The sequence below is a fragment of the Agreia bicolorata genome (genome assembly GCF_000938265.1).
Classification (GTDB): domain Bacteria; phylum Actinomycetota; class Actinomycetes; order Actinomycetales; family Microbacteriaceae; genus Agreia; species Agreia bicolorata.
In genome coordinates, this window is the sequence record NZ_JYFC01000003.1 from 226,992 (window position 1) to 339,950 (window position 112,959).

Below are 112,959 nucleotides of genomic sequence, written 5' to 3' on the forward strand. Positions count from 1 at the left end.
CTCGACGAGCGACTTCGAGATCTGCCGCAGCCGCTCGAGAGAGTTGAGCGCGATGCGGCACCCCGCAGAACCCTCGATCGATGGATCGAGCGGGGTGCGTCCGCGATCGAGGTAGTCGCTGAGTTCGTCGATCGTGTGGCCGTCGAGATCGTCGTATTCGTTGTCGAAATCGGTCATCGCCAGGCCTCCATTTCGGTCATGAGATTGCGTCGAGCGCGCGAGAGCAGCCCGCGCACGGTGCTGGCGGGAATGCCCATCTGCTCGGCGATCTCGTCGTAGCTGTGTTCGCCGACCTCGCGCAGCACCCAGCAGCGCTGCTGATCGAGGGGCAGGGTGGCCAGCGCCTGCGACACCGCCTCGTGCAGCGAGGTCGCCTCGCTGACAGCGTGGGGCGAGAGTCTGTCGGGCTGGGCGGCGTCGACATCGTCGACGTCGACGTGGTTCTTGCGTGCGCGGATGCGGTCGATGCTCTTGTGGCTGGCGATGCGCATAAGCCAGCTCTTGACCACCGAGCCGTCGTTGAGCGAGGGAAGATCGCGCCATGCCGTGATCAGGGTTTCTTGCACGACGTCGTCGACCTCGTTGTTCGAGCCCAGGATGCGGCGGGCGTAGGCCCGCAGCAGCGGCCCGTATCGCCGAGCCAACACCTCGAACGCGCGGGTGTCGCCGTCTGCAGCGCGGCCCGCCAGGATGCGGTCGTCGGCGTCTTCGAGGGAGAAGCGATACGGAGCTGCGCTCACCGAACTCCCCCTGTTCCCTCGTCTTCGAAAAAAGTTCTGTGCGATCTGTGACGAACTGCCGGCCGGATACGACCTATCAACGAGACTATTCCACACCGAAAAAGGAGACATCCCCATGGCCAACACGACCCCCACCAGTGTAAGCACCCCGACCAACGTGCAGACCGCCCTCGGCAAGACGGTGATCAACGACGGCGTCGTCGCCAAGGTGGCAGGCATCGCCGCCCGTGAGGTCGCCGGAGTCTTCGCTCTCGGAGGCGGCGCAGCCCGCGCCCTCGGTGCGATCCGAGGCGCGATGAACAGCACCGACCTCTCGCAGGGAATCAGCGTCGAGGTCGGCGAGACCCAGGTCGCCGTCGACGTGACCATCGTCGCCGAGTACCCCGCGCCGCTGCAGCAGGTGGCAGACGGCGTTCGCGCATCCATCATCTCTGCGGTCGAGACGCTCGTGGGCATGGAGGTCACCGAGGTCAATGTGAACATCGTCGATGTGCACATCGCCTCCGACGACGACACGAACGACGAGGCCGAAGCCCGCGTTCAGTAGTCTTGGCCGGTGTCACGCCGAACCCGCCAATGGTTCGGCGTGACACTGCGGTGCGGAACTAAACAGCCAGGGTCGGCGATGCGGATGCCGCTGCACGGGCCGCCGCCGGGAGCGCGGCGAGGATGCGGCCGATCGCCTCATCGTCGTGAGCAGCCGACACGAACCACGCCTCGAACACCGAGGGCGGAAGCGAAACCCCCGAGTCGAGCATCGAGTGGAAGAACGCCGGATACCGGAACGCGTCTTGCCTCTGAACGTCGGCGTAGCTGCGCGGGGCACCTCCAGCCGACGGCGAGTAGTCGCCGAACACGAAGCTGAAGAGGTTTCCGGCGCGCTGCACCGCGTGCGCGACGCCCACGTCGGCCAGCGCCTCAGACACGGATGCGCTCAGCAGCTCGGCCGTGGTGTCGAGGTGCGCGTAGACAGATGCGTCGGCCAGCGTCAGCGTGGCGATGCCGGCGGCAACGGCCACCGGGTTTCCCGACAGGGTTCCCGCCTGGTAGACCGGCCCGAGGGGCGCGAGGAAGTCCATGACATCGGCCCGTCCGCCGAGTGCCGCCAGGGGCATTCCGCCGCCGATGATCTTGCCGTACGTCACGATGTCGGGGACGTATGACTGGGACACCGCGGCATCCGACCCCGCGGCGACCTGCGCCTCGGACTCGAGCGCCCAATAGCCCGCGGGGTGAACCCTGAACCCGGTGAGCACCTCGTCGACGATGAGCAACGCACCGTGCTCGTGGGCGATGGCCGACAGGGCGGCGTTGAATCCGGCATCCGGAGCCACGACGCCCATGTTGGCGGCCGCGGCCTCGGTGATGATCGCGGCGATGCGTCCGGGGTGCAGCGCGAAGGCCTCGCGCACAGCGTCGAGGTCGTTGTAGGGCAGCACCAGGGTGAGCGCGGCGGTCGCCGCGGGCACACCGGCGGATGCGGGCAGCCCCAGCGTGGCGAGACCCGAGCCGGCCTCGGCCAGCAGGGAGTCGGAGTGGCCGTGGTAGTGGCCGGCGAACTTGATGAGCACGTCGCGCCCCGTGAATCCGCGGGCGAGACGGATGGCCGTCATCGTGGCCTCGGTTCCGGTGGAGACGAGGCGGATCTTCTCGATCGGCGAGACTCCACCGCTGGTGACGCGGGCCCGCACGAGTTCGGCGAGCTCGGTCTCACCGGGGGTCGAGGCACCGAACGAGAGGCCGCGACTGGCGGCATCCTGCACGGCCGCGACGACCTCGGGATGCGCGTGGCCGAGAATCGCAGGGCCCCAGCTCGAGACGAGGTCGACGTACTGCGTGCCGTCGGAGTCGGTGACGTAGGCGCCCTTCGCCGAGGTGAGGAAGCGCGGCGTTCCGCCGACGGAGCGGTAGGCGCGCACCGGTGAATTGACGCCGCCGGGAATCGAGATGCGCGCCCTGTCGAAGAGTTCGTCGTTGCGGGTCATGAGGTCAGGCTCCCTGTCGGAGGGTCGTGGCGAGCTCGGTCGCCCAGTAGGTGAGAACGGTGTCGCCGCCGGCCCGCTTGATGCTGAGAACAGACTCGAGAATCGCGCGGTCGCGGTCGATCCAGCCGTTGGCGGCAGCGGCCTCGATCATGGCGTACTCCCCCGAGACCTGATAGGCCCAGACGGGAACCGGTGACCAGGCGGAGACATCGGCGAGCACGTCGAGGTAACTGCCGGCGGGCTTCACCATGACGATGTCAGCGCCCTCCTCCACATCGAGCTGCGCCTCGCGCAGGCCCTCGCGGCGGTTGGCGGGATCGAGCTGGTAGCTGCGCCGGTTGCCGGTGAGGGTCGACTCGACGGCCTCGCGGAATGGTCCGTAATAGGCACTGGCGTACTTGGCCGAGTAGGCGAGCACGGCAACGTCGCTGCGTCCGGCGCCGTCGAGGGCGTCGCGCACAGCGGCGACCTGACCGTCCATCATGCCCGAGAGACCGAGCAGGGCCGAACCCGCGTCGGCCTGCGCCAGCGCCATGTCGCGATATCTCAAGAGTGTGGCGTCGTTGTCGACCCGGCCATCGGCACCCAGAACCCCGCAGTGGCCGTGGTCGGTGAACTCGTCGAGGCACAGGTCGGTCTGCACGACCAGCTCGTCGCCGACCTCGGATGCGATCACGCGGGTGGCCTGGTTCAGGATGCCGTCGGGGTCGGTCGCGCCGGTGCCGGTGGCGTCGCGGTGCTCGGGAACGCCGAAGAGCATGACTCCCCCGATTCCGGCGGCGGCGGCCTCGGCGACCACGCCCCGGACGGAGTCGAGCGTGTGCTGCACGACGCCGGGCATGGAGTTCAGCGGGCGAGGCTCGGAGCCTTCGCGAACGAAGAGGGGCAGCACGAGGTCGGCGGGGTGGAGCCGGGTCTCGGCCACCTGTCGACGAAGGGCGGGGGTGGCGCGAAGACGGCGCGCACGCACGACGGGAAAGCCGGAGGTCATGGGTTCCAGCTTATCCGCGTGCGCTGGACGGGAGCCGGGGTGCATGTGCATCCGGCATCCGGCCAACCCTCACGCCACGATCGCGTCGAGGCTCTCGGAGTCGGCGCCGTCTGCACTGTTGTCGAAAAGCACGTGATGGGCGCCCCGCCATGAGCAGTCGGCCGCCTGCGCCGTGGCCCAGAACTCGTCCCAGTTCGCGAGCTTCCAGGCATCGCGCTCGTATCCTCGGTCGACGACGCGGTCTTTGACGCGAACACCATCGACGGTCACGTGCACGACGACGATCTCCACGTCGTCGGGCCACGCGTTCTCCCCCGCCGCCCGCTCGAGAAAGTCGGCCTGGGGAAAGTACCGCACGAACGGAGCGTCGAGCACCACACTGTTGCCCAGGCGAAGATTGTCGCCCGCCAGCCGGAGCAGGGTGCGGTACTCGAGATCCATCACCACACGCTGGTAGTACTCGTTGTTGTCTCGCTCGTTCTTGTCGCCTCCGGCCGCCTCGATGAGCGCCTCGGTGAACAGCGTGGCGACGCTGTCTTTGTCGAGATAGGCGGCATGGATGCGGCGGGCGATGCGGGTACTCACGGTCGACTTGCCCGAGCCGGCAGGCCCGATGACGAAGTACAGCCTGACGGTCATAGCTTCCTCCTCCCTAGTGGGACGGTACCGAATCCACCGGCTCAGACGCAGGCTCGGGACGCTCCTTCACGAAGAATCCATAGGAGAGCGCTCCGACGAGCAGCAGGATGCCACCGATGAGGAAGACCAGGGTGTAGCTGCCGCCGGTTGCGGTGAGCACCGCTCCGGTGACGACCGGCGCCACAGCCGCGCCGATGAAGCCGCCGAAGTTCTGGATGGCGCCGAGCGATGCGACCTGGTTCGACGGGGCGATGTCCGAGGCGAGCGTCCACAAGCACCCGATGGGCACCTGCGATGCGAAGTAGCCGACCGAGAGAAGAACGATCGCGAGCGGAGTGCTGTCGACGTAGGCCACAGGCAGCACCGCGGCGGCAGCGAGGAGCGCCCCGCCGACGATCGGGATCTTACGGGCGAGCACGGTGCCCACGCCTCTCTTGACGAGCTTGCTCGACAGCCATCCGCCGAAGACGACGCCGATGATTCCGCAGAGGAACGGCAGCGAGGCGAGCCATCCGCTGTCGGAGAGGCTGAAGCCGCGCGCGGTCTGCAGGTAGCTCGGCAGCCAGGTGAGGTAGACCCAGACGGTGTAGAAGATGCCGAAGGCGCCGAGAATCATGAACCAGGTGTTGCGGTACTTGAACAGTTGACCCCAGCCGACCTTCTCGACCGATGCGATGGCCTTGGCCTGAGCTTCGGCGCCCTTGATCATCGCCTGTTCTTTGAGCGTCGGGTCGCGGTAGATGCGCAGCCAGACGAGGGCGATGACGACCCCGAGCACACCGACGATGACGAACATTCCCCGCCAACTCATGGTCAGCAGCAAGAAGGTGAGCAGAGGCGGGGCGATGGCGTTGGCGATCTGCGAGCCCGTGTTGACGAGCGAGACAGGCAGCGCCCGCTCACTCTTGTTGAACCAGCGCTCGTTGACCTTGAGCGCCGAGGTGAAGAACGGAGACTCGGCGATGCCGAGGGCGACGCGGGCGGCGTAGAGGAAGCCGAACGAATTGGCGGCCGCGCTGACGATTGATACGAGCGACCACGCACCGGCCGCAAACGCGAACATCTTCTTGGGCCCGAACTTGTCGACGAGATAGCCGGCGGGCAGGTTCGCGATGGCATAGGGCCAGGAGAAGGCGGACAGCAGCAGACCCATCTGGAAGGCGTCGAGGCCGAACTCACCCGCGATGGTGGTGTTCGCGACGCTCAGTGTGCTGCGGTCGAGGTAGTTGACCACACCTCCCAGCACCAGAAAGCCCACGAGGAACCACCGGATCCGCACGCTCTTCTTCTGCTGGGCGTTGAGGATCGGCGCCTCTGTTGTTGTTCGACTCATTGCGGTTCACTCCTTTGTGTTCTTCATCGACGACGAGCGGCGACGCGGTGATGGTGCTGCTGCTGCGCTGTGGTGCGGATGCGACGGGTACGGCCGCGGAGCTAACTCCGCGCTTCAGAGATGGCTGAGAGGAAGGTCTCGGCCGCGCGCGTCACGCGACGGTAGTCGCCATCCACCCGGGCCGCCTTGGTGATGTAGCTGCCCACGCCTACGCCGACCACGCCCGCGTCGAACCACGACTTGACGTTCTCGGGTGTGGCCCCGCCCGCCGGAAGGATGGGGGCCTGGGGCAGCGGCGCGAGCACCGTCTTGACGTAGTCGGGGCCGATCACGTCGGTCGGGAACAGCTTGACGATGTCGGCTCCGGCCTCCATGGTGGCCACGATCTCGGTGGGCGTGTAGGCACCGCTGACGGTGACCGCCTGGTATCTGTTCGCCGTGGCGATCATGGCCGGGTTCAGATTGGGGCTGACCAGCATGCGGGCACCCGCCTGAATGCTGGCGAATGCCGCCTCGGAGTCGAGAACGGTTCCCGCTCCGACGACGATGCCCTGGTCGGCGAACTCGGTCGAGAGAGTGCGAATGACGTCGAGAGCCCCCGGCACCGAGAGGGTGATCTCGAGGGCACGGATGCCTCCGGCTACCGCCGCACGCGAGACCTCAAGCGCCTCCTCGCCGCTGTCGAGACGAACGATCAGGATGGCGCCGGTGCTGTTGATGCGGTCAAGGACGTCGAATTTCTTTAACATATCGACTCATGCTAACCCAAATATTCACGAATCATCACAAACTTCGTCAGCGAGATTGCGCTCGGCGTCAGAGCTAGGCTGGCGGGGATGTCTTCCACCTCCCCTCTCATCCCGGAACAGCGCCATCAGGAGGTGCTCCGCCTACTGCGGAGCGCCGGCGTCCTGAGCATCCGGCATCTCGCCGAGCTCCTCGGCGTCTCGCACATGACCGTGCGACGGGATATCGCAGCGCTGGAGGAGAGCGGCCAGGTCGCATCCGTTCAAGGCGGGGTGCGCCTCAGCGAGTGGACGTCGAGGGAACTCCCTCGCGAGCGAGGCTCGCGCGCCATGCTCGAGCTTCCCCGCAAACGGGCGATCGCCGAGCTCGCGGCAGGGCTTGTGCGCGACAGGATGGTGGTTTTCCTCGATGCGGGCACGACGTGCGAGGCGGTCGTGCCTTTTATCGCGACCCGACAAGGGCTGACCGTCGTCACCAATGACTTCTTCGTGGTCACGACGCTGTTCGATTATCCGGGGATCGAGACCATCCACACGGGCGGAGCCGTGGATATCTCAAGTGGATCATCGAGCGGCCCCCTCGCCGCCGCAACCGTCGGAGCAGTGAGCATCGACCTCGCCTTCCTCAGCACCGGCGCGTGGGATCTTGCGCACGGACTCACTACGCCCACCACCGAGAAGGTCTCGCTCAAGCGCGCTGCGATGGATGCCGCATCCACCTGCGTACTCCTGGCTGACAGCACGAAGTTCGGCACCTTCGACCGGTTCAAGGTCGCGCCGCTCGACGCCATCGACGTGATCATCACAGACGCCGAGCTCAGCGACGACGGGCGCTCTGCCGTCACCGAGCTCGGCGTCGATCTGCGACTCGCATCGATCTGACCGCGCGGCTACCCGACCAGCGCGGGCGCGCTACTCGTCGTCTGCCTTGACGATTGCACGAATCTGCATTGTGTGTCACTCTTTGTCTTATCTACCTAATACAAAGGTCGAACACAAAAGAGGTCATCATGGACTGGTCGTTCCTGGTCAGCACTATCCCATTCGTCGCCATCTCTACGTGGATTGTTCTCGGCGTTGGGCTCGGCCTCGGCCTGCTCCTGTTCTTGCTTGCACCCTCGTTCTCGAAGACGAGAGACAGGCACGTGAGGTTCTGGAGAGTTTGGCGACTGCGAGGCCTCGGCCTCGGCCTGGCCTGCGGCACTCTGTTCGGTTCGCTCTTCGTCTTCTTCGTCGGCGCCGACAGGGGCTCGCCTGCGACCGGCTTCATCGTGCTGCCCGCCGTCGCCGGCGCCCTGGTCGGGCAAGCCGCCGCAGGCACCATCGCCGGCGCCAAGGGGCGCGAACAGATCACTCGGCGAGTTGGACACTCGCGCGCGGTCTCCCTCCGTGACTACGTGTCGTCGCCAGTGCTTTGGGCAGCGCGAGTTCTCGTCGTGGCGGCCGGCATCGCCCTTGTTCTGCAATACGTCATCGCGGCACGAACGACAGCGTACGATTCGTCGACGGTCTACCCGCAGGTCTCTGCCTTCGTTGTCGTGCCCGCGTTGCTGGTTCTGATCCTGACCGAGGTCGGAGCTCGAATCCTCATCACCCGTGCTTCGTCGGCGGAATCCGTTGACGCTCTGCACCGGCAAGATCTTCAGCGAGTTCACATCGTGCGTGACGGTGCGGGTTCCGCCTTGAGCCTCGGAGTACTGGCGTTCATCATCTCCGTGCCTCAGCTCGTAGCGGCGGTCGACCCTCGAGCCGAGGTTCTGCTCATAGCAAGCCCGCCCGTATCCACGTTCATCGCGTACGCGACCGTCGTCTGTGTCACTCTCTCAGTCGTGTTCTCGTTTCGTGCCAGGGTGCTGCCCGCTCAAAAAATTCGGCGCTCAAGCAAGCTGGGAGAAGCATCGCGATGATCGAAGTCGACACTGAGGCCGCAACCCCACCTTTCGAGCAGGTTCGCCTGCAACTTCTTTCCCAGATCCTGAGCGGCGAGCTAGTTGCCGGAGTGAGGCTTCCTACGGTCCGCAGACTGGCCGGCGACCTAGGACTTGCCGTCAATACTGTCGCACGCGCATACAAGGAGCTTGAAGAAGCTGGTCTCGTTCTCACACGTGGCCGCGCCGGCACGTTTGTCGCGGCTAACGGAGACAGTGTTCGACAAGAGGCACAGGCGGCCGCCCTCGAGTTCGCCACTCGCATGAAGCGACTAGGTATCAATCGCAGCAACGCTATCGCCCTCATCGAGGCGTCGCTCGGAAACGAGATCACAGCCCACTGATCGGGGTGGGCGGGTCTCGATCTGATCAAGCGGCCTACGCGACCAGCGCGGGCGCGCTACTCGTCGTCTGCCTTGGCCGCCTTGGCCATTTCGACGATCGCGTCGATCAACGACACGGCACTGCGCTCCTTGGCAACGAGGTCGACACGCACGCCGTAGGCCTCTGCGTCGCGAGCGGTCTGCGGGCCGATCGCGGCCACGATCATGGTCTCTGGCAGAGGGCCGAGCTGCAGCTGGATCTGCTCGGCGACGCTTCCCGAGGTGACGAGCACCGCCTTGAAGGCTCCCGCCTGAATGTCTCGAACGATGGCCTCGTCGACGGGAACGCCGATGGTTCTGTAAGCCACGACCGATTCGACCGTGTGACCCCGGGCGATGAGCCCCTCGGTCAGAACGGGCTTGGCGATGTCGCTGCGCAGCGTGAGGATGCGCAACTCCGCTCCGTACTGCTCGAACTGCGCGAGCTCGCGCAGCAGACCCTTTGCCGAGTTGTCCTCCGGCGGAACGAGGTCGACCTGGTAGCCGGCGGCCGTGAGGGCCGCAGCGGTCGTCTCTCCGACCGCGGCGATGTGCGTCGACGACGGAACAGTCGCCTGATGCGCCGAGAGAACGTCGACGGTGGTGGCGCTCGTGACGGTAAGCCAGTCGAAGGCGCCGGCGGCGAGCGATGCGAGAGTCACTTTCAACGCCTCGGCGTCGTCGGCGGGCGCGAAGTTGATCATGGGAGCGACGACGGGCGTCGCTCCGGCCGCGCGAAGATCGGATGCGACGCCGTGGCCCCACGGGCCGCCTCGCGGCACCAGCACGCGCCATCCGCCGAGCGGACGATTGCTCCAGGGCGTCATCATGCAGCCCCTCCGAGCGGCGCAAGCTCTGCCGCCCCATCTTCGAGCAGCTGCGCGGCGACCGCTGCGCCGAGCGCCTCAGCCACCACACCGTCGTCGATACCGGTGAGAGTTGCGCGGCGGGTGCATCCGAGCTCGGCCTCGCCAGACGGGTCGTAGACCACAGCGGTGAGAACAAGCAGATCGCCGTCGAGCGTCGCGTGCGCGCCGATCGGCGCGGCGCATCCGGCTTCGAGGGTGGCGAGAACAGATCGTTCGGCTCGAACAGCGGTGCGTGTCTGCCCGTGTTCGATGCTCAACAGCTCAGTGATGTCGTCTCCTTCTCGCGCCTCGATGGCGAGAGCGCCTTGGCCGGGCGCGGTCGGCCACAGCTCAAGATCAAAGAACTCCGACGCCTCCGCCAGCCGACCCAATCGTTCGAGCCCGGCTGCAGCCAACACGACGCCGTGAAGGTCTTCCCGTTCAACCGATCGTAGTCGTGTGTCGACATTCCCTCGAATATCTACGACCTCTAGATCAGGACGAAGTGATAACAATTGGGCACGGCGACGCGGAGAACCGGTTCCCACGCGGGCACCCTCGGGAAGATCGGCGAGCGAGACCCCATCTTTCGTGCAGAGAACATCGCGCGCATCCTCCCGCTCGGGAACCCCGCCGATCACGAGACCGGGGTAGGCCGCCGTGGGCAGGTCTTTGAGCGAGTGCACGATGATGTCGACCTCGCCGCGCACCAGAGCTTCGCGCAAAGCACTCGCGAACACGCCCGTTCCACCCAGAGATGCCAGCGATTCGCGCGACGTATCACCCTCTGTCTTGATGATCACGAGCTCGGTCGGCACGCCCGTCGCAGCGGTGATCTGGTCGGCGACCATGCCGGTCTGGGCGCGAGCGAGCGCGCTACCACGGGTGGCGATACGAAGTGTTCGGGTCACAACAGAAGAGCTTTCAGAATGGAGCGAGGAGGCTAGGGAGCGAGCCCGGAAATAGCGGGCTTGAACCCCAAGCGTACGTTCTCGCAGCAACCCGGGCGGCACACGTCGTACCAGGGGCCGAGCTTCGTCACTGCAGGGCGCTCAGCCGCGGGCGTTGCGTTCACCCGCTCGAGAACGAGATCGACGAGTCCCGATACATAGGCCGGGTGGATGCCCGGGGTCGGCACCCGCACGGCCGCGAGGCCGGCTTCGGAGGCCGAAGTCAGAGCCTCGTTGTCGAGATCCCACTTCACCTCCATGTGGTCGCTGACGAAACCGAGGGGCACGATGATGACCGCCCGGATGCCGCGGGCCGGCAATTCGGCGATCGCATCGTTGATGTCGGGCTCGAGCCACGGCATCGAGGGCGGGCCGCTGCGCGACTGGAACACGAGCTGCCACGGCGCGCTGGACTCCGCTGCGAGCATCACGGCCTCGGCCACCGCGAGGTGCTGGGCCTTGTATGCGCCACCCTCGCCGAAGCCACGGGCCTCGGGGCCGGAGCGGGCGGCATCCGTCGACGGAATCGAGTGCGTCGAGAACAGAACCTCGACCTCGGTCTCGAGGTTGAGGTCGGGCTGTTCTGCCGAGAGCGAGACGAACGCCTCGCGCACGCCCTCGATGAACGGCTCGACGAAGCCGGGGTGGTCGAAGAACTGGCGAACCTTGTCGATCTCGAGCTCGTCGCCGAGGCCCGTCTCTTCAAGGGCGATCGCGAAGTCCTCGCGGTACTGGCGGCAGCTCGAGTACGAGCTGTAGGCGCTGGTGGCGATGGCGATCAGCTTCTTGTGACCCGCGGCGGATGCCTCGCGCAGCGCGTCGGCGAGGTACGGATCCCAGTTGCGGTTGCCCCAGATGACGGGCAGGTTCAGGCCACGGCGGTCGACCTCGGCCTGCAGAGCAATCTGCAGGGCACGGTTCTGCGCGTTGATCGGGCTGATGCCGTCGAAGGCACGGTAATGGTGGGCAACCTCTTCGAGCCGCTCCTCGGGGATGCCGCGGCCCCGCGTGACGTTGCGGAGAAAGGGGATGACGTCGTCTTGCCCTTCCGGTCCGCCGAACGAGGCCAGCAGAATGGCGTCGTACTGGGTGGGCTCGGTCACATGCTCGGGGCCCTCGGCCGCTGCCGACGTCGCGTTGAGAACCAGCTCGCTCACTGCAGCACCTCGATGAGCTCGGCCGTGGTGATTCGGCGACCGGTGTAGAACGGCACCTCCTCGCGCACGTGCCGACGGGCATCCGTCTGGCGCAGATCGCGCATGAGGTCGACCAGATTCAGCAGGTTGTCGTCTTCGAGGCCGAGGATCCACTCGTAGTCACCGAGGGCGAACGAGGCCACCGTGTTGGCGAGAACACTGGTGAACTGGCTGCCCTTTCGTCCGTGCTCGCCGAGCATGGCGCGACGCTCCTCGTCGGGCAGCAGGTACCACTCGTAGCTGCGCACGAACGGATACACGGTGAGCCACGCGGCCGGCTCCTTGCCACGCATGAACGCGGGCAGGTGATTCGCGCTGAACTCGGCGGCGCGGTGCACACCCAGGGCGTTCCACGTGGGAAGCAGGGGCTCGATGAGCCCTGTGCGACGCAGCTCGCGGAGCGCCCACTGAAGCGTCTCGGGAACGGCACCGTGCAGCCAGAACATAACATCGGCATCCGCGCGAAGGCCCGACACATCGTAGAGTCCTCGCACGACGACGCCCTCGGCCTCGACGATCGCGATGGCGTCGTCGAGCTGGCCGACGGCATTCGCCACGTCGTGTCCGTCGAGTGCGGTCGGGCGGGCGGGATTGCGTCGGAAGACAGCCCACAGGGTGTAGCCGATGACCTCTTCGGCGGGCGCTGTCGTCTGATCGACTGTCGGGTCAGTCATGATTCCTCATTCACTTGCTCGGCTCAGTCGCCGTTCGGATGATGTGCGCCGCCCGACGGACGACGGTGATGGATGCGCGACGCGTCAGCGTCGGGAGATGAGCCGCACGGCGAGGAAGACTGCCCCGCCCACGGCGACCGCGAGGCCGCCGATTCCCGCGGCCAGGGCCACGGGGTTTTCGTCGCGCAGCACGCGGATCTTGTTCGAGATGTCTGCCGCGGCGAGCTTGGCCTGCTTCGGCACGTTGAGCTTGTACTCGATGGCATCGAGGTTGGCGGCCAGCGCCTCGCGGTTCTTGACGATGTCGGCGGCGAGCTCTGCCGAGCTGCGCTGCGGAGCCTCCGGCTTGCCGTCGCCCTGCAGAGCGGTCTTCGCCATCTGAGTCGTCGCGCGAATGGCGGCGGCGTCGACGGGTGCGTCTTTTCGGTCACTGCTCATCGGCCGAGTCCTTTGATCGCGTTGACGTCTTTTTTGAGGCTGTCGACCGAGTTCTCGGGAACCGGGGGAATGCCTTTCTTGATCGAGCGCACACCCACCAGCACGAGAATCGCGACGATGACCAGCAGCGCACCGGCCACGATCAAGGCTGCCGCCCAGGGCTGGAAGACCGTTGCGAGGCCAAGCACCGCGGCGGCGATGAGCACCGCGAGTGCGAAGAAGCCGAGAAGAGCGGCCACGACGAACAGCGCCGCGCCGACTCCCAGCTTCGCGAGGCGCGAGGTGATCTCGCGCTTCAGGCCCTCGATCTCGTCTTTGACGAGTTTCGTGAGCAGGCCGGGAAGCTCTCCGAGAAGTTCGCCGAGCGACTTCTTTCGAGCCGGGTTGGGAATGTTCGTCACGACGGGCCTACTCGTCGTCTGCCGTGGCAGGAGCCGGCGTCGCCGACTTCATCGTCGAGGTCTTCGAGGTAGATGCCTTGGCGGTGGACGTCTTCTTCGCCGGACCGGCGGTCTTCGAGCCGGTTGGCTTCGAGGGGGTGTCGTCGAGGTGAAGCAGCGAGCGCACGGCCTTCTTGGTCGCGTTGCCCGCCTTCAGCTGCACGGTGTCGACGCGTTGACCGGTGAATTCCTTCACGGCGCCGGCTACCTGCTGCACGGGAGCGAGGTTCCACACCTTCTCAGCGCCCGACTTGATCTGCTCGTACCGCGGCCTGCCGGCCCGCGAGCCGAGAACGTAACCTGTGGCCAGTCCGACCACCAAAATCAACTTGCCGCGCATAACGACTCCGATCCATAGAGAGTTGGCGTGAGCTATAAGCGTAGACCTTGCTGCCTGTGCGGCGAACGGGATCCCTTTCCCACTGCGGGTGTGTTAGACGCGAGGTGCGAGCCGGGCTTGCTCACTGCGGTGCGGGTGTTGCCCAGGGCGACGGATGTTGCTGGGCGACCGGCAACATCCGTCGCCCAGGGCACCATTCGCCACCGCGCCGGCTTCTATGCTGGCGCTATGGACGGACTTCTGTCGGGCGGCAACATGAACGTGGTGGAGCGGAGTGGCGACACGGTTCTTCGGCAGGCCGGGCCCTGGACTCCCACCGTGCACCGATACCTCGACTACCTCTCCCTAGCAGGAATCGACTGGGCTCCGCGCCCGCTCGGCATCGAGGGCGAGCGCGAGCGGCTCTCGTTCATCGAGGGCGATGTGCCGCTGTATCCGCTTCCGGAGTGGGTGTGGAGCGACTCCCTGCTCACCGAATGCGCCGGCAGGCTGCGCGAGCTGCACGACGCCAGCATCGGCTTCGGTCTCGACGATGCTGTCTGGCAGTCGCTCAGCAAGGTGCCGGCCGAGGTGATCTGCCACAACGACTTCTCTCCGCACAACCTCGCCTTTTCTGACGGGCACTTCGTGGGCGCGATCGACTTCGACATGTGCTCGCCCGGCCCGCGCCTGTGGGACATCGCCTACCTCGCGACCCGCATCGTGCCGCTGACCGCGTCGACACCCGACGGTGCGCCCAGCATGCAGGAGGCACGGCGGCGGGTGGGCATCATCCTCGAGGCGTACGGCTCCGACGCGAGTTGGGATGACGTGCTTCGCGTAGCGATCATCCGGCTCGTCGATCTAGCGCAGATGTCGATCGAGAAGGCCGACGAGCTGTCGAAGCCGCACCTTCGCGACGAGGCCGCGTACTACGAGTCGGAGGCGCGGTACCTGCGTGAGGTGCGACGGGCCGGCTGAGACCGGTCCTCCCCCGGCTCGGCCGCTCGGTCAGAGCGCGGCTGTGCGCAGCTCGTAGGCGAAATCGGATGCCGCGGTTCGCGACTGCGCGACCGTCGCGGCCAGACCGGTGCCCGCCATCCAGGCACCGACGACCAGAAGCCCGGGCACGGCATCCGCCTGCGAGCGCAACGCCTCGACTCGGGCGCGGTGGCCGACCGTGGCGAAGGCGAGGGAGTCGTTCCAGCGAGTGAGGTCGAAGCCGCGCACCGACGAGGCGTCGAGCGTGAGACCCAGCAGCGCCGAGGCATCCGACATTGCCTGGGCCTGGGTCGGCGGCGGGGCGACGCCGTCGAGGTCGTAGGAGAGGCGCAGTACGTGGCGGCCGGGGCCGGCGGCCTCGGCCAGCCAGTTCCACTTGGCCGTCGCGTGGGTCAGCGCCTTGGCCTGGATGCCGGGCACCCCGGTGGCCACGAGCACTCCCGTTCCGCGCGGGGCGGCGTCGAGTCTGGCGTCGTCAACCACGAGGGTGGCGAGCTCGACCGAGGCGGGCTCGGGCCATGCCTCGGGGGCTCCCGTGTCGATGCCCAGCCCGCCGAGCAGTGCGAGCCCTGTGCGGAACGAGGTGGCCACGACGACAGCTCGCGACGTGATCTCGACAGGATCGGACTCGTCGTCGACGGCTGCGGTGGTGGTGACCCAGCGGCCGCCGGTCGACTCAGGGAGCGGGCCCGTGCCCCGCACAGCGGTGGACATCCGGAACTCGACGCCGAACTTCGTGCAGTCGGCGACCAGTGCCTCGACCAGCCGGAACATTCCGCCGTCGATACCGCCCACCGCCGATCCGGCCTTCACCTTCGTGCCGCGCTCCTCGAGCAGAGCGAGCACCGCTCCTGAGAGCGAGCCCTGGCTGGTCATGGCCTTCGTGAGCCCGGGGGCGACGGCGTGCACGTCGATGACGGTGGGCGAGGCCGAGTGGACTCCAGCGACGATCGGTGTCACCAGGCGGTCAAGCACTGCCTTGCCCATGCGGCGGCGAACGATGCCGCCAAGATCTGTCTCGGGTCGCACGCGCAGGAGGGGAATGTACCGGTCGAGCTGTGCCCGCAACGCGCCCTTCCAGCCGAGGATGCGGCGCACGTCGTCGGCGAGCGGAGCTCCGGGGATTCCGAGGAGGCTCAGCTTCGGCAGCGGAGCCGCGCCGTCTGGCAGCTGAACCCAGGCGCCGCGCGGGTTCGGAGTGACGATGTCGTCGCCCAGGCCGAGATCGGCGATCAGCGCGGCCACCGGTCCAGGCTTGCCCTTCTCGCCGCCGCGCACCGCGAAGCTCTCGGCCCCGCTGTCGAGCCGGATGCCGCCGACCTCGTGCGTGGCGACGAAACCGCCCGGCGTCTCGGCCGCGTCGATCACGACGACCCGAAGTCCCTTGCGGACGCACTCTCTGGCGGAGACAAGCCCGGCAACGCCTGCCCCGATGACGACGACGTCAAAGTCGACGGAGTCTTCTACCGAATCGGGGGTGTGCTCGTCGCTATTGAACGAGGCAGTCATCGTGAGTGCACAAGTTCGACGATGCGGGTGAGTACGTCGGGGTCGGTCTCGGGCGGAACCCCGTGGCCCAGGTTGAGAACGTGGGCGGGAGCGGCTTTTCCGCTCTCGAGAACGTCGAGCACATGCCTCTCGAGAACAGGCCACGGCGCAGCCAGCAGCGCGGGGTCGACATTGCCCTGCAACGGAACTCCCCCGCCGAGACGACGACTTGCCTCGGCCAGAGGGATGCGCCAGTCGACTCCCATGACGTCGGCGCCGATGTCGCGCATGGCTGAGAGCACCTCACCGCTGCCTACACCGAAATGCACCGTGGGAACACCGAGGTCGGCCACGGCGGAGAGCGCCTTCGCCGAGTGCCGCTGCACGTGAGCCGTGTAGTCGGCGAGCGACAACGATCCCACCCACGAGTCGAACAGCTGCGCCGCCGAGGCGCCCGCGAGCACCTGGGCGCGCAAGAACTGGCCCGTGACCGTGGCGGCCCAATCGAGCAGGCCGGCCCAGGCATCCGGATCGGCGTGCATCAGGGTGCGAGCCATCAGGTGGTCTTTCGACGGGCCACCCTCGACGAGGTATGCGGCGAGCGTGAAGGGGGCGCCGGCGAATCCGATGAGCGGGGTGGTGCCGAGCTGGGCGACAGTGCGGGCGACGCCTGCCGCGACGGGCGCGAGGGCGGAGGGGTCGAGCGCGGGCAGCGCGGCCACGTCGGCGGCGGTGCGTACAGGCTTGCCGAGAACAGGCCCGCGGCCCGGAACGATGTCGACATCGACGCCGGCCAGCTTGAGGGGAATGACGATGTCGCTGAAGAAGATGCCCGCGTCGACGCCGTGCCGACGAACCGGCTGCAGGGTGATCTCGCTCGAGAGCTCGGGGTCGAGGCACGCGTCGAGCATCTGCGTGCCCACGCGCAGCTCGCGGTACTCGGGCAGCGAGCGGCCGGCCTGCCGCATGAACCACACGGGGGTCACGTCGCCGCGTTGGCCCCGGTAGGTGGTGACGAGAGCGCTGGATGCCGTGCGCCCATCGACCAGAGGATGCTCGGCGGGCAGGGTGGGCACGGTTGTCGAAGTCACCGGGCGATTTTAGCTGCGCTACCTGAGCGGACTTCTACGGGACGTAGACTTGTCTGGTGCTGCTCTGCCTGACTGCGAACCATCGCAACGCCAGCTTCGATCTTCTCGAGAAGCTGTCGATCGGCGCACCCTCCCTCGCCACCTCGCTTGTCACCGAAAGCGACTTCATTCAGGGCGCCGTCGTTCTGGCCACGTGCAACCGTTTCGAGGCCTACCTCGACGTCGACGAACCGCTCACAGCCGCCGCCGCGCTGGCAGCCGAGCAGGCCATCGAGGTGCTGGCCGAGGCATCCGTGGTCGATGTCGACGACGTGCGCAGCACTCTCACCGTTCTCTGCGGAGACACCGTGGCCGAACACCTGTTCTCGGTGTCGAGCGGGCTCGAGTCTGTGGCCATCGGCGAAGACGAGATCGCCGGCCAGGTCCGCCGCGCTCTCACCACCGCCCGTATCGAGCACACCACCTCGAGCGACCTCGAGCGGCTGTTCCAGCGCGCATCGAAGACCTCGCGCGGAGTCAAGACGAAGACGGGTCTCGGCGGAGCAGGCCGCAGCCTCGTACGCCTCGCCCTCGACCTGGCCGAGAGCCGCGTCACCGACTGGGCTGGCACCACCGTTCTCCTCGTGGGCACGGGGCGCTACGCCCGCGCCAGCCTGGCCGCCCTCCGCGACCGCGGCGTCACCAACGTGCGGGTCTACTCGCCCTCGGGCCGCGCCGCGAACTTCGCCGCCTCGCACCAGCTGCAGGCCGTCGCGAAGGCCGAGCTGGTCGAGGCCATTGCGGCATCCGACGTGATCGTCACCTGCAGCACAGCGCCCACCGTCGTTCTCACCGCCGAGCAGCTCGTCGCGGCGGCTGACATCGCAGGTGCCGTGGAGCGCCGCCTCGTGATCGACCTCGGCCTGCCGCGCAACGTCGATCCGGCGGTCGCCACGGTCGCGGGCACCGAACTGCTCGATCTCGAGACCGTCAGTCTGCACGCTCCCCTCGAAGAGCTGAACGCCGAGTCGCACGCCCGCGCGCTTGTCGGCGAGGCCGCGGCCGAGTACCGCGCATCCCGTGCCGAAGCCGAGGTCGCCCCGGCCGTCGTCGCTCTGCGCTCGCACCTCTTCGACCTGCTCGACGCCGAGATCGCGCGGGCACGCTCGCGCGGCGACTCGTCCGACGAGACCGAGCGGGCGCTGCGGCACCTGGTCGGCGTGATCCTGCACACGCCGTCGGTGAGAGCCCGAGAACTCGCACGTACGGGCGGAACCGAGACGGTGTTCGCCGCTGTCGAGGCGTTGTTCGGACTGCAGGCCTCCCCCGCCGCAGCAGCCGACTCCAACTCCGTCGAGGCGATCGTCGCATCGACCCTGCCCCTCACGCACAGCGCACCCGGAGCCTGAGTGAGCGACGAGGTCTTGCTGCGAGTGACGGAACCGCTCCGCACCGAGCGCCTCCTGCTGCGCACGCTCACCGCTGACGACCTCGACGACGTCTTCGCCTATGCGGGGCGCGACGACGTGATCCGCTTTCTGCCGTGGCCGAAGCGCAACCGCGACGAGGTGGCCGAGCACCTGGCACGCAGGCTCAACACCACACTGGCCTCGGACGGCGACGTGATCGTTCTGGGCATGGAGCTGCCGCCATCGCCGGACGACCCGGCCGAGCGCCCGCGCATCATCGGCGACATGACTCTTGTGCTCTCGAGCGTCGAACACCGCCAAGCCACGATCGGCTGGGTACTGAACCCGGAATACCAAGGCAAGGGCTACGCGGCGGAGGCCGCATCCCGAGTGCTGACCCTGGCCTTCGACGATCTCCACTCCCACCGGGTCATCGCCGAGCTCGACCCGCGCAACACGGCGTCGTCTTCGTTGTGCACCCGCCTCGGCATGCGCCTCGAGGCGCACTTCGTGCACAGCGAGATCTTCAAGGGCGAGTGGGGCGACCTCGCCGTCTACGCGATCCTCGACGTGGAGTGGAACGCCCGAAACGCGCTTGATGGCTGAGCTGGCGAAGCTGCCCATGATCCTCGTGGCGGCGGTGGCACTCGTGCGTGATCGGCGCGTTCTTATGGTCACGGCGCGCGGCCGCGAGGTCATCTATATGCCGGGCGGCAAGATCGACGCCGGCGAGACGGCCTTCGATGCAGTCATCCGCGAGGCACGCGAAGAGATCTCGGTCGACCTCGATCCCACGTCTGTGGCCGAGCTCTTCACCGTGACGGTGCAGGCACACGGCGAACCGGATGGTCGGCTCGTCGAGATGCGGGTGTTCGCCGGGTCCACGAATGACGAACCCATCGCATCCGCCGAGGTCGACGCGGTGCACTGGGTGACCACGGCCGACGCCGACCGTTGCCCTCCGGCCGGCCGCGAAACCCTGGCCCGCCTGGCCGCCCTCGACCTGATCGACTAGCCCCGCAGCAGGTCCCCGCGCGGACTGTAGTGCCCGGTGTACAGGCACCGGCTGTCCGCCCCGGTAACAGTTGGGGCGGTTAGGGTTGCCCAATGACTCTGGATGCCGCGCTCGCCTCGATCGCCGACGAGCGTTTCGTATCGCTCACCACCTTTCGCAAGACCGGCGAAGGCGTGCCGACGCCGGTGTGGATCGCCCGCGACGGCGACGCCCTGATCGTCACGACTCCTGACGGAACCGGCAAGGTGAAGCGGCTGCGCAACAACGACCGCGTCGAGCTGCGCCCATCCGACCGCATGGGCAAGGTTGCCTACGACGCACCGACCGTCGCCGCCCGAGCCGAGATCGTCGACACCGACGAGGCCCGCGCCAGCCAGGAACGCATCTTCTTGGCCAAGTACCGATTCGAATACCGCGTCTTCATGCTCATCGAACGCCTCGGCAAAAAAGGCAAGAAGAAGCGCGTGTGCCTGCGCATCACCGCGTGAGCGGCTTCTCTTTCGAGCTCGCCTACGCGGCGCTGCTCGCCGTGACAGGTGTCGCGGGAATCGTGCTGACGGTGCGACGTGCCATGCGCGAGCGCGGCCGCGAGCGCAGCGCACGACCCGACCGTATCGCCATCGCCGTTTTCCTCACCGCATGGCTGGCTGGACTGCTCTTCATGACGATGCGACCGAGCGCAGGAAAGGGCACGCTGCTCAACCTCGTGCCGCTGTCGTTCCAAGGCCCCGGCGCGGTCGTCGATGCGGTGCTCAACGTGGGGGTCTTCGTTCCGCTCGGGTTGCTGCTCGTGGCAGCGGGCATGCGCTTTCCTGTCACGCTGCTCATCGGCCTGCTGCTGTCTGTTGGCATCGAGCTGAGTCAGTACCTCGCCCAGCTCGGGCGCACCGCCGACGTCAACGACCTGCTCACGAACACAACGGGCACGGTGCTGGGGTGGGCCCTGGGCGCGGCGATCGTGCACATCAGGGGCCGAGTCGACAGTTAGCGCAATCCATCCGTCAGTTGACGCTCTTATCGGGTGATTTACGAGCGTTAGGCGACGGATGGATGCCCTTCGACAGGCTCAGGGGGCGAGGGCGGGGCTCACGGGGCGACGGCGAGCGCGTCGAGCACTGCTTCCACGTCGCGTTCGTCGTTCCACAGGTGGAACGCGACTCGCGCGCATCCGGCCCGGCCCGAAGCCACGATGCCGGCGGCGATCAACGCCTTGAGGTGCCGGCCATCGGCATCCGGCCACGTGACGATCGCCTGACCGCGCCGCGGAACGCCGAGTCCGTCGCACAGCGCATCGCCCAGCGCGACGTTGTGCGCGTGCACCTCCGCGAGGTCGAGCGAGGCGAAGAGCTCGATGGCGGGTTCAGCGCCCACCCACACCGGCCAAGCGGGCGACACGTCGAAGCTTCGGGCGTCGGCGGCGAGGTTCATGGTGGGGCCGTAGCACGACCCCCAGATGTCTTCGCCGGCATACCAGTTGGCCTGGATAGGCGAAAGCGTCTGCTGGTAGTCCTCGCTCAAGCTCATGAAGGCGGCTCCGCGCGGGGCGCACAGCCACTTGTAGGCGTGGCACACGGTGGCATCGAAGAGCGATGCGTCGACGGGCATCGCGCCCGCCGCCTGCGTGGTGTCGCACACGGTGAGCGCACCGTTCGCGCGCGCCGCCGTCACGATGGCATCGACGTCGGCGACCTTGCCCGACGCCGACTGCACGAGCGAGAAGGCCACGAGGTGGGTGGCCGGGGTGATGGATGCCGCGAGCGCCTCGAGCGCGACGTACCGCACCACGACACCCCGGCTCTGGGCCACCACGAACGGGAACACCATCGAGCTGAAGTCACCGTCGACGCAGAGCACTTCGGCCCCGTCGGGCACCGCGGCGGCCAACACGCTGACCATGGCGGAGGTCTGCGATCCGATGGCAACCCGGCTCGTATCGACGTTCATCATGCGGGCGAAGGATGCGCGGGTGCGATCGATCGTCGCGTCATATTTGGCGGGTGAGCAGAGCCCGGCAGCCCAGTCGGCCTGGTCGGCCTGCATCGCCTCGAGCGTTGCCGTGCCCGCCAGACCGAGCGAGCACGCGCCGAGATAGCGCCGGCCCCCTGTGAACTGGGCACGAGCCTCGGCGAGTGTTGTCATGCATCCAGACTGATCGCTCGCCAGCCATTCAACAACGGCAGCTTGATCATCCCTGACATAAGAGATGGTTATGCTTACGTCGTGACCTTCGTGCCCGCCTCCCGGTCGACCGTCGCCACTGACCTCGACTCCCAGACCCTGCGCGTGATCAGGGCGATCGCCGACCGCGGATCGATCACCGCCGCGGCCGCATCGCTCGGCTACAGCCAGCCCGCGATCAGCCAGAGCATCAAGCGCCTCGAAGACAAGCTGGGCATGCCCGTGCTCACTCGGGTCGCCCGCGGGGTCGAACTCACCGAGGCCGGAGAGGTGCTCGCCCGGCACGCCGCCACGGTGCTGCGCGCCATCGACTCGGCCGCCGACGAGCTCGCCGATCTGGCAGGCCTGCGCTCCGGACTGGTGCGCATCGCGGCCTTCCCGTCGGCTTCATCGACCGTTGTGCCGAGACTGCTCGGCGACATCACCGGACGGCATCCGGGAGTGCGCTTCAGCTATCTCGAAGCCGAACCGCCCGAGGCCGTTCAGGCGGTGCGCGATCACGCCGCCGACATCGCCCTCACCTTCAGCTACCCGGGCGACCCCGACGATCCGCACCGCGCGAGCGCGTCGGGCCTCGTCACCCTGCCGCTGTGGCGCGAGCAGATGCTGCTCGTGGTTCCGGATGCGCCGGGCCTGGGCGACGGCGCGATCGAGCTGGCGAGTCTCGCCGACTCGGGGTGGATTGCCGGCTGCCCGCGGTGCCGCGGGCACCTCGTCGAGCTGTGCGAGGCATCCGGATTCACCCCCGCCCTCGGCTACGAGACCGACAACGTGCAGGCCGTGCTGGCCATGGTCGCGGCGGGACTTGGCGTCGCGCTGATGCCCTCGCTCGCCCTCGCGACGACGCCTCTGCCAGCCGGGGTGACGACGAGGCCGCCGACCGCCGCCGACTACCGCACCGTGCATCTGGTGACAGCGCAGGGCTCGGCGGCCGTGCCCGCGATCGGCGCTACCATCGCTGCCATCCAGTCATTGGATGCCGCCGCCTGGGGCCTCGAGACGCAGTCGCGCTGACCACTCCTGCGCCGATCGAGTAGCGCTCGCTACTCGATCAGCGGAGCCCGTCGACCTGGTAGCGGCGCTCGATGCCCGCCGTCGCGCGGCCCCACTCGCTGTCGGCGACGCGCCGCTGGTGCGCCGCGAACGACTCCGCATCCTGAAACAGCTCGTCGACTTGCCACACCAACGGGTCGTGCGTGCGCGCAACCTCGAACGAGATGCAGCCCCGCTCCGCTCGGCTGAGCTCGGTGTGCAGGGGCAGGTTCTCTTCGACCACGCGAACCTGCTCGATCGTCTCACAGACGAGCTGACCGGTCAGACGCACAGAACTCATGGATCGAGCGTGGCACACGACGGCACTATTCTTGGCTGGCGTGACCGGAGATTCTGCTGTGACGCCGCCCCGCCGGAGGGCCGCCGTCGTCGTCAATCCTGCGAAGGTCTCGGTCGAGACACTGCGCGCCGCCGTCGCCGCCGAGGAGGCCCGCTCAGGCTGGTCCGCCTCGGAGTGGTTCGAGACGAGCGCCGCCGACGACGGCAGGTCGGCAGCGGAGGATGCAGTGCGGTCTGCGCCAGACCTCATCGTCGTGGCCGGAGGAGACGGAACGCTCCGGGCCGCAGCGGAGGCGCTGATCGGCAGCGGCATCCCGCTCGGGCTGGTGCCGTCGGGAACGGGAAATCTGTTCGCCCGCGAGCTGCACCTGCCCCTGAACGACCTGACGGCATCCATTGCCACGGCGTTTCGCGGGGTCGACCGCCCGGTCGACGCGGGTCTCGCGATTCTCGAACGAGAGGATGGGCGCGAGTCCCAGCATGCGTTCCTCGTGATGGCCGGCATCGGCCTCGACGCCCACATGGCCGGACACACCAACGAGCGCCTGAAGAAGCGCATCGGCTGGCTGGCGTACTCAGACCCGATCGCGCGCAGCATCTTCGGCAACAGGCAGTTCGACCTCAGCTACCGCCTCGACGACCGCGCAGAGGTCGCAACGCGTGCGCACACCGTGATCGTCGGCAACTCGGGCATGCTGACGGGCGGCCTTCTGCTGCTGCCGGCAGCGGTCATCGACGACGGGCGCCTCGACGCCGTGATCTTCCGCCCGGGACGTGGTTCGGGCTGGACCAACATCGGCTATCGTCTCGCCTTCAACCGGATGCTGCACCGCACGCGGTTCGGCCGCCTGGTCGCCAGCCTCACCCCCAAACCGCGCGCGATCCGCTGGGCCCAGGCGTCGGAGATGCGCGTGCGTTTTTCCGATGCCCAGGAGATCCAGCTCGATGGCGACACCCACGGCCCTGTCATGGCAGCGTCGCTCTCGGTGCGGCACCACGGACTCGTCGTCAGGGTGCCTCGCGCGGCCGGTGCGACCGAGCGTGACTGACTAGAAGACGTACTCCAGAATGTCGGTTCCGAGGGTGCGCATGCCCTCGAGCACGGCGAGGCGGCCCGTGAGATCGGCGTCGTTGAAACGCATCGTCACCGCATAGGCCACCGAGCCGCTGGGCCCGCGCAGAACGCCGGCCTCGCTGCGCACGCCTACGTCGGTGCCCGTCTTGTTCGTGAGCAGCAGGCCGTGATCGCTCGTGCGGTGCGCCAGGGGGTCGAGGCCGAAAGCACTGGCGACCATCGACAGATCGGAGCCGAGGGCGAGCCATTCCATGACCTGCTGGCTCGTGGCGACGTTCACGACCTCGCCGCGCGAGAGGCCTGCGAACAGCGTTGCCAGCTCGCGTGCCGATCCGACGGAGAGCTGGGGCGCGTCATCCGGACCGCGGTAGTCGCGCACAGTGTCGAGCAGAAAGGTGCGGGTGAGGCCGAGCGATTCGCCGCGTGCTCGCACGGCGTCGAGACCGACTCGGCGGATGAGCACGTTGGTCGCCAGGTTGTCGCTGGTCGCGCCGACGAGCGCCGCGACGTCGCCGACCGGAAGCGCCGGCACCTGCAGGTGCTGCCACAGACCCGAATCGGCCACCGAATCCTGGGCCGTGCGATTCAGGATGCCGTGGGCCGACTTGTCGCCGGCGCTCAGCCGGGCCGCGATCTCGATGAGCAAGAGAACCTTGCCGATCGACGCCGTGGGAACGGAGAGGTGATCGTCGACAGAGAACAGCAGCCGATCGGTCTTCACGTCGATGACGCAGGCCGTGATCTGAACCCCGGAGAGGGCAAGCTGAGTGAGACTGGCGAACCCTCTGCGAAAGGTGTCGTCTCCTGCGGTGCTAGCCCCTGATCGCGCGCGCCGGGCCGTGGGCGCATCCGGAGTGTCGCCCCGCCTGTTGCGTCGCCTGGTGGACTCCGCCATACCGTCCCCACATCTCCCGAAACACTCTCCGCACGCTCGGATGGCTCGAATCTCGTCTTCGGATCGAGCGAATCTCGCGTGAGGGATAACGGGTATCGTGCCACATTCACCTGTGATCGGCCATCGAGTCAGCTGTCTGTAGTGAGAGCGCACGCCTCGATCTCGGTGGGAGGGCTCTGAGAGAATCGATCCATGTCCGATCCCCGTGAGCCCTCCGACCCCGACTCCACCGAGAAGACCCCCGCGACGCCCGGCGAGCCTGCGCCGAGCATGCCTCCGTTTCCCTCTGCGCCGCCGGCTCCACCAGTTCCGCCAGCGCCGACTTACGGCGCGCCATCGGTCTACGGAACCCCGGCATCCACAAGCTCTTCAGCCCCACCCCCGGTCTACGGGCCGAGGCCGACGCCCGCCGGCGCACCACCCTCCGGCCAACTGCCGTACACGAATCCCTACGCACCCGGCCAGATTCCGCCGAGCAGAGGCGGTTGGATGGGCATCGTCAGTCTCATCCTCGGTGGCCTGGCCCTGCTCGTCTGCTGGGTGCCATTCCTCAACGTCGTGACGGTCTTCGGTGCGATCGGCGGCCTGGTGCTCGGCCTCATCGCACTCTTCCGCAAGTTCGGCTCCCGTGCGCTGTCGCTCACCGGCACGATCGTGTCGGCGGTCGCCTTCATTCTGAGCGTGGTCCTCATCGTGATCTACACGGTCTCGTTCGTGTCGGCGATCGATTCGGCTCCCGACTACGACGACAACCCGTCGACGTCGAAGCCGTACAGCGATCCGTCCGAGACGGATTCGCCCGATGACGAGTCGTACCCCGGCGATCCGACGGCGGTTCCTGGAGACCCCACGCCCTCAGCGGGCGCCACGGTCTGCGCCGCCGGAACAGCGATCGGATTCGGCAAGGCAGGAATCTTCACCTACGACGACGAGAATCAGGCCGAGGTCACTATCAGCGACGTCAAGCTCAATGCCACAGACGAGATGCTTAACGCGTACTCGTTCAATGACACCCCGCCCGACGGGTATCAGTACGCGATCTTCTCCCTGACGATCAAGCAGCTGGGCGCCGATGAGTTTCCGGCAGGCGCGACCCGCGCCATCTTCTCGGGGGTCGCAGACGATATCGCGTCGTCTGCGGACATCGCCGTGCCGCCAGAGCCACAGTTGATCTTTGCTCCCGACCTCATGCCCGGCGAGTCCGTCACCGGAAACATTGCCGTCTACGTTCCCACCTCGGGTGCAGAAACTGGCTCGCTTCTGCTCCGCAACTATCTCGCCGACAACGTCTGCGAGATGAAGGTCGGGTAGCTTCCCCTCGTGCCGTTTGGGCCGGCTCTTCTTCTGCCCTGAAGAGCTGGTCAGCGACCGGTTGGCCCCAAGAGTGGATGTCGGTGGCTGCTGATTGAATTCAGTCATGATCTCGACGACTCAGGCTTCGCGCCACTCGGCTGCACTCGAGTCGCTGCGCGCCGAGGTCGACGCCATCGTCGAGGCCGACCGAGAAGTGGCGCGCATCCACGCCCGCCGAGCCGAACGCATCCATCGTGCTCGGCAACTCGCTCTCGAACTCTCGCCCGACGATCAATCGACGGGCGGCCCCAAGTGGTCTCGCACGCAGGTCGCCGAGCGGCAACTTGCCACCGAGCTGGCCGTCGAGCTGCGAGTCACCGAGAACGAGGCTCGTCGACTCATGAGCACGGGCGAGGGTCTGGCCAAGTCGTTCACCACGACGCTGGCTGCGCTGTCGAACGGGCAGTTCAGCTATAGGCACGCTCACATCATCGTGCGCTTCGGTGCCGCGCTTCCCGCGGAGGCGCAGGCAGAGTTCGAACAGCGCATGCTCCACGACGCCGGTGATCTCACCGTCGTGCAACTCGAGAATCTTGCGAGGCGCCTCACCGAAGAGGTGCAACACGAAACGGCGGTCGAGCGCTTCGAGAGAGCCGCGGCGTCACGCTACTTCGCGCGAGATAACGCGCCCGACGGCATGGCCTATCTCACGCACTACCTGCCCGCCGTCGAGGCCGTGGCTATCGAGGGCATGGCCAACAGCATCGCCAACTCGGCGCGCAACGCCGGCGACCCGCGCACCCTCACGCAGCTTCGCGCCGATGCGATCAGCGATCTCATCCTCGGCGGCAGCAGTTCCATTCCAGGAGTTGCCGCAGGCATCCGGCCGAAGGTCGCAGTCACCGTGCCCGCGCTCAACCTGCTCGGCCACGACACCGAGCCCGCCACGCTCGAAGGCTACGGCCCGATCGACGAGCACACGGCAGAGCACCTCGTCGCCTCCGCTCCGAGCTTTCTTCGAGTGCTCACCGACCCGGTGACCGGCAGCCTTCTCGCCGAGGGCCAGAAGCGCTATCGGCCGGGCGCAGTGCTCCACGACTTCGTCAAGTTACTGCACCGCAGCTGCCGTTTTCCGCAGTGCACGCGGCCGGCGGGCGACAGCGATACAGACCACACCCACGATCACGGGCTGGGTGGCGAGACCTACATTCTCAACCTGGCGCCACTCTGCCCGACGCATCACCGAGTCAAGCACCATACGAGCTGGTCGGTGAAGCAGCTCGCCGACCACGTTCTCGAATGGACCTCACCTCTCGGTCACGTCACACGAACATCGCCACCGGTGCGAATGCGGCCGGCACCTGCCGACATTGTCGATCAGCATCCACCCGGCGACGACGATCCCCCGCCGTTCTAGAAACGGGCCGACGCCAGAACCCGGCCGGTCGCAGAACATCTCGCACACCTTCAGCAACTGCGTGTAGATTACACACATGTCCAACAGATCTCTGAACTACGTCGTCATCGTGTCTCTCACAGCCCTGCCCTCATGGCTCAGGCTGAGCCGCACAGCGCGCGCCGACGTCATCGCGACAGAAGTAGAGCCAGCAATGGCCGCGCACCCCGAGTGCCGAATCCGCTGGATCGACGCCGAGAGCCTGACCGCCCTGTGCAGCGACGTCATGCTCGTCGAGACGACCGATCTACGAAACTGGAACCACCTCTGGGAACGCCTCCGCGACAGCAGCCTGTTCGCCGAACCCTACTTCGAGCTCGTCAGCATCGTGCCCGGAATCGAAGACGGCTACGCCGACTACGAAGCCGAGGCGGCGTTGCACCATGCCTGACGACGCCAACCTCGCCGAGACCGTCGGCGCCGTGCGCGCACCCCTGTCACAGATGCTCCTCCGCAGGTTCCGTTCGCGAATCTACGAACGACTGCAGTCCGGCGTTGAGGTTCCCGTGCGCGACGGAACCTACCCGATTCTGACAACACTTGCTTCCGGAGAAGCCCGATCGACCGACATCGCCGAGCGGGCCGGGGTCGACCGCACGACGGCGAGTCGACAGCTCGCCTCTCTCATCGCGGCCGGTCTTGTGGATCAGCGGACCGACAACAACGACCGGCGCAACTCGCTGCTGGCCCTCACACCGCGAGGAGTCGCCACAGCAGACCGAATCTCCGACAACGCCGACGACATGTTGGAGCAAGCCTTGGCGGACTGGAGCCTATCCGACCGTGAGGCCCTAGCCCGCCTGCTGCCACGCCTGCTCAGTGCTCTCGACGCCTGAGTGCAGACCTACCAGATCGTGACGCGCTCCTCGGGAGCCAGCCAGAGAGCATCCGACTCGGTCACGTCGAATGCGCCATAGAACTCATCGATGTTGCGCACGATCTGGTTGCAGCGGAACTCGTTGGGCGAGTGCGGGTCGATCGAGAGCAGACGAATGACCTCCTCATCGCGCGACTTCTGCTGCCAGGCCTGCGCCCACGACAAGAAGAAGCGCTGCACGCCGGTAAGCCCGTCGATCACCGGCGGCTCCTGGCCGTCGAGCGAAAGAAGGTACGCGTCCCACGCGATGCTCAGGCCGCCCAGATCGCCGATGTTCTCGCCGATCGTCAGCGCGCCGTTCACGTGCTGGTCGGGAACCTGCGCGGGAGCGAGTGCGTTGTACTGATCGATGAGCGACGAAGTGCGCTTCTCGAACGCCTCGCGGTCGGCCTCCGTCCACCAGTCGGTGAGGCGGCCGTCGCCGTCGAAGCGCGAGCCCTGGTCGTCGAATCCGTGCCCGATCTCGTGGCCGATGACCGCGCCGATCGCGCCATAGTTCGCCGCGGCATCCCGGCTCTCGTCGAAGAACGGGTACTGCAGGATGGCGGCCGGAAAGACGATCTCGTTGAAGCCGGGGTTGTAATAGGCGTTGATGGTCTGCGGCGTCATGAACCACTCGTCGCGGTCGAGCGGCTTGCCGATCTTGCCCAGCTCGCGCTGGAACTCGAACTCGCTGGTCGCCCTGATATTGCCAGCGAGGTCGCCGGCGTCGATGACGAGACTGGAGTAGTCCCTCCATTTCACCGGGAAGCCGATCTTGGGCGTGAACTTGTCGAGCTTGTCGAGTGCCCGCTCGCGCGTGGCGGGCGTCATCCACTCGAGGTCGGTGATGGATGCCCGATACGCCTCGATGAGATTGGCGACCAGCACATCCATGGCCGCCTTGGCCGTCGGCGGAAAGTGGCGGTCGACGTAGATGCGTCCGACAGCCTCGCCCATAGCGCCCTCGACGAGAGAAACGCCGCGCTTCCAGCGGGCACGCATGGTCGGCGTTCCCGTGAGGGTGCGGCCGTAGAAGTCGAAGTTCTCGTTCACGAATGCGGCCGGCAGATAGGCAGCAGCGCCATGCACGACCTGCCACGACAGCCAGTCGCGCCAGGCATCGAGCCGGTCTTCGGTGAGCAGCTCGGCGATGCCCGACACGAACGACGGCTCACGCACGACGAGCTCGTCGAAGACGCCCTCGGGCGCGCCGAGCGCGGTGCGCCACAGCTCGAGGTCGACAGACGGGGCCGACGCCGTGAAGTCGCTCCAGCTGACGAGGTTGTATGTGGCATGCGCATCGCGGGTGCGCACGTTGTCCCAGTGCGTGGCGGCGATCGCCGTCTCGAGGTCGAAGACGCGCTGGGCGCGGGCCGCGGGCTCCGAGAGACCCGCGAGCGCCAGCATCCGCTCGATGTGACCGAGGTAGGCGGTGCGGATGTCGGCGAACTTCTCTTCGCGGAAGTAGCTCTCGTCGGGCAGCGAAATGCCGCCCTGCTCGAGAAACACGAGGTAGCGCTCGGGGTTGCCCGGGTCGTTGTCGACGAACAGACGGAAGAAGCCGCCCACGCCCTGCCGCTCGAGGTGCGCGGCCGTCTCGAGCAGCTCGCGCACGCTCGAAAGACGCGCGACGTCAGCGAGCTGCGCCTCGATCGGAGTGGTACCCAGCTCTTCGACGCGCTCCTCGTCGAGGAAGCTCGCGTAGAGGTCGCCGAAGGTGCGCTCCTCGGTGCCGGGCTCCGCGCCCTGCGCCTCGATGATGATGTCGCGCACGGCCTTCTCGGCCTCTTCGTGCAGCTGGTAGAACGAGCCGTCGCGGGCGCGGTCGTCAGGGATGACCGTTCGGGCGATCCACTTGCCGTTGACGTACCTGAAAAGGTCGTCCTGGGGGCGGATGGAGGGGTCGAGTTCGTTCAGATCGATGCCGGAAGTCGTCATCCCTCCAGACTACCGATGGGTGCTGCCACGCTCGATTGTCGCGGCGATTTCATTGACTTCGTCGAGGGTGCCGGATGCGATGGCCACGATCAACTCGTAGGCTTCGTCGTTCGTCCACGTGAGCCGACGCCCGTTCATTCCGAGAAATGCGATCAGCGCAGACAGGCTGAGGCGTTTGTTGCCATCAACGAGTCCATGATTTCTAGCGAGCGAGTGCACAAGGGCAGCAGCCTTGAGTGGCAGCGTCGGGTAGGCGTCCTGCCCGAAGGCACTGGCCTGCGGACGCGCCAGAGCCGACTCGAGCAAGCCATGGTCACGAATCAGAACGTCGGGGCCGATCGCACGCTCGGCAACATAAAGCAGTTCGTCGAGGCGGAGATAGATCACTTGCCGAGGCGTTCGAGCGCCTCGGCGTAACGAGGCAGCTCTGCATCGAGCACGTTCTCGAGCAGATCGCGTCGACTGTGATTCTCGACGTATTCGCGTACGGCCTGCTTCGCCACGTCTTGCATCGAGCGCGACTCGAATGCCGCGCGCCGACGGAGAGCGTCGGCTTCGTCGTCTGAGAGTCGGAGGGTCATGGGCATGCAATTACGGTATCACCGGTGACACCATGGCGCGACAGGTGCTCCGACTCAGGAAAAGCCTGATTCCGGCGTGCGACGGTGGCGGCTAAAGCAGGTTTCTCCTGAATACGAGCGCGCCCTACGCTTGCAACCGTGAAGGCTCTGGATCGCGACATTCTGCGCCTCGCCGTTCCCGCCCTCGGAGCCCTCGTCGCCGAGCCGCTGTTTCTGCTCACCGACACCGCCCTCGTCGGGCACCTCGGCGAGACCCCGCTCGCCGGCCTCAGCATCGCGAGCGCCCTGCTGCAGACGGCGATCGGCCTGCTGATCTTTCTCGCCTACGCCACAACACCCGCAGTTGCGCGCCGGCTCGGCGCCGGCGACAGACCCGGCGCTATCCGAGCCGGCATCGACGGCCTATGGCTCGCGCTGCTGCTCGGAATCGTGCTCGTCGCGGTCGGCATTGTCGCCGCCCGGCCTCTTGTTCAGCTCTTCGGCGCAACCGCCGCGGTCGAGGAGCAGGCGGTCATCTACCTCACCGTCTCGCTGGCCGGACTCCCTGCGATGCTGCTGGTGATCGCGGCCACGGGGTTGCTGCGCGGGCTGCAGGATACGAAGACTCCGCTTGTCGTCGCGGTCAGCGGCTTCGCGGCGAACGCCGGGCTCAATGCGCTCTTCATCTACGGCTTCGGCGCGGGCATCGCCGGCTCCGCCGCGGGCACGGTCGTGGCCCAGTGGGCCATGGCCGCCGTGTATCTCGTGATCGCCGTGCGGGCATCGCGCAGCAACGGCGTCAGCTTGCGGCCCGGACTCGCGGGAGTGACCGGTGCCGCGGCATCCGGCGGCTGGCTGTTTCTGCGCACCGCAAGCCTGCGGGCGGCCCTGCTGGCGACGGTCGTCGTCGCATCCGATCTCGGGGTCGTCGAGCTGGCGACCTTCCAGATCGCGTCGACGCTGTTCTTCACTCTGGCGTTCATCCTCGATGCCCTCGCGATCGCGGGGCAGGCGCTGGTCGGCCACGGCCTCGGGGCCGAGGATGCGCCGCGCGTGCGAGGCGTGATGCGCCGGCTCGTGTGGTGGGGCATCGGGGCGGGCGTCGTGCTCGGGTTGGGACTCGCCGCGCTCTCGCCGGTGCTCGGCCCGGTCTTCTCCTCGAGCCGCGACGTGCAGCAGGCGCTCCTCGTGGTCGTGCTGGTGATGGCGATCGGAGTTCCGCTCGCCGGCTACGTCTTCGTTCTCGACGGGGTGCTGATCGGCGCGGGCGACGCCCGCTACCTCGCCCTCGCCGGGCTCGGCACGGTGGTGATCTACGCGCCGCTGCTCATCGGGGTCTGGATGTTCGGCCCCGACGGCACCGCCGGTCTCGTCTGGCTGTGGCTGGCCTTCGGCTTCGGCTATATGAGCGCCCGCGCCCTGACGCTGGGCCTGCGCGCCCGGGGAACTGCTTGGATGCGAACCGGCGGTTAGGCTGAGCTTCCACATCTTGGAGGTCACCACATGCCGCATCTGCTCGTCACCGGCGGCGCCGGGTTCATCGGCAGCGAGATCGTGCGCCAGGCGCTGGATGCCGGCTACGCCGTGCGCATCCTCGATTCGCTGCGGGCCGACGTTCACGAAACGGCCCCCGCACTCGACGAGCGTGCGGAGTTCGTATTCGGCGACGTGCGCGATGAGGAGACTGTGACGCGCTCGCTCGAGGGCATCGACGCCGTGTGCCACCAGGCAGGCAAGGTGGGGCTCGGAGTGGACTTCTACGACGCCCCCGACTACGTCTCATCGAACGAACTGGGCACCGCGGTGCTGCTGTCGGCCATGACCCGCGCGGGCATCGATCGCTTCGTCGTGGCTTCGTCGATGGTGGTCTACGGAGAAGGCAGCTACCGCAATGAGGCCGGCGAGAACGTGAGGCCGCCCGCCCGCGCGGTCGCCGACCTCGAGGCCGGCCGCTTCGAGCCACTCGACCCTGCCAGCCAAACCGCGCTCATTCCCGAGCTCATTGCCGAGAACGCGCCGCTCGATCCGCGCAACGTCTACGCGTCGACGAAGCTGGGCCAGGAGCACCTCGCCGCATCGTGGGCGCGTTCGGCCGGCGGACGGGCCATCGCGTTGCGCTATCACAACGTCTACGGGCCGGGCATGCCGCAGAACACCCCCTACGCCGGAGTCGCCTCCCTGTTCCGCTCGGCGCTCGCCCGCGGCGAGGCTCCACGAGTCTTCGAAGACGGTGCTCAGCGGCGGGACTTCGTGCACGTGAGCGACGTGGCGGCGGCGAACCTCGCGGCCCTCGACGCGACGGCCTCCGTCGAGTCGTCATCGTTCGCGGCCTACAACGTGGGCAGCGGCGTCGTGCACACCATCGGCGACATGGCCGCCGCGATCGCCCGTGCGTCCAACGGCGCCGAGCCCGTCGTCACGGGCGAGTTCCGGCTCGGCGACGTGCGGCACATCACCGCGTCGAGCGAGAAGATCGCCCGCGAGCTCGGCTGGCGCGCAGCCGTCGACTTCGACGACGGGATGGCCGAGTTCGCCACGGCCCCCTTGCGCGCGGCCGCATCGTGACCGACGCCGCGCTCGTCGACGTCGTACTGCCCTGCCTTAACGAGGCCGAGGCACTGCCCTGGGTGTTGTCGCGCCTGCCCGAGGGTTACCGCGCGATCGTGGTCGACAACGGCTCGACGGATGCCTCGGCCGACATCGCGCGCGCGGCCGGCGCCACGGTGGTCGCCGAGTCGCGGCGAGGCTTCGGGGCCGCAGCCCACGCTGGGCTGCTCTCCGCCACCGCGCCGATCGTGGCGTTCTGCGACGCCGACGCATCCATGGACCCGGCCCAGCTGCCGACCCTCGTCGAGCGGATCACGGCCGACCGAGCCGACCTCGTGCTCGGCCGCCGCATCCCGACCACGGCAGGGGCCTGGCCCCTGCACGCGCGCTTCGCTAACCGCGCTCTCTCATTTCTCATCAAGCGCCGGGCACACATCGCGATCAAGGATCTCGGGCCCATGCGAGCGGCTCGCCGCGAAGGCCTGCTGTCTCTCGACTTGCAGGATCGCCGAAGCGGCTATCCCCTCGAAATGCTGCTGAAGGCATCCGCCGCCGGCTGGCGCATTCAGGAACTCGACACTCCCTACAGCCCGCGCGTCGGCCGCTCGAAAGTCACCGGCACGATCCGCGGCACCTACATCGCCGTCAAGGACATGTCGAAGCTGCTGCGCGAGGTGAAGAGCGCAGGCTGATGCAGTGCTCAGCATCCGCTCGTTTGTACCCCATAGTCGGCGTCAGCCGCCTAGAACGAAGTTCGAGATGAGTCTGAGCGAGAGTCCCAACACGGCGAGGAGACCGATCGCCCCGAACAGGTTCTGCCACCATCTATTGCGCAGCGCACCCATCAGGCTCTTGTGATTGGCCATGACGACAATCAGCGCCGCGAGCAGCGGAGCAACAAGAATCGTGAGGGCTTGTGCCGTCACGATCAATTGCACGGGAGCGGCCTGGAAGAGCACGGTGATGATCAGGCCGAAAGCCAGAATGCCACCACTGATGAGCTTCTGCGTGCCCGAGGTGCGCGTGCCTTCGCCGCGGCGGTTGAGGGCGTCGGAGAGCATCGTGCCGCCGGCTGTCGAGTTCGCAATCATGGCCGAGAAGGCCGCGCCGGTGAAGCCGATGGCGAAGATCGCAGTGCCGACCGGTCCGGCGAGGGGCTCGAAAATACTGCCGAGCTGAGCCATCGTGGTGGCCGCCTGACCGGTGGCGCCGATCACCGAGGCAGCGACGACTATAACGAGCGCGGTCATGATGCCGGGCGCCACAATGCCGGGAATGGTGTCGACCATGGTGATGTCGCGGTAGTCCGCCGCGCTGCGGGCTCGCTCCTTCGTGCCGTACGAAGTGTAGAACGCGGCGTTGATGGAGAAGTTCGTTCCGACGAGGGCGATCACGAGCAACCAGGCGTCACTCGGAACGCTGGGAACGAGCCCGGATGCCGCAGCCGCCCAGTCGGGATTCGCGATGAACGCGGTGGTCACGAAGGCAATGGCCATGATGGCAACCATCGCGATGAGCACCTTCTCGATCACTCGATAGACGTTCTTGACCAGAAGGATCGAGGCGACCAGAAGCGTGCAGATGATCGTCCACATCACCGGAGATCCGCCGAAGAGCATCGAGGCGCCGAGTCCGACTCCCACGGCGTTGCCAACGGAGAAGCAGAGAGTCACGAGAAAGACGCCGAATCCCGCGACCACTCCCACGGTCTTGCCGAGATGATCTTTGATCGACTGGATCAGTGAAACGGGCGAGACGATACCGAGTCGCACGCTCATGTCGGTCAGGAAGATCATCAGGATGGTCGACACGACGATCACCCAGATCAGGGTGTACTGATAGCCGCTTCTCGCCTGCACGGCAGTCGCGAGGTTGCCGGGGCCGAACTGCCACGCGCCGGCGACGAACGCTGGGCCGATGAGGGCGAGCTGCTGCCAGAACGACCGCCGCTTGCGGCGGGAGTCGACGATGGCCTGCACCGAACTGGTGGAGAGGCGGCCGAAGCCGGTGCCGGGGGTGCGGGAGCTGGATCGGGTTCTCGTACGCTCACTCATAGCGAGCCTCCTTCTGCGGGCACATCGTCCCGCCGCTAGTCTTCATTGACTCTGGGCCCACGACAACGGTGTCGAGGCCCCGTGGCCGCGGCTGTGCGGCCGGCCGCCCGTGCGGCCGTGATGATGGCGATTCAGGACGCCTCCCGGTGTCCCCGGGGGCGATGCCGGGCGCGGCTCCGCGAACGGGCCGCGCCCGGCGGTGGGATCAGACGGTGACACCAACCTTCTCGATTCCGGCCGACTCAAAGGCGGCGAAGATCTCGGCGTCGGCGCCCGGCGCGAGCGGCAGCAATGGGGTGCGCACCGTCGCGTGGTCGAGGATTCCGCGGTGCACGAGACCCCATTTCAGCGCCACGGTGCCTTCCATGTGCGAGCCGCGGTGGTAGACATTCTTCGTCACCGGCAGCAGGCGCTCATGGATGGCGTGGGCCGCGTCGTAGTCGTGGGCCCTGCCCGCTGCGATGAGATCCACGAGCAGTTCGGGCGCGATGTTGCCGTAGCCCACGAGCAGTCCGTCGACGTCGAACATCGTTGGCAACAGGTACTCGTCGTGACAGGAGAGGATCTGCAGATCGGGGTACGCCGCGCGCAAGGCCGGAATCTCCGTGTACCAGCGCTTCATGTTGCGCACACCGTTCTTGGTGGCGAACACGCCCTCCTGACCTGCGATCTCCAGCTGCGTGTCGAGGTTGTACGTGGCCTTCGTGTTGTCGGGGTACTGGAACAGGATGAGGGGCAGCCCGCTCTCCTCATAGATGTCGGCATAACGGGTCTGGGGCGCGCCATCCTGGTAACCGAAGCGCAGCCATCCGTGCGACGGGTACACGAGCCCGGCGGATGCGCCGGCATCCACGGCTCGCTTGGCCTCGAGGGCGGCGACCTTGTTGCCCTCACCGGTGATGCCGGCGACGATCGGGATGCGCGAATCAACCGCCTCGCGGAAGGCCGTGATGACGGCGAGTTGCTCATCCTGAGTGAGGAAGGTGCCTTCACCGGCGTGGCCGAGAACCGTGAGGCTTTTCACGCCCTCGATGGAGCCGAGCCAGGAACCGAGCCGCTGAATGGCGTCGAAGTCGACGGTGCCGTCGGTGGTGAAAGGGGTAACGGGGGCGGGGTTGAGTCCGCGGAGGTCGAGCGTCATGGCTTCCTCATCTCTCTTCGTTGAGTGGGTATGCAATCGTTCTTAGGAACGTTTGCACGCTACGCTCGTTGCGACGTAGTGTCAAGCAATGAGATTCGGAAACCGAGCACAGCCCGGTACTATCGGAGGCGGCGGTCCGGGCCGCCGCTAAGTTCGCGAGGACGACGATGAGCCAGGAATTCACGCGGGGCGCCACGCTCAAAGACGTGGCCGAGAAGGCCGCCGTCAGCATCTCGACCGCGTCTCGGTTGCTCGACGACCGGCATGCCTCGAAGACCACGGAGACGGCACGTCGTGTGCGCGAAGCCGCCGCCCTGCTCGGATACCGCCGCGACTACGCAGCCTCCAGCCTCCGCCGCACCGGCACCAGCACCATCGGCGTTCTCGTACCCCGACTCTCGGATGCGGTCATGGGCATCTTCTACGAGGAGATCGCCCGGGAGTGCGAGCGCCGCGACCTCTCGGCCCTCGTCGCGACAACCGGCGACGATCCTCACCGCTTGCGGCTGGCCGCCCAGTCGCTACTCTCCCGCAAGGTCGATGGCCTGGTGCTCACCACGGCGCGAACCGATGACGACTTCATCGCCGAACTGCGCTCGGCCGGCGTGCCCCACGTTCTGGCACTGCGCACCGACGGCATCAGCCCAAGCGCCACAACAGACGACGAGCTCGGCGGATACCTGGCCATCCGGCATCTGGCCGACCTCGGTCATCGCCGTGTGGGCATCGTGGCCGGGCCCACCTACGCCTCGAGCGCGACGATGCGCCTCGCCGGGGCACGGCGCGGAATGCTCGAGTCGGGGCTCGACATCGACGAGGAGCTCTTCGCCGGCAATGGATTCTCGGTGGAGGCAGGCGAGGAGGCAGCGGGCCGGCTGCTCGGGCTGCCTCGTCCGCCAACCGCTTTGTTCGCGTTCACCGACCACTCGGCCATCGGCGCGATGACTGCTGCAGCCCGCCGCGGTCTGAACACGCCGGGCGACGTGTCGATTGTGGGCTACAACGATATTCCGCTCGCACGCCACCTGCCCACGTCTCTCAGCAGCGTGCGCGTTTCACTCGATCTCATCGCACAGGGCGCGGTCCGTCTGCTGCTCGACGCAGAAGAGGGGTCGCGGGTATTCCCGCCCACGATGATCCCCCGCCAATCAAGCGCGCGCATCCGACCGGTCTAACCCGCCGAGGTCGATCACTGTGCGATGGCTCGCGCGGGCCTCGAGGAGCTACGGTGCGCCTTCGCGTTAGATGCGGAGTGAGATGATGAGCCACATGAATCGCCCCGGGGAGAGCCTCACGTCGAGCGATGTGCGTGACCACAACCTCGGGCTCGTCCTCGCCTCGCTCGAGAAGGTGGGATCGGCGTCTCGCACGGAGCTTGCCGAGACGACGGGGCTCGTGCGCGGGGCGGTTACCGCGCTCGTCGCCGAATTGATCGAGCTTGGTCTCGTACGAACGTCGTCCGTCGCATCGCAGCTCGTCGAGGCAACACCCGCCCCCCGGGTCGGAGCTGGGCGCCCACAGGAGAAGCTGGAGCTCGACGGTTCGCGGCTTGCTCTCCTCGGCCTGCAGTTCACGTCCGACAGGATCCATCTGCATGTCGTGGATCTTGCAGGTCGCAGCCTGCTCCGACGAGACCTCGCATTCAGAGCGCCCTATGGTGACCCCGGAGCACTGGTGACCACTCTCGTGGAGCAGATCGAGGAGGCCTATGCCGCGGCGATCGTCGGCTCGCCGACCATCATCCAGTGGGTCTTCGCGGTGCCGGCTCCCGTCCTGACGTCGACGGGAGTGATCCCTATCGCGATCGATTTCGGGTGGCGCGATGTGGACTTTGCAGCACTGATTTCCGACCGGATCGAGGTGCCGCGCCTCGGGATACGTGTCGTCAATGATGCGAACGCCGCGACGTACGGCGAATTCAATTCTTTGTGGCGCAACCCGAATACGGCAGGGGTCACCGATGTGATCTATCTCAAGTCGGATATCGGCATCGGGGGAGGCGCGATCGTGGCCGGATCGGTTCTTTTGGGGGCGAACGGCTTCGCGTTCGAACCGGGTCATGTCTCGGTCGTGCCGGATGGCGTGGAGTGTGAGTGCGGCAGGCGTGGATGCCTCGTGACCGTCGCCGGCCCGGAGCGAATCGTCAGCCTCGCGGGGCTGGACACGTACGCCGCGGCCAACGGTCTCGAGGCAGCGTTGCAGGAGGTTGTGCGCCGATTCCGCGCCTCTGAGTCGACAGCCGTCGCCGCGATAGAAGAGGCGCTCAAGTGGTTGCGCCTGGTCCTCGAGAACCTGGTCATGCTGTTCGAGCCGCAGTACATCGTTCTCGGCGGCTACCTCGCCGAGCTGGTCGACGAGTTCTCCGAATTTCCCGTGCCGATGAGCGCTGCGTCGTTAGGCGCGCTCGGCGCGCTCGACGGAGCGATTCTCCAAGCCAGGCATTCCCTCCTTTCCTCACCTGGACCGCTTCGCGCGGCCTGATTCAGATAATTACTTCGTGGGTTGAAGTATTGAGGATGCTCCTCTAGAGTTGCGTCACGACGCCGGGGTCGGTGTCGGTCTTTGCGCTCAAGGAGGAGCTCATGTCACATCCTGTCGACGACACAAATCAGCCCGTTCCGTTCGCGACACCCGACGGAAAGACCGTCTACTCTGTCTCGGACGAGGCGCCGTTCACTGAATCGACCGGCATCTCACAGGGCGTCACCGGAGCGGCGCGAAGCCGTCTCGTGGCGTCCATGCTGGTGGGGAACATCTTCCTCTTCGCCACCTACGCGGGTGTGATCGTCATTCTGCTCCCGCAGCAGATGGCCGATCTCGATCCCGTGAACAAGGTCGCGAACCTTGCTATCGTCACGGCGACATCGTCGTTCTTCACTCTCTTCGCGCAGCCTCTGGTGGGGGCATTCTCCGACCGCACACGTACTCGTCTCGGCCGGCGCGCTCCGTGGTTACTCGTGGGCGGTGTCGGTGGCGGTGTGCTCACGATCGTGCTCCAGTTCGCCCCCGGTGTCTTCTGGGTGACTGGCGTCTGGGTTCTGGCGCAGGTGCTGCTCAACGCCTTCCAGGGGCCGCTCTCGGCCATCATTGCCGACCGGATCGCATCTGACGGGCGCGCGACGGCGTCTGCCTTCGCCGGAGTCGGTACAGCGGTCGGCGGAACTCTCGGAATCATCGTCGCTGGCCAGCTGCTGGCGTTCATCGGAGTCGGATACTGGATCTTCGGCCTCGGTGTGATCGTCGTGGCTGTCGCCTTCGTTCTCGTCAACCGAGACCGCTCGTCGTTGTCGCTGCCTGTCTCGCCGTTTCGGTGGGGTGCGTTCGCCAAGAGTTTCTGGGTGAGCCCGCGTAAGCACCCGGACTACGCGTGGGCCTTCGCTGGTCGATTCGTGATGATCCTCGGCTACCAGGGTGTGCAGGCCTACCAGTTCTACATCCTCACCGACCACCTCGGCCTCGCACCGCAGGAGGCGGGCGGCGTCGCGGGCATCCTGTCGATCTGCTCGATGATCACGCTCGTCGTCGGCACGCTTGTGTTCGGTCGGCTGTCGGACAAGCTCAGTCGTCGAAAGGTGTTCGTCTTCGCCGCGAGCGTCATCATGGCGCTCGGTATCGCGATCCCGCTCTTCGTTCCGACCGTTCCGGCGATGATCGCCTACTCGCTCATCGTCGGAATCGGCTACGGCGCCTATCTCGCCGTCGATGTCGCGCTGATGATCGACGTCCTCCCCTCCGCCGGTGACGCGGGAAAGGACCTGGGAACATTGAACGTGGCGACCAACATCCCGCAGGCGATCACCCCGGTTGTCGCTGCGACCCTGCTGTCGCTGACCGGCGGCAACTATGGCGCGATCTTCGGCTTCGCCGCCGCAATGGTCCTGCTCTCCTCGTTCCTCGTCTTCCCGATCCGCTCGGTCAAGTAACACGACCGCCGAAACCTCAAAGGACATCCATGAACGCCACGTCATCCCCCATCGACCCCGTAAACACAACGGGCGGCGCAGTCTCAGGGATTCCTCACCCGCACGGCACTGCCTACCTCTCGATCCCCTTCGCCGCGCCACCGGTCGGAGCGAACCGTTTCCTCGCCCCTCAGCCACACGCTCCCTGGTCGGGAGTCCGGACCTGCGACTCCTATGGAGCGACTCCACAGCGACGTCCGTTCGGCGCGGTCACGACGATTCCCGAGCCCTCGATCCCGGGAGACGACACCCTCAGCCTGTCGGTGTTCACTCCGGCAGCTGGAGAGCCGGATGCAGGCCTACCCGTGCTCGTGTGGATACACGGCGGAGGATACTTCGCAGGCTCGCCGGCAAGCCCGTGGTATGACGGTCGATCATTCGCCCGCGACGGAGTGGTCACGGTCGTGATCTCCTACCGCCTCGGATTCGACGGGTTCGGATGGATCGATGGCGCACCGCTGAACCGCGGTGTACTCGACCAGATTGCCGCATTGGAATGGGTGCGCGACAACATCAGCGGTTTCGGCGGCGACCCGGCGCGAGTCACGATCGCCGGGCAGTCGGCCGGCGGGGGAAGCGTGCTGACCCTGCTCGCATCGCCGGCGGCCGAGGGGCTCTTCAGCGCCGCCATCTCGCATTCGGGCGCCGTCGGCTCCCTTGCCGCGCCGGAGGCCGAGGCCATCGGCAGGCGCTTCGCCGAGAAACTCGGAATCGAGCCGACGATCGCCGGATGGCGATCCGTCGACGAGACGCGGATCCTCGATTCACAGGACGAGTTCAATCAGATTCCGGATGCCGCGGGATGGACATCGACGCCGGCCGAGCTCATCGCCGCCGTGCGGGCTCATCCCATCGAATCCATGGGGCTCGCGTTCGCGCCGGTCATCGACGAGCAGACGGTCAGGGCACCCTCCAAGACGATCACGGGCGGGCAGAGCGCACACATACCGCTCCTCCTCGGGGCCGCTCGAGACGAGTTCACCTTCGAGATCCCCGGATCCGCCACCCTCGAGACCGCCATCGCTGATCTCACTCGTGCGGGGATCGGAGAGAACGAGATCGCGCAATACCGGCGGGAAGTCGAGCGAATCGGCTCGCAGTTCGCAACGAGTCAGCTCGTCAGCGAGCAAATGTTCCGCGCGCCAGCTGCCGAGATCGCTTCGCTGCGCGCGGTACACGGCGCCGGTGAGCGAACATGGCTCTACGACTTCGCGCATCCGTCTGCCGTCAGCGGCCTTGCTTCGCACTGTCATGAGCTGCCTTTCGCCTGGGATCTCCTGGATGCGGAGGGGGTCTCAGACGTTCTCGGCGACGCGCCGCAAACACTCGCCAACGAGGTTCACGCCGTATGGGTGCGGTTCATCACCCACGGCACGACGGAGTGGGCACCAGTCGCCGACCACGTCGCCGGAGCCCGGGTGTTTGGCGCCGACGGAGGCTATGACCGCAACGCCTACGCTTTCGAACGCGCTCTGGGGCGGTATAGCATCAACTCGTGAAGCACAGCCACGTGCGCGCGATTCTCGCAGGGTCGGTGCCGAATCTGGCGCAGTGGTTCAATCTGTATTTGTACGCAACCTTCGCGCCGTACTTCCGAACAGAGTTCTTCGATGCCGACTCGCCGAATTCGCTCATCTATGTGTACGGCCTCTTCGCGCTGACCTTCGTCGTACGCCCATTCGGCTCGTGGCTGTTCGGCAGGCTCGCTGACTCGAAGGGCCGACAGCTGGCACTGATCGTGGCAGTCACAACGATGTCGGCCGGATCGATCGCGCTGGCGCTGACTCCGACGGCGCACGCGATCGGCCCCTGGGCGGCCGTGATCCTCACGGGCGTGAGCATCCTGCAAGGCATCGCGACGGGCGGCGAGTACGGAGCCGCCACCGTACTTCTCTCCGAGGCCGGCACTCGGGGGCATCGCGGGTTCTTCGCGTCCTTTCAGAGCGCGACGATCGTCGGTGGTCTTGTTCTGGCACAGGCATGCCTGATGGCCCTCGTCATCAGCAGCGACCGGGCGGCGATCTCCGAGTGGGGCTGGCGGGTCGCGTTCGCCGCGGGAGGAGCGGCGGGCCTGGCATCCTTGTGGTGGGCACGTGGGCTCACACACGCGGAGCCGGCGGCGAGAGCTCGACAGGCAGACCGGGCCTCGACGCTGGCGGCGCTGTTTCGCCAGCACTGGCGCCCACTCGTCTGGGTGTTCCTCCTTACTGCGGGAGGAAGCGCTGCGTTCTACACCTACACGGTCACAGCCCCGCTGATCATCCGTGAGACATTCTTCGCGAAAGACGGGGCCAAGGGCGAGCTCACCGCAACCGCCGTCGTGCTCGCCGCGTTCATCGTGCTGATGCTGCTTCAACCGGTGGGCGGCGCTCTGAGCGATCGGATCGGTCGGAAGCCTCTGCTTATCGCATTCGGAGCGCTGGGAATGGTGTCGACCGGAGTGCTCCTCCTGGTGGCCAGAAGCGTGACGTCTGCGGTGGCGATCTTCGGCACCCTCGCGATCGCGTTCGTCGTGCTCACGTGCTACCTGTCGGTCAGCGGGATCGCGAAGGCAGAAGTCTTTCCCGCACCTATTCGGTCTCTGGGCGTCGGCTTCGGCTACGCCGTAGCGAACTCCATCTTCGGCGGCACGGCTCCACTGGTGTATCACGCGACAACCGCTGACGACAGCGCGGGATTCATCGTCTATATGACCGCGTTGGTCGCCGTGAGCCTCTGCGCCGCGATATGGATGCGAGGTGGCGTGGCCACCCCGCTCGACGCGTCGGACAAGCCGGCAGAGCACTAGGGTCGATGGCATGACCGAGCTGGGCGCCGTCAGATACAGCGGCCGGGCAAAGTGGACGGCGGTGCTGCTCAACCTCCTCCCCGTTCCGCTCGGCGGCGCCCTCGCGGCAGTGGTCTTCACCCAGATTCCGTCCGATGTGTACCCGATGCAGGCGTTGGCTTGGTACACCATTTGGGCCATGCTTCTCAGCGTGGGATTGGCCATTGCCCTCGCCATTACCCGTCAGATGCCCACTGTCGAACGGGGAATAGTCGACGGCTCCCCCGCACAGGGCGTCCGGGCCTGGCGCGGCGAACGGCTGTTCGACACCGGCTTCGACCTCGGACTCGGCGGCGTCGCGGCCGTACTCACCGCGATGGGCCTCGTCGCCGGCGGCGAATGGGTCGTGCCTAGCCTGCTGGTCGCCGCCGTCGGTGCCTGGTTCGCCGTTCGAGCCGTCCTCTCCACGGTCGGACCGCGACGCGAGGAGGCGCTCTGGCTCACCGACGACCGCCTCGTGCATTACAGCAAGAGAGGGCGCGAGTCGTGCGAGCGCGGCCAGATTCAACTGGTGAGGGCCATGAACGACATGGTCATGATTCTCGTAGACGGTCCGATCGACAGACACCTGGTTCCGCTTCCGTGGCGCCTTCGCCGCCCTGCGCACAAACTCAGAGAACACACGATGTGGTTTCGCATCGAGCACGTCGGTCACTCGGCCGACCAACTCGCCACGTGGCTGCAGACAGAACTCGGAATCGACGCCCACGGTCTACCTACTCGCACACGGTGACCCCCATCGGGGGCACGCGGTGTCGCACGGGGTGCATACAGTAGATGAGGGCGCAAAGGAATCCGATAGCGCCTCCGCGACGAAGTACTTAGAGTGACGACACCTGTCGTTCGCCCGCAGTGTCTCTCGAATTCAGGAGTCTTCCCCTCATGCTCACCATCGCAGTCATCGCCAAGGAGTGCATTCCGGGGCGGGTAAAGACGCGCCTGCACCCGCCGTTCTCACTCACAGAGGCCGCGGAGATCGCATCCGCGAGCCTGGGTGACACGCTCGATGTCGTGTCGACCATCCCCGCCGACCGGCGCATCCTGTTCTTCGACGGCCAGAACCCGCCCGCCGAGGCCAACGGATTCGAGATTCTGCACCAGAACACCGGCACGCTCGACGAGCGCCTCGGCTACCTGTTCGACTCGGTCGACGGCCCGCTGCTGATGATCGGCATGGACACGCCCCAGGTCACCCGCGAGCTGCTCGAGCCCGCGATCACTCGCTGGCACGACGACATCGATGCCTGGTTCGGCTTCGCCAGCGACGGCGGATTCTGGGCCCTCGGAATGCGCGAGCCGAACGGTGACCTCATTCGCGGCGTCGCCATGTCGGAGGCCGAAACGGGCCGCGACCAGTTGGAACGCCTGCTCGAGGCCGACCTGCGCGTCAAGCTGCTCGCCGAGATCAACGATGTCGACTCCATCGACGACGCCCGCGAGGTTGCCTCGATCGCTCCAGACGGGCGCTTCGCCGAGGTCTTCGACCGGGTCAGCCTTCGCGCCGGCGTGCGCGAGCCACTGCTCGACCGACGGGCCTGAGATGTCGACGGGCCCAGGGTGACACCGTGAGACGCCTCCTCGCAGCGACGCAGCAGGCTCTCGCCGCGCCCCCGCGCAATCCGCGCATGGCGGTGGTCATCGGCCGCCTGCTCGCGATCGCGTTCCTGCTGTGCTTCGGCACCGGCCTCTACAGCCACTTCCTTCAGGAGCCCGAGCCGTGGATGCGGTTCTCCACGGTGCCCGCGCAGCTGTATCAGGTGACCCAGGGCATCCACATCACCGCCGGAATCGCCTGCTTCCCCCTTATTCTCGGCAAGCTCTACACGATCTATCCGCAGCTGTTCCAGACACCGCCAGTGAAGGGCCCGCTGCATCTGCTCGAGCGCGCATCCATCGCGCTGTTCGTGGGTGCCTCGCTCGTGCAGATCACCATCGGCCTGCTGAACACCTACCAGTGGTACCCCTGGAAGTTCGGCTTCCGCGAGGTGCACTGGGCGCTCTCGTTCGTGGTCATCGGTTCGCTCGCCATCCATATCGCCGTGAAGCTGCCCATGATCGCCCGCTTCTGGACGCGCAATTCCGAGGGCACGCGCGAGTTGCGCGGCGAAGCATCGGATGCCGCTGCTCCCGTCGCCGAATCGGCGCCGGTCGGCGGCGTCACCGGTCGAATCTTCCGCTGGATCGACGGCGCGCCCGCGCCCGAGCCTGCGGTAAGCCGACGTGGATTCATCACCGCCGTCGGCGTATCCACCGCCACCGTCGTGGCGCTCACCGCCGGGCAATCGTTCGCCGCGCTCAGCCCGTTCAACATCTTCGCGCCGCGCGTCAAGGGAACCGGCCCGAACGCCCTGCCCGTGAACCGCACGGCAGACGCGGCGCAGGTTCTCGACACGGCGGTCTCGCCCGACTGGGCGCTGACCATCTCCAACGGCCGCCGCACCGTGACGCTGTCACGTGCCGAGCTGCTAGCACTGCCTCAGACCACCGTCGATCTGCCCATCTCGTGCGTCGAAGGCTGGAGCCAGATGGCCACCTGGAAGGGCGTGCGTCTGCGCGAGCTGCTCAACAAGGTCGGAGCCGACACCTCGCAGGGCCTCAAGCTCACCAGCCTCGAGAAGAAGGGCGGCTACCGGGTCACGCAGATGGGCCCGGAGTACGCCTTCGACGCCTCGACCCTCGTCGCGCTCGAGGTCAACGGCGAAACCCTCGATATCGACCACGGCTACCCCGCGCGCATGATCGCTCCCGGCAGGCCCGGCGTTCTGCAGACCAAGTGGCTGAGCAAGCTGGAGGTCGAGGCATGAAGCCCACACGCATGAACCTCGTGCGCATCATCCTGATCGCGATCGGCCTCGCCGGCCTGTTCCTCGGCGCCCTAATTATGGTGCAGAAGGAGCGCCCCGACCAGATCGTGGGCGTGATCGTCTGGATCGGCGCCGCCATCATCGTGCACGACGGCATCCTGTCGCCGCTGCTTCTGCTGCTCGATGTCTGGATGCGCCGCGCGGGTCGCCGCATCCCCTTCGGGGTGCTCGCCATCATTCAGGGCGGCGTCGTGGTGGGAGCGATCATGAGCATGCTGGTGCTCCCCGAGATATACAAGAAGTCGCTCGGCACCAAGAACCCCACCGTCCTGCCGCTCGACTACGGGCTCAACCTCGCGCTGTTCTGGGTGGCCGTGGCTGTTCTCACTGGTGCCGCCTGCGTCCTGTACCTGGCAGGAGCCCGCCGACGCGCGGCCAATACTCTCACTTCAGCCGCGTGACCGACTCGCGTGAGTGCGCGCCTTCATACGATTGCCGCACTTCGCCATAGAGCACCACTTGGCGGTACCGGGTCGGCTGTGATCGACGAGGAAAAGATTGCACTCGTCATTCGCGCACGCCCGGAGTCTTCCGGGAAACCTCGTGCTCACGCTCGACCAGGCGAGCACGGTATCAACGGGAAGGCCATTGCCCTCGGGTGAGTGGAGGTCCCAGACCACGCCGTCAGGGGTCACCCGCGGTGCACGCACGACGCCTTCGATGACGCCCGCGAGTTCGTCGACCGCCGATGGCTCGTGTGTGCGGATGACCGACTGAATCGCGTTGCGGGCGCGGCGTAGCTGAGCGAGCTCCTCCTCGGCACCGGTTCCGCCCCAGCCGAGTGCGAGCTGCCGGCCAGCCTCGCCGTCTAGGCCGTCGACAGGGCGGCCGTCGATCACGGGCGCGCTGTTCAAGACGGCCAAGAGCAGTTCCTCGTCCCGATCCATGAACCCTCACTCCTTCGCACCGTGTGGCGCGATAGATCCATGCTACCGTCCCACTAACCAGTAAAACTGGTTAGAAAGGTTAGTCATGGTCACCGTTCACCACCGCACCGTCTCCATCGGAGGGCTCGACGTCTTCTGGCGCGAAGCCGGCCCGGTCGACGCCCCCGTGCTTGTCCTCCTGCACGGATATCCGACCAGCTCGCACATGTTCCGGCACCTCATCCCGCTTCTGGCAGAGCGCTATCGCGTCATCGCGCCCGACCACATCGGCTTCGGGCGCTCCTCCGCGCCGTCCGTCGACGAGTTCGACTACACCTTCGCAGCCCTGACCGAGGTGACCGCCAGGTTCCTCTCGACCATCGGGGTAGCCCACTACACGATCTACGTGCAGGACTACGGCGCGCCCATCGGCTGGCGCCTGGCCCTCGCCGACCCTGGCGCCGTCGACGGCGTCATCACACAGAACGGCAACGCTTACGAGGAGGGCTTCGTCGCCGAGTTCTGGAATCCGATCTGGGCTGACGCCGCCGAACGCACAGACGAGACGCGGGATGCGCTGCGCCCGGCTCTGGGACGGGCGGCGGTCGAATGGCAGTACACCCACGGCGTGCCCGACCCGTCAACCGTCGATCCGGATGCGTGGGAGCACGACATCGCGCTCCTCGCCCGACCGGGACAAGACGATGTTCAGTTGGCCCTTTTCCGCGACTACGCGAGCAACAGAGAGCTCTACCCCGCGGTTCACGAGTGGATCCGCACCTCGCAGGTGCCCGTCCTCGCGATCTGGGGCCGCAATGACGAGATTTTCGATGCCGCGGGAGCCCGCGCGTTCCTCCGCGACGCACCGGACGCCCGCATCGAGCTCATCGACGGCGGGCACTTCCTGCTCGAATCAGACCTCGATCTCGTCGCCGCCACGATCATGAACTGGCTCGCCGCTGCGCGTTTGTCCCACTGAGGTGCGGAGTATGGCCGCTTCACTCGACGTGGATGCGGCCATTTCCCGCACCTCAGTGACACGAGCGGCGGGCATGATGGGTTCGTGCGCATCATTCGGAGCCTCCGCCTCACGATGCGACCTTGGGAACCCGACGACGCGGCCTTTCTCCTCGACCTCGAGTCGCGGTGGCAGACCGTGCGGTATCTGACTCCCGATCCGACGACCATGGCGACCCTCGGCGAGGCCGCCGCGTCGATCGTTCGTCGACGTGCGGTGGATCATCCGGTGCACGGAATCTGGGCCATCACGCTTACTGAGACGGGACAGCTGCTGGGCAATCTGCTGCTCAAGCCGATCGCCGTGAGCTCAGGGATCGCCCGACCGGCGCCAGTCGAGGTCGGCTGGCACCTGCACCCGGATGCCTATGGTCACGGCTACGCGACGGAGGCGGCCGACGCCGTTCTGCGCGATGCCGGCGAGCGGGGACTGCAGTTCGTGGTCGCGGTCACCGATCCACGAAACGTTGCCTCGCAGCGCGTCTGCCGACGTCTCGGTTTCACCGAATGCGGTGTCACGCATGGCTTCTACGACGCTGACTACCTGGTGTTCGAGAAGTCGTTGGGATAGTGCCGCTCTAACTCAGAAAAAGTCGCGCGATTGCGTGCTTCTCGCACGTGGCGACCCGGGTTTTCCTGATGTGGAGCACACACCGACCAAACCGATCTGCCGGGGGTGGCGAACTACCTGTGTCCGCAACAACTCCCCAGCAAAGGAAACACACCTCATGCGCAACATCGCCAAGACCTCGATCAGCCTCGCCGCTGCCGGTCTCCTCGCTTTCTCCCTCGCCGCCTGCTCGACGACGTCTGAGTCATCCACCTCCTCGACGTCATCGCCGTCATCATCTGCCGAGTCGACCCCGACCCCGGTCGCATCGATCCCGTCCCTGACCGGTGTCGACACCGCCGTTCTCCTCGACTCCAACTTCGCCGCCGCCCTCACCAGCCTCGGCCTCACCCCCGGAACCGTCGGAACAGCAACCCTCACCGACGGATCCCTCCACTTCCCCATCACCGGCGGAAACGTCGACTACTACGACCCCGCCCAGAAGTACCGCCCCTACGTACAGGGAACCATCAAGCACGAAGGCTCCGGCTTCTCCCTCACCGCCGGTGACACCGTCGTCGACCTGACCAACTTCACCATCGACCCCGGCACCTCCAAGCTCTACGGAGACGTCGCCGTCAACGGCACCACCGCCGTCACCCAGGCCCTCCTCTTCGACCTCCACGGAGGAACCCTGAAGCCCCTCCAGACCGGCCCGAACGACACCGCCATCCTCGAAGGCACCACCGTACACATCTCCGCCGACGCCGCAGGCCTCCTCAACAAGACCTTCAAGACCGACGCCGTCAAAGCCGGCCTCCTCGTCGGAATCGCCAAAATCACCGTCAACACCAAGTAGTCTGAAACCACTGAAAAATCCAAGAGCCTGCCGAAACACATCGTTTCGGCAGGCTCTTGGCGTGTGTGCGGGTCACCGCGCACCCCACCGCTCCACAGATCCGCGCATGAAAGAATCCACCAGTGAAAACAGTCTTGGCCCTCGCCGCAGCCGCAGCCACCGCAGTGGCCATCGGCTTCGCGACGACCCAATTGCAGCTGTTCACCCGCGATGACGCCCCTGCCTTCATCGCCGTCATCGGAGCGGCCTGGATCTTCTTCGCCCTTGCCTTTCTCGCTCTGAGAAGGGTTCCCGCCCGCCACGTGACGGCTGTCATCATCGCAGGATCCCTCGCCATCAGCGGAGCAGCGCTGCTAGGGCCGCCGAACACCAGCACCGATTCCGCACGCTATGCGTGGGACGGCATCGTCACGAACGCAGGGGTCTCCCCTTACGCCCACATTCCCGTGGCCGACTCCACAAAGGAGCTGCGCCCCGACTGGCTCTTTCCGACCCCCGCCGGCACAGCTGTCGCCGACAGCGCTGCCGCCGGCAAGAACGACGTCGATCATGACGCAGACTGCCCTGGCGTCGGAAACCGCTACAACGACACCAAGTCGTCGCCATCGCGAGAGCTGCTCTGCACCGCGATCAACCGCCCGCACGACCCCACGATCTACCCGCCGATGGCCGAGCTCTATTTCGCCGGGGTGCGTGCGCTCGTCGATCCGAGCGTCCAATACTGGCCGTTCCAGGTCGGCGGCCTCCTCATCTCACTCGCCATCACGTGGATGCTCCTCGTCGCCCTGCGCCGCCGCGGCATGGATCCGAGGTGGGCGGCCCTCTGGGCCTGGTGCCCCATGGTCGCGACGGAGGCAATCACCAACTCGCATGTGGACGTTCTCGGCGTGGCGCTCGCCCTCGCCGCCAGCCTGCTCGTCGCATCCGGTAGGCGTGTCTGGGGCGGAATCGCGCTCGGCGCGGCCATCGCCACCAAGCTCATCCCCGTGATCGTCGCGCCCCCTCTGCTGAAGAAGCGGCCGCTCACCCTGATTCTGGTGTCGGTCGCCACATTCGCTGCCCTCTACGTGCCCTATGTCCTCAGCTCGGGCATCAAGGTGCTCGGCTATCTTCCCGGCTACCTGTCAGAGGAGGGCTACGAAGACGGAAGCAGTTTCGCCCTGCTCTCGACAGTTCTGCCAGGCAAGTCGGCGGTGATCGTGGCCGCGGTGCTGATCGCCGTGATCGCGGGGCTCACCTGGTGGCGCGCCACCCCGAGCTCTCCGTGGTTGCCGCAGCTGGTTCTCATCGGCAGCATCCTGATCATCGTGAGCCCCCGCTACCCCTGGTACGCGCTGCTGCTGATCCCCTTCATCGTGCTGAGCCAGCACTGGGAATGGTTCGCAGTCGCGCTGGCCCTCACGGTGCGCCTGTTCGTGCCCACAGTCGACGTGATGCGCGGCGGACTCGCGCTGGCCACGATGATCGTCGTCGCCGCATGGTTCTACCGGCAGCACCTGGCGAGGGGAGGCGGCCTGCGTCTGCCGGGCAGAAGGCGGCCCCCGACCCGGCCCGACGCATCCGGTCACATTGAGGAGGTGGCGTCGTGACGCGCTTAACAGCACTACTGGCTCGCCGCGTCGAGATTCCCCTTCTCGCGGTGCTGGCCATCGTGATCGTCGTCATCGGCATCGACACCCCGTCGATCTGGTACGACGAGGCCGCCACGATCGTGTCGGCCACGCGCACCTGGCCCGAGCTGTGGGCGATGCTGCACACCGTCGACGCGGTGCACGGGCTGTACTACGCGTTTATGCACGTGTGGTTCGACCTCGTCGGGTACTCGCCGTTCACGCTGCGACTGCCGAGCGCGATCATCTCGGGCGGCACGGTGGCACTCACGATGCTGCTCGCCTCGCGCTTCGGAACCCGCGGCTTCGCGCTGCTCGCCGGCGTCGTGCTGATCACGATCCCGAGGTTCACGTGGGCCGGCACCGAGGGCCGCTCGTATGCGCTCACCGCGCTGCTCGCCGCGGCGATGACGCTGCTGCTCATGAGGGCGCTCGACGCCGCGCGAGCACCGTCGACCCGCTGGGCAGCCGTGTGGCCGTGGCTCGCATACGCCGGCGTGGGGCTCTTCTCGGTGGGCATCTTTGTTTATCTCTCGCTCGTCGTGGTGGCGCACGCCGTGACGGTGGTCGTGCTCACGATGTCGGGCACGCTCAACCGTCGGCAGCTGTTCGCGTTCGGGCGCACGGTCGTTCCCTTGGGGATCGTCTGCATTCCCTTCGTGCTCATCGTGGCCGGGCAGTCGGGCCAGCTCGCCTGGATCGATCCGATCAGCCAACGCACCCTCACCGGAATCCTGATCACCCAGTTCGCCCCGAACAACGCGCCGTTCGCGATCTTCACCTGGATCGTCGTGCTCGTCGGCATCACCACATTCATCGTGGCCCGGCGCTCATCCACGACCCGCGCCCGCGCAGCCCGCTACCTCGTGGCCTGGGTGCTGCCGTGGCTCGTCGTGCCGACCGTCGTGCTCGTACTCACCTCGGTGTTGATCACTCCGCTGTACTCGCCGCGCTACCTCACCTTTCTTATGCCGGCACTGGCTGTCGCCATCGCCGGGGGCATCGTGGGCCTCGGCCGGTTGACCCGGCTGGCCGCTCGGCTCGCGCGGGGGCCATTCGCGAACCGGATGCGATCGGTTCCGTGGACCGCGCTGGCGTCGGTCGCCGGGGTGCTCGTTCTGGCACTGCTGACGCAACCGAGCTATGAGTCGCAGCGCACGACCGGGGCGAAGCAGAAGTCCTCATGGTCGCAGGCGGCCTGGCGCGTAGGCGAGGTCGCCTCGGCTCTGCCCGCCGACTCCGACCCTGCCGTTGTGTTCGGAAGCGTCGCGTGGCATCCGACCGCCACCGCACGCGTGGTCGAGTACTCGTACCCGTGGGCATTCGAGTCACTCGACGATGTCGCCCTCGAGAAGCCCGTCGGCTCACTGCCTCGGCTGTGGGAGACGTCTCGCCCCGTGGACACGCCGATGCTCGAGGGTCACGACACCGTGATCCTGGTGTCGAGCGGCCGCGATCGCGAGGTCAACGAGCGGGCGATCGAGGCTGCCGGCTTCACCGAGTCCGACAGCTGGTCTTACCCGAACCTCTGGGTCAAGCTCTACACGCGCTGACCTCTGCAGCGCAGATCGAGTAGCCGCGCGACGAAGGAGTCGGCGTATCGAGATCACCTCATCGCTATTACAGGACGAATTGAGAGTTCTTCGGCGTGCCGTCGTCTTAGCAACGGAGTGTCGTCAATTCCATCCTGTCGAACGATTCCGGTTCATTCGTCGAAGCCGGTGAAGTTCCTCCATGTCCGACACCGCCCGGCCGATCGCGGCCAGAGTCGACGGCCACATCTCGAAGATGTGGTGGGGAAGAATCCGAAGAGTCGGCCGACCGAATGCGAATGACTGGAGGGTCTTTCCGTAGTCCCAGCTGATCTGTTCCTCACCGGTATGCCAGGCGCGGCTGTCGATATCGAGGCCGACCAACCCGTTGATTAGAAGATCGAGGTCGCTCGAGCCCGGGATGCTCATCTGCGGCTCGACCACGAAGCCGGCCCGTCGCATCCTCACCCGAACGATCGACTCGGGACCTGAGTCCGCCGCGGGATCGAGCTCGAGTCTCATCCCCTGCAGTCGACGTGGGAGAGACCCGAAGAGAGCCTCGAGATCGTGACCACGCACGACCTTCTTCCGCAATGCGGAGTCGATGGCCGCGATCGCATGCTCGTCGTCGAGGCAGAGAGCAGCCTGACGAAGAGCGCTCATCGGATCGACGAGCCAGTCGTCGGCCCACGATCGCGCTGTTCGAGTATTTGCGGCATGTGCGCGCTGCCAGTGCACGCGTGGTCGACCCGGTTCTGCCCAGAAGGTCTTGTCGGTTCGACGGGTTTCGGGGCTCCTGCCGAGCGCAATGACCTCGTCGAGGTGGAGGCGAGATGCCGACGAGGGCACGTGCATGTGGAGCGCCGCGTCGAGCCCGCCCCACACCCCAACACGGCGAAGGGCACTCACACAGCCCACTCGTCCGCCGGCCATCACCGCTCGACGTTGGTCGATATCGGCCTCAGGAAGCGCGTACATTCCCCGGCGGAGCCTCTCGAGAGCGCCCGACCGTCGCGCTGCATCGATGCCGGCCGGCTCAACTCGTGCCTCGAGGAGCGTACGCCTCGACGCGACGTTGCCGTTGCGACGGACGCAATCCTGAATGAGTCGGAGATCTCTCGGCGAAGCAGTCATTCGAGGATCGTCGTCTCGATTGACTCGTCGGTGGACCAGAGATCGTCGCAGTGAAGAGAATCCGCCGAATTCGGGGATTCGGGAGGAGTAGTCGGGGTCAGACGTCTCGGACGTTTTTGGTACTACAGGACGAACAGAGAGGTCACCGGTGTGTCGTCGGTAGATAGACGGAGTGTCGTCAGTTCATCCTGTTGAACTATCCCAGTCAGGGGGTCGGGACTCAGGAGGAAGGAACAGGCCCCGTCGTCGACCCCACGTGCAGTTCACACGTGAACGCGATCGGGGTATCGGGGCGGTCTCCGGCGAGCAGTGCTGTGACCGCGGCTCCTGCGGCGTGGCCCTTCGCGCTGGCGGGCTGCACCATCGTTGTGAGGTCGTGCGCGAAGCCGTCGATGCGGATTCCATCGAAGCCGATCACGCTCACATCGACACCGACCACGAGGCCGAGCTCCTCGACCGCCTGGATCACTCCGATCGCGAGCAGGTCGGCCTGTGCGACGATCGCGGTCGGGCGCTCCGACGCGGCAACATCGAGCAAGGCGAGCGCCGCACGGCGACCGTCCTCGGGCGTGTTGTGCACCGACGACCAGGCCGGCGCATCCGGGTATATCTCGCGCGTGCCGAGCAGCCGCTCGCGAGTGACCGACACGGCGATTGGGGTGTCTTCGGTGACCGGGCCGGCGGGCTGGCCGTCGGCCGTGCCCAGCGTGGCGATGCCGACGCGCTCGTGGCCCAGCGACTGCAGGTGGCGCGCGGCGACGACCGACGCGGCGCGGTTGTCGAGGGTCACCTCCACGAGCTCGGGACGCGACGGCCCCTCGACCGACACGACCGGAATGTCGCGGCGACCGAAGACCTCGATCGAGTGATCGACGCGGGTCGAGCATCCGAGCAGGATCACGGCATCGACGGCGGCCGTGTCGATCGTGGCCGCCCCCTCGCCCGAATCGGTGAGCAGCAGCAGGCCGGCGCCCTGCGGGCCGAGCGCGGTGGCGACTCCGTCGAGGGTGATGGATGTCACGGGGTCGCGGAATGCATACAGCAGGCTGCCCTCGAGAACCACGCCGATCACGCCGCTTCGCCCCTGACGCAGCGAGCGTGCCCGAGGGTCTGGACCGTCGTAGCCCAGCGAAGCCGCAGCGGCGAGCACGCGCTCGCGCGTCGCATCCGACACGGGGCCCGAGCCGCTGAACGCGATCGACGCGGTCGAAACGGAGACTCCGGCGGCCTTCGCCACATCTGCGAGAGTGGGACGGCGGGTGTGTTGATCGCTCGCGGTCATGTTGGTAGCGTAGTCGAATCGATTCGATTTCGCGCGATACCGCTCTCCAACGTATTCAGGACACACCATGACCACACCCACGAGCGACGTCGCCGTGCACGCCCCGCGTACCCTCATCGCCTGGCGCAACGCGGTCTTCGTGATCTTCATCCTCAGTGGCGTGAGCGTCGCCAGCTGGGTCGCCCGGCTTCCGGCGGTGCGCGACGGGCTCGAACTGAACACGGCCAACGTCGGTGTTCTCATCTTCGGCATGTCGGCCGGATCGGTCGTGGGACTCATCGTGTCGCCGGCCATCCTGAACCGCTTCGGGCCGCGCGCGGGCATCACACTCTGCATCTCGCTTGTCTCGGCGGGCCTCGTGCTCATCGGTGTCGGCGGCGGACTCGTTCCCAACGTCACCATCGCGTTCATCGGCCTGATGATCTTCGGCTTCGGCAACGGAGCCTGCGACGTGATGATGAACGTCGAGGGCGCCGCCGCCGAGCGGGCCATCGGCAAGACGCTTATGCCGCTGATGCACGCCATGTTCTCCGGTGGAACCGTTCTCGGCGCCGGCATCGGCGCCGTCGCCTCGGCCCTCGCCATCCCGGTCTTCGCTCACCTAGTCACGATCGCCGCAATTCTCGTGGCGGTGGTGATCGGTGCCGTGCGTTTCATTCCCCACGATCTGGATGCCGCCGACCAGGCCGAATCGGCAGGCTCGGCCCCGCGCATCCCGCTCGGCCAACGTCTCAAGGCGAGCCTCGCCGTGTGGGCCGACGCCCGCCTGCTGCTCATCGGAGCCGTTGTACTGGGCATGGCCTTCGCCGAGGGCAGCGCCAACGACTGGATCGCGATCGCCACCGTCGACGGCCACGAGCAGTCGAACACCACGGGCGCCATCGTCTTCGGCATCTTCGTTGCCGCCATGACCGTCGGCCGGGTCGCGGGCGGTCCGCTGCTCGACCGCTTCGGACGTGTTCCGGTGCTGCGCGCCACGGTGGTCGTCGGCGTCGCCGGGCTGCTGCTCTTCATTCTCTCGACCGACCTCTGGGTCACCATCATCGGCGCCATCCTGTGGGGCATCGGCGCATCGCTCGGCTTCCCCGTGGGCATGAGCGCGGCGGCCGACGACGAGAAGAACTCAGCCGCGCGCGTGAGCGCCGTAGCGATCGTGGGCTACACCGCGTTCCTCGCGGGCCCGCCGCTGCTGGGATTCCTGGGCGAGCACTTCGGCATCCTGAACGCCCTCTACGTGATCCTGGCGCTGCTCGTGCTGTCGTTCTTCGCGTCGCCGGCCACCCGCGAGCGCACGTACGCGAAGTAGACCCGCCGGGGCCGTCGGGGTGCACTACCAGACCGTCGGCTACCTCGAGCGGGGCGAATACAGCCCGAGCCTCATGCTCGCCTTGCGCATCGCCGACTTCCTGCGATTGCCGCTCGATGCCGTGCTCTCGCTGCACCCGTTCCCCAGCAGCACTAGGTGAAGATCCATTCGTCGGTTTGTCCGGCGATGACTCCGCCGTGCGAACCGCCTGACAGACTGGCGACATGGAACTGGCCCAGGCACAAGCAGATGTCCGACGCATCTATCGGGGAGGCTTCTCCGGATCGCTCGTGTCATCGGTGATCTGGTTCGCCGCCTCGGCGGTGTTCCAGTGGGGCTCTCAGCCGGCGGCGATGGCTGTGCTCTTCTTCGGCGGGATGCTGATCTTTCCGCTCTCGACGCTTGTCTTGAAGATCATGGGCGGCCCTGCGGCACTTCCGAAGGGGCACCCGTCGATTGCATTGGCGATGCAGAGCGCCTTCACCGTTCCGCTCGGACTCCTGGTCGCGATCACGCTCGGCACCATCGAGCCCTCGCTGTTCTTCGCCGCATCCTTGATCATCGTCGGAGCGCACTACCTCACGTTCATCTCGCTCTACGGAATGCGACTGTTCGGCGTGCTCGCGGGCGCGCTCGTCGCCATCGGCTCACTCGCGTTGTTCGTTCTCCCCGGTCTGCGAGACTTCAGCGGCTGGGTTGGAGCGACGGTTCTTCTGGCCTCTGCCCTTCCGCTGTACCTGTCGGGGCGTGAGCCGACGCGCATCGCGAACTGAGCCGACCCCGTACTCTGGGTTGGTGCGTCTCGTCATTGCGAACTGTTCCGTCGACTACGCAGGGCGTCTCAGTGCGCACCTGCCCCTGGCCACCCGACTCCTCATGCTGAAGAGCGACGGGTCGATCCTGGTGCACTCCGACGGCGGCTCGTACAAGCCGCTCAACTGGATGAGCCCGCCCTGCTACATCACCTTCGACGAGCCCGACCAGGTGCAGGTGGATGCCGGCATCACCCAGGTCTGGAAGGTCACGCAGAAGAAGACCGACGACGTTCTGGTCGTGAGCATCTACGACGTACTGCACGACTCGTCGCACGAGCTCGGCATCGATCCCGGCCTGCAGAAAGACGGCGTCGAGGCGCATCTGCAGAAGCTGCTGGCCGAGCAGATCACCCTGCTGGGCGACGGGCACACGCTCGTTCGCCGCGAATACATGACCGCCATCGGGCCCGTCGACATCCTGGCCCGCGATTCGGTCGGCGCGGCCGTGGCCGTCGAGATCAAGCGCCGCGGCGACATCGACGGGGTCGAACAGCTGACCCGCTACCTCGAGCTCATGAACCGCGACCCGCACCTCTCGCCTGTGCAGGGAATCTTCGCAGCCCAAGAGATCAAGCCGCAGGCCCGCACGCTGGCGCAAGACCGCGGCATCCGCTGCGTCGTGCTCGACTACGACGCTATGCGCGGCCTCGACGACAGCGACTCCCGACTCTTCTAGGAGCCCCCATGGCCAAACGCGCCGTTCCCTTTCCCCGCACGTACATCAATACCGCCGTTCGCGACGCCCTCGCGGCGTTCGAGGCCGAGCCGAGCGTGGCCGGCATCCAGAAGGTCTTGTCGCTCGCGACAACGGGCGGGCTGGTCGTGGATGTCACGGGGTCGACCCCCGCATCCGGCCCGCGTGTGCGCACACTCACCTCCACAGACGGCCAGCTGGTGCTGCCCCTGTTCACGAGCCTCGCGGAGCTCGGGCTCGCGGTGCCGGAAGCCGAGCGCGCGGAGGTGCAGGGAACGATCCTCGCGGGCCGCGACGCCCTCGCGATCGTGCAGAGCGCCGACATCGTGGCCGTGCAGTTCGACCCGGGCAGCCGCCAGGTCATCGTGAAGCGCGCCTTCGTCGACGAGGCCCTCGCAACCCGCTAGCCAACTGCGCCCGGGGCGGACAATATGTACACACTGACTGCAGCGGCACATACTGGTGCGTCAGGACAGGGTTATGCGGAGGGTCGACGGCGTCAGAGTCGAGCCGGAGAGAAGCAGCCTGGTGCCCGGAATATCGTCGTTGCCCCCGACGTAGCCGAAGATCTCGCCCTCGTCGAAGTCAGGATAGACGTCGTCGAAGCCCGCAGCCTCGATCGTGGCGCCGGAGCCTCCGCCGAAAGCAGCGACCTCGGCAGTTGCCCCGCTAAGCCACCAGCCCGTGCCTGCATCGACACCGCTGAGAGGCTCCGCTCCGCTCACGGCGAGCTCGCCGTCGAAGACCAGCTCCACGGCGTAACGAGTCGCGACGCCCTCGAATGAGAAGCCGAGGCTCACCCCCCGGTCGTCGACGGTGGCGGTCACGACCGTGGTCAGCGCCATGGCATCGACCGAACGATTCTCGAAGTCCATCGACGCGAAGTAACGCCCCTCCGACACCGGCTCCGACAGGTCTCGTGGCGACCCGACGGGCAGTGGCTCGTAGTAGCCGGAGCGGCGCGTCTCGCGAAGTACCGCACCATTTTCGATGCGGTCCAGGCTCTGCGGCCGGATGCACCCTATCGAGAAGAAGGTCGGGGCGAGCCGAACGGAACGAAGAACCGCACTGCCACGACGCGCCCTCACCAGCGTCGCCGAGTTGGCGAGACCGGAGGAGATGCGCCCGGTGCGCGAGAAGTCGCTGCCGGCGAAGAGCGACGCCGACACAGACCCCCTGCGCACGCGCAACAGCTTGCTTGCCTCATAGAACGTCTCATGGGCGAGCGGCGCTTCGACGGCAAGCGGCAGACGCCGACCAATTGCGGGATGCCGGAGGAGTTCCGCGAGGTGACGCCCGGGGTGTCGCAGCCCTCTCGAGACGATCCCCGCAGCCAGCCCGGCCAACTCGCCGTCACCGTGCTCGATCGCCAGCTGCCGAAGCGGAGACAGAAAGAGCTCGACGTCGTAGCCGAGCCGCTGGTCCTGTCTGCGGGAGTGCACGTTCTCGACCTCGCCGTCGTCTTCGACGAGTGCCACATAGGCCCGGAGATTGCGCAGCACAACGTCGCGAAGCTCCGGCTTGTCGAGGTCTCGGGCGATGTTCAGAAGACTCGGATTCGTGACCTCGGCCGCGTAGATTCCGCTTCGTTCCGAGTACAGTCCGTCGGCGTCGATGTCGATGCCCTCTGCCAGCCAGAGCTCCGCGCGAGCGCGCACCTTGGCATCCGGCCAGAGCGCATTGAGGCCGGCGAGCGCGCTCGCCACCTCCCAGCGGTGATTGGGGGTGTGCACACCCCCGGTAGCCAGGGCCGGTGCCGCGCGCATCGCGATGTCTTCGAGTTGCGATCGGATGCTTGACCAGGGACCCCGCAGAGAGTCGCCGGCGCCGTCGATCAACGACACTGCCGAACAGAGATCATTGATCGTGAACGCGGTGTCAGGGGGCGATTCGAGATTGCCCTCGCTCGAAAATAAGCCACCGACGCCTTGCATGCCCGCGAGGGCATATACAAAGCGCTCTGACGCCTCGAGCCATCGGGGGGGCTCCTCTCCCTCACCCGCGATGTCTGTCGCCACGAGCACGAGCACTGCGCGCATCAACTCGCGATGCCCCCAGCTCGCCATGTCGTCTGCGTCGGTCGACGCCAACTGGGCGGCTTGAACGAGGGCGCCCTGAAACAGATCGGAGACGAAGTCTTGGTCGACCAGGGCCTCGTCCTGTCCGATCATATGCAGAAGGGTTTTGCTCGTTATGCTCATGCGTTGTCGGCCTTTCGGATGCCGTCGGCTGGCTGGATGCGGAGGGTGACGACCTCGAACGGCCTCAGCTCCACAAGGAACCCGCCGCCGGGTTCGCCGAGAAGCACGTCGGCATCACCGATCGGCCGTTCGAGCAGATCCACGATCGTGCACGACTCCGTCGCGAAGCCAGTCTCGATCCTGACACTCGATCGCCGCCCCTCGCTCTCGTACAGCCGCACGATCACGTCGCCCGACGCATCCGCCGCCAGTTTCACCGTCTCTGCGATGACCGATGTCGTGGAGCCGCTCGTGGGCGAAATAGCAGCGACGAGCCGAGGAGGAACGTGAGCTCCGCGCACGATCCGCGTCGGCGCATCCGCCGCTCGCCCAGCCTTGATGGCATCGGCGATGTCGGGGGCCACAGTGAGAGTGCTGGTGATCGTGTGCAGACCCTGATCGGCCTCGGGGTCGGGAAAGGTCGGGGCACGCAGCAGGGACTGGCGCACGACGGTGACGACGCGACCATCGTCCACCTGACGTGTGACATCGTGACCGTAGAGCCCATCGTTGGCCACGGCTGCGCCGAAGCCAGGCTCGCCGACATGCACCCAACGGTGAGCGCACACCTCGTAGCGGGCCGCGTCCCACGATGTGTTCGTATGCACCGGGCGCGTCACGTGGCCGAACTGCGTCTCGTAGGCGGCCGCCGGCGCGTGCAGATCAAGGGGGAAGGCGAGCTTCAGCAACTTGCGACGCTCGTGCCAGTCGATCTCCGTGCGAATGCGCACCGTGGGCTCGGCTCCATCGAGCTCGATGCGCTGGGCGACGCTGCTCGAACCGAAGCTCCTGCGAACGAACACGGCGTCGCCCTCGCGCCAGACGGTTCCCTCGACGAGGTCTCGGGCGCTCGCCCGATACGATGCGTCGAGATCCCAGGCATCCCACTGGTTCGGTTCGTCTCTGTGCAGCTGCAGCAGATTCGCCCGCCGCCCGTCGGCGATCAGGTTGCGCCCGGTCCCCTTGTCGATCATTCGACTGATCGTGCCGTCGGCCTCGACCACGACGAGTACCACATCGTTCTCGAGCACGAACGAGTCGGCATCGGTGAGCACTGAGTCGGCAAGAGCTGAGGGGCTCGCGCTGCTCGTCGTGCCCATCGCACCAGGCGACTCTTCGTCGACGACACGGCCCGAGCGCGCGGGAACGCCTCGCACGGTGACCGACGAAGCGTTCAGCGCGATCGCCACATCGCCCTCGCCGGTGAGGTGCCGCAGTGCGGTCGTGATGATCTTCTCGGCCCGCTCCGTGACCTCGGCGTGGTTGGCCTCCGCCTCACGGTGAACCCAGGCGATGGCCGTTCCGGGCAGGATGTCATGAAACTGCAGGAGCAGAACGGTACGCCACAACTCGTCGAGCTCGACGCCGGGATACGACGCGCCCGTGAGCACGGTGGCCGCGGACGCCCAGGTCTCTGCCTCGGCGAGCAGTCGCTCGTTGCGGCGGTTGCCCCGCTTGGTTCGGGCTTGAGAGGTGAAGATGCCCCGGTGGAACTCGAGGTACATCTCTCCCGACCAGACGCTTGGGTCGACATATTCCGCCTCGGCCTCGGTGAAGAACTCTCGCGCCGTAGCGAAGCGCAGCCTCGGCGATCCCTCGAGATCTGCCTGCAGCCGACCCGCCGCCATCATGTCGCGAGTGGGCCCGCCTCCACCGTCTCCGTAGCCGAACGGCATAAGCGAGGTGCTCGCCATTCCGTGATCGCTGAAGTTGCGATTGTCGCGGGCCAGTTCGGTGGGGCGCATGTCGCCACTGTAGGTATTCACCGGGGGAAAGTGCGTGAAGATCCGCGAACCGTCGATGCCCTCCCAGACGAAGGAGTGGTGAGGCATCGCATTGGTCTCGTTCCAGCTCATCTTCTGGGTGAAGAACCAGCGCAGGCCGGCCTGGCGCAGCAGCTGCGGCAGCGCACCGGAGTAGCCGAACGAGTCCGGCAGCCAGCCGACGTCTGCTGCTTCACCGAACTCCTCGACGAAGAAGCGACCGCCCTCGAGGAACTGACGCGCAAGCGACTCTCCGCTCGGCATCGTGACGTCGGATTCGACCCACATGTTGCCCACGGGCACAAACCGCCCCTCGCGCACACGAGCGGCGAGGCGCGAGAACAGCTCCGGATCTGCGACCTTCACCCAGGCGTACTGCTGAGCCGACGAGCAGGTGAAGTTGAGCTCGGGATCACGATCCATAAGGTCGAGCACATTGGAGAAGGTGCGGATGCACTTGCGCACGGTCTCGCGGGTCGGCCACAGCCACGCGGAATCGATGTGAGCGTGACCGGTCGCCACGATCCGATGAGCGGAGTGCGCTGCGGGCGCCGCCAGAACGGGCTCGAGAACAGCCCTCCCCGCCGACACGCTGCCGCCGAGGTCATCGGGATCGAGGGCATCCAGCGCCGTGCCGAGGGCAAGAAGGATGCGGAGTCGGCGCGGGTCAGACTCGGCGAGTTCGGCCATCAGCCCCCTCAGCACCCTCAACTCAAGCTCGAACGACTCGAGCTCGACATCGATCAGTCGCAGCTCGAGCGGGCCAATCGTGTAAAGCTCGCCCGAGGGGGCGGTGCTGCGGTCACCGAAAGGAGTCGGGGCAAAGGCCCGCTGACTCTTGAAGTCGTCGCCGCCTGAGAGATCGGGATTGGACGCGGCCTCGACATAGAACTCGAACGTCTCACCCGAGAGCACGTCGAGCGGCACATGGTGGTTGCGTGGTTCCAGCCCCTTGACCGCACGGCCCGAGGGAGTGCGAACGAGTCCCTCACATTGGAAGCCCGGTTTCGACTGAGAGAACCCGAGGTCGAGGGAGAGTTCGACGCGGTAACGACCCCCCTGCGCCAGCCAGTGTTCGGGTACCGCGCCAGTGACGTGCAACCAGGTCGTGCCCCACGGTTCGCCCCACCGGGTGCCTCTGGCGACCGGCGTGAAGCTCGCGTCACGTGCTGCCGAGAACGGCACCGGTTCGCCGGAAACCGTCCAGGCACCGGCCTCCACCGGAATGGACTGGGAGACGATTGCCGCGGGCAGAAATTCGCCGAGAAAGCGATCGACCCTCGCGGCGGACTTTTCTTGATCGAGGTGCATGGGAGTCAGTCGCGCAAGCCCGTGTTGATATCGGAACTGGTGATGTACTTCTGAAAGACCAGGTAGAGCAGAACAAGCGGAATCATCGAGATGACAGAGGCGGCCAGAAGGATGGCCCAGTCGATGTTCTCCGACCCGATCAGGGTGCGCAACGCGATCTGCAGTGTGAAATTCTTCGGGTCACTCAGAATGATGAGGGGGAAGATGTAGTCGTTCCAGCGCCACTGGAACGAGATGATGGCCAGCGTCAGCATGATCGGTCTTGCCAGAGGCAGCATGATCCGAAAGAAGATCGACAGCTCTTTCGCGCCGTCCATTCTGGCGGCGTCGAGCAGTTCGTCGGGCACCGTGATGAAGAACTGCCTGAACATGAACACTCCGGTGGGCGTCAGGATCGAGGGCAGAATGACACCGATGAGTGAGTTGTAGAAGCCCAGGTCGCGTACAACGGAGAAGGTGGGGTTCAGGATGACCTCGCCGGGCAACATGGTCATTGACAGGATGCAGAGAGCGAGAACCGACAGCCACGGTGCGCGGTACTTCGCGAGCGCATACCCCGCTGTCGCACAGAAGAAGACAGTGAGCGCGGTCGTGATGGTCGCCACGACGATTGTGTTTCCGAAGTAGCGCACGAAGTCGATACGCTCCCACGCTCGCGCGTAGCCATCGATCGTCCACTCTCGGGGAAGGAAGGAGAGCGGATAGGTGAAGAGCTCGCCACCGCCCTTGAAAGAGGAGAGCAGGAACCACAGCAGTGGAAAGGCCATGAGCACGGCGAGCACCCAGAGCATGGTGGTGGGCAAGATAGAGCGACGGATTTCACCGGACTTCTTGCGAGTCACGGGGCGGGAAGACCGACGGATTCGTGCGCCCATCGAGGAGGACATCGTCTCGGTCGCCATTACTGATTGGCCTTCCTGTTGATCGCGAGCTGGATAAGGGCGATGACCATCAATATGACCAGAAGCACCATCGAGGCCGCGCTCGCGTAACCCACGTTGGATTGGGCGAAGCCCGTCTGGTAGATGTACTGCACGATGAGCTGGTTCGAGGTACCCGGGCCACCGTTGTTCAGCGCCTGGATCATTGCGAACTCCTTCATCTGACCCAGCGTCGACAGAAGGATCACAAGAACAGACGTGGGGGCGATTCCGGGGAGAGTGATGGACACAAAGCGTTGCCAGCCGTTGGCCCCATCGAGCTCAGCGGCTTCGTAATACGACTTCGGCACGTTGTTCAGGGCCGCGATGAAAAGAAGCATATTGAACGCCGCGCCTGCCCACGCGGAGGCCACGATGACCACCATGAGCGACAGGTTGGGGTCTGACGACCATGGCACCGCGCCGCCGCCGAGCGAGGTGATCACGTAGTTCACGAAGCCGAAGTTCTCACCGAACATCCACCGCCAGATCACACCGGTGACGATCGGGGAAACGAGCCACGGCAGGAAGAAGATGATGCGGGCGGCCGTCTTTCCCCGCGCCCGCAGATTGGTGAGGGCGACCGCGAGGGAGAGAGACAGCGCATATCCGAGAGGCACGGAGAACGCCGTGTAGATGAGCGTACGACCGAGGGCTGCGTAGAACGTGGGGTCGCTGGCCAACTTGGCGTAGTTGTCGAGGCCGACGAAGTTCATCGGCCCGAACCCGCGGTATGAGGTGAACGAGTAGGTCAGACCCAGCACACCCGGCCACAAGAAGAAGAGCCCTAAGAGAACGATCACGCCGGCCGACAACAGCAGGGGTGTCAGGCGATAACGCCGCTTGACCCTGCGCCGTCGGGAAGGCGAGGTGCCGACGCCTGCGTCGACCGGCGCATCCTTGGCTTTTGCGCCAACGACGCTACGCATCGTGCTGGTCATGTTCTCTCCTCGGGTGGGATCTGCGGGGGCTCAGGATGGGGGCGGGTGAGGGCGGGGCCCGGTGCGCCGGGGGTGGGGCGGCGCACCGGGACGAGGACTAGCCGAGCGCTGCCTTGGTCGCCGCGGTGATCGCGTCGATCGTCTGGTCGATCGACTGCTCACCGCTGAGGTACTTGATGGTCTCGTCCTTCAGCGGCTCGACGTCGAGACTCTTTCCCTCGTACCCCTGGCGCAGTTGGTCGGTGGTCTGCACTGCGGACACGGCCGGCGAGGCGGCGATCTCTGCGTTGTACATCGCAAACGATTCGGCGTTCTTCGGATACGAGACGTTGAGTCCACTCACCGACGGCAGGCATCCCGCGATTTCGCAGTACGCGGTGTAGTTCTCGGGCTGGTACAGCCATGAGATGAACTTCGTCGTCGCGTCGTCTTTTCCACGACCGCTGAATCCGACGATCCACGATGCCGCACCGTAGTTCGTCGCCTTGACCGGCTGTTGCGGAGTCGGAACGGATGCCCAGGCGAAGTCCGTGATGTTCGCCTGGAAGTCCGCGACCTGCCACACGCCGGAATAGTAAGCCGCTACCTGCCCACTCTTGAATGTGGCGCTTGCGTCGTCTCCGGCGGTCCAGACCGACTTGGGCATAAAGCCGTCGTCGTTCATCGTCTTGAAGTACTCGAGAGCGGTCTTGGCCTGGTCGTCCAGCGTGAAGTCGTCGCCATCCTGCACAACACCCTGGCTGCCGAACTCGTAGAGGAACGAGCGCAGGCGGTGGGCTGACGCATCCATCGTGAGTCCGTACTGGGCTCCTGCGCCGGACTGAACCTGCTTGGCTTTGGCAACGAACTCGTCCCACGTCCACGACTGGCTCGCATCGGTCGGGTAGCTCACGCCGGCCTTGTCCCACAGGTCTTTGTTGATGAACATGCCCACCGAAGTGAGGCTGGAGGGAAGAGCCTTGACCTTGTTGTCGGCCGGGTCTTCGACAGTGAGAGTGGGAAGCACATTGGCGTCCTTGGCGATACTCGTGAGGTCGAGCAGCTGATCCTTCCACAACGGATCGACGTTCGCCGCCGCGGCGATGTTGGGAAGGTCGTCCGCCTGGGCACTGTTGCGCAGACGGGTGGTCAGATCGTCTCCCGGAACATCGACGATCTCGACCTTGGTTCCGGTCTCCTCGAAGTACTTGTCGGCCATCTTCTGGTAGCCACCGCCCTGCGTCGCATCGCCGGAGAGCACGAACTTGAGGGGGGCCGACTCGTCACTCGAGCCGGATGAGCACGCGGTCATGGATGCCATTAGTGCACCAACCGCGACAACCGTCGCAGCGACGCGAATTCTGTGATTCACAGGGAGCCTTTCATGGGGCGAGAGAGGGCGAAGCGCTGTCTAACATCGCTTCTCAGTTGATCTTTTGTATCAGTGCAATGGTTATCTGGTCAACGCGCAGGGCACACGACTTTCAGAAATTTTCTCCGCTGAAACACTGGTTTACAAACAGGAAATATGCGATCCACTCAGTGGAGCCGATGCTTTGCAGGGAGCTTGCAGGCGCAATAAAAGCATGCTTTATTATCACTGTGAGGCAATGATGCACCCGATCGCCTCGCGAAAGGATGGACCCCTCCTCACCTGCCACTGCCGAATGAAGAGAACCGGAGAGTCGTGCCTTCAAGCGCTCAGCCGCCCCGCCACCCGTCGTCGACCGCAGAAGCGCGTGACGATGAGGTGTCGCTCACGGTCGTCGGCATCGACGTCGGCGGAACGAAGACCCATATCCGCGGTGTCGATACCACCGGATCGGTCTCCGAGATCGTCGTGCCCTCTGCCGAGTGGCGGAGAGGTTCCCTCTTCTCCGATGACGACAACTTCGCTCGACTCAGCAGCGCCGTGCATTCACTCGGCGTAGTCGCCTCAGACACGGTCGTGGTCGCCGGGGTGCACGGATGTGACACCGACGAACAGACCATGCTGGCCACGACCAGACTTCGCTCTCTGCTGAACGCCGAGGTGACCGTCGTCAACGACGCTCTCCTGCTGCACCACGCCACCACCATTAGGCCGACCATCGAGATGATCGTGGGAACGGGTGCCGTGATCAGCGGAACGACGGCCACCGGGGCTCGTGTGACGGTGGATGGCTACGGCTGGCCTCTCGGCGACAAGGGGAGTTCGCACGCGCTCGTCTCTGCCGCACTGCGCGCCACCCTCGATGCCTCCGACAAAGGACAGGTCGACCAAGACACGCTGTTCCCCGCGATGCTCTCCTCCTTCGACGCCCGCAATGCCGCCGAGCTTGCAGAACGGAGTGCCTCGAACGCTGGCGGGGCCTCCTGGGGCCGGCACGCATCCGTCGTCTTCGATCAGGCCGAGGCCGGGTCGCGGGTCGCGTGCGACATCATCGACCGGGCCGCATCCGAGCTCGCCGATGGAGTCGCCCACGCCGTCAGACGGGGCGCTGTCGGGCGCACGGTCGTGGCGGGCGGCGGCGTGATCGTGAACCAGCCGGGCTACGAGGCGGCCATCAGGGGCCATCTCGAGCGGGTTCTTCCCGGGGTCGAGCTGCTGGTCGTGAGAACACCTCCCGTGCAGGGCGCCGTGCAGTGGGCACGAGAACTGCGCGCGGCTCTCGCCGAGCGATCGGTCGTGGGGTCGTGATCTATCCCTCTTTCGTCAGCCCCCTCACCTCGCTGCGGGTCATCGTCGCCGCAGACCCCGCGGCTGCGGCCGAGCTGGCCGCCACACGAATTCTGACTCTTCTCCATTCGAAGCCGACGGCCGCGCTCGGCGTGGCCACAGGGTCGACACCCTCACCCGTCTACCGTGCCCTCTCGAGAGCCCAGCTGGCTGAACCGCTCGATCTGAGCCGCGCGCGAGCCTTCGCCCTCGACGAGTACGTGGGCATCGATGCTCGGCTGCCGCAGAGTTACCGCAGCGTCATCGACGCTGAAGTGACAGAACCGCTGGGTTTCCAGCGCAGCCACGTCTCGGTGCCCGATGGCTCAGCCGCCGATCTTGCGGCAGCCGCGCGCGACTACGAGGCGGCCATCGATGCCACAGGCGGCGTCGATCTGCAGATTCTCGGCATAGGCCACAACGGTCACATCGGGTTCAATGAGCCGGGCTCGGCGCACGACTCTGTGACGCGTGTTGTGACGTTGACGCAGGAGACCCGCAAAGCGAACGCCAGGTTCTTCGACGACAACATCGAGCTTGTGCCGCGGCAGGCTATCACCCAGGGCATCGGCACGATCCTGAAAGCTCGGTCAATCGTTCTGCTGGCCTTCGGCGCCGGCAAGGCCGGAGCCGTCGCCAGGGCGCTCGAGGGCCCGATCGAGGAGGCGAGTCCCGCGTCCGCGCTCCGAAAGCACTCAGACGTCACCATACTTCTAGACGAGGCAGCAGCATCGATGCTGAGCTGAGAGACCGACTGGCACACTCACGCCGACCTCACGCACACTGAACCCGGGCACGCTGTCGAAAGAAGAGATCGATGAACACGAAGAAGAAAACGGCAACGACCCGGGTCGTCACGCAGATCAACCGAACGGCCATTCTCGATGTGCTCGAGGAGCACGGTCCTCTCTCTCGCAAACAGATCGGCGCCAAAACCGGGCTGAGTTCGGCCACTGTCGAACGCCTCAGCGCCGCGATGCTGACTGAAGGCGTCCTGGCACAGGAGGGCATCCAACAGTCCTCCGGCGGGCGCCCATCGAATCTTCTCCGAGCCGCCGGTGAATCACGAGTGATCGCGGCCGTCGACGTGGGGTGCGACCGTGCCCTCGGAATTCTGCGGGACTTCGGCCGTGAGACAGTCGTCACCGAGATCGTCGAGTTCGACGAGGATCCCGCCACCGGCGCGGTCTCTGCCTCGACCCGGCTTGCGGGCACCCTGGCCTTGACCGAGCGGCTCGTGCAAGCAGCGGAGCGAGAGAAACGCGAGCTGATGGGCATCGGTATCTCGGTGCCGGGAATCGTGCACGACGGGCGCGTGATGAACACCGTTGAACTCGGATGGCGCGACATCGCGCTCGAGTCCATCGTCGCCGCCGCGACAGAGCTTCCCGTGCATGTCGAGAACGATGCCAACTCCATCGCCTTCGGTGAGTGGGCCCTCGGCGCTGGCAGGGGAACCCAGAGCGCTGCTTCCTATCTGCTCGGTGACGGCGTCGGCGCCGGCATCGTGAACAACGGAGAGATCTATCGCGGATTCCGCTCAGCCGCGGGCGAGGTCGGCTTCCTTTTCACCGAACGCGGCGCGCTGGCCCGCTACTTCACAGACCAGGGTGATCTCGAGTCGAGAATCGCGGGCATCGCCCGCAGCCACGGCCAGGTACGCCTGGCGGCGCCGGAGGCCATGCAGAGGCTTCTCGACGATGCCGCAGACAAGGTCCCCTCGGCCAAGGAGGCCGCAGACGAGCTCTTCGATCTGCTCGCGTTCTCCTGCGGCGCACTCGCCACCGTGCTCGACCCCGAGGTCATCGTGCTGACCGGACACCTTGCGCGGCATCCGGAGTTCGCGATCCGCGAGATCTCGGCGCGTCTCGTCGGACGCATTCCCTTCCCCCCACGACTCGTAGCAGGAACGCTGGGCGACGAGGCCGCGCTCCTGGGTGTGGCGGAGATCATCACGAGACAGGTAAAAGGGTCGACGTATCTTGCGTGATTCGTCGACCAAGACGGCGTTCTCCAGCGTGCGGCTCGGAATCCTTCTCGCCTATTTCTTCAATGGTCTCGCCCTCTCATCGTGGATGGTCCGGCTCCCCGGGATCCGCGAGGGGCTCGACCTCTCGGTTTCCGAGGTCAGCCTGTTTCTCAGCGCAGGCGCCATCGGCACCCTGCTGACCGTGACCTTCGCCGGTGCCGCCGTTATGCGCTTCGGCCCGCTCCGCACCTATCAGGTCGCCACGATCGCTTTTGTGCTCGCCTACCTCCTCCTCGGCCTCTCCATGCAGGTGGGCGGCCTTCCGCTCCTGCTTCTGGCGAATGTGCTGCACGGCGCGGCCTTCGCACTCACCAACGTGCCTCAATCGATCCTGGCCGCGGCGAACGAGCGAGCGGTGGGGCGCACGATTCTGCCCCAATTCCACGCCGGCTACTCGATCGGCTCAGCGGTGGGCGCCGCCGCGGGAGGGGCCGCGGCAGCGCTCGGATTGGCTGTGCTTCCGCAACTCTTCGGGCTCGCGGTTGTGGCTGTCGTCATTCGTCAGATCGTGGCTCGGCTCGCGCGCCCTCTCGCCCTTGAGGTGCAACAGAATCACGTTGCGGCCGCACAAGCGCTGCCCATCGCCAAGGGCGCATCGCTTCGTGTCTGGGGCGAGTCGCAGACACTGCTTCTCGGGCTGATCGTCTTCGCCGCCGCCCTCTCAGAGGGCGCCGCCAACAACTGGGCGGCCCTGTCTGTGGTCGATGCCTTCAGTGCACCTGAGAGCGAAGGCGCCATCGCTTTGACCGCGTTCCTCGTCGCGCAGACCGCGGTGCGCCTTGTGGGCGGGCCGGCCATCGACCGCCTCGGTCGACTGACAATGCTCCGCCTCTCCGGCGCGGTCTCGATCGTCGGCCTCGGCGTGTTCGCGCTCGCCCCCTCTCTGCCCCTGGCTGTCTGCGGTATGGCCCTGTGGGGGCCGGATCCGCCCTGAACGTGCCCATCGGTATCGCCCTCGCCGCGGCTGATCCGCTTCGCGGCCCCGCAAAGGTTGCCGCGGTAACCTCGCTGTCATCGATAGCGAACATCGTCGGCCCTCCCGCGATCGGAGCCCTGGGCGAGCGCATAGACATCCGGCTCGCCATGGCGTCGATCATCGCCGTTATCCTCGGGGCCGTCGCCGTTTCCGGCCGAGCCGTGCGTTCCCTTCCCCGACTCTGAACCATCCACCGCAATGAGAAAGACTCTGGCCATGACAGCATCCCCCGATCGCGAAGCCTCTCTTTCGGCGACCGAAGCGTTCGTCGCCGAGCTCGCCGACCCGAGGCCGGGCCGGGGATCACTCGCGCCCCGCGCACACCTGTCGAGCGACGCTCCGAGACTCAGCCTCGACGGCCAGTGGATGTTCCGCCTGTCGCCTTCTGCACGAACGGCGCCCCAGGATGGCTGGATCCAGGGCACGGCCGCGAACGATGACGCGTCATCGAACGCGTGGTCGCCGATCACGGTTCCCGGTCACTGGAACCTGCAAGGACACGGCTCTCCCGCGTATTCGAACGTGGACTTCCCGTTTCCCGTCGACCCGCCGCACCCGCCTGACGCCAATCCCATCGGCGATTACCTGCTGGTCTTCGATGCCGACTCACCTTTTCTGGCCTCGCGGAGCATCCTGCGGTTCGACGGCATCGAGTCGGCCGCCACGATCTGGCTCAACGGGGTCGAGCTCGGCACGACACGGGGCAGTCGGCTGACCCACGAATTCGAAGTGAGCGGGGTCATCCGGTCCACGGCGAATGTGCTCGCCGTTCGGGTGGCCCAGTTCTCGGCCGCGTCCTACATCGAAGATCAAGACATGTGGTGGCTGCCGGGCATCTTCCGCAGCGTCACCGTCGAGGCGCGGCCCGATGGCGGCATCCGCGACGCCCAGGTGCACGCCTCCTTCGACGCGGGAGACGGCTCCGGTCGATTGAGAGTGGAGGTCTCTCTGGAGCCGGGTGGGTCGGATCAGGAGGCCCTCGTGTGGGCGCCGACCCTCGGCATCCACGGATCGCCCGCAGGCGTGGAGCACGTGATCGCGACGGTCGAGCCCTGGACCGCCGAGACGCCGACGCTGCACGAGGTCGTTGTCAGAACGCCGAGCGAGACGATCACGCTGCGCGTCGGCTTCCGCTCCATCTCTGTCGAAGACACCGTGCTCCTCGTGAACGGCGCCCCGATCACGCTGCGGGGAGTCAACAGGCACGAGCATGATCCAGAGAGGGGCCGGGTGGTCTCGCTGGCCGCCGCCCGCAGCGAGCTGCTGCTCATGAAGGCGCACAACATCAACGCGATCCGTACCTCGCACTACCCGCCTCACCCCGACTTTCTCGACCTGGCCGACGAACTCGGCTTCTGGGTGATACTCGAGAACGACCTCGAGTCGCATGGCTTCGAGCCCGTCGAGTGGCGAGACAACCCGAGCGATGTCGAGCAGTGGCGTGACGCCTATCTAGACCGCATGCGGCGCACCGTCGAGCGCGACAAGAACCACTCCTCGGTCATCATGTGGTCTCTCGGCAACGAGGCGGGGGTCGGTGCCAACCTCGAGGCCATCGCGGAGTGGACTCACCACAGAGACCCTTCGCGTCTGGTGCACTACGAGGGCGACTGGAGCAGCACCTACGTCGATGTCTATTCGCGCATGTACGCCTCGGTTGCCGAGGTCGAGTCGATTGCCCGAGAAAACGACGTTCCGGCACCGTCCGATGCCACCCCGCAGGAGCTGCATCGACGAGGGCTGCCCTTCGTGCTGTGCGAATACGCGCATGCGATGGGCAACGGTCCGGGCGGCCTGAGCGAGTACCAGCGTCTGATCGACGACTCGCCCCGCGTCGCGGGCGGCTTCATCTGGGAGTGGGTCGAGCACGGCCTCGCAGTAACAGGGCCGGATGGCCGACGCGTAATCCGCTACGGCGGAGATTTCGGCGAGGCGGTGCACGATGGCAACTTCGTGATCGACGGGCTGGTCAGTGCCGATCGTGAGCCTCGACCCGGGCTCGCCGACTTCGCGCACCTCACGGCGCCCGTGAAGATCGATGTGAACGTCGATGGCCTCTCTGTGACGATCGGCAATCGTTACGACACGCTCGGGCTCGACCACCTCGACTTCTGGTGGCAACTCGAAACCGACAGCGGTGTCCTTCGCTTGGGAACTCTCACTGTTCCTCCGACGCCGGCGCATTCGAGCAGCATGGCCACGCTGCCCGCCGAGGCGCGTTTCACGCCGCTCGACCCGGGCCGGATGCATGCCGTGACGGTTATCGCCAGGCTGCGGCAGGCGACATCCTGGGCCCCCGCAGGGCACGTCGTGACCTGGGGGCAATCGGCGGTGCAGCACGTGAACCGCGACACGCCGGCAGCCGGCGGCGGCACCGATGCCGTGCGCCGCACGCCGACGGTGACCGCCGACGGAATCGCTCTCGGCACCAGCCTGATCGACGCTGCGACTGGCCAACTGCTCATGCTGAACGGCACTGCGGTGAGTGGCCCGGCGGTCGGTGTCTGGCGGGCTCCCGTCGACAACGACCGCGGCGTGGGCTGGGACGAACCGGAGCTGCCGCCGCTCGCCACCCGCTGGCACGACGGCGGTCTCGACCGATTGGTTCCCCGCCTACGCGGCATCAGCCGCGACGGCGACACCATCGTGGTCGATACCCGATGGGCTCCTCCCATGCGCGATGTCGGCATCGACACCAGCTTTCGGTGGTGTCACACCGCCCAGGGCCTGCAGCTCGACGCATCGTTCGAGCCTGTCGGTCCGTGGCTTCTCGACTGGGCACGGCTCGGAATAGACCTGGTATTCGACGAGCAGGCGACCCGCCTCGACTGGGTCGGCCAGGGGCCGGGGTCGGGCTATGCCGATACGGGACAGGGCAACCGCTGGGGTCGCTGGTCGGCAACGACCGAGCAGCTGCGCACCGATCACGTGCGCCCGCAGGAGAGCGGCGCACGTCGGGGCGTCAGCGAGGCACAGCTCGAACTGGCCGGTGGACGCGTGATCGAGCTGCGCGCGCACGGCTCAGATCCGGCCGAACAAGAGCTGATCGTGACCGTCTCTCCCTGGTCGAGGCAGCAACTCGACGCCACACTTCACGTCGACGAGTTGATTCCGAGCACCCAGGCCCACCTGTCGATCGACGTTCTGCAGGCCGGGGTCGGCACCGCCACGTGCGGTCCCGGCATCCTGCCCGCTTATCGCGTCGCTCCTCAGCCGGCGCGCCTGACGGTCACCTTCTCGGCAACGTCCAGGTGACTCGGGGCCCTGGAATCGCACAGCGACCGTGATGCATCAGCATCATTTCTGTATCCCAAAATAAATCGAGGGATCGATGCTTGACCGAACGTAGCCCGTAATTTAGACATATAATCAGTTCTTATCATGTTCGAAACCTGCCTGAAACAGCATTCGGGATACAAAAGTAACTACACGGCGATCGCGCCGTACCCATTCCTCACGCTGGGAGTTACACATGACTGCTGTCTCTCGCACCACCGCTACAACCGGCTCCACCGCCCGCACAGGGTCCGGCCACTCCGTCGCATCCGTGCTCGACTCGATCGGATTCACCCGCGCACAGTTCTGGATCTTCCTCCTGATCCTGGCCGGGGAGTTCTTCAACACCCTGGAACAGAATTCGGTCGGCGCGATGGCGACCAACATCAAGGCCTCGTTGCAGATCGGCGATGTGCAGCTCACCGCCATCAATACGGCCACCGTCGTCGGCGGTCTCATCGGTCGAGTACTGGCCGGTTTCCTGGCCGATCGCTACGGTCGCCGCTTCTCGCTCAGCCTGAACCTGCTCATCTACACGCTGGGCGGGCTGCTGAGCGCTCTCTCGTTCAACTACGACATGCTGCTGGTCAGCCGTCTCATCGTGGGTATCGGCATCGGCGGCGAGTTCATGATCGGTATCGTCATGATCTCCGAAATGGTCTCCACCAAGTTCCGAGGCACCGCGATCGGAGCGATCAACGTGGGCGCCGGAGGCCTCGGCAACTTCATCTCCTACGGACTGTTCCTGCTGCTGCTCGGCCCACTCGCCATTCCGCTCGGCGGAGACGACACCGTCTGGCGCTGGTCGTTCGTGATCCTGGCCCTGCCCGCGCTGCTGGTGGTGTTCTACCGTCGACGACTTCCAGAGACACCGCGCTTCCTCCTGTCGAAGGGTCGTGTCGACGAGGCGAACCGCTCCCTCGCGATCATCGCGTCCAACTCACTGAAGCCCACGGGAGCACGACCCCCGGTGGAGCTCACCCCCGATGACCTTCCTCCCACCCAGATGCACTCCAACCCGGCCGTGTTGTTCCGGCGCCCCGTTCTGCGCCGCACCGTCGCCCTCGGCGTCGCGTCGTGGATGGCGTTCGGATCCCAGGTCACCTTGAACTTCTTGATGCCGACCCTCCTGGTAGAGCGCGGCTACTCGGTCTCCGAGAGCCTGCTCTACACGATGATCATGAATGTCGGCTCGCTTCTCGGCGCCACCGCCGCCGCGCTTATGGCCAGCAAGGTGGGTCGTCGAACCGTGGTCACCGCGGCCGGCATCCTCGGGTGCATCACCGCCCTCTCCTTCGCGGCATTCGGAAACGCGACCGGGTCGATCCTCGTTCTGGGAGCCCTCTTCCAGTTCTTCACCATGGTCACCAACACGACCCTCGCGACGTGGACCGCCGAGGTCTTCCCGACCGCCATCCGAGCATCCGGAGCGTCGATCGTGAACGGCATCGGCAACATCGCCGGTGCTGTGATGCCCTTCCTGGCCGTCGCCCTCTACGGCTCATTCGCCTTCGCCGGAGTCTTCGGCCTCGCCGCCGTCATGTACGCGGTGCTGGTCTTCGCTGCACGCTTCGCACCGGAGACCCAGGGGCGAACGCTCGAAGACGTCAACGAGAACGCCTTCGCAACGGCATCGCACTGATCCGAACCCACAGAACCACCACCCAATAGAACGATCGATCCCTCCCGGAGGAACCCATGGACCAGCTCAACATCTCCGCCACAGCCAATGGCCTGAACTACCTGCCCGAGTACGTGGCCGACGTCGGCGGACTCTTCGCCGCGAACGGCCTCTCGGTCACGGCCACCGCCTGCGACCCGTGGACAGGTGTGCTCGACGACCTTGAGTCCGGCGCGGCGGATCTGGCACTCGGGGGCCTCTGGGTTCCCGGCATGTACGCCGGTATGGATCGCCGCCTCACCGTCGTCGGCCAGCTGAACCACGCATTCCCGATGACGATCGTCGCCCGCGATGCCAAGGCACCGATCTCGCTCGACTGGCTCGCCGGACGCGTCGTGCTCGCCCCCGGAGCCGGCGGCAGCGCGCCGTTCGAATTCACGGCCGGCCTCATCCGCGAGGCAGGGCTCGACGTGGCGGCGACACGATGGGTGCGCGATCTGTCCACAGCCATGCTGATCGAGCTCTACGAGGGCGGCCTCGGCGACGCGATCATCCTCGACCTGCTGTCGGCGAAAGAACTCGTCGCAGCGGGCCACGGCACGATCGTGTTCCAGCACCTCGATGCAGGCGTGATGCCCAACAGCGTCTACTACTGCCTCACCGAGCGCGTCGAAGAACTCGGCGACCGCACCGCACGATTCATGGATGCGATAGCCACAGCCATGGAGAGAATCAACGCGGGCACGGCGACCGACGAGATCGAGACTGTGTTGACTCAACGCTTCGGCAACCGCGATCGGGGGCTGCTGCGGGAGGCCGCGGCCGAGATGGCTCTCGGTGGCGTCTGGGACACCACCGTCATCGACCCCGACGCATCCGACCGCTGGATGCGCATCCTCTCCGAGGCCGGCCTGATCGTTCGGGCGCCGTCACTCGCCGAACTCACGGGCGCCCGCCCCGTCGGCGCCTCCTCGTGACCCTCGTCCTCGGAGCCGACCAGCTGACCGAGCTGGTCGGCTCCGTCGACGTGCTCTCGGCGGTCGAGGCGATCTTCGCCGACCTCGGCACGGGGTCGATGCGACAATCCGCACCGACCGCACTGGCGGCTACGGGGGCCGGCGACGCACCCGATGGCGACGCCATCCTGCTGCCGATGGCCGCCAGGTCGGACAGGCTGGGCCTCGCTGCGGTGAAGCTCATGGCCGACATCCCCGACAACGCCGTCCGAGGTCTTCCGACGCAGCGCTCGACCATCATGGTCAGCTCGATCCTGACCGGCGAGTGCATCGCCATTCTCGACGGTGCGATCATCACCCGGATGCGCACAGCGGCGGCTTCCGCGGTCGCCACCCGCCACCTGGCGCGCTCCGACAGCCGCGTACTCGGTCTCGTCGGTGCGGGCAAACTCGCGATCGAGCATGTCCGCGCGATCCGATCGGTCATGGGCATCGACGACGTCGTGGTCTGGTCTCGCTCGACAGACACGGTCGAACGCTTCATGACGTCGCTCGATCCCGGGCTCCGTCGCACGATCGTCGCGCCAGATCCCCGCTCAGTGGTGGAGAACTGCGATGTGCTGTGCACCCTGACACCGTCGATCCACCCGATCGTCGAAGGCGCCTGGCTGCGCCCGGGGCAGCATGTCAACGCGGTCGGAGCACGGCCACGGCCGACACATCGGGAGCTCGACGGCGCGGCCATGGCCCGCGGAACTCTGATCGTCGACAGCGCCGCCACGGCGCGCGCCAAATCCGGCGATCTGCTGGAGGCAATCATCGACGGCGCCCTGCCCGCAGACGTGACACTGCGAGAACTCGGTGCCGTGATCGCCGGCGTCGAACCCGGACGGACGCGCGACGATGAGATCACCGTCTTCGATTCCGTCGGGCTCGCCGCGCAGGACCTCGCGGTCGCAGCCGAGGTGATCGAGTTGGCACGCATCCGCGGCATCGGCGACGACGTTGCCATCTCCGCGGCGCCCTCGTTCGGTTGGAGCCGTCCGGCGGTGACAGCGTGATGCGCATCGCCGTCGTCAATTGCAACACCACGGAGTCGATGACCGAGACGGCAGCCGCCCGCGCGCGCCTCGCCGTGGGCCCCGACACGACCGTGGTCGCCATCACTCCCTCTTGGGGCGTCGAGTCCGCCGAGGGCTGGTACGACAGCTTCATCAGCGCGGCCGCGGTGCTGCACACTCTGGAGAGCCTCCCCGCTGACATCGACGGGGTGGTCATGGCGGGTTTCGGCGAGCATGGGCGTGAGGGTGCCAGGGAACTGCTCGACATCCCCGTGGTCGACATCACCGAGGCCTCCGCCCACCTGGCCATGCTGCTGGGCCGACGTTACGGCGTCGTGACCACGGTTCGCCGGGCCGTCGGCCAGATCGAGGACAGCCTCACAACGGCCGGATTGCTCGGCCACTGCGTCGCGGTCGAGGACACGGGTCTCGGCGTTCTCGAGATCGACGCCGACCCCATCGCGACAGCAGACGCCTTCGTCGCTGCGGGTGAACACGCCATCGCGCGAGGAGCCGAGGTCATCTGTCTTGGCTGCGCGGGCATGGCGGGCCTCGAGGAGCACGTGCGTGATCGACTGCCAGTACCCGTGATCGACGGGGTCGCGACTGCGGCCGCTCTCGTGGAGGCCCTCATCCGGCAACGCCTCACGACCAGCAAGCTCGACAGCTACGCCCGCCCGCTCCCGAAGTCACGGCGCTGGCCGGGTGCCGACGACCGAGCGTTGACGACGGAGCGTGTTAGATAGGAACGTCGCCTATCAGTAAGGGAGCTTCCGATGACCGTTCTGGCTCCAGAAGAGTCTCTCGCCGAGCAGACCTACCGAACGCTCCGTCGCAAGGTCATTCTCGGGCACTATCCGCAGGGTTCGCGGCTGGTCGAGTCGGCCCTGGCGACCGAGCTCGACGTATCGCGTCTTCCGATCCGCGAGGCTCTCCCGCAACTGCAGAATGAGGGATTCGTGCGCTCCCTGCCCCGCCGCAGCTCTCGTGTCATGCTGTGGACGGTCGCCGACGTCACCGAGCTCTACGACGCCCGGCTGAGCCTCGAAACGCTTGCCGCTCGGCTGGCGGCCAAGGCTGTGGCGGCCGGCGCATCCCTCTCACCTCTGCAGGCGGCGATCGATGCCGAACACCGCGCGCTCGACAGCGAGGACTGGCTGGAGGCGGCCGAAGCCTCGACAGTCGTGCACGAGGCCATCGTCGAGATCGGAGGCAGTTCACTGCTCGGCTCCCTGATGCGTGGAATCTCCGGCCGAACGACCTGGCTCTCGTACCTCACGTCGAGCCGTGACCCGCATGTTCAATGGGCTGGACACCACGGTCTGCTCGAGGCGATCCGCACGGGCAACGATCGACTGGCTGAGTCGATCGCCTTCGCCCACATCGAGCAGGGACGCGAGCCGTCCCTCGCGATCCTCTCCAACCGCTGAGCGCGGACGACGGGCGTCACGGCCACCGCAGTAAGCTCCCACCCATGGAACCAGACAAGAGCGCGCTCAAGCTGCTTCCGAAACCGCTCGTCAACAGTGCGGCCCGTGTCGCGACAGTGAACGCGACGCTGGCCGGCATACTCATGGTGATCGGCTTCTTGGTGCTCTGGGCGCCGCTGTACCTGCTGGGGGCCGACGGGCAGCTGGTGCTCGCGCCCTTCGTTTTCGTCTGCATCCCGGTGATCTGGTACTTCGCGATCCGCGCGATCGTGTTCGCGCGCCGCGGCCTGCGCTGCGCCGCGACACCGGATGCGGCGGCAGCCACCGGTCTGGGTGCCCGCGCCGCGCGCCGAAGCCTCATCGGGGCAATCGCCGCGCTCGTTCTCCCGATCCCGCTCTTCCTGTTCGGCGGCCTCCCACTGACGCTGCTCGGCCTCGCCTGACCAGTATTCGGCTAGCTCACGTGCACGTCGGGCCGGCGCTTGCGCACAGGCTCCGCCCGCCGCAGCACCTCCCTCGTGACGGGCGCGACCTCGCCACCACCCGTGATCAGGTACTTGAACATGTTCGAGATCGGGTTTCCCTCGGTCCACTCGAAGTAGATGTCGGGCACCGTACCCGTGAGATCGCGGATCTCGAGCAGCACCGTGGCGATGGTGTTCGGGATATTGCCGCTACGCACCTCGAGCACCCGGTTGCCGTGCTTGACGACGCCACGCACCTCCAGATCCTCCTCGAAATTCGACGAGTCGGTGGGGTACACCTCGAGAAAGATCACGGGTCGACGCTGCGGAATTCCGCTGTCGCGACGCTCGTCTGAGATCTTCTGCCGATACTCGCTCGCGCTGCCATCGTCGGGCTCGTTGGCGACGATGAGAACCTGGTCGTAGGCATCCGCGTCGGCCAGCACGAAGTCTTGCGCCGTCGCATCCAATGTCACGGAAGTCGCGCGCAACTGGAACGACCGCTGCACCCGCGACACGATCGACACCACGAGAATGCCGAGGATGAACAGCGCCGCGATGCGCACGCCGTCGGGCCTCTCGAAGACATTCGTGATGGTCGTATACACGAAGACGACCGCGATCGCGCCGAATCCGACCGTGCGCCCCCGCTGCTTCTTGTGCAGCGCAGACAGGGTCACGGCCACGGATGCCGACGTGATGAGCACCAGTACACCGGTTGCGTAGGCGCCACCCTGCGCATCGACATTCGCTTGAAAAACGATCGTGATCAGAAATGCGATCAGCGTGAACACGATCACCAGCGGCCGCACGGCCCGCGCCCACTGCGGCGCCATTCCATAGCGCGGCAGGTAGCGGGGCACCAGATTGAGCAGGCCCGCCATCGCCGAGGCTCCGGCGAACCACAGGATGCAGATGGTGCTGATGTCGTAGGCCGTGCCGAACGCAGGCCCCAGATATTCGTGCGCGAGGTAGGCGAGGGCGCGCCCGTTGGCCTCGCCGCCCGATTTGAACTTCTCCTGCGGAATGAGGAACGTGGTCACGATGCTCGAGGTGATGAGGAACGTCGACATGATGATCGCCGCGGTGGTGAGCAGCCGCTGCGCGCCCCGGATGCGTCCGGCCGGGTTGGCCTCGGTGTCGCCGGGCTTTCCCGAGATCTGCGGCATGACCGCGACGCCCGTCTCGAAGCCGGAGAGCCCCAGCGCGAGCTTCGGGAAGACGATCAGGGCGATGCCGACCATCACGACCGGGTTGCCATGCTGGGCCGTGAGCGCCGCCCACCAGTCGGTGATGACGACGGCGTTCTGTGCGACGTGCCCGATCGACACGGCGATGACGATGGCGTTGAGCACGAGGAACACGGCGACGAGCACCACGGCGATGTTGATGGCCTCTTTGAATCCGCGCAGGAACACGGCGGCGAGCAGCGCCACGAGAACGAGCGTGATCACGACCTCGTTGCCGTGGAACCAGCTCGGCGCGAACGGGTTCTCCACGGCGTGCGCCGTCGCATCCGCGGCCGACAGGGTGATCGTGATCATGAAGTCTGTGACGGCGAAGCCCAGCAGCACGAGCACGAAGAGCTTGCCGCCCCACCACGGAAGAAGGCGCTCGAGCATGGCGATCGACCCCTCTCCGCGGAAGCTCTCGCGGGCGACGCGGCGATACACGGGCAGCGCCCCGAAGAGGGTGAGCAGCACGAGCACGACCGTGGCGAAAGGAGAGAGCAGCCCCGCGGCGACAGCGGCGATCGCGGGCTGGTAGCCGAGGGTCGAGAAGTAGTCGACGCCGGTGAGGCACATCACCCGCCACCACGAGTTCGTCTTCTCGACCTTCGCGGCGTGCGGGCCCTGATGCGAGCCGGAATCGTCGGTCAGGCCATCCAGAAGCCACGCGCCGAAGCCGCGCCGGCGCGCAGAAGTAGTCGTCATGAGTACAGCTTGCACGGTTCGAGTGACACGAACTCACTCAGATGCCCGGCATCACTGCAGTCCTAACGAATTCCTAACGGGGCGGGCGATCTCACGATCGCGCCACGGGATTGAGGATCTCGCCCGCGTACAGCAACGATTCGGACTGGTTCGCCAGGTCGACCATCTGCAGGGTGTTGCGCAGCTGCAGTCGGTTGAGGCAGGAATGTGCGAACGTTCGGGTTCGGAGGTCGAGGAACCCGGACAGGCCGCGAGCGGTTTCGGGCTGATCACTCTCATAGTCGTCCAGGCAACTCGCGACGAGTCTCCAGAACTCGTCCGCGGGCAGCAGCGAGTCGGCGTCGAGGATGCCCGCAATATGCCTCAACACACCGTCGAATACGTCCGTGAAGATCGCGAGCGCCTTCTCACGATCGGAGACCTCAGCCTTGATCCGGCTGATCTCGGGTGAGAGTGCCTGCGGACCGAGCACGCTGACTTCCTCGCCGATGTCCTTCATAAAGACTCCCGCTACAGCGTGATCCCGAATCCGCAATATCAGATTCTCCCCGTGAGGCATGAAGGCGAGGTCGTACGCGAGCAGTGCATGCACGAGGGGATAGAGGTAGGCGCGCAGGTAGGCCTTGACCCACTCGGCCGATGTCTGGCCTGAAGCTCGTATCAGGGCGCCGATATGCGAATGCCCCTCATGGTCGCGGTGCACAAGCGACGCCATCGTGATCACACGCTCGCCGGGCTCGAGCAGCGGCACAGGGTTCTCCCTCCACAACGCCGCGAGCATCTTCTGATGCGGATTGGTGTGCGCCGTGCGGTGATAGACGTCGCCGCTGTATCCGAGCGCCGCTCGCTCCCGCAGCACCCGGAACCCCACGCTCGCGAACACCGCGTCGGAGCTCACGAGGCCGGCCACCCAGTCGTTGATGGCCGGGGTGTCCCTCATGTATGCCGGGGAAAGACCTCGAACGAAACCCATGTTCTGGATGCCGAGTGCGACTTTGACGTACGGGGCACCATTCCGGGTGAGATTGAAGAACGTGCGAATGGACTGCTGCGGCTGGAATTCGTCCGCGGTGAAGCCGAGCGGAACGAGGTTGCCGCGGGCGATGTCGGGCGCGAAAGTGATCGGCAGGCGGTGCTCCGCCTGCCACGGGTGCATCGGCAGGAAATGAAAGGCCTCCGGGTCGTGACCTGCATCCGCCAATCGGGTTGTGAATGCACGTCGTTCGTCTGCGGTGAGCACAGCGGCATGATGACGGTCTTCATCGAGCCCGTCCCCGAGCGCGAGGTGCGCGTGCTCTCGAGCAGCGGCGACCCACATCAGGCGCACACGCTGCCCATTCTCGGGGGCGTATCGGCGATAGTCGGTCAGCGAGAACCCGATGCGTCCATTGTTTGCCAGAAACCCCGGATGCCCCTCTGTCATCGCGGCCTCGACCTGCTGGAAGTCGGCCTGCAAGAGCTCCGTGCTCGAGCGCTGTTCGCCTCGACGTGCGCGAGAACGTTTCGCGGCTGCGCCGGCGAACGTCGAGGAGAGCTCTTCGAGATAGACGGAGAGCAGCTCATCGGGGATGGCCAGTGCCGACTGGAGTTCGACGATCAATTCGAGTACGTCCAGCCGGCCTGAAGCGTCGTTCTGTCGGCGCTGCAGGCTGGCTTCGTCGATGACCCAGTGTTCGAGCGACAGCACGTCTGCTCTGAAGCTGTAACACGACGCGCCCGCGTCGAGCTGCCACGCTCCGTCTGCGCCCAGAACCGGCGAAATGAGCCGCTCGTGGGCGAACTCGGAGATGGCTTTCGCGACGAGGTGCCGGTGCACCTCTGCAGCGATATCGGGGCGAAGGTGCGGCATGGGGCTCTCCCACTGTCCCAGTGGACTTGCCGCGAAGTCGGCACGCGTGCACACGCTGAGCGCTGCTCGTTTGTAGCCCTGGTCGGTCTCCAGGTCGATTTCGCCGAGAAACCGAAAGCCTGCGGCGGCGTTCTTGGCGAGGATCGAGGTGTTCCGGATATCCGGTTCTACGACGATTCGGGTGCGTCCGAGGCCGTTCTCGTCGAGGCAGAACTGAACGACTTTCTGCATGATGGCCGAGGTGTAGCCGCCGACGGTGTCGGTGCGCGGCGGAGACACAAGAAGATGCATGCCGATATCCCCCGGCTGTGCCGTGAAGAGTTCGGACGGCAGGAGCAGGGACGGTTCGTACGTTTCGACGTAGAACGCGACGTGCCCGTCGACTCGTCCGAGCCATCCGGATTGCCGCGGGTCCGCGTCGAGTTCGTCGAGGTACGACCGCACATCCTCGTGAGTCGCGTCGGTCATTCCCCAGAAGCGAGCGCGGGGATCGGCCAGCCAGGGATGGAGTATCTCGGCCGCACTCGACGCGTCGACGGGCTCAAGAGTGATGGAGAAGGACGGGGTCGGAGTCATCTGGCACTTCCTTGTGTTGTTCGGTATGGACGGGCCGCTACGAGTGATCGTCTGGCAGTCCGAAGGTCTGGAATGCGATACGACGTTCAATGGGATAGGGCTCGCGGTTCGTGACATCGGAGAGAATCACCGAAGCCCGCCACGCGCCGAACCCGAGGTCGGGTGCGGTGATTCCGTGCGTATGCTCCTCGCCGTTCAACACGTGAATGCTCCCGGCGTCGTCCACGGTGTACCGACGGGCCACGTCGAGGCGTCCCCGATCGTCGAGCCGCACGCGGTGGGCGATCGGGCCGAGAAAATCCGGAGGGCTTGCGAGATACCCTGTTGCGGCGACGACGCCCCTCGTCCTGTGCTCGTAGGACCGGTCGAGCTGCGCGTGATGGAGAGTCAGGACGACGTCGCCCGTCTCTGTGTCATGCCGGGCATCGACGACCTCGGTATCGCTGAGAAGTTTCGTCTCTACTGTCTGGCCTCGGCTCGTGAGTTGGTAGAGAGTGTCGTAGATCTCGTCGATGAGCTCCCCGCTGATGCCCTTGTGGAGAGAGCGTTGCTCACGCGCGAGACGGTCGCGCAATCCGGAAGGGAGGGAGTGGTAATGATCCGTGTATTCCGGCGACGTCATCTCCAGGGTCAGCTTCGTGTACTCCATGGGAAAGAATCGAGGTGACCGCGTCACCCAGTCGAGCCGACCTCTGCTCTCAAGAAGGTCGCGATAGATCTCCGCAGCCGACTGCCCACTGCCGATCACGGTGACCGCCCCGCACGCTCGGAGCTTTTCGCGGGAGAACAGATAGTCGGCAGAGTGGATGACGAGAGGAGCGCTCTCGGCCGCAGCGAGACGGTGGAGGACGGCAGGAAGCGTCGGACGCGCACCCACGCCGAGCACGACGTGGCGGGTGAGGTAGGTCTCAGTGTCGTGAACTGCACCGTCACCGTCGATGACTTCGGCGCGCACTGCAAACCCTTCCCCGTGATCTTCCACGGCAACGACCCTGCGCTGCCAGCGCAGGGTCGGCAGTTGCGCCGCAACCCACTGGCAGTACTCGTCGTACTCGGAGCGCAGCGGGTACAGGGAGTCCCGAATGTAGAACGGGTACAGGCGGCCGACTGCTTTGAGGAAAGCGAGGAATGAGTACGGCGACGTGGGGTCGGCCAAGGTGACGAGGTCGGCCAGGAACGGCACCTGGAGGGTCGTTCCCTCGATCATCATTCCGGGGTGCCAACTGAACTGGGGTGCTTGGTCGAGAAAAACGGCGCGCACGTCGGGCAACGGTTGAGCAAGGGCGGCAAGCCCCAAGCCGAATGGTCCGATTCCTACGCCGACGATGTCGTACACGGGGCTCATGCACGCTCCCCCTTTTTGGCGAGGAGGCCTCTCGCCGTGACGCGGACGAGTTCGATGACGTCTGCGAGATCGTCCTGGGTCGTGTGCGGGTTGAGGAGGGTCAGCTTGAGACAGGCGGATCCGTCGACGACAGTACGCGCCACCATGGCTCGTCCGGAGTGCAGAAGGTCGGCACGAATCTCTGGAACCAGGATTCTGGCGGATTCGTCATCCAGCCCATGCGGTTGATACCGGAACAAGACCGTGCTGAGGTCGGTCGTGCCGAAGACACGGAATTCGGGATCGTTGAGGAGGTCTTCTCTGACACGCTCGGCGAGGTCGCACACCTCGTCGAAGAGTGCGCCCACGTGCGCGGAGCCGAGCGCCCTCAGCGTCGTCCAGAGTTTGAGGGCATCGAACCGGCGTGTTGTTTGAAGAGACCGGTCGACCTGATTCGGATCGGGGTCGTATGCAGCCGCCTCGTCCGCCGGGTTGAGGTAGTCGGCGTGCCAGCTCGCTGCGCTCAGGTCTTGAGCGTCACTGACGATGAGTGCGCTGGAGGAGACAGGCTGGAAGAACGTCTTATGAAAGTCGATTGTGACGGAACTCGCACGCTCGATGCCATCCAGAAGGCTTCGCCGCGTGGGCGACAGGAGCAGCCCTCCTCCGTAGGCCGCGTCGACATGCAACCAGATGCGATTCTCGGCGCAGATCGAGGAGATAGGCGCGATCGGGTCGATCACTCCGCGATCTGTTGTTCCGGCGGTGATGGCGACGGCCACAACGACGTCTGTGCTTCGCTCGCGCGTGAGATCCGCGAGTGCACCACGAAGCGCATCCGGATCCATCCGGCCTTCGGCATCGGTGGCCACGTGGATCAGAGCCTGGGGCGAAAGCCCGAGCAGATGGCACGAACGTGCGATCGAGAAGTGACTCGCCGCTGTCGTGAACACCCGGAGGTCGCCCAGTGCGGCATTGGATCGGCTCATCGCTTTCTCTCGCGCAAGGTAGAGCGCCTGCAGGTTCGACTGCGTGCCGCCTGAGGTGAATATGCCGTCACCCCCGGTAAAGCCGATGCTCGTTGCCGCCCAGTCCAGGAGTCGCCGTTCCATGAGTGTTGCGATCAGCGATTGATCGTACGTATCCACTGACGTGTTGATGGAGGCCAGCAGGGCCTCGGCAGCGACGGCCGGCAACAGGACCGGGCAGTTGAGGTGGGCTGCGTACCCCGGCACGTGGAACCACACCGCGTTGCGCGCATACAGCTCATCGGCTTCGGCAAGGGCGGGTTTGCTGCCGATGCCGTCGCCGTCGAGGTCGATCGAATCGATCAGAGAAGCCAGCTCTGATCGGGACGCACCTGAACCGGGATAGCGCACCGTACGGAAGCGTTCAGCGATGGAATCGACGACCGTATGGAGCAGCTCCGCATACTCTGCGGCGGATCCTGAGGTGAGGAGCTGTGTTGGTTCTGCGCGCGGATGCGTGGGCCTGAGAGCGCGGGTTTCATGGGAAAGCTGTGTCATCGTGTCGCGGGTCTCCGTCTACGTGTCTGCCAGACTTAGGTAAGCCTTACCTAAGTAACCAGAGTAGGTCGACCGTCGCGTGGAGTCCGCCCGGCTGGGGAATATTCATGACATTCCCAGATGCCTCGGAACCTGGATCCCGATGCTCCTCGGGAATTCCTAGAGGGCGCCGCTCGTCAGCCACAGCGCAACGGTCGCGAGCGGCACCGTCAGCAGCACCACACCGAGGCCGGCCAGCATGAACTTCGGCCACGACAGCGTCACTCCGAGCCCGGTGATCTTCTGGTGCCAGAGCAGGGTGGCCAGTGAGGCCCACGGGGTGACCAGCGGCCCGAGGTTCACTCCGATGAGCAGGGCTGCAAGCCGCACGGGCGAGTGGCCGATCGGCTCGAGCACGAGGTAGGCCGGCAGGTTGTTGATCGCGTTCGACGAGACCGTGCCGAGGGCCGAGAGCTGCAGCAGGCTCAGCAGGTCGGTGCCCGATCCGCCGATGTTCGAGATGAAGGCGGTGAGCCCGCGCGTGTGGGCGGTCTCCACGAGCACGAAGAGGCCGACGGCGATGCCCAGGGGTTGCCAGGGCACGAGCTTCAAGCTCAGGGCGCCGGGGCGCCGGATGCCGAACAGCACCACGATCACCACGGCGGCGACGGTGGCCGGAATCCAGACGGGCAGGCCCGATACCAGCAGCGGAAGCAACGCCGCGACGACGATCGCGCTCACCAGAAGCAGGGTGCGATCGGGCGCGCGTTCGACCGGCGGAGCCGAGTAACGGCCGCGCAGCTCTTTGCGGAACATCAGACTGAGCACGATCACCGGCACAACGATGCCGACCGCGGCAGGGGCGGCGACGAGGGCCGCGAATCCGGCCGGACCACCGACATCCATTCGCCCTTCGGCGAGCAGGTTCGTGAGGTTTGACACCGGCAGCAGCAGCGACGCGGTGTTCGCCAGCCACACCGTGGCGAGCGCGAACGGCAGCGGCGGCAGGCCCGCGTGCAAGGCGAGCAGCACGACCACCGGCGTGACGAGCACTGCGGTCGTGTCGAGCGACAGGAAGATCGTCGAGACCACCGCGAGCGCCAGCACGAAGAGCCAGAGCAGGATGCGTCGGCCGCGGCCCCAGCGCGCCAGCCGGCCCGCGAGCGCGGTGAAGACCCCGGCCTCGGCGGCGAGTTCGGTGACGATCGTGATGGCGGCGACGAAGCCGAGAACGGGCACGACGCGATCGGCGAGCACGAGGGTGTCGCGCCACGGCAGGATGCCCGTGGCGATCACCACGAAGGAGGCCGCCAGGAGTGCGACGACGACAACGAGACCGCGGCGACTGGGGGGCTCGGCAGAGGAGGCGGAATCCGGTGCGGCCGTGGGGTGCTGTTCTATGAAGGCGATTCTATGACTCAGTTGCTGACAGGTGGGCGAGCGCACGAACGCGCGTGTTTCAGTCGCGGCGCCCGTATCTCGCCAGCAAGTGCCACACCTTCTTGAGCGATTGCGAGGTGTGCGCCTGTGAGCGGGCCGCGATTCCTAGAAGCTCAGGGGTGAGTTCACCCGCCAAGGATGCCGCCAGTTCTGAGTACTGCGCGCCTCGGTACCTGGGATCGAGCGCCGCGGTCTCGACCCGGAAGCCGCGATGAAACGTCACCTCTGACAGGAGCTCCGCGGCCGACTGTACGGCTGTTCCTCGATAACAGGGGTCCAAGACGATGGCCTCCACGTCGGTCGCGAAGACGACACCCCCATGCACATGTGCTTCAACGTAGCGATCCAAAGGGTCGAGGTCATCGCTTCGCATCTGGTCGATCAGAGTGGACACGCCGTCCATCCCTACTACCCCGTCCGGCTCGAAGACAGAATCCGGGTAGCAGTACGTGGCACGGTGCGAGACTTCGTGTCGGAGGCGAAGGAACGCGGAGCCGAATCGCGGCGCAGACCCGTAGTCGTTTCCGAGATCGATTGCCCCGTAGACGGGGCGGGCGCTGGCTGGTGCCGAATCGTATCGGCCGTCGAAGAGTCGACTCTCCCAGTTCCAGCGATCGCCGCCTGGGTGTGCCGTAAGGCCTCCGTTAGACGTGCCTGTCTCGAATTGAGAGACGTATCGACCGCTTGACACCATACCGTCGAGCACCGTTGTGTTCCGGTATGGCCAGTCCGGGTGGAAGTGCAGAAGGACGTGCTCGGACACGGCACGCTTCATCAAAGCCCTCCTCCGGCAGTTACCGCGGCGATGCCGGCGAGAATGAAGTCGACCCCATCGCTGTACTGTTGCCGGTCGTCGTGCTCGGCAAGCTGGTCTGCCATCCGGCGAGAGAACGGGTGCGACGCGGCGGTCGCCTCGTCTTTCCATCCGTCTGCGATGTCTCGGAGAAAAGCACTCCGGTCGAGGTCGCGCGCGAGGCGTGTCGCCGATGCATGCTGCCCGGCGACTCCGAGCACGAAATTGAGCAGGCTCGACGCGGCAGTGAACTGATACCGCTCCTCGACGCCCAGCGCTTCGAGATGCGTGCCGATGGCTTCGAACATCTCCAGCAGCGCGGCCTGCCAGGGTTCGCGCGAGAGCTGCGTTCCGACCCAGGGATGAGCGCCGAACAGGTCGAAGAACGCCAGCATCACTGCCCGGATTCCGTTCTCGGCGTCGGGATCCGACGGCACGTCGGCGAGCGCGTGAACCACGAGCCTGTGTGCCGCCGCGGCAAGAATCTCCTGCTTATTCGCGAGGTGATTGTAGATCGCGCCCGGTCCGGTCTCGAGTGCGGTCGAGAGGGCGCGGAAGGTCAGCGCCTCCTCACCCTCCGCGTCGAGCACCGTGATCGCGGCTTCGATGATGGCGTCTGCAGACAGCGCATCGGTTCGCCGCGACCGGCGGGCAGGTGTCGGGGATGGCATGCACCTATCTTGACACAACATGGAATGGCGTTCCATAATCATTTTTGGAACAACGTTCCAATAAAGAGAGAAGGATGTCATGAACAAGAATCAGCCCGGCGTGGTCCTGCGGCTCCAAGCGAAGAAGGGCGAGGGCGACGCCCTGTTCAGCTACGTCACCGACCTGCACTACACCGGCGATCCCGATGGCCCGGTCGACTGGATGCTCAGCCGAGACGACGAGAACCCCGACGTGATGTGGGCGTTCGAGTTCTACCGCGACCAGGAATCGTTCGACCGGCACTACTCCGACGCGTCGCACGACGAGCCCCACCAGCGCATCTTCGACATGTTGGAAAGCCAAGAAGGACTGGACTCGTCGATGAGGGTGGGCGTGCACATCGTTTCATCGAGCTGATCACCGCGGCCCGGCCTGTCTGACGCCCGTCCGGTCAATCGAGCTGGGCGGCCCCGAAGCCGACGCTGAACTGCACGCACCACAGCGAGACGCTGCGGTAAGCGGTGAGGTCTACATCCGCTGGGATCTCGTAGAGCTGGTTGCCCTGATTGCCCTTGATCACACCGAGGTCGACGTAGGCGGCGCCACCGGCCAGGAACCAGCCGTCGTAGCCCTCGACCGCATCCGCCGCACTCAGCCAGACATGAACATCCGGACCATTGCTGGTGTCGAGGTTCTCGATCGCGAGCACCCGGGTGCCGTCGAGGTTTTCGATGATCGTGGCCGTGCCCGTGGTCGAGTGCTCCTGACTCACGAACGAACCGGATGCGAGTGCAACCGGCACCGGGTCGGGCGTCGGTATCGGTGTCGGGGACGAGCCGGGGTCAGGAGTTACGACCGGTGCTGGCGTCACGACGGGCTGAGACCTCTGCGCCGTGGGCAGCGCGTCGTCGACCCGCACATCTGTGAACAGCAGCCACGGCTTGAACACGACCAGCCCGACAACGAGGACAGCGGCAACAACGATGCCGCCTGCGATAAGAACTGCCCGCTTCATGGGTGCACGGTCACTGCGCTGCCCACACTTCGCGGTGCATTTCTTCGACCAGCTTCATGTAACGCTGGCGCGCCGGCGACCAGTCGTACGGCATGTTCTCGACGGCTCTGAGTGCGCTCTCCGTGTCGCTCTCCTGACCAGGAGCGAAGTCATGCAGAGCCTCCCAGGCGTCGTACGACTCGTCGTCGATCTGGGCAACATCGGAACTCTCCATTGCGGCATCCATCGCACGGTCGAAGGCGAAGCGTTGGGCCGCCGCCTGTGCCACGCGTGGGTCGTCGACGGCCACTGAATCGTCCAGCGCCTCCTCCGCGGCGTCGACGCGGTCGGCCTCCTCCTGCAGGTCAGGATGCGCGGCCATAACGACGTACCGGGTGGCGTTGACGGCTGCACCGAGCGGGCCGAAGATGCGCTCCATGACCAGAAGACTGTCGAGATCGGCCTGGCGCAGGAACCCCGGGGGCAGGTCCTTGAGACGATCGGTGACGAAGTCGGAGAGCAGTCCCGAGTTGCTGTGCAGACTGTCTGCGGCGTCATGGATGTCGTGCACGTCGATGCCGGCGTCGATCCTCTTCCCGATCCAGAGCAATCGGATCACGTCGTCGTAGCCGTAGTGGCGAGTGTCCCCGCTTGCCACCCCGGGCTCGGGAAGAAGTCCCGTCTCGTGGTACTGACGGATCGCTTGGGGTGTGGTGCCGACGAAGGCTGCCGCGTCATCGATGGTGACGTAACGCGGCGAGGTGAATGACGTGTCCATGACCGGAGCCTATGAGGGGCGCCTCCGAGGTTCCCCAATAGGATGTCTGCGATGACTAGCCACGCCCCCTCCAAGCCCTGGTCGACGATTCTGTTCGATCTCGACGGCACGATCACCGACTCGGCCCCGGGCATCTTGCACCGGTTGGCGCGCACGCTCGAGATCCTCGGTCACCCCGTTCCGCCGCCCACCGAGCTGGTCAAGTTCGTGGGTCCACCCATTCTCGATGGCTTCCGCGCGGTGGCCGACATCGATGCCGAGGGTGCGCAGGAGGCACTGGTCGTCTACCGCGGGCTGGCCGCATCCGACGGGCCGGAGGGCGACAGCGTGGTGTACCCGGGAATCCTCGGGGTGCTGCGTGACATCCATGCCGCCGGGGTTCCGCTCGCGATCACGACGTCGAAGTCGGAGGTGCAGGCCGTGCGCATTCTTCAGCACCTCGGCATCGCCGACCTCTTCGCCACCATCACCGGCTCGAGCGAAGACGAGACCCGCAGCGCCAAGGCCGACGTGGTGGCCGAGGCGCTCGTTCGCCTGCGCGCCGCCGGCGTCGACCTGTCGAACACGGTTCTGGTGGGTGACCGGCACCACGACATCGAGGGCGCGGCCGAGCACGGCATCCCCACGATCATGGTCGAGTGGGGCTACGGCTCCCCCGCCGAGGCTGCGGGCGCGATCCACGTGGTGCACTCGATGGAGCAGCTGCGGGCACTGCTCGTCTAGCGCCGCGTCCGAGCGGCCGCCGTCCGCGCCCTTTCGGCGCATCCGCTGCCGGCCGACCGGGCACCGATGCGCCTAGCGGGGGCGGATGCTCATGGTCGCGACGATCGGGCGGTGGTCGCTGCCCGCGGAGTCCTCGGTGACGAGAACCTCGGCCGCCTCCGTGCGCCAGTCGCCCGTCGTCAGTACGTGATCTATCGGCGCGGCGAGGAGCGGCGGCAGGCTGGTGGGCCAGGTGCCTACGCCAGCCGAGCCCGCCTCGGCGAGAGCGTCGGAGCATCCGCCCAGCGGGCCGAGGTGATCGAGAGTCGCGTTGAGGTCGCCGCCCAGAATCAGGTCGGGCTCGTCGCAGAGCGACAGTACCCAGTCGAGGTCGCTGCGCCACGACGACATGATCGACGGCAATGGGGGCATAGGATGCGCCGCCACGATCACCGGGCCGCTTCCGTCGGCGGGTCGCGCGACGACGCTCGGGAGAGTGCCGGTGTCACCGAAGTCGGAGCTGACGTCGTACTGACCGAGAGACTCGGACACGAGCAGCGACGTCGGAGGAGTCTCGGTCGGGTCGCCGCGCTCGGCGGTGAAGACCTGCATGGGCCGGCCCGCGGCATCCATGGCACGACCGACGGCCTCGGCCGTCTCGCGCGACGTCTCGGGGAGGGTGATCACCGAGGAGTTCTGGGCGAGGGCCACGCGTGCGATCTCGGCCGGAGTGACGGTGTCGTAGGTGTTCCAGCTGAGAACCCGGATGCTCGTGGCCGGGTCGGCGGGCTCGACGGCGGCGGGCTCGGGCATCGCGTCTGATCCGAGGCCCCGCCCGGTCTGCACGACAACGTTTGCGCCCGCCGCGAGCAGCGCAATCGCGGCCAACCCGGCGATGACCGGACGCGCCTTGCGGGCCCGGCCCCGCAGCATCCAGAACAGCAGCGCGCCAATAATGGCCAGCGCGACGAAGCCCACGGCGAGCATTCCGCGGAACGCGATCAGCTGCGCGAAGACGAGTTGGCGTTGCAGCCCGAACAGCCCGGCCGCGCTGACGAGAAGCGCTGCAGCGGCGCACACAACGAGCAGAACGATGCGACCCCACATGGTGCCCGACCTTACCTGGCCAGTATCCGCGCCTACCGGGCGCGAACGCTGCTCGAGGCGACCCGGGCGCGCACCGCCGTCGCCGCGCACGCGACCACGACGAGAGCGCCCAGCCAGACCAACAAATCGAGTCGCTCGCCCACAATCAGAGCCGACCAGATGATGGTGAGCACCGGCTGCACGAGCTGGATCTGACTGACCTGTGCGATCGGGCCGATGGCGAGGCCGCGATACCAGGCGAAGAATCCCAGAAACATGCTCACGAGCGAGAGATAGCCGAAAGCCAGCCAGTGCGGCGCATCCGCCTGAGGCCAGCCGTGTGCCGCGATCGACACCGACGTCAGCGGAATCATCACCGGCAGCGCCACGACGAGCGCCCAGCAGATCGTCTGCCACGAGCCGAGTTCGCGCGAGAGGAGAGCGCCCTCGGCATATCCGATCGCCGCGAGCACCACCGCGCCGAGAAGCAGCAGGTCGCTCGGGTGCAGCCCCTCGAGCCCGCCGCCCGCGAGCGCGATGAACGCGATGACGGCAAGAACGCCGGCACCCGAGGCGATCCAGAACGCGATGGATGGCCGCTCTTTCGCGCGGATCACCGCCACGATGGCCGTCGCGGCCGGCAGCAGGCCGATGACCACGGCGCCGTGCGCGGCGGGAACTGTCTGCAGCGCGAAGCTCGTGAGCAGCGGGAAGCCGATGACGACTCCGACCACCACGACGCAGAGTCGCAGCCATTGAGCGCCTCTGGGCAGGCGCTGTCGAGTCACGGCAAGCACCACCGCAGCGAGGGCGGCGGCCACAACAGCGCGCCCGGCGCCGATGAAGAGCGGATCGATCTGCTCGACCGCTATGCGAGTGAACGGCAGAGTGAACGAGAACGCGAGCACTCCGAGGACACCGAAGATGAGGCCGCCGCGCGACGAAGGAGCCGGCATATCGAGACCATCCACCCCGGATAGCGCTGACGAACTCGAAGCAGTAGCGCTACTGTTATGTATCATGAATGACGATAGCACCTCCGCCATCGAGAGGCACCTGCGTCAACTCATCGAGTCCCGCCCGGCGGGCTCGCGCTTGCCCTCGACGCGCGCACTCGTCGCCGAGCACTCCGCGAGCCCCGTCACCGTGCAGCGTGCGGTTCAGCGCCTGGTGGGCGAGGGACTCATCGAAACGCACCCGGGTGCCGGCAGCTTCGTGGCGCGCTCACGCGCGGTGCGCCAGGCCGACTTCGCCTGGCAGACCACGGCGCTCGGCGCGCCCAGAGTCGACACGTCTGCCGTCGGCACCGCGATGGCAGCAGTCCCTCCCTCGGTCATCGCGATGCACTCGGGCTATCCCACAGAAGAACTGCTGCCCGGCCGTCTCGTGCGCGCGGCCCTCGTGCGCGCCTCGCGCGGCGCATCCGCTCTGACCCGCGGGCCGGTCGACGGACTGCCCGAACTGCGCACGTGGTTCGCGGCCGAGATCGCGCCAGTCGGAGCATCCGCGCCCGCACCCGTCTCGAGCGACGACGTGATGATCACTCCCGGCGGGCAGAGCGCACTCGCCTCGATCTTTCGAGCGTTGGCGGCCCCCGGCGACGCGGTCGTGGTCGAATCGCCCACCTACTGGGGCGCGATCGCTGCCGCACGACAGGCGGGCTTGCGCATCATTCCCGTGGCGCGGGGTTCGCGCGCGCCGTCGGCGACCGACCTCGACGAGACATTCGCGTCGAGCGGGGCGCGACTGTTCTATGCACAGCCGCACTTTGCGAACCCCACGGGCGCCCAGTGGAACGCCGAAGAGCGCCGCGACATCATGTCGGTCGTCGCGGCGAGGGGCGCGTATCTCATCGAAGACGACTGGGCGCACGACTTCGCCATCGAAGGCGACGTTCTGCCCCTGCTGGCCGAGGATGCCGACGGGCACGTGGTGTACATCCGCTCGCTGACCAAGAGTCTCAGCCCGTCGTTGCGGGTGGGCGCCGTCATCGCGCGGGGGCCCGCGCTGGCGCGCATCCAGGCCGATCGCACCGTCGACGACCTCTATGTGAGCGGCGTGCTGCAGTCGGCGGCGGTCGACGTGCTGCGCGACCCCGGATGGCGCGGCCACCTCGTTCGTCTGCGTTCCCAGCTGCGCGACCGGCGCGACGAGCTCGCCCGCCAGGTCGAGGCGCATCTCGGCCCCGATGCGCTGACGTTCCTGCCGCACGGCGGACTCAACCTCTGGGTGCGCCTCGCAGACAACGTGGATGTCACGGGGCTCGTCGAGCGCAGCCGGACGGCGGGCGTGATGGTCGCGCCGGGCGCCGACTGGTTTCCGGCCGAGCCGACCGGAGCGTACATCCGCCTCAACTACTCGGGCACGCGGCCCGAGCAGTTCGCCGGAGCGATGAAGACGGTGGCGGCGCAGCTCGCTGTTTCCTGAGCATCCGGCCCGTGCGCGTCGGTCAGACCGCCTCGATGCTCCCGAGATCGGCGGAGGCTGAACCGGGATGAGCGGCGGCGAACTGCTCGACCTCGGTGAGGTGCACGCCCATCATGAGGCGGGCGCGGTCGGGATCCCTGTCTGTGACGGCGCTCAGAATCGCCACGTGCTGCCGCTGCGTGTGCGCGGTGGCGCCCTGCTCGCTGATTGACCGCCAGAGCCGCGTCTGCACCGTCCGGCTCGAGAGCGCTTCGATGAGCGCCGCGAGCGCCGGATTCTTCGAGGCTTCCGCGATGACGCGGTGGAAGGCGATGTCAGCGTCGAGGATACGCTGGTGATCCTCGTTCGACGTCGGGTTTTCGCTCACCTCAGCCACGGACGAGACGGCAGCGGCAGCCAGCTCGAGCTGCTGATCGGTGGCACACAACGCGGCGCGCGATGCCGCCTCCATCTCGAGCACGCGCCGCACTGCGCTGATGTGTCCGATCTGCCCGTCCTGCTGCAGATCGACGAGGAAGCCCATCGGGGCGAGGAGAATCGACGGGTCGAGCGACGTCACGTAGGTGCCGTCCCCCTGACGCGTTTCCAGGATGCCCATGGCCGCGAGGGCGCGGACCCCCTCGCGGAGAGAGCTGCGGGACACCCCCAGCGTGGCGGCCAGGTCCGCCTCGATCGGAAGCTTTCGCCCGGGGACGAGAGCGCCACCGAGGATCATCTGCTTCACCTCTTGGACGACAACATCCGTCTGAGAGCGGGAGGCGGGCCGAGGCGCGGCCGGTGTCTTCATGATCCGAGGCTATCCGGTGGTGGCGGAGCGGCTCAGGCTGGCCGGATGACGAGTGTGTCGCCCGGTTTCGCCTCCCACGTCGCCCCCATCCGGGCGCCGTCCGCACCGAGCGCCACGAAGTGGAACGGCTCCACCTCGACCCGCCCGAGCACCGTCGCGACCCAGCCACCCGCCGGGACGGCGACCGTGAACGACCTCGCCGTCGACGCCTCGAGCTCCGCGTGAACGAGTCGGCGCTCGTGCCATTCGAGCGAGACGCGCACTCCGCCGCGGGCCCGGATGTTGCGCGCCTCTCCGGCGTGCCAGCGGGGCGGCACGGCGTTGAGGAGCCGGATCGAATCATTCTGGCTCTGCACGAGAGCTTCGACGATGCCGGCCGATCCGCCGAAGTTGCCATCGATCTGAAAGAGGTGCCCCTCGGGGTGCGTCTCGACGTCGACGGGGTGGAGGTCGAGGAGCGACGATGAGCTGAGGCCGTCCGTGAGCACGTCGAGCGAGTGCTCGACGAGGGAGGCGTCGCGCGTTCGCGCCGCAAGGCACAGGATCCAGGCCTGACTCCACCCGGTGTATCCACTGCCGTTGGCCACGCGATCCTCGAGAGCCCGTCGCGCGGCATGAAACATATCGGGAGACGCGTACTCATCGAACGAGGAGCCAGGGAAGAGGCCGAAGAGGTGCGAGGTGTGACGGTGGCCGCGCGCGCGGGGCTCCCAGTCCTCCGCCCACTCCTGGAGCGTTCCGTCGGAGCCGACCCGTGGCCTCCGAACGAGCGGCAGTGCCGCCCGCACAGAGGTGACGAGCTCGTCGTGGTTCCGGCCTGTCGCGTCAGCCTCCGCAAGGAGCCGCTCGAACAGCTCCAGCACGAGCGTCTGGTCCATCGTCACTCCGGCGCTCACGGCGAACGCCGCCTCATCGTCGGTCGGCCTGAAGCTGTGTTCTGGCGACGTGGACGGCGATACAGCGAGCGTGCCGTCTGTGTAGGGCTGCAGCAGCGACAGGGCGAAGCGGGCGGATCCCGCGAGGACGTCCCAGGCGCGCGCGCGGAGAGCGGCATCCTGGCCGGGGGCGAAATCGAGATGGTCCCAGAGCTGCAGGGTGAGCCAGAGTCCACCCGTCGGCCAGTTGGACCAGCTCGTGTCTGCCGGATCGATGCCACGCACGAGGTTCGAGAACCCCCAGATGTCGGTGTTGTGGTGCACGCACCACCCGCCGGCGCCATAGGTGCTCGCTGCCGTGCGCGCGCCGGTCGCCTCGAGCCCGAAGACGAGCTGGTGGAGGGGCTCGGCCAGCTCGCCGAGCCCACTGACGTCGGCCGGCCAGTAGTTCATCTCGACGTTGATGTTCGTCGTGTAGTTCGAGCTCCACCCGGGCCGGATGCTGTCGTTCCAGATTCCCTGCAGCGTGGCGGCCTGGGTGCCGGGCCGCGAGCTCGAAATGAGAAGGTACCGCCCGAGGTGGTGGTACAGCTCATCGATCTGGGTCTTCGAAGAAGAATCGCCCGGCGCGGGGACGAGTCGCAGATCGCTGCGATCGAACAGCTCCGCGTGCGCCGCTCGATGGCGTGCGCGCAGCTCCTCCGTGGACGTGCCTGCAACGCCGCGCAGTGTCTCGAGGACCTCCTCGGAGAGGGCGGCGCCGTCGGCGCTGGGGCGCTCCGATCGTCCGCGAAAGCCGTCGGCGGCCGCCACGAGCATCCGTGTTGTTGTGCCCGCCGTTCCCGGGGTGTCCACCGTCTGCACCAGGATTCCCACGGCGAACCCCATACCGGCGTCGACAAGACCGGCGTTGTCGGGCTCGCCGGTGTCGTAAACGACCGCATGCGGAACGTCGCCGAGGTACTGCGGGAGGACGCATGCCGGCGCGCGACCCGTCACGATATCGACGTGCTCGTCGCCTCCCGGAGCGAGCGCCGCTCGCTCGAGTCGGACAGGATGTGGCGAGCGGAAGACCGGCGCGGAGCCAGAGGGGCCTGGCTGCAAGACCTCCATGACCATGACCTGCTCGGTCGCACTCACGAAAGTCTCGACCTCGGTGCGGCCATCGGCGACGTCATAGGCGATCGTCGCGGCAGCGTGCGCCAGGTCGAGCGAGCGTGAGTAGCCGCCAGTGGGAAGATCGCCATAGGCCCAGTCGACGAAGCCGAGCGGCTCGTACGACTGCGTGTACCCGTCTGACTGCATGCGCGTCGCATGCTCCTCCGCAAGCGCCCACTCGCCGTCGCGCACAGCCTCACGGAGCGGGTCGAGAAAGCGTCGGGGCTCCTCACCGTCGGCCGGGGCGACCGCGAGCGGCCCACCCGACCAGAAGGTGTCGAGGTTGAGATCCACATGTTCTCGTCCGGCCCCACCGCGAACCGACGCGCCGAGCCGTCCGTTGCCGAGAAGGAAGGAATTGTTGAGTGATGTGGCCTGCTCGGCTCGGGTGAGGTCGAAGCGTTTCATTGAGGTGTCTCCGTGCGGGCGTCATGAGTGCAGACAATGGGCGGCGCTACGAGTTAATATCCTACCAATCACGAAGTTCAGGCTGGAATTCTAGACAAACGTCGGTGTGGACGCCGCATAGATCCTATGATTCGTCCGCACATCAAGGAGGCCCCTGCAGGGGGACGCCCACTATGCGTCGCGCGGCCCGTCTTTCTTGGGACGCGCCTCACGGGCCGCCTCGTGGGCTTCCCGGCCTTCAGCCTGCACCTCGCGGAGCACTGCGACGCGCTCCCGGTACTCGGCCGCGTCGATCTCGCCACGGGCGAAGCGTTCTGCGAGAACGACCTCGCCCAGGTGTCCGCCGAGTCCTCGGACGCCGCGGAAACCGCGTGGGCCGAAGTGGCCACCGCGACCGCCGAAGCCGGGGCCCCCGAATGGGAAGCCGGGGCCGAAGCCGGGCCGCTGGCCACGGCGATCGGAGTTGCTGTTGTTGTCTGTTTCGGGCTCGTGGCCCTCATCGAAGTTGTGAGTCATTGTGATGTTCCGTTCTAGGGATCGTGAGGCAGCCGTTCTGGCCGCTGAGATAGATACTCCTCCGATCGCTTCAGAACGGAATCCCCCTGCGGGATGCACCTCGCGCACTCCCCCGGGGGTAGCGGGCGACCTTACTTCTGCGCGCCCGGGCGCAGGCGCAGCTCCTGCATACCGCCGTCGACAGCGATGTTCGTTCCGGTCGTCGAGCGGCTGCGCGGGCTGGCCAGATAGCAGACGGCATCGGCGATCTCGGATGCCGCCACCAAGCGACCGTGCGGCTGTCGCGCCTCGAGGGCAAGACGCTCCGCCACCGGATCGTCGGCGCTGCCGAGGAGCCGGCCCACCCAGGGAGTATCGGCAGTTCCGGGCGACACACAATTGACCCGCACACCCTCGCGAAGGTGGTCAGCGGCCATCGCGCGGGTGAGCGAAAGCACAGCACCCTTCGACGCCGTGTACAGCGCACGCTGGGGCAGACCGGCGGTGGCGACGATCGAGCAGGTGTTCACGATCGCCGCCGCAGATGAGTGCCTGAGGTGGGGAAGGGCAGCGCGACTCACGCGGGCGATGCCCACCACGTTTACATTGAGCACTCGCGTCCACTCGTCGTCGGAGTTGTCCTCCACGGTTCCCTGTGCACCGATGCCCGCGTTGTTGATCACGATGTCGAGTGATCCGTACTCGGCGACCACGGCATCCACCGCTGACCGTACCGAGGCGTCGTCGCCAATGTCTGCCTGCAGGACGAGAGCATCCGCGTGCGCACCCTCGGTCGTCAGATCGAGCACCGCTACTCGGGCGCCACGATCGAGCAGCTCGGCGGCGATCGCAGCGCCTATGCCCGATGCGCCACCCGTGACGAGCGCCACGAGTCCGTCGAACTCCCGTGCAGCGAGTTCATGCGACACGGTGCGCGCCTATGCCTGGCCGAAGAGCTGGCGCTGGCGGCCGAGTCCCTCGATCTCGACCTCCACCATGTCGCCCGCAACGATGTAGGGGAACCGGCCAGACAGGGCGACGCCCTCGGGTGTGCCAGTGAGAATCACGTCGCCGGGGTCGAGAGCCAGATACTGGCTGAGGTGCCAGACGATGTGGTCGATGTCGAAGATGAGGTCGGCCGTCGTCGAGTCCTGCCGCGGTTGGCCATTGACCCAGCTGCGCAGCCGCAAGTCGCTCGCATCGACCTCGTCTGCCGTGACGAGCCATGGCCCGAGGGGCGTGAAACCGGGCGCCGACTTGCCCTTGCTCCACTGTCCGCCCGACTCCGCGAGCTGAAAGTCGCGCTCGGAGAGGTCGTTGCCCACGACATAGCCGGCGATGTGCCGCGCGGAGTCGGCGGGCGAATCGAGATACAGGGCGCGCGTGCCGATCACCACGCCCAGCTCGACCTCCCAGTCGGTCTTCACGCTGCGCTTCGGAATGTCGACGTCGTCGAAGGGTCCGCCGACCGAGTTGGTGGTCTTGAGAAACAGAATGGGAACCTGAGGCGGCGCAGCCCCCGATTCGGCAGCATGCGCCGCGTAGTTCTGGCCGATGCACAGGATCGCACCGGGCCGAGCGACGGGCGCACCCACACGCATATCCGCCGCTCCGTCGAGATCGGGCAGGGTGCCCGCGTCGCGCGCAGCTGCGATCTCCTCGAACACGGTGGATGCGAGGTGCGCGCCGTCGAGATCGGTCACGATGCCGCGCAGATCGAGATGACGATCGCCATCGATGAGCACGGGGATCTCGTGGCCGGCGGGGCCCAGTCTTGCGAGTTTCATCGGTACTTCCTCATCGTCAGTCTCGGCGGCCGAGCAGGTACGCCGTCATGCGAGCGGTGAACTCGACGTCGATCGAACGCTCCACGCCGTCGAGCCTGTTGATCGGTACGGCCTGCCGCACGCTCGACACCAGCCACAACGCGTCTGCGGAGGAGAGTTCAGCGATCGGCACGACCGCATACTCCGTCTTCATACCCTTAGCCTGCGCGAACTCGAAGACGCTCGCCTGGGTTGTTCCCGGGAGAATGCCCTGGTCTGTGCGCGGAGTCACCAGCGTGTCGCCCCTGCGCAGAATGACGTTCGACGTCGGGCCTTCGAGAACGAAGCCGTCGCTCGACGTGAAGATCACGTCGTCGGCGTCGCGGCGCTCGGCCTCGCGCAGCGCGGCACGATTCACGGCGTACGACAGGGTCTTGGCGCCCTGCAGCAGCCACGGAGAGGTCTGCGCGACGTCGTGCCTCAGCCCACGGTCGAGAGTGACGACCCGAATTCCTTCGGTGCGCGCGCCCGCGAAGTCTGCTGCCTCGGCCGCATAAACCCAGCCGGTCGGCACACCCGCGCCCTCTACCCCGCGGGTCATGACGGTCTTGATGTAGAGCTCTGCGACATCGTCGTGGGCGTCGATCGCGGCGAATACAGCCTGGCGGTAGAGGTCGAGATCAGGGTCGGGCAGATCGAGGAGTCGTGCCGAGCGAACGAAGCGGTCGAGGTGCGGCTCGAGCGCCTGGGCGCGGCCCCCGCACACGCTGATCGTCTCGAAAATGCCGTCGCCTCGGGTCACCCCGAGGTCCATGACGGAGACGTGCGGCGCCTCTGCATCGACCCTCACGCATCCGGAATCGGCGGAGACGAGAAACAGAACAGGGCGCGACGAACTCATACAAAGAAAGGTACTCGCACCCTGCGAAGGCCCGGACTAGCATCGAGCCATGATCGTCGTGACAACCAATGAGATTCCGGGCCACCGCATCGATGCCGTCTTCGGCGAGGTGATGGGCCTCACCGTGAGATCACGCGATATCGGCGCGCAGTTCACCGCCAGCTTCCGCGCCCTCGGAGGCGGCGAACTCCCCGAGATGACCAAGGCACTCTACGAGAGCCGCCAGGAGGTCATGCATCGCATGGTCGTCGAGGCCGAGTCGAAGGGTGCGAACGCCATCGTCGCCATGCGCTTCGACACCTCGGAGATGGGCACCAACTGGACAGAGGTCTGCGCCTACGGAACCGCCATCTTCGCCATTCCGCTGGGTCGCGGAGAGGCGGGAGCGACGGGTCAGTCGGTCTACCTCGTCGACTCCGCCGCGGGGACGCAGGCCCCGGCAGCCGCCGATCAGGCGTCATCCACCCAGCCTTAGAGGCGATCCGTCGTCGTTCGGCGTAGTTTTGTAGCCATGCGCGAAGAACAGGCCAACATCATCGAGGCCCTCACCGTCTTGCCCACGATCGACCCCGCAGCGGAGATCGAACGCCGCACATCGTTCCTGGTCGACTACCTGCTTCGAACAGGGGCCAAAGGGCTGGTGCTCGGCATCAGCGGCGGGCAGGACTCTTCTCTCGCAGGTCGACTGTGCCAACTGGCGGTCGAGAGACTCCAGGGCGAGGGCGTTGAAGCGACATTCATCGCCGTGCGTCTGCCCTACGGGGTGCAGGCCGATGAAGACGACGCCCAGCTCGCGCTGACCTTCATCAAGCCCCAACGCGTCGTCACCTTCGACATCAAGCGCGGCGTCGACGGCATCGCCGCCGAGTTCACCGACGCGGTCGGAACACCGATCACTGACTTCAACAAGGGCAACGTCAAGGCTCGCGCACGCATGATCGCCCAATACGCCATCGCGGGCGACGCAGGTCTGCTGGTCGTCGGAACCGACCACGCAGCCGAGGCCGTGACCGGCTTCTTCACCAAGTTCGGCGACGGCGGCGCCGATGTGCTTCCCCTGTCCGGCCTCACCAAGCGGCAGGGCCGGGCATTGCTCGAAGAACTGGATGCGCCCGAGCGTCTCTACCTGAAGGCCCCGACCGCCGACCTGCTCGACCACACGCCCGGCCAGACCGACGAGGCCAACCTGGGGCTCACATACTCCGACATCGACGACTTTCTCGAGGGCAAAGACGTCGAGGCCCGCGTGGCGGACGCCATCATCGCTCGGTACGTCGCGACAGAGCACAAGCGCTCCCTGCCCATCGGCCCGGCCGATGAGTGGTGGAAGTAAGAGGAGCTACTCAGTCGCGGCGATCGGCTGCTCAGTTCGGTCTGCCGCGTTGCTCATGTGCGTGATGAGGGTTTTCAGACGCCGGTCTGCCCTGCCAACATGGAGATCGCCCTGCATTGCAGGGCTCAGATCGATTCCGATCTGACCCCGTCAATCACGAAAGGCTCCATCAGCTCATGCCCACGATCACCCGCCGCAGGCTCACGCCGCTCGCCGCTGCCGCATCCCTGACGATAAGCCTCTTCGCCCTGACAGGCTGCAGCGTGCTCGACGCCGTGATGCCCAAAGACCAGGCCGTGCGAGACGACGAGACCAGCGAGGTCACCGAGGCCGGCCAGGCCGATGTGTTCACCATCGCGGTGGGCGACTGCTTCAACGACGTCGATGCGGAGGAGATCAGCGAGGTTCCCGTGGTTCCCTGCGACCAGCCCCACGATTACGAGGCCTACAGCGCATTCGACCTTGCGGGCGATGAGTTTCCTGGAGACGACGCGGTGACGCAGCAGGCCGGCGACGGCTGCACTCCGCCCTTCGCCGAGTTCAACGGTGTCGGCTACGACGATTCCACTCTGTACCTGGGCTACCTGCTTCCCACCAAAGACAGCTGGACGGAACAGGGCGACCGCGAGGTGCTCTGCTACATCTACGAAGAGAACGTGCAGACCACAGGAACCCTCAAGGGCGCCGCCCGCTGACGGGCGCTACGCGCGCCTCGCGCGATCTCGACGCCCAGCGCCATCGGGTCGGCCTCGGCGGGCGACAAGAGTGAGGATGCCGCCCGCCAGGCCGATTCCGAGGCCCGTGGCGGCGAGCAGCTCGAGCCCGCCCAAGCCGGTCGACGACAGCTGGCCGGAACCGCCGGAGCCGGACCCCGATCCGGAACCACCAGGCTCGCCTGGCGGCGGCGTCTCCCCCGGGCGCGGCGTGATCTCGACGTGTACCCCGACCCCGTCGTCGTCGATGCCCGCCGCCGTGGCGGCGATAGGGGCGGGCCCCGCCACAATGGCCAGCGTCAGGGAGCCGAGCAGCAGCATCCGTGACCCTCGAGAGGCGCGCAACCTCGCGCGTGAATCGTTCATGAGATGACCACCGATCTTCTACCTTCTTCTCGAGCCTCTTCGAGCAACTTCTCCACCTGTCGTTTGCGGCGCATGCGCCCCCACAGCAGGCCACCCACGATGAGCAGCACCGCCAGCAGCACAACGAGCTGCGACCACGGGATCGCCCAGACTTCGATGTTCTGTTGCAGCGCAGCTGCGGGTTCGCTTGCTTCGTTCGGCAGAATCACCGACTGCTCGACGGTGAGTGGATAGCGCAGCAGGCCCACGGGCCAGGCGCCCGGCACGTCGAGTTGAAAGGTGCGGCGATCGCCCGGCAGCAGTTCCACGGGCGCGGCGGCCTCGCCAGAGGCATCCGGCAGACGAACGCCCCCGGCGACAGTCGAGCCGCTCACCGAAAGCCGCGCGTTGCCGGTGTTCTCGAGCGTGTATTCGATGCGTGTCGAGCCGGGTTCGAAGGGGTTCCACGAGGAGCGGTACGCGGCCTCGCTCGAAACGACGGCCAGCGACGGTGCGATCTCGCCGGTCACCCTGGTCAGAACACGGAATCCCACCCTGCTCTCGACGCCGAGTGATGCGCCGCCCTCTGATCCGGTGGAGAAGATCGACGCTGCGAGTCCTGCGGCATGATCGCCCGGGGTGGCGTTCTCTGGAATGGTGATGTCGACAGGAACGACAGCCATGCCGCCCGGAGCCACCGTGACGTTCTCCTGAACGCCGACCCACGTGCCGGCATCGACCGATTCGGTGCCGTGCGGAAGCATGTTGAAACGCCCTTTGGCCGTGAAGTAACCATCGGCAGCATTGAGGGCGAAGGTGACCTCGGTCGTGCCGAGGTTGCGCACCGCGAGATGCTCTTGGATTTTCTCGCCCGGATCTCCCTCGAGCTCCATCCATGATCGGCCATCGGGGCCGTCGGCATCGGCGGGGGTCACAGACCACGTGATCGTGGGCTCGGCGGCGTCCGTCGCAGCCGGGGCGGCGACGGCCGAACCCATGCCGGCCAACGCGAGGCCGGATGCGACGGCGAGGGCGGTGAGGGCGGATGCGAGACGGGCGCCGAGTGCGGCTTCTCTGAATTTCACGAGCGGGTGACCTCGAATGCTGGGGCGAATGGTGCGGTGCGAGCGGGACTGCACGTTGAGGAGTGCAGCCCCGCCCAGGGTTACTACTCGAACAGAGACAGAGTCAGCGTCGAGGTGTAGCTGCCCGGCGCAACGGTTGCCGGGGTGCGCAGGAACAGGTTGGCGTTCGCCGTCCACTGGCCCTCGGACGCGACGGCGCCCGAGTCGATGGCGAGTGCGAGCAGCTCCTGGTCGACCAGGCCGACGCCGTCGGCTCCTCCTTCGATGGCGGTGTCTACCGGGTCACCTTCGGTGACCAAGCCGGAGTCGCCGCCGTTGATGAGGGCAGGAATCCAGCCGAGGTACTCGGCGCCAATCGGAGCCTGCCCGGCATCTCCCACGAAGTCTGTGGAGGAGCCGAGCACGTACCATCCGACATCGGCCGGGATGTCTTCGGGCGCGCGGGTGTCGGTGACCGTGACCGTCGGCAGGGTGCCGGTGAACTGGCGCACCAGCTCGGTCGAGCCGGTTTCGGTGAGAGTGGTCGATGTGCCGCCGACACTCATGGCGAGCACTCCGGGGCCTTCGATCTCAGCGATCTCGACATTCACGTCGACATCGTCGCTTCCGACTTCCTCGGCCGCCGCCGCACCGGCGAGGCCGGTCAGCAGCAAAGTTCCGACGACCACTGCCGAGGTGCGGGCAGCGAATTCTCGTTTACGCATTGTGGGTTCCATTTCATTCGATGCAGATGGTGCAGGGATAAGAGCTATAGGGATGACGTGGGGCGGCCGCGCCCGGAAGCCCGGCCGACCCACGTCGGGTTGGATCAGCCGCAGGGTTTGGCGTCGTATGACGCCGGCACCACGGTGCTCACAGGCTGGCCATCGACCGTGGCCGATGCCGTGACCGTCACCTCACCCGCCGGCAAAGAAGCCAGACGGGTCGTGAAGGCATGCGAACCGTTCTTCGTCGGCGCGACGGTGGCGATCGTCTTCGACCCATAAGCCGAATCGATCATCAGCTTCACAGGCACCGCGTCGTTGTTCGTCACCTGCACAGTCAGCAGCGCCTTGCCAGCAACACACCGCGAACCAGCAGTCGCCACCACATCCAGCACCGGGGCGGCGTCCGCCTCGGTGAACGACCAGGTGTCGACCTCGGCAAGGTTCTGGCCGGTCGGTCCGGTGAAGGTGAAGTACACATCGTGCACTCCTGTGACACCCTCGAGACCGGTCGAGACCTCGCCCCACTCGCCCACCGGCGAGTCGACATCGACGGAGGCGACCACAGCAGACGTGCGGTCGTCGAGACGAACCTCGATCTTTCCGCCGGCCACGAGAGCCTTGACCTTCGCTGTTACCGAACCGGCTCCGGTGTCGCCGAAGTCGACTGCAGAGAGCGACGTCCAGTCCCCGTTGTCGACGTCGTCGAGCACGAGGTTCGGAGCGTTCGTTCCGAACTGCGTGGAGCCGCCGTCGATCTTCTTGGTGGCGAGACCCTGCTGGTAGGCGATGGTCTCAGCCTCGAGCACGCTGTACGGATCGAGGTTCTTGATCTGATCCGGGCCGACGTAGTCGCCCACGACCTGCTGGATGGTGCCGTCTTCGTTGAAGGTCAGCTCCTGGATGTGCGTGCTGCGGTACCCCTGAGTGGTGTTGCCGTTGATGCGCTTGTTGAGCGTCGGAGCGTGGTAGGTGAAGTAGTACTTGCCATCGAGCTCGAACACCGACTGGTGGTTGTTGCCGCCCGTGCCCGCTCCGAAGAACTGGCCCTGGTTCGGGAACAGCACACCCTGATAGGTGCTCTTGTCCCACACCATCGGGTCATCAGACATCATGTAGCCGATCTGGCCGCCGCCCGGATAGCCGGGCAGTGCGGTCTGGTTGCCACCGAAGTCGCTGCCACCGAAGTGCGACGAATACGAGAGGTAGTACTTGCCCTCACGCTCGAAGACCTGCGAAGCCTCGAAGGCGACCGGAGCATCGACCACGACGGCTTCGCCGACGGTCGAGATCATGTCGTCTCCGAGCTTGATGGCCCTGATGTTCTTCGGGTTGTTGAAGCGCTCGGCGGCAGGAAAGCTCGTCGAGGCGGGACCGCCACCGAAGTAGAGGTAGCCCTGACCGTCGTCGTCGACGAGGGGGGCCGGGTCGAACAGCCAGTTGACGCCCTGAACTCCGGGGGTGCTGCTGTTGATCAGCGTGCTGGTGCGCTCACTCACCCAGGGACCGATGGGCGAGGTACCGGTGAGCACGTTGCTCGAGCCTCCGCCGTTGGCGTAGTAGAGGAAGTACTTGTCGACGCCGTTGATCGTCTTCTTGGCCATGCCCGGTGCCCAGGAGTTCGACGTGAACGGAGCGATTCCGTTCGGACCGGCGACCTGGATCTCACCGTGATCGGTCCAGTTCACGAGGTCCTCCGAGGAGATCACGGTGATCTGGTTGATGCTGCCGTAGTTGATCTGCGGCGAGATTCCCGTCGTCGGATCCGGAGCGTATCCCTGGGTGTCGTTCGTCATGTAGATGTACACACGACCGTTGTCGACGAAGCCGAAGGCGTCGGCGCCGAACTTGTGAGAGATCACGGGATTGTGCTCTCCGGGGTTCTTGCCGACCACCTCGATGGTCTTCGACGGAGCGGGGGGTGGCGGAGCGCCCACAAGGGAGACGTCGTCGACCTTGAAGTCCATCAGGTGTGTGGCAGGCGCACCCGCGGCCGTCGACGTCGAAGCCCACGGGGTCTCGAAGAACAGCCGTGCGGTGCCCACGCTCTGGGTCGACGGGATGGTGAAGTTGGCGCTGAGTGTGGCCCACTCGCCCTTCGTCGCGGTGACGCTGGCGAGGTTCGTGTACGTTCCTCCGCCGTAGTGCATTGTGGCGAAGAACTGCTTCGTCGCGGGCGACGCGGCGTTCTCGTACTTGATGCGCGCCTTGATCGTGTAGGTCTGTCCAGCCTGCACCTTGCCGGTGAGGTCTTGCATCGGGCCAGAGCCCGTCGTGAGCCGACCGGTGATCAGCGCTGCGGCGGCTCCGGTGGTCGCATCCGGCGTTGTGGCGAGAGTGCCACCATCGGTCGCGTTGCCGTTGTTCACGATCCAGTTCGCGGTTCCGCTTTCGAACCCACCGTTCACGATCAGTTCCTGATCGGCGGCGAATGACGCGCTTGCCGAGAACGACGACGCGAGAAGGGCGGCGAGAGCCACCCCCGCGAGTCCTATCTTCGACCGGTGTCTCCACCGGGATTGCACGAGCTGTTCCATTTATCCTCCTTGATTGCTGGACTTGGGTCGGGGGGGGTTCTCAGCCGCAGGGCTTGGCCTCGTATGGCGCCGGCACCACGGTGCTCACAGGCTGGCCATCGACCGTGGCCGATGCCGTGACCGTCACCTCACCCGCCGGCAAAGAAGCCAGACGGGTTGTGAAGGCATGCGAGCCGTTCTTCGTCGGCGCGACGGTGGCGATCGTCTTCGACCCATAAGCCGAATCGATCATCAGCTTCACAGGCACCGCGTCGTTGTTCGTCACCTGCACAGTCAGCAGCGCCTTGCCAGCAACACACCGCGAACCAGCCACGACCGTGACATCGATCGAGGGGGCAACGGCCGCTTTGAGCGTTCCGAGCTTCGCGAGTTGGTAGCTCAGGGCGCGCTCGGGGGCGTCGATCTGGTTCTGGGATCCGAAGCCTGACGCCTGCGCATCCGTCGCCTTCTGCAGCGCCGTCTGCATAACGCTCCATTCCTCTGCGGGGTAGTCGGCGGCATCCAGCGTTGAGGCGTGCGCGATCGCGGCGTCGAGATCGCCCGTGTCGAGCGGCAGATTCTGCGCGGTCAGCGTGTCGCTGAGTAGGAAGTCTTCGAAGTCGACGTGGCCTCCCGTGGACTGGGTGGCGTAGGTGAACAGTCCGACGCGGTGGCCCATGAAGTGCGCGAGGCTGCCATCGAGACTCTGCGGCCCGACTCGACCACCCAGGGCCGTCCACTCGGTTCCGTCGAGGCTGTAGTAGAACGTGGTCCACAGTTGCCCGTTCGTGGTGAAGTCGAGATCGGCCTTGAGGTGCACGACGGTGTTCTCGCCAAGAGCAGCCGTGCTTCCGGGCACGAAGGTCTCGATGGCGGCCTGGTCGACAGCTGCGGTGAACGGCTGCACCCGGTTGACGACGCCCACGGTGTTGACCCCGTCGACACGCTTCACCGCGACGTATGAGAAGCCTCGGTTGTAGGCGGCGAGACCCGCGACGTCGCCATCGTGCATCTCAGCGATGTCGAGAGTCGTCTCCACCGATTGGCGCGGACCGAAGGCGCGTTGCGACAGGGTGTTGCGCGCCTCTTCGAACCAGGCGAGCTCGGCCTTGTCGGAGAGCTTCGAGTGCGTGTAGCCGCCGGTAACGACCTTGCCGGCGGTCAGGCGCAGCCAGCCGTCGCGGTCGGTGAGCGACCAGTAACGGTTGTCGGGGGCATGGTTCCATTCCCACGGAAGGTCAAGGCGCGAGCCGTTCGGCTCGATCTCTTCGGCGGTCGGCTGCTCGACCGTGACCTGATTCCCGACGATCGAGACGTCGTCGACGAGGTAGCTGACCGAGGAGGAGGCCGGCTGGGGTTGGCCCCAGGGCGTCTCTATCGCGAACTTCACCGATGCGACGTTGGCCGTCTGCGGCATCGTGTAGGTGCCCGTGACCTGGGTCCATTCGCCGGCCGGTACCGACTTCGACACCATCGTCTGCACACCCGAGCCCCAGTCGGCGGTGAGATTGAACTGGATGCTGGCGGGGGCGCCGGAGTACTTCACCTTCGCGGAGACCGTATAGGTGATGCCCCTCTGCAGGGTGTTCGCGAGCACCTGGTTAGGGCCGGATCCGTTGAGCGTGCGGTTGATCACCGACAGGGCGGATGCGCCTGATGCGGCGTCAGTGGAGACCGCCACGGCGGCGCCGTACTGGCTGCCCCAGGGTGCCACCCCGGCGGATTCGAAGCCGGGATTCTGCAGGAGCTCGACGCCGAGCAGGGACTCGTCGTAGCTCGGCCCGTCGGGGATCGTCCAGTCTTCGTGCTGGTAGGCGCGGTCGGGCGCATCGTTGTCGAAGTCGTCCGACACCACCAGGCTCTTCTGCCGCTGAAACAGCTCCTCCTCAGGCGTCAGTCGGATGGGCTTCTCGAACAGCCCGTTCACCGGAACCGAGCCGTTGTTGCCGAAGGTCGGCCAGCCATCGGTCCAGGTAGCCGGGATGAGCGCGGGCACGCGCCCCGTTGGGAAGGTGTCGCGGAAGAACATGCCGTGCCAGTCGGTGGTGCCGTCGGCTCTGGTGATGGGAACGAGACTGCCCTGTGCGAAGCCGTTGGAGTTGAGCACCCCGCGCGCCTCGTAAGGGTTGCTGCCGTCGGCCGTGGCGTACCTGCCGAGCAGGTCCTCGGAGCGGAACAGCGCCACCTGGCGACCCTGGCCGGACGGCCACGTGATGATCACGATGTAGTAGTACCCATCGATGTACTGCACCTGGGCGCCCTCGAACAGGCCACCGAGAAAGCTCGATCCCGGGTAGTCGGCGGGCCGGAGGATGTTGGAGTACTCGGCGACGACCTGGGTGAGGTCGCTGTTGAGCTTGACTGCGCTCGTCGAACCCGAGCCGTAGAAGATGTAGGGGGTGCCGCCGTCGTTCTCGTCGAAGAAGAGCGACGGGTCGTGGAACGACCGGCCGAGGGCGACCTTGCTCCAGGACCCGCTGTCGATATCGTCGGTCGAGTAGATGTACGAGCCTCCGAGGTTGTTCGTATTGAAGGCCACGTAGAAGCGACCGTCGTGGTAGCGAAGCGAGGAGGCCCACTGACCCTGGCCATACGACGTCTGGCCATTGCGCAACGAGAACGAGTCGCCGATGCTCGCCCGGTCGAAGACGTAGTTGACCGTCTCCCAGTTGACGAGGTCGTACGACTTCATGATCGGAGCGCCGGGGCTCAGGTGCATCGTGGTGCTGATCATGTAATACAGGTCGCGGCCCTCGTCGTTCTCCGCCGCCGGGACCATCTCGACACTGACGTCGGGAACGTCGGCGTTGAACAGCGGTACCGAGTAGCTGCCGTCTCCCTTGTCGGTCGACGTGTACGACGACGGTGGATTCCACCCGTCGGCTGCGCTCGCACTCTCCGGTGATTCGACGAGTCCGGTGGCGATCAGCGTGGTTGCTATGAGAGCGGTAACAATTGCGGCGCCGGATTGGCGTGTCGCGACCGGCGAAGACGTTGAGAGAGGTGATCTCATTCCAGCTCCTTTGCTGTGGCGAGACGAATCAGCCGCGGTCTGAACACCGCGATCAAGGCCCATCCCCCGTGAGGGGGTGGCCTTCGTCAGGATGTTACCGGGAACAATCAAAAGCGGTCAAGAGAAATGCGCAAAGTTTGTTAGCGCTCACAAATAGACGCGCAGAGATCGGCGCGACAAGCCGAGGATCGCGAGCTCTACAGCGAGGCGGGCCGGGGCGGGGCGGTCGACTCCCGCACCACGAGCCGGCTGGGAATCTTCACGTGTCTCGTGGCGACCTCCGACTCGAGCGCGGAGCGAAGAACCTCGAGCGCTTTCACGCCGAGAGCCGTGAAATCCTGTTCCACGGTGGTGAGAGGTGGCCAGAGGTGACGAGAGGTGGGCAGATCGTCGAAACCGACCACGCTGACATCGCCCGGCACCGCGATACCACGGTCGTGCAAGCCGTGCATCACGCCGAGCGCCAGGTCGTCGTTCGCGGCGAAGATCGCCGTGTACTCGGGCATCTCCGTGAGCGCCGAGGCAAATGCGTATCCCGTGTCTGCAGTCCAGTCACCCAGCACGTGGGGCCGCTTCGGCAGGCCGAGCTTGCGGATGCGAGCGTGGAAAGCCCTCACACGCACCTGGGCATCAGACCAGTCGAGTGGACCGGCGATGTGCAGGATGTGCCGGTGACCGAGCTCTGCCAAATGGTCGACCAAGAGATTGGTGCCCAGAACCTGATCGACCCCCGCCGTGAGAAAGGTGCGATCCGCCATCGACTTGATCACCAGAACCGGCACGGCGATCGACATCTGACGCAGCGCGACAAGTGACGACGTGCGCGGCGCGATCATGCAGAGGGCATCGACCCCCTGAGCGAGCAGGTGCTCCACCGACTGCGTCGGAGTCAGCTTGCCGTGATGACTCGTCGCCGT

At 66.3% G+C, this 112,959-nt stretch carries 111 protein-coding genes (2 of these 111 running past the window's edge); 56 read left to right on the top strand and 55 right to left on the bottom strand.

The window, feature by feature from the left end; genetic code table 11:
- Positions 1 to 177: the 5' end (the start) of a hypothetical protein gene (locus tag TZ00_RS07935; RefSeq protein WP_044440707.1), read on the bottom strand. 462 nt of this gene lie to the left of the window's left edge; 177 of the gene's 639 nt are visible here — the first part of the coding sequence; it begins with the start codon at positions 175 to 177; the stop codon falls past the left edge of the window.
- Entirely contained in the window at positions 174 to 740 is a 567-nt protein-coding gene (locus tag TZ00_RS07940; protein ID WP_044440708.1) for an RNA polymerase sigma factor, read from the bottom strand. The genes TZ00_RS07935 and TZ00_RS07940 overlap by 4 nt, the downstream gene beginning before the upstream one ends.
- 115 nt (positions 741 to 855) lie before the next feature.
- On the opposite strand from TZ00_RS07940, the gene TZ00_RS07945 reads away from it, so the two are divergent.
- Positions 856 to 1,287 (top strand): Asp23/Gls24 family envelope stress response protein, encoded by a 432-nt coding sequence (locus TZ00_RS07945; protein WP_044440709.1) that lies wholly within the window; start codon positions 856 to 858, stop codon positions 1,285 to 1,287.
- Between the two features lie 58 nt (positions 1,288 to 1,345).
- On the opposite strand, the gene hemL is transcribed toward TZ00_RS07945, so the two are convergent.
- From hemL to TZ00_RS07970, 5 genes are all read right to left on the bottom strand, one after another.
- Positions 1,346 to 2,725 carry a glutamate-1-semialdehyde 2,1-aminomutase gene (hemL, locus tag TZ00_RS07950; protein ID WP_044440710.1) on the bottom strand — a complete coding sequence of 460 codons (1,380 nt, stop codon included), beginning with the start codon at positions 2,723 to 2,725 and terminating at the stop codon, positions 1,346 to 1,348.
- A 4-nt stretch (positions 2,726 to 2,729) separates the two neighbouring features.
- A complete protein-coding gene (hemB, locus tag TZ00_RS07955; RefSeq protein ID WP_044440711.1) occupies positions 2,730 to 3,716 on the bottom strand; it encodes a porphobilinogen synthase in 987 nt (328 codons plus the stop codon).
- Between the two features lie 69 nt (positions 3,717 to 3,785).
- A complete protein-coding gene (locus TZ00_RS07960) occupies positions 3,786 to 4,355 on the bottom strand; it encodes a P-loop nucleotide/nucleoside kinase family protein (protein WP_044440712.1) in 570 nt (189 codons plus the stop codon).
- A 13-nt stretch (positions 4,356 to 4,368) separates the two neighbouring features.
- Positions 4,369 to 5,688: an MFS transporter gene (locus TZ00_RS07965; protein WP_044440713.1), complete on the bottom strand. Its 1,320-nt coding sequence runs from the start codon at positions 5,686 to 5,688 to the stop codon at positions 4,369 to 4,371.
- 101 nt (positions 5,689 to 5,789) lie between these two features.
- Complete coding sequence (locus TZ00_RS07970; protein WP_044440714.1) at positions 5,790 to 6,437, bottom strand: bifunctional 4-hydroxy-2-oxoglutarate aldolase/2-dehydro-3-deoxy-phosphogluconate aldolase; 648 nt, start codon at positions 6,435 to 6,437, stop codon at positions 5,790 to 5,792.
- An 87-nt stretch (positions 6,438 to 6,524) separates the two neighbouring features.
- Between TZ00_RS07970 and TZ00_RS07975 the strand changes: the two genes are divergently transcribed.
- The 3 genes from TZ00_RS07975 (at position 6,525) to TZ00_RS07985 (ending at position 8,706) form a co-directional block, all read left to right on the top strand.
- Positions 6,525 to 7,316 (top strand): DeoR/GlpR family DNA-binding transcription regulator, encoded by a 792-nt coding sequence (locus tag TZ00_RS07975; protein ID WP_044440715.1) that lies wholly within the window; start codon positions 6,525 to 6,527, stop codon positions 7,314 to 7,316.
- 128 nt (positions 7,317 to 7,444) lie between these two features.
- Positions 7,445 to 8,341, top strand: coding sequence for a hypothetical protein (locus TZ00_RS07980; protein ID WP_044440716.1), 897 nt, complete (start codon positions 7,445 to 7,447; stop codon positions 8,339 to 8,341).
- Positions 8,338 to 8,706: a GntR family transcriptional regulator gene (locus TZ00_RS07985; protein ID WP_044440718.1), complete on the top strand. Its 369-nt coding sequence runs from the start codon at positions 8,338 to 8,340 to the stop codon at positions 8,704 to 8,706. Before TZ00_RS07980 ends, TZ00_RS07985 begins: the two co-directional genes overlap by 4 nt.
- Before the next feature lie 56 nt (positions 8,707 to 8,762).
- On the opposite strand, the gene TZ00_RS07990 is transcribed toward TZ00_RS07985, so the two are convergent.
- The 7 genes from TZ00_RS07990 to TZ00_RS19640 form a co-directional block, all read right to left on the bottom strand.
- The gene (locus TZ00_RS07990; protein ID WP_078715480.1) at positions 8,763 to 9,551 is read right to left on the bottom strand and encodes a uroporphyrinogen-III synthase; all 789 of its coding nucleotides are present in this window, start codon (positions 9,549 to 9,551) and stop codon (positions 8,763 to 8,765) included.
- Positions 9,551 to 10,483, bottom strand: a complete 933-nt coding sequence (gene hemC, locus TZ00_RS07995; protein ID WP_044440722.1) for a hydroxymethylbilane synthase — start codon at positions 10,481 to 10,483, stop codon at positions 9,551 to 9,553. The genes TZ00_RS07990 and hemC overlap by 1 nt, the downstream gene beginning before the upstream one ends.
- 32 nt (positions 10,484 to 10,515) lie before the next feature.
- On the bottom strand, positions 10,516 to 11,679 hold the full coding sequence (locus TZ00_RS08000; RefSeq protein ID WP_044440724.1) for a ferrochelatase: 1,164 nt from the start codon (positions 11,677 to 11,679) through the stop codon (positions 10,516 to 10,518).
- The gene (gene hemQ / locus TZ00_RS08005) at positions 11,676 to 12,392 is read right to left on the bottom strand and encodes a hydrogen peroxide-dependent heme synthase (RefSeq protein ID WP_044440726.1); all 717 of its coding nucleotides are present in this window, start codon (positions 12,390 to 12,392) and stop codon (positions 11,676 to 11,678) included. Before hemQ ends, TZ00_RS08000 begins: the two co-directional genes overlap by 4 nt.
- 84 nt (positions 12,393 to 12,476) lie before the next feature.
- Positions 12,477 to 12,830: a DUF3618 domain-containing protein gene (locus TZ00_RS18785; RefSeq protein WP_052521397.1), complete on the bottom strand. Its 354-nt coding sequence runs from the start codon at positions 12,828 to 12,830 to the stop codon at positions 12,477 to 12,479.
- Entirely contained in the window at positions 12,827 to 13,231 is a 405-nt protein-coding gene (locus tag TZ00_RS08015) for a phage holin family protein (RefSeq protein WP_052521398.1), read from the bottom strand. Before TZ00_RS08015 ends, TZ00_RS18785 begins: the two co-directional genes overlap by 4 nt.
- A gap of 7 nt (positions 13,232 to 13,238) precedes the next feature.
- Positions 13,239 to 13,610 (bottom strand): hypothetical protein, encoded by a 372-nt coding sequence (locus TZ00_RS19640; RefSeq protein ID WP_044440729.1) that lies wholly within the window; start codon positions 13,608 to 13,610, stop codon positions 13,239 to 13,241.
- A 228-nt stretch (positions 13,611 to 13,838) separates the two neighbouring features.
- Between TZ00_RS19640 and TZ00_RS08025 the strand changes: the two genes are divergently transcribed.
- The gene (locus TZ00_RS08025) at positions 13,839 to 14,570 is read left to right on the top strand and encodes a phosphotransferase (protein WP_044440731.1); all 732 of its coding nucleotides are present in this window, start codon (positions 13,839 to 13,841) and stop codon (positions 14,568 to 14,570) included.
- A 30-nt stretch (positions 14,571 to 14,600) separates the two neighbouring features.
- Here the strand turns inward: TZ00_RS08025 and TZ00_RS08030 are convergent, their stop codons facing one another.
- Together TZ00_RS08030 and hemE are read right to left on the bottom strand one after the other, a co-directional pair.
- A complete protein-coding gene (locus TZ00_RS08030) occupies positions 14,601 to 16,100 on the bottom strand; it encodes a protoporphyrinogen/coproporphyrinogen oxidase (protein ID WP_044440732.1) in 1,500 nt (499 codons plus the stop codon).
- Entirely contained in the window at positions 16,097 to 17,155 is a 1,059-nt protein-coding gene (hemE, locus tag TZ00_RS08035; protein ID WP_044440734.1) for a uroporphyrinogen decarboxylase, read from the bottom strand. The genes TZ00_RS08030 and hemE overlap by 4 nt, the downstream gene beginning before the upstream one ends.
- Positions 17,156 to 17,226: 71 nt before the next feature.
- On the opposite strand from hemE, the gene TZ00_RS08040 reads away from it, so the two are divergent.
- The 5 genes from TZ00_RS08040 (at position 17,227) to TZ00_RS08060 (ending at position 20,561) form a co-directional block, all read left to right on the top strand.
- On the top strand, positions 17,227 to 18,558 hold the full coding sequence (locus tag TZ00_RS08040; protein ID WP_044440736.1) for a glutamyl-tRNA reductase: 1,332 nt from the start codon (positions 17,227 to 17,229) through the stop codon (positions 18,556 to 18,558).
- Entirely contained in the window at positions 18,559 to 19,164 is a 606-nt protein-coding gene (locus tag TZ00_RS08045) for a GNAT family N-acetyltransferase (protein WP_052521399.1), read from the top strand.
- Positions 19,157 to 19,573, top strand: a complete 417-nt coding sequence (locus TZ00_RS08050; RefSeq protein WP_044440738.1) for an NUDIX hydrolase — start codon at positions 19,157 to 19,159, stop codon at positions 19,571 to 19,573. The genes TZ00_RS08045 and TZ00_RS08050 overlap by 8 nt, the downstream gene beginning before the upstream one ends.
- 92 nt (positions 19,574 to 19,665) lie before the next feature.
- Positions 19,666 to 20,061, top strand: a complete 396-nt coding sequence (locus tag TZ00_RS08055; RefSeq protein ID WP_044440740.1) for a PPOX class F420-dependent oxidoreductase — start codon at positions 19,666 to 19,668, stop codon at positions 20,059 to 20,061.
- Entirely contained in the window at positions 20,058 to 20,561 is a 504-nt protein-coding gene (locus TZ00_RS08060; protein WP_152631117.1) for a VanZ family protein, read from the top strand. The genes TZ00_RS08055 and TZ00_RS08060 overlap by 4 nt, the downstream gene beginning before the upstream one ends.
- Before the next feature lie 98 nt (positions 20,562 to 20,659).
- Here the strand turns inward: TZ00_RS08060 and TZ00_RS08065 are convergent, their stop codons facing one another.
- Complete coding sequence (locus TZ00_RS08065) at positions 20,660 to 21,712, bottom strand: aminotransferase class V-fold PLP-dependent enzyme (RefSeq protein WP_044440742.1); 1,053 nt, start codon at positions 21,710 to 21,712, stop codon at positions 20,660 to 20,662.
- Between the two features lie 81 nt (positions 21,713 to 21,793).
- Between TZ00_RS08065 and TZ00_RS08070 the strand changes: the two genes are divergently transcribed.
- Positions 21,794 to 22,765, top strand: a complete 972-nt coding sequence (locus TZ00_RS08070) for a LysR family transcriptional regulator (protein ID WP_238579622.1) — start codon at positions 21,794 to 21,796, stop codon at positions 22,763 to 22,765.
- A 37-nt stretch (positions 22,766 to 22,802) separates the two neighbouring features.
- Here the strand turns inward: TZ00_RS08070 and TZ00_RS08075 are convergent, their stop codons facing one another.
- The gene (locus TZ00_RS08075; protein ID WP_044440743.1) at positions 22,803 to 23,084 is read right to left on the bottom strand and encodes a putative quinol monooxygenase; all 282 of its coding nucleotides are present in this window, start codon (positions 23,082 to 23,084) and stop codon (positions 22,803 to 22,805) included.
- 40 nt (positions 23,085 to 23,124) lie between these two features.
- Between TZ00_RS08075 and TZ00_RS08080 the strand changes: the two genes are divergently transcribed.
- Positions 23,125 to 24,132: a diacylglycerol/lipid kinase family protein gene (locus TZ00_RS08080; protein WP_238579623.1), complete on the top strand. Its 1,008-nt coding sequence runs from the start codon at positions 23,125 to 23,127 to the stop codon at positions 24,130 to 24,132.
- Here TZ00_RS08080 and TZ00_RS08085 read toward each other — a convergent pair whose 3' ends face one another.
- The gene (locus tag TZ00_RS08085) at positions 24,133 to 25,053 is read right to left on the bottom strand and encodes a serine hydrolase (RefSeq protein ID WP_044440744.1); all 921 of its coding nucleotides are present in this window, start codon (positions 25,051 to 25,053) and stop codon (positions 24,133 to 24,135) included.
- Between the two features lie 192 nt (positions 25,054 to 25,245).
- Here TZ00_RS08085 and TZ00_RS08090 point away from each other — a divergent pair, with 192 nt between their 5' ends.
- The 4 genes from TZ00_RS08090 to TZ00_RS08105 all read left to right on the top strand — a co-directional run bounded on the left by TZ00_RS08090 (position 25,246) and on the right by TZ00_RS08105 (position 28,638).
- Entirely contained in the window at positions 25,246 to 26,364 is a 1,119-nt protein-coding gene (locus tag TZ00_RS08090) for a DUF308 domain-containing protein (RefSeq protein WP_152631118.1), read from the top strand.
- A 106-nt stretch (positions 26,365 to 26,470) separates the two neighbouring features.
- Positions 26,471 to 27,763, top strand: a complete 1,293-nt coding sequence (locus tag TZ00_RS18795; protein ID WP_052521401.1) for an HNH endonuclease signature motif containing protein — start codon at positions 26,471 to 26,473, stop codon at positions 27,761 to 27,763.
- Between the two features lie 76 nt (positions 27,764 to 27,839).
- Positions 27,840 to 28,193, top strand: coding sequence for a darcynin family protein (locus tag TZ00_RS08100; RefSeq protein WP_044440746.1), 354 nt, complete (start codon positions 27,840 to 27,842; stop codon positions 28,191 to 28,193).
- Positions 28,186 to 28,638 carry a MarR family winged helix-turn-helix transcriptional regulator gene (locus tag TZ00_RS08105; protein ID WP_052521402.1) on the top strand — a complete coding sequence of 151 codons (453 nt, stop codon included), beginning with the start codon at positions 28,186 to 28,188 and terminating at the stop codon, positions 28,636 to 28,638. Before TZ00_RS08100 ends, TZ00_RS08105 begins: the two co-directional genes overlap by 8 nt.
- An 8-nt stretch (positions 28,639 to 28,646) precedes the next feature.
- Here TZ00_RS08105 and TZ00_RS08110 read toward each other — a convergent pair whose 3' ends face one another.
- The 3 genes from TZ00_RS08110 to TZ00_RS08120 are packed head-to-tail and all read right to left on the bottom strand — an operon-like array spanning position 28,647 to position 31,186.
- On the bottom strand, positions 28,647 to 30,599 hold the full coding sequence (locus TZ00_RS08110) for a M13 family metallopeptidase (protein ID WP_044440747.1): 1,953 nt from the start codon (positions 30,597 to 30,599) through the stop codon (positions 28,647 to 28,649).
- Between the two features lie 9 nt (positions 30,600 to 30,608).
- Positions 30,609 to 30,986 carry a type II toxin-antitoxin system death-on-curing family toxin gene (locus tag TZ00_RS08115; RefSeq protein WP_044440749.1) on the bottom strand — a complete coding sequence of 126 codons (378 nt, stop codon included), beginning with the start codon at positions 30,984 to 30,986 and terminating at the stop codon, positions 30,609 to 30,611.
- Positions 30,983 to 31,186: a ribbon-helix-helix domain-containing protein gene (locus tag TZ00_RS08120; protein WP_174436065.1), complete on the bottom strand. Its 204-nt coding sequence runs from the start codon at positions 31,184 to 31,186 to the stop codon at positions 30,983 to 30,985. Before TZ00_RS08120 ends, TZ00_RS08115 begins: the two co-directional genes overlap by 4 nt.
- 132 nt (positions 31,187 to 31,318) lie before the next feature.
- Between TZ00_RS08120 and TZ00_RS08125 the strand changes: the two genes are divergently transcribed.
- From TZ00_RS08125 to TZ00_RS08135, 3 genes are read left to right on the top strand one after another with little or no spacing between them, the layout of a single operon-like run.
- A complete protein-coding gene (locus TZ00_RS08125; protein WP_238579624.1) occupies positions 31,319 to 32,632 on the top strand; it encodes an MATE family efflux transporter in 1,314 nt (437 codons plus the stop codon).
- Positions 32,633 to 32,662: 30 nt separating this feature from the next.
- A complete protein-coding gene (locus tag TZ00_RS08130) occupies positions 32,663 to 33,724 on the top strand; it encodes an NAD-dependent epimerase/dehydratase family protein (RefSeq protein WP_044440753.1) in 1,062 nt (353 codons plus the stop codon).
- Entirely contained in the window at positions 33,721 to 34,398 is a 678-nt protein-coding gene (locus TZ00_RS08135) for a glycosyltransferase family 2 protein (protein WP_052521403.1), read from the top strand. Before TZ00_RS08130 ends, TZ00_RS08135 begins: the two co-directional genes overlap by 4 nt.
- Positions 34,399 to 34,440: 42 nt before the next feature.
- On the opposite strand, the gene TZ00_RS08140 is transcribed toward TZ00_RS08135, so the two are convergent.
- Both TZ00_RS08140 and TZ00_RS08145 read right to left on the bottom strand, forming a co-directional pair.
- On the bottom strand, positions 34,441 to 35,760 hold the full coding sequence (locus TZ00_RS08140) for an Nramp family divalent metal transporter (RefSeq protein ID WP_084605990.1): 1,320 nt from the start codon (positions 35,758 to 35,760) through the stop codon (positions 34,441 to 34,443).
- Positions 35,761 to 35,965: 205 nt separating this feature from the next.
- Positions 35,966 to 36,901: a dihydrodipicolinate synthase family protein gene (locus TZ00_RS08145; protein ID WP_044440755.1), complete on the bottom strand. Its 936-nt coding sequence runs from the start codon at positions 36,899 to 36,901 to the stop codon at positions 35,966 to 35,968.
- Between the two features lie 167 nt (positions 36,902 to 37,068).
- Here TZ00_RS08145 and TZ00_RS08150 point away from each other — a divergent pair, with 167 nt between their 5' ends.
- From TZ00_RS08150 to TZ00_RS08190, 9 genes are all read left to right on the top strand, one after another.
- Positions 37,069 to 38,076 (top strand): LacI family DNA-binding transcriptional regulator, encoded by a 1,008-nt coding sequence (locus tag TZ00_RS08150; protein WP_044440756.1) that lies wholly within the window; start codon positions 37,069 to 37,071, stop codon positions 38,074 to 38,076.
- A gap of 94 nt (positions 38,077 to 38,170) precedes the next feature.
- A complete protein-coding gene (locus TZ00_RS18800) occupies positions 38,171 to 39,382 on the top strand; it encodes an ROK family transcriptional regulator (protein WP_052521404.1) in 1,212 nt (403 codons plus the stop codon).
- Between the two features lie 101 nt (positions 39,383 to 39,483).
- Positions 39,484 to 40,824 carry an MFS transporter gene (locus tag TZ00_RS08160; protein WP_152631119.1) on the top strand — a complete coding sequence of 447 codons (1,341 nt, stop codon included), beginning with the start codon at positions 39,484 to 39,486 and terminating at the stop codon, positions 40,822 to 40,824.
- Positions 40,825 to 40,853: 29 nt separating this feature from the next.
- The gene (locus tag TZ00_RS08165; RefSeq protein WP_044440757.1) at positions 40,854 to 42,362 is read left to right on the top strand and encodes a carboxylesterase/lipase family protein; all 1,509 of its coding nucleotides are present in this window, start codon (positions 40,854 to 40,856) and stop codon (positions 42,360 to 42,362) included.
- Positions 42,359 to 43,651 carry an MFS transporter gene (locus TZ00_RS08170; RefSeq protein WP_044440758.1) on the top strand — a complete coding sequence of 431 codons (1,293 nt, stop codon included), beginning with the start codon at positions 42,359 to 42,361 and terminating at the stop codon, positions 43,649 to 43,651. Before TZ00_RS08165 ends, TZ00_RS08170 begins: the two co-directional genes overlap by 4 nt.
- Before the next feature lie 10 nt (positions 43,652 to 43,661).
- Positions 43,662 to 44,423 (top strand): hypothetical protein, encoded by a 762-nt coding sequence (locus TZ00_RS08175; RefSeq protein ID WP_044440759.1) that lies wholly within the window; start codon positions 43,662 to 43,664, stop codon positions 44,421 to 44,423.
- Between the two features lie 149 nt (positions 44,424 to 44,572).
- Positions 44,573 to 45,229 carry a TIGR04282 family arsenosugar biosynthesis glycosyltransferase gene (locus tag TZ00_RS08180; protein WP_044440760.1) on the top strand — a complete coding sequence of 219 codons (657 nt, stop codon included), beginning with the start codon at positions 44,573 to 44,575 and terminating at the stop codon, positions 45,227 to 45,229.
- Between the two features lie 26 nt (positions 45,230 to 45,255).
- The gene (locus tag TZ00_RS08185; RefSeq protein ID WP_044440761.1) at positions 45,256 to 46,494 is read left to right on the top strand and encodes a molybdopterin-dependent oxidoreductase; all 1,239 of its coding nucleotides are present in this window, start codon (positions 45,256 to 45,258) and stop codon (positions 46,492 to 46,494) included.
- Positions 46,491 to 46,955 carry a hypothetical protein gene (locus tag TZ00_RS08190; protein ID WP_044440763.1) on the top strand — a complete coding sequence of 155 codons (465 nt, stop codon included), beginning with the start codon at positions 46,491 to 46,493 and terminating at the stop codon, positions 46,953 to 46,955. Before TZ00_RS08185 ends, TZ00_RS08190 begins: the two co-directional genes overlap by 4 nt.
- On the opposite strand, the gene TZ00_RS08195 is transcribed toward TZ00_RS08190, so the two are convergent.
- Entirely contained in the window at positions 46,944 to 47,441 is a 498-nt protein-coding gene (locus TZ00_RS08195) for a CGNR zinc finger domain-containing protein (RefSeq protein WP_044440765.1), read from the bottom strand. The genes TZ00_RS08190 and TZ00_RS08195 overlap by 12 nt on opposite strands.
- A gap of 85 nt (positions 47,442 to 47,526) precedes the next feature.
- Here TZ00_RS08195 and TZ00_RS08200 point away from each other — a divergent pair, with 85 nt between their 5' ends.
- The 5 genes from TZ00_RS08200 (at position 47,527) to TZ00_RS08220 (ending at position 53,009) form a co-directional block, all read left to right on the top strand.
- Complete coding sequence (locus tag TZ00_RS08200) at positions 47,527 to 48,399, top strand: alpha/beta fold hydrolase (protein WP_044440767.1); 873 nt, start codon at positions 47,527 to 47,529, stop codon at positions 48,397 to 48,399.
- 84 nt (positions 48,400 to 48,483) lie between these two features.
- A complete protein-coding gene (locus TZ00_RS08205; protein WP_044440769.1) occupies positions 48,484 to 49,008 on the top strand; it encodes a GNAT family N-acetyltransferase in 525 nt (174 codons plus the stop codon).
- Positions 49,009 to 49,165: 157 nt separating this feature from the next.
- Positions 49,166 to 49,846: a hypothetical protein gene (locus TZ00_RS08210; protein WP_044440771.1), complete on the top strand. Its 681-nt coding sequence runs from the start codon at positions 49,166 to 49,168 to the stop codon at positions 49,844 to 49,846.
- Positions 49,847 to 49,968: 122 nt separating this feature from the next.
- Positions 49,969 to 51,435 (top strand): glycosyltransferase family 87 protein, encoded by a 1,467-nt coding sequence (locus TZ00_RS08215; protein ID WP_152631120.1) that lies wholly within the window; start codon positions 49,969 to 49,971, stop codon positions 51,433 to 51,435.
- The gene (locus TZ00_RS08220; RefSeq protein ID WP_152631121.1) at positions 51,432 to 53,009 is read left to right on the top strand and encodes a glycosyltransferase family 39 protein; all 1,578 of its coding nucleotides are present in this window, start codon (positions 51,432 to 51,434) and stop codon (positions 53,007 to 53,009) included. The genes TZ00_RS08215 and TZ00_RS08220 overlap by 4 nt, the downstream gene beginning before the upstream one ends.
- A gap of 123 nt (positions 53,010 to 53,132) precedes the next feature.
- Here the strand turns inward: TZ00_RS08220 and TZ00_RS08225 are convergent, their stop codons facing one another.
- Together TZ00_RS08225 and TZ00_RS08235 are read right to left on the bottom strand one after the other, a co-directional pair.
- Positions 53,133 to 54,122 (bottom strand): type IV toxin-antitoxin system AbiEi family antitoxin domain-containing protein, encoded by a 990-nt coding sequence (locus tag TZ00_RS08225; RefSeq protein ID WP_152631122.1) that lies wholly within the window; start codon positions 54,120 to 54,122, stop codon positions 53,133 to 53,135.
- A gap of 220 nt (positions 54,123 to 54,342) precedes the next feature.
- Positions 54,343 to 55,404: a LacI family DNA-binding transcriptional regulator gene (locus TZ00_RS08235; RefSeq protein ID WP_044440777.1), complete on the bottom strand. Its 1,062-nt coding sequence runs from the start codon at positions 55,402 to 55,404 to the stop codon at positions 54,343 to 54,345.
- 67 nt (positions 55,405 to 55,471) lie between these two features.
- Here TZ00_RS08235 and TZ00_RS08240 point away from each other — a divergent pair, with 67 nt between their 5' ends.
- The 5 genes from TZ00_RS08240 to TZ00_RS08260 all read left to right on the top strand — a co-directional run bounded on the left by TZ00_RS08240 (position 55,472) and on the right by TZ00_RS08260 (position 58,626).
- Positions 55,472 to 56,710: an MFS transporter gene (locus TZ00_RS08240; RefSeq protein ID WP_044440779.1), complete on the top strand. Its 1,239-nt coding sequence runs from the start codon at positions 55,472 to 55,474 to the stop codon at positions 56,708 to 56,710.
- A gap of 19 nt (positions 56,711 to 56,729) precedes the next feature.
- Entirely contained in the window at positions 56,730 to 56,870 is a 141-nt protein-coding gene (locus TZ00_RS08245) for a helix-turn-helix transcriptional regulator (protein ID WP_084605992.1), read from the top strand.
- 64 nt (positions 56,871 to 56,934) lie between these two features.
- Complete coding sequence (locus TZ00_RS08250; RefSeq protein WP_052521407.1) at positions 56,935 to 57,483, top strand: DUF7010 family protein; 549 nt, start codon at positions 56,935 to 56,937, stop codon at positions 57,481 to 57,483.
- A 22-nt stretch (positions 57,484 to 57,505) separates the two neighbouring features.
- Positions 57,506 to 58,201, top strand: a complete 696-nt coding sequence (nucS, locus tag TZ00_RS08255) for an endonuclease NucS (RefSeq protein WP_044440780.1) — start codon at positions 57,506 to 57,508, stop codon at positions 58,199 to 58,201.
- A gap of 8 nt (positions 58,202 to 58,209) precedes the next feature.
- Complete coding sequence (locus tag TZ00_RS08260) at positions 58,210 to 58,626, top strand: SseB family protein (RefSeq protein WP_044440781.1); 417 nt, start codon at positions 58,210 to 58,212, stop codon at positions 58,624 to 58,626.
- A gap of 60 nt (positions 58,627 to 58,686) precedes the next feature.
- Here TZ00_RS08260 and TZ00_RS08265 read toward each other — a convergent pair whose 3' ends face one another.
- The 5 genes from TZ00_RS08265 to TZ00_RS08285 all read right to left on the bottom strand — a co-directional run bounded on the left by TZ00_RS08265 (position 58,687) and on the right by TZ00_RS08285 (position 66,694).
- Positions 58,687 to 60,420: a hypothetical protein gene (locus TZ00_RS08265; RefSeq protein ID WP_152631123.1), complete on the bottom strand. Its 1,734-nt coding sequence runs from the start codon at positions 60,418 to 60,420 to the stop codon at positions 58,687 to 58,689.
- Positions 60,417 to 63,533 carry an alpha-mannosidase gene (locus TZ00_RS08270; protein ID WP_044440782.1) on the bottom strand — a complete coding sequence of 1,039 codons (3,117 nt, stop codon included), beginning with the start codon at positions 63,531 to 63,533 and terminating at the stop codon, positions 60,417 to 60,419. The genes TZ00_RS08265 and TZ00_RS08270 overlap by 4 nt, the downstream gene beginning before the upstream one ends.
- 5 nt (positions 63,534 to 63,538) lie before the next feature.
- Positions 63,539 to 64,336 (bottom strand): carbohydrate ABC transporter permease, encoded by a 798-nt coding sequence (locus tag TZ00_RS08275; protein ID WP_238579625.1) that lies wholly within the window; start codon positions 64,334 to 64,336, stop codon positions 63,539 to 63,541.
- A 98-nt stretch (positions 64,337 to 64,434) separates the two neighbouring features.
- Positions 64,435 to 65,394 carry a carbohydrate ABC transporter permease gene (locus TZ00_RS08280; protein ID WP_238579626.1) on the bottom strand — a complete coding sequence of 320 codons (960 nt, stop codon included), beginning with the start codon at positions 65,392 to 65,394 and terminating at the stop codon, positions 64,435 to 64,437.
- Positions 65,395 to 65,491: 97 nt separating this feature from the next.
- Positions 65,492 to 66,694 (bottom strand): ABC transporter substrate-binding protein, encoded by a 1,203-nt coding sequence (locus tag TZ00_RS08285; RefSeq protein ID WP_044440783.1) that lies wholly within the window; start codon positions 66,692 to 66,694, stop codon positions 65,492 to 65,494.
- Between the two features lie 366 nt (positions 66,695 to 67,060).
- Here TZ00_RS08285 and TZ00_RS08290 point away from each other — a divergent pair, with 366 nt between their 5' ends.
- From TZ00_RS08290 to TZ00_RS08340, 12 genes are all read left to right on the top strand, one after another.
- Positions 67,061 to 68,053: an N-acetylglucosamine kinase gene (locus tag TZ00_RS08290; RefSeq protein ID WP_161793750.1), complete on the top strand. Its 993-nt coding sequence runs from the start codon at positions 67,061 to 67,063 to the stop codon at positions 68,051 to 68,053.
- Positions 68,050 to 68,817, top strand: coding sequence for a glucosamine-6-phosphate deaminase (nagB, locus tag TZ00_RS08295; RefSeq protein ID WP_420796229.1), 768 nt, complete (start codon positions 68,050 to 68,052; stop codon positions 68,815 to 68,817). The genes TZ00_RS08290 and nagB overlap by 4 nt, the downstream gene beginning before the upstream one ends.
- A 71-nt stretch (positions 68,818 to 68,888) precedes the next feature.
- On the top strand, positions 68,889 to 70,061 hold the full coding sequence (locus TZ00_RS08300; RefSeq protein WP_044440786.1) for an ROK family protein: 1,173 nt from the start codon (positions 68,889 to 68,891) through the stop codon (positions 70,059 to 70,061).
- Positions 70,054 to 71,034 carry an MFS transporter gene (locus TZ00_RS08305; RefSeq protein ID WP_052521410.1) on the top strand — a complete coding sequence of 327 codons (981 nt, stop codon included), beginning with the start codon at positions 70,054 to 70,056 and terminating at the stop codon, positions 71,032 to 71,034. Before TZ00_RS08300 ends, TZ00_RS08305 begins: the two co-directional genes overlap by 8 nt.
- Positions 71,035 to 71,036: 2 nt before the next feature.
- Positions 71,037 to 71,261 (top strand): hypothetical protein, encoded by a 225-nt coding sequence (locus tag TZ00_RS18805; protein WP_152631124.1) that lies wholly within the window; start codon positions 71,037 to 71,039, stop codon positions 71,259 to 71,261.
- 31 nt (positions 71,262 to 71,292) lie between these two features.
- Positions 71,293 to 74,331 carry a glycoside hydrolase family 2 TIM barrel-domain containing protein gene (locus TZ00_RS08310; protein WP_044440788.1) on the top strand — a complete coding sequence of 1,013 codons (3,039 nt, stop codon included), beginning with the start codon at positions 71,293 to 71,295 and terminating at the stop codon, positions 74,329 to 74,331.
- A 217-nt stretch (positions 74,332 to 74,548) separates the two neighbouring features.
- Entirely contained in the window at positions 74,549 to 75,994 is a 1,446-nt protein-coding gene (locus TZ00_RS08315) for an MFS transporter (RefSeq protein WP_078715087.1), read from the top strand.
- Positions 75,995 to 76,050: 56 nt separating this feature from the next.
- Positions 76,051 to 76,950 carry an ABC transporter substrate-binding protein gene (locus tag TZ00_RS08320; RefSeq protein ID WP_044440789.1) on the top strand — a complete coding sequence of 300 codons (900 nt, stop codon included), beginning with the start codon at positions 76,051 to 76,053 and terminating at the stop codon, positions 76,948 to 76,950.
- A complete protein-coding gene (locus TZ00_RS08325; RefSeq protein WP_044440791.1) occupies positions 76,947 to 77,990 on the top strand; it encodes an ornithine cyclodeaminase family protein in 1,044 nt (347 codons plus the stop codon). Before TZ00_RS08320 ends, TZ00_RS08325 begins: the two co-directional genes overlap by 4 nt.
- Positions 77,990 to 78,736: an aspartate/glutamate racemase family protein gene (locus TZ00_RS08330; protein ID WP_044440792.1), complete on the top strand. Its 747-nt coding sequence runs from the start codon at positions 77,990 to 77,992 to the stop codon at positions 78,734 to 78,736. Before TZ00_RS08325 ends, TZ00_RS08330 begins: the two co-directional genes overlap by 1 nt.
- 30 nt (positions 78,737 to 78,766) lie before the next feature.
- On the top strand, positions 78,767 to 79,420 hold the full coding sequence (locus TZ00_RS08335) for a GntR family transcriptional regulator (protein ID WP_044440793.1): 654 nt from the start codon (positions 78,767 to 78,769) through the stop codon (positions 79,418 to 79,420).
- A gap of 44 nt (positions 79,421 to 79,464) precedes the next feature.
- On the top strand, positions 79,465 to 79,863 hold the full coding sequence (locus TZ00_RS08340; RefSeq protein WP_044440794.1) for a hypothetical protein: 399 nt from the start codon (positions 79,465 to 79,467) through the stop codon (positions 79,861 to 79,863).
- Between the two features lie 11 nt (positions 79,864 to 79,874).
- Here the strand turns inward: TZ00_RS08340 and TZ00_RS08345 are convergent, their stop codons facing one another.
- The 7 genes from TZ00_RS08345 to TZ00_RS08375 all read right to left on the bottom strand — a co-directional run bounded on the left by TZ00_RS08345 (position 79,875) and on the right by TZ00_RS08375 (position 89,976).
- Positions 79,875 to 81,818, bottom strand: a complete 1,944-nt coding sequence (locus TZ00_RS08345) for an APC family permease (protein ID WP_044440796.1) — start codon at positions 81,816 to 81,818, stop codon at positions 79,875 to 79,877.
- A 91-nt stretch (positions 81,819 to 81,909) separates the two neighbouring features.
- Entirely contained in the window at positions 81,910 to 84,243 is a 2,334-nt protein-coding gene (locus TZ00_RS08350) for a GNAT family N-acetyltransferase (protein WP_044440798.1), read from the bottom strand.
- A gap of 37 nt (positions 84,244 to 84,280) precedes the next feature.
- A complete protein-coding gene (locus TZ00_RS08355; RefSeq protein ID WP_044440800.1) occupies positions 84,281 to 85,588 on the bottom strand; it encodes a lysine N(6)-hydroxylase/L-ornithine N(5)-oxygenase family protein in 1,308 nt (435 codons plus the stop codon).
- On the bottom strand, positions 85,585 to 87,093 hold the full coding sequence (locus TZ00_RS08360) for a pyridoxal phosphate-dependent decarboxylase family protein (protein ID WP_044440802.1): 1,509 nt from the start codon (positions 87,091 to 87,093) through the stop codon (positions 85,585 to 85,587). The genes TZ00_RS08355 and TZ00_RS08360 overlap by 4 nt, the downstream gene beginning before the upstream one ends.
- Positions 87,094 to 87,252: 159 nt before the next feature.
- Positions 87,253 to 88,473 (bottom strand): SLC13 family permease, encoded by a 1,221-nt coding sequence (locus TZ00_RS08365; protein ID WP_084606037.1) that lies wholly within the window; start codon positions 88,471 to 88,473, stop codon positions 87,253 to 87,255.
- A gap of 58 nt (positions 88,474 to 88,531) precedes the next feature.
- A complete protein-coding gene (locus TZ00_RS08370) occupies positions 88,532 to 89,287 on the bottom strand; it encodes a DUF3626 domain-containing protein (protein WP_044440803.1) in 756 nt (251 codons plus the stop codon).
- Entirely contained in the window at positions 89,287 to 89,976 is a 690-nt protein-coding gene (locus TZ00_RS08375; RefSeq protein ID WP_044440805.1) for a TetR/AcrR family transcriptional regulator, read from the bottom strand. The genes TZ00_RS08370 and TZ00_RS08375 overlap by 1 nt, the downstream gene beginning before the upstream one ends.
- Before the next feature lie 79 nt (positions 89,977 to 90,055).
- Here TZ00_RS08375 and TZ00_RS08380 point away from each other — a divergent pair, with 79 nt between their 5' ends.
- Positions 90,056 to 90,373 (top strand): putative quinol monooxygenase, encoded by a 318-nt coding sequence (locus tag TZ00_RS08380; RefSeq protein ID WP_044440807.1) that lies wholly within the window; start codon positions 90,056 to 90,058, stop codon positions 90,371 to 90,373.
- Positions 90,374 to 90,407: 34 nt separating this feature from the next.
- Here the strand turns inward: TZ00_RS08380 and TZ00_RS08385 are convergent, their stop codons facing one another.
- Both TZ00_RS08385 and TZ00_RS08390 read right to left on the bottom strand, forming a co-directional pair.
- The gene (locus TZ00_RS08385; RefSeq protein ID WP_044440809.1) at positions 90,408 to 90,971 is read right to left on the bottom strand and encodes a DM13 domain-containing protein; all 564 of its coding nucleotides are present in this window, start codon (positions 90,969 to 90,971) and stop codon (positions 90,408 to 90,410) included.
- Between the two features lie 10 nt (positions 90,972 to 90,981).
- The gene (locus tag TZ00_RS08390) at positions 90,982 to 91,728 is read right to left on the bottom strand and encodes a helix-turn-helix domain-containing protein (RefSeq protein ID WP_044440812.1); all 747 of its coding nucleotides are present in this window, start codon (positions 91,726 to 91,728) and stop codon (positions 90,982 to 90,984) included.
- 51 nt (positions 91,729 to 91,779) lie between these two features.
- Between TZ00_RS08390 and TZ00_RS08395 the strand changes: the two genes are divergently transcribed.
- Complete coding sequence (locus tag TZ00_RS08395; RefSeq protein WP_044440814.1) at positions 91,780 to 92,451, top strand: HAD hydrolase-like protein; 672 nt, start codon at positions 91,780 to 91,782, stop codon at positions 92,449 to 92,451.
- A 72-nt stretch (positions 92,452 to 92,523) separates the two neighbouring features.
- Here TZ00_RS08395 and TZ00_RS08400 read toward each other — a convergent pair whose 3' ends face one another.
- Both TZ00_RS08400 and TZ00_RS08405 read right to left on the bottom strand, forming a co-directional pair.
- On the bottom strand, positions 92,524 to 93,537 hold the full coding sequence (locus TZ00_RS08400; protein WP_044441382.1) for an endonuclease/exonuclease/phosphatase family protein: 1,014 nt from the start codon (positions 93,535 to 93,537) through the stop codon (positions 92,524 to 92,526).
- Positions 93,538 to 93,569: 32 nt separating this feature from the next.
- Entirely contained in the window at positions 93,570 to 94,472 is a 903-nt protein-coding gene (locus tag TZ00_RS08405) for a DMT family transporter (RefSeq protein ID WP_044441383.1), read from the bottom strand.
- A gap of 64 nt (positions 94,473 to 94,536) precedes the next feature.
- Between TZ00_RS08405 and TZ00_RS08410 the strand changes: the two genes are divergently transcribed.
- Positions 94,537 to 95,943 (top strand): aminotransferase-like domain-containing protein, encoded by a 1,407-nt coding sequence (locus TZ00_RS08410; protein ID WP_044440817.1) that lies wholly within the window; start codon positions 94,537 to 94,539, stop codon positions 95,941 to 95,943.
- 22 nt (positions 95,944 to 95,965) lie between these two features.
- Here TZ00_RS08410 and TZ00_RS08415 read toward each other — a convergent pair whose 3' ends face one another.
- The 6 genes from TZ00_RS08415 to TZ00_RS08440 all read right to left on the bottom strand — a co-directional run bounded on the left by TZ00_RS08415 (position 95,966) and on the right by TZ00_RS08440 (position 102,333).
- Positions 95,966 to 96,730: a FadR/GntR family transcriptional regulator gene (locus tag TZ00_RS08415; RefSeq protein WP_044440819.1), complete on the bottom strand. Its 765-nt coding sequence runs from the start codon at positions 96,728 to 96,730 to the stop codon at positions 95,966 to 95,968.
- Between the two features lie 32 nt (positions 96,731 to 96,762).
- Positions 96,763 to 99,171: a glycosyl hydrolase family 95 catalytic domain-containing protein gene (locus tag TZ00_RS08420; protein ID WP_052521413.1), complete on the bottom strand. Its 2,409-nt coding sequence runs from the start codon at positions 99,169 to 99,171 to the stop codon at positions 96,763 to 96,765.
- A gap of 171 nt (positions 99,172 to 99,342) precedes the next feature.
- Positions 99,343 to 99,687 carry an SHOCT domain-containing protein gene (locus TZ00_RS20360; protein ID WP_044440821.1) on the bottom strand — a complete coding sequence of 115 codons (345 nt, stop codon included), beginning with the start codon at positions 99,685 to 99,687 and terminating at the stop codon, positions 99,343 to 99,345.
- 131 nt (positions 99,688 to 99,818) lie between these two features.
- Positions 99,819 to 100,595: an SDR family NAD(P)-dependent oxidoreductase gene (locus TZ00_RS08430; RefSeq protein WP_044440822.1), complete on the bottom strand. Its 777-nt coding sequence runs from the start codon at positions 100,593 to 100,595 to the stop codon at positions 99,819 to 99,821.
- Between the two features lie 9 nt (positions 100,596 to 100,604).
- Positions 100,605 to 101,453 (bottom strand): fumarylacetoacetate hydrolase family protein, encoded by an 849-nt coding sequence (locus TZ00_RS08435; RefSeq protein WP_044440823.1) that lies wholly within the window; start codon positions 101,451 to 101,453, stop codon positions 100,605 to 100,607.
- A 16-nt stretch (positions 101,454 to 101,469) separates the two neighbouring features.
- Complete coding sequence (locus TZ00_RS08440) at positions 101,470 to 102,333, bottom strand: aminodeoxychorismate lyase (RefSeq protein ID WP_044440825.1); 864 nt, start codon at positions 102,331 to 102,333, stop codon at positions 101,470 to 101,472.
- 49 nt (positions 102,334 to 102,382) lie between these two features.
- On the opposite strand from TZ00_RS08440, the gene TZ00_RS08445 reads away from it, so the two are divergent.
- From TZ00_RS08445 to TZ00_RS08455, 3 genes are all read left to right on the top strand, one after another.
- Positions 102,383 to 102,808, top strand: coding sequence for a YbjQ family protein (locus tag TZ00_RS08445; protein ID WP_044440828.1), 426 nt, complete (start codon positions 102,383 to 102,385; stop codon positions 102,806 to 102,808).
- Between the two features lie 36 nt (positions 102,809 to 102,844).
- A complete protein-coding gene (nadE, locus tag TZ00_RS08450; RefSeq protein WP_044440830.1) occupies positions 102,845 to 103,666 on the top strand; it encodes an ammonia-dependent NAD(+) synthetase in 822 nt (273 codons plus the stop codon).
- 176 nt (positions 103,667 to 103,842) lie between these two features.
- Positions 103,843 to 104,361 (top strand): septum formation family protein, encoded by a 519-nt coding sequence (locus TZ00_RS08455; RefSeq protein WP_044440832.1) that lies wholly within the window; start codon positions 103,843 to 103,845, stop codon positions 104,359 to 104,361.
- Positions 104,362 to 104,367: 6 nt separating this feature from the next.
- Here TZ00_RS08455 and TZ00_RS08460 read toward each other — a convergent pair whose 3' ends face one another.
- The 6 genes from TZ00_RS08460 to TZ00_RS08485 form a co-directional block, all read right to left on the bottom strand.
- The gene (locus TZ00_RS08460) at positions 104,368 to 104,745 is read right to left on the bottom strand and encodes a hypothetical protein (protein WP_152631125.1); all 378 of its coding nucleotides are present in this window, start codon (positions 104,743 to 104,745) and stop codon (positions 104,368 to 104,370) included.
- Positions 104,742 to 105,809, bottom strand: a complete 1,068-nt coding sequence (locus tag TZ00_RS08465) for a COG1470 family protein (protein WP_044441386.1) — start codon at positions 105,807 to 105,809, stop codon at positions 104,742 to 104,744. The genes TZ00_RS08460 and TZ00_RS08465 overlap by 4 nt, the downstream gene beginning before the upstream one ends.
- Before the next feature lie 83 nt (positions 105,810 to 105,892).
- Positions 105,893 to 106,513: a hypothetical protein gene (locus tag TZ00_RS08470; protein WP_152631126.1), complete on the bottom strand. Its 621-nt coding sequence runs from the start codon at positions 106,511 to 106,513 to the stop codon at positions 105,893 to 105,895.
- Positions 106,514 to 106,617: 104 nt separating this feature from the next.
- Entirely contained in the window at positions 106,618 to 109,050 is a 2,433-nt protein-coding gene (locus TZ00_RS08475) for a family 43 glycosylhydrolase (RefSeq protein ID WP_044440835.1), read from the bottom strand.
- 40 nt (positions 109,051 to 109,090) lie between these two features.
- Entirely contained in the window at positions 109,091 to 112,042 is a 2,952-nt protein-coding gene (locus tag TZ00_RS08480; protein WP_084606038.1) for a family 43 glycosylhydrolase, read from the bottom strand.
- A 197-nt stretch (positions 112,043 to 112,239) separates the two neighbouring features.
- A protein-coding gene (locus TZ00_RS08485) for a LacI family DNA-binding transcriptional regulator (protein WP_052521415.1) crosses the window boundary here: on the bottom strand, positions 112,240 to 112,959 show its 3' portion. 303 nt of this gene lie beyond the right edge of the window; 720 of the gene's 1,023 nt are visible here — the last part of the coding sequence; the start codon falls outside the window, past its right edge; it ends in the stop codon at positions 112,240 to 112,242.

Coding starts and splice junctions, on each gene's coding strand:
- TZ00_RS07945 (WP_044440709.1), top strand. CDS start 856: ATGGCCAACACGACCCCCACCAGTGTAAGCACCCCGACCAACGTGCAG.
- hemL (WP_044440710.1), bottom strand. CDS start 2,725: ATGACCCGCAACGACGAACTCTTCGACAGGGCGCGCATCTCGATTCCC.
- hemB (WP_044440711.1), bottom strand. CDS start 3,716: ATGACCTCCGGCTTTCCCGTCGTGCGTGCGCGCCGTCTTCGCGCCACC.
- TZ00_RS07960 (WP_044440712.1), bottom strand. CDS start 4,355: ATGACCGTCAGGCTGTACTTCGTCATCGGGCCTGCCGGCTCGGGCAAG.
- TZ00_RS07965 (WP_044440713.1), bottom strand. CDS start 5,688: ATGAGTCGAACAACAACAGAGGCGCCGATCCTCAACGCCCAGCAGAAG.
- TZ00_RS07970 (WP_044440714.1), bottom strand. CDS start 6,437: ATGTTAAAGAAATTCGACGTCCTTGACCGCATCAACAGCACCGGCGCC.
- TZ00_RS07975 (WP_044440715.1), top strand. CDS start 6,525: ATGTCTTCCACCTCCCCTCTCATCCCGGAACAGCGCCATCAGGAGGTG.
- TZ00_RS07980 (WP_044440716.1), top strand. CDS start 7,445: ATGGACTGGTCGTTCCTGGTCAGCACTATCCCATTCGTCGCCATCTCT.
- TZ00_RS07985 (WP_044440718.1), top strand. CDS start 8,338: ATGATCGAAGTCGACACTGAGGCCGCAACCCCACCTTTCGAGCAGGTT.
- TZ00_RS07990 (WP_078715480.1), bottom strand. CDS start 9,551: ATGACGCCCTGGAGCAATCGTCCGCTCGGCGGATGGCGCGTGCTGGTG.
- hemQ (WP_044440726.1), bottom strand. CDS start 12,392: ATGACTGACCCGACAGTCGATCAGACGACAGCGCCCGCCGAAGAGGTC.
- TZ00_RS18785 (WP_052521397.1), bottom strand. CDS start 12,830: ATGAGCAGTGACCGAAAAGACGCACCCGTCGACGCCGCCGCCATTCGC.
- TZ00_RS19640 (WP_044440729.1), bottom strand. CDS start 13,610: ATGCGCGGCAAGTTGATTTTGGTGGTCGGACTGGCCACAGGTTACGTT.
- TZ00_RS08025 (WP_044440731.1), top strand. CDS start 13,839: ATGGACGGACTTCTGTCGGGCGGCAACATGAACGTGGTGGAGCGGAGT.
- TZ00_RS08030 (WP_044440732.1), bottom strand. CDS start 16,100: ATGACTGCCTCGTTCAATAGCGACGAGCACACCCCCGATTCGGTAGAA.
- TZ00_RS08050 (WP_044440738.1), top strand. CDS start 19,157: ATGGCTGAGCTGGCGAAGCTGCCCATGATCCTCGTGGCGGCGGTGGCA.
- TZ00_RS08055 (WP_044440740.1), top strand. CDS start 19,666: ATGACTCTGGATGCCGCGCTCGCCTCGATCGCCGACGAGCGTTTCGTA.
- TZ00_RS08065 (WP_044440742.1), bottom strand. CDS start 21,712: ATGACAACACTCGCCGAGGCTCGTGCCCAGTTCACAGGGGGCCGGCGC.
- TZ00_RS08075 (WP_044440743.1), bottom strand. CDS start 23,084: ATGAGTTCTGTGCGTCTGACCGGTCAGCTCGTCTGTGAGACGATCGAG.
- TZ00_RS08085 (WP_044440744.1), bottom strand. CDS start 25,053: ATGGCGGAGTCCACCAGGCGACGCAACAGGCGGGGCGACACTCCGGAT.
- TZ00_RS08090 (WP_152631118.1), top strand. CDS start 25,246: ATGTCCGATCCCCGTGAGCCCTCCGACCCCGACTCCACCGAGAAGACC.
- TZ00_RS18795 (WP_052521401.1), top strand. CDS start 26,471: ATGATCTCGACGACTCAGGCTTCGCGCCACTCGGCTGCACTCGAGTCG.
- TZ00_RS08100 (WP_044440746.1), top strand. CDS start 27,840: ATGTCCAACAGATCTCTGAACTACGTCGTCATCGTGTCTCTCACAGCC.
- TZ00_RS08105 (WP_052521402.1), top strand. CDS start 28,186: ATGCCTGACGACGCCAACCTCGCCGAGACCGTCGGCGCCGTGCGCGCA.
- TZ00_RS08110 (WP_044440747.1), bottom strand. CDS start 30,599: ATGACGACTTCCGGCATCGATCTGAACGAACTCGACCCCTCCATCCGC.
- TZ00_RS08120 (WP_174436065.1), bottom strand. CDS start 31,186: ATGCCCATGACCCTCCGACTCTCAGACGACGAAGCCGACGCTCTCCGT.
- TZ00_RS08130 (WP_044440753.1), top strand. CDS start 32,663: ATGCCGCATCTGCTCGTCACCGGCGGCGCCGGGTTCATCGGCAGCGAG.
- TZ00_RS08140 (WP_084605990.1), bottom strand. CDS start 35,760: ATGAGTGAGCGTACGAGAACCCGATCCAGCTCCCGCACCCCCGGCACC.
- TZ00_RS08145 (WP_044440755.1), bottom strand. CDS start 36,901: ATGACGCTCGACCTCCGCGGACTCAACCCCGCCCCCGTTACCCCTTTC.
- TZ00_RS08150 (WP_044440756.1), top strand. CDS start 37,069: ATGAGCCAGGAATTCACGCGGGGCGCCACGCTCAAAGACGTGGCCGAG.
- TZ00_RS18800 (WP_052521404.1), top strand. CDS start 38,171: ATGAATCGCCCCGGGGAGAGCCTCACGTCGAGCGATGTGCGTGACCAC.
- TZ00_RS08160 (WP_152631119.1), top strand. CDS start 39,484: ATGTCACATCCTGTCGACGACACAAATCAGCCCGTTCCGTTCGCGACA.
- TZ00_RS08165 (WP_044440757.1), top strand. CDS start 40,854: ATGAACGCCACGTCATCCCCCATCGACCCCGTAAACACAACGGGCGGC.
- TZ00_RS08175 (WP_044440759.1), top strand. CDS start 43,662: ATGACCGAGCTGGGCGCCGTCAGATACAGCGGCCGGGCAAAGTGGACG.
- TZ00_RS08180 (WP_044440760.1), top strand. CDS start 44,573: ATGCTCACCATCGCAGTCATCGCCAAGGAGTGCATTCCGGGGCGGGTA.
- TZ00_RS08190 (WP_044440763.1), top strand. CDS start 46,491: ATGAAGCCCACACGCATGAACCTCGTGCGCATCATCCTGATCGCGATC.
- TZ00_RS08195 (WP_044440765.1), bottom strand. CDS start 47,441: ATGGATCGGGACGAGGAACTGCTCTTGGCCGTCTTGAACAGCGCGCCC.
- TZ00_RS08200 (WP_044440767.1), top strand. CDS start 47,527: ATGGTCACCGTTCACCACCGCACCGTCTCCATCGGAGGGCTCGACGTC.
- TZ00_RS08210 (WP_044440771.1), top strand. CDS start 49,166: ATGCGCAACATCGCCAAGACCTCGATCAGCCTCGCCGCTGCCGGTCTC.
- TZ00_RS08225 (WP_152631122.1), bottom strand. CDS start 54,122: ATGACTGCTTCGCCGAGAGATCTCCGACTCATTCAGGATTGCGTCCGT.
- TZ00_RS08235 (WP_044440777.1), bottom strand. CDS start 55,404: ATGACCGCGAGCGATCAACACACCCGCCGTCCCACTCTCGCAGATGTG.
- TZ00_RS08240 (WP_044440779.1), top strand. CDS start 55,472: ATGACCACACCCACGAGCGACGTCGCCGTGCACGCCCCGCGTACCCTC.
- TZ00_RS08250 (WP_052521407.1), top strand. CDS start 56,935: ATGGAACTGGCCCAGGCACAAGCAGATGTCCGACGCATCTATCGGGGA.
- TZ00_RS08260 (WP_044440781.1), top strand. CDS start 58,210: ATGGCCAAACGCGCCGTTCCCTTTCCCCGCACGTACATCAATACCGCC.
- TZ00_RS08265 (WP_152631123.1), bottom strand. CDS start 60,420: ATGAGCATAACGAGCAAAACCCTTCTGCATATGATCGGACAGGACGAG.
- TZ00_RS08270 (WP_044440782.1), bottom strand. CDS start 63,533: ATGCACCTCGATCAAGAAAAGTCCGCCGCGAGGGTCGATCGCTTTCTC.
- TZ00_RS08280 (WP_238579626.1), bottom strand. CDS start 65,394: ATGACCAGCACGATGCGTAGCGTCGTTGGCGCAAAAGCCAAGGATGCG.
- TZ00_RS08285 (WP_044440783.1), bottom strand. CDS start 66,694: ATGGCATCCATGACCGCGTGCTCATCCGGCTCGAGTGACGAGTCGGCC.
- TZ00_RS08300 (WP_044440786.1), top strand. CDS start 68,889: ATGAACACGAAGAAGAAAACGGCAACGACCCGGGTCGTCACGCAGATC.
- TZ00_RS08310 (WP_044440788.1), top strand. CDS start 71,293: ATGACAGCATCCCCCGATCGCGAAGCCTCTCTTTCGGCGACCGAAGCG.
- TZ00_RS08315 (WP_078715087.1), top strand. CDS start 74,549: ATGACTGCTGTCTCTCGCACCACCGCTACAACCGGCTCCACCGCCCGC.
- TZ00_RS08320 (WP_044440789.1), top strand. CDS start 76,051: ATGGACCAGCTCAACATCTCCGCCACAGCCAATGGCCTGAACTACCTG.
- TZ00_RS08330 (WP_044440792.1), top strand. CDS start 77,990: ATGCGCATCGCCGTCGTCAATTGCAACACCACGGAGTCGATGACCGAG.
- TZ00_RS08335 (WP_044440793.1), top strand. CDS start 78,767: ATGACCGTTCTGGCTCCAGAAGAGTCTCTCGCCGAGCAGACCTACCGA.
- TZ00_RS08340 (WP_044440794.1), top strand. CDS start 79,465: ATGGAACCAGACAAGAGCGCGCTCAAGCTGCTTCCGAAACCGCTCGTC.
- TZ00_RS08345 (WP_044440796.1), bottom strand. CDS start 81,818: ATGACGACTACTTCTGCGCGCCGGCGCGGCTTCGGCGCGTGGCTTCTG.
- TZ00_RS08350 (WP_044440798.1), bottom strand. CDS start 84,243: ATGACTCCGACCCCGTCCTTCTCCATCACTCTTGAGCCCGTCGACGCG.
- TZ00_RS08355 (WP_044440800.1), bottom strand. CDS start 85,588: ATGAGCCCCGTGTACGACATCGTCGGCGTAGGAATCGGACCATTCGGC.
- TZ00_RS08360 (WP_044440802.1), bottom strand. CDS start 87,093: ATGACACAGCTTTCCCATGAAACCCGCGCTCTCAGGCCCACGCATCCG.
- TZ00_RS08370 (WP_044440803.1), bottom strand. CDS start 89,287: ATGAAGCGTGCCGTGTCCGAGCACGTCCTTCTGCACTTCCACCCGGAC.
- TZ00_RS08375 (WP_044440805.1), bottom strand. CDS start 89,976: ATGCCATCCCCGACACCTGCCCGCCGGTCGCGGCGAACCGATGCGCTG.
- TZ00_RS08380 (WP_044440807.1), top strand. CDS start 90,056: ATGAACAAGAATCAGCCCGGCGTGGTCCTGCGGCTCCAAGCGAAGAAG.
- TZ00_RS08385 (WP_044440809.1), bottom strand. CDS start 90,971: ATGAAGCGGGCAGTTCTTATCGCAGGCGGCATCGTTGTTGCCGCTGTC.
- TZ00_RS08390 (WP_044440812.1), bottom strand. CDS start 91,728: ATGGACACGTCATTCACCTCGCCGCGTTACGTCACCATCGATGACGCG.
- TZ00_RS08395 (WP_044440814.1), top strand. CDS start 91,780: ATGACTAGCCACGCCCCCTCCAAGCCCTGGTCGACGATTCTGTTCGAT.
- TZ00_RS08400 (WP_044441382.1), bottom strand. CDS start 93,537: ATGTGGGGTCGCATCGTTCTGCTCGTTGTGTGCGCCGCTGCAGCGCTT.
- TZ00_RS08405 (WP_044441383.1), bottom strand. CDS start 94,472: ATGCCGGCTCCTTCGTCGCGCGGCGGCCTCATCTTCGGTGTCCTCGGA.
- TZ00_RS08410 (WP_044440817.1), top strand. CDS start 94,537: ATGAATGACGATAGCACCTCCGCCATCGAGAGGCACCTGCGTCAACTC.
- TZ00_RS08415 (WP_044440819.1), bottom strand. CDS start 96,730: ATGAAGACACCGGCCGCGCCTCGGCCCGCCTCCCGCTCTCAGACGGAT.
- TZ00_RS08420 (WP_052521413.1), bottom strand. CDS start 99,171: ATGAAACGCTTCGACCTCACCCGAGCCGAGCAGGCCACATCACTCAAC.
- TZ00_RS20360 (WP_044440821.1), bottom strand. CDS start 99,687: ATGACTCACAACTTCGATGAGGGCCACGAGCCCGAAACAGACAACAAC.
- TZ00_RS08435 (WP_044440823.1), bottom strand. CDS start 101,453: ATGAAACTCGCAAGACTGGGCCCCGCCGGCCACGAGATCCCCGTGCTC.
- TZ00_RS08440 (WP_044440825.1), bottom strand. CDS start 102,333: ATGAGTTCGTCGCGCCCTGTTCTGTTTCTCGTCTCCGCCGATTCCGGA.
- TZ00_RS08445 (WP_044440828.1), top strand. CDS start 102,383: ATGATCGTCGTGACAACCAATGAGATTCCGGGCCACCGCATCGATGCC.
- nadE (WP_044440830.1), top strand. CDS start 102,845: ATGCGCGAAGAACAGGCCAACATCATCGAGGCCCTCACCGTCTTGCCC.
- TZ00_RS08455 (WP_044440832.1), top strand. CDS start 103,843: ATGCCCACGATCACCCGCCGCAGGCTCACGCCGCTCGCCGCTGCCGCA.
- TZ00_RS08460 (WP_152631125.1), bottom strand. CDS start 104,745: ATGAACGATTCACGCGCGAGGTTGCGCGCCTCTCGAGGGTCACGGATG.
- TZ00_RS08470 (WP_152631126.1), bottom strand. CDS start 106,513: ATGCGTAAACGAGAATTCGCTGCCCGCACCTCGGCAGTGGTCGTCGGA.
- TZ00_RS08475 (WP_044440835.1), bottom strand. CDS start 109,050: ATGGAACAGCTCGTGCAATCCCGGTGGAGACACCGGTCGAAGATAGGA.
- TZ00_RS08480 (WP_084606038.1), bottom strand. CDS start 112,042: ATGAGATCACCTCTCTCAACGTCTTCGCCGGTCGCGACACGCCAATCC.